The organism is Collinsella sp. SGI.180, from assembly GCF_050313455.1.
Lineage (GTDB): Bacteria > Actinomycetota > Coriobacteriia > Coriobacteriales > Coriobacteriaceae > Collinsella.
Genome location: NZ_JBNPLL010000005.1, coordinates 1 through 115,343, shown reverse-complemented (window position 1 = coordinate 115,343; position 115,343 = coordinate 1). Strand labels below are relative to the sequence as shown.

Sequence of the window (115,343 nt, the reverse complement as noted above, 5' to 3'; positions counted from 1 at the left end):
GCACGCGCCCACCTGCGTATTGGGATCCTTGCTGCGGCGCTGCGCGGCGATTGCCACGCTCATAAAGAACTCGTCCCAGCTAATAACGTCGCGGCGCTTGCCCGACGCGGTTTGATGAAGATCGTCCGACATGGCAGACACCTCCGAAATCGAAATAGTTTGGCCCATTGTAGCAGGTGAAAGGTGGGGCTGTTTCTCCCGGCGCCGACGTCCTTGGCTTTATGCGCGGCGAGGCTTTTGGTTGATGCGGTACAGCTCGGCGAGACCCCGCAGCGTCAGCGCGTCGTCTACCGTCAGGCTGTGGCCGACCAACGCCGCGAGCGCCTCGGCATCGTCGCCGGTGATGACAATGGGCACGCTGCCCTCGCCTGCCGCCTTGGTCGAGCGCATCTCGGCAAGCACCATGTCGAGCATGCCGTCGATACGGGCCACCTCGCCCAAGACCACGCCCGAGCGCATGGCCTCGCGCGTGTTGCGACCGATCACATGCGTGGGTGCCGAGGGCTCGACTTGCGGCAGGCGCGCCGCAGCGGCCGAGAGCGAGCGAGCGCCGAGCGCCAGCCCCGGCGCGATAACACCGCCGACAAAGGTTCCGCGTGCATCGATGACCTCGATATTGGTCGTAGTGCCCAGGTCGATCACGATGCACGGAGAGCCGTAGACGGCACGGGCCGCCACGGCGTCGGCGATGCGATCGGGACCGATCTCGGCCGGGTCGTCGTAATGCACGGGCATGCCGGTCTTAAGTCCTGGCCCCACGGTGAGCACGCGCCCCGTGCAGGTACGGGAAAGTGCCGCCTTCCACGGGCGCTCGAGCGCCGGCACCACGCAACTCAGCACTGCTGCCGCGGGAACGAGCACACCAGGCATGCCCGCATCGGCTGCCAGTGCGCCCATGACCCGCGCGAGCCTCATACGCGCCTCATCGGCCGTAACGCTCGGCGGCGTCGTGATCTCGCACGTCGCAAGCGGGCATTCCTGCGCCGCGGCCGAATCCTCGGCAAACAGACCAAAGCGAATGAACGTGTTGCCCACGTCGACCGTCAATATATATGCGCACCCATTAAGCATCGTCGGCGCTCCTTTCGTCTGCCCAGCAGTATATCGCCTACCCGAACCAGCCATCCCAGGTAGTCATTTTGGGACGGGGCTATTTTAGCTACCCCAATATGTCGGATGATATTTGCCCCAATCCCAGATAATTCGTCGACTGTCAAAGGGTAGCTAAAATAGCCCCGTCCCAAAATGACTACCTTGCCGCTATACTGATGCGCAGTCGTGCGCGAGCTCACGCGGCGGCCCTTGGTAACCCGACTTCCCGCGCCGTATCCGTAGCGGCGCTTTCGGGGGAAGCGGATATACGCAAAGGAGTTCTATATGGGCAATCCCTCGAACCGCACTTCTATGCGCGGTCAACTCACGCTGCGCGGCGTCGTCATCGGCGCCCTTGGCTGCGTGATTATCACGGCAAGCTCGGCCTACACGGCCCTCAAGATGGGCGCCCTCCCCTGGCCGATCATTTTCGCTGCCGTCATCTCGTTGTTCTTCCTTAAGCTCATGGGCAATGCCAGCCTCAACGAGGCCAACGTTACCCACACCATCATGTCCGCGGGTGCCATGGTCGCCGGCGGCCTGGCGTTTACCATCCCGGGCGCCTGGATGCTGGGCTATGCCGACCAGATCAGCTGGCTCGACATGTTTATCGTGGCGCTCGCCGGCACCATTTTGGGCCTTCTGGCAACGGCGCTCATCCACCGTCACTTTATCGTGGACGCCGCGCTGGAGTTTCCCACCGGCAACGCCGCAGCCCAGACCCTGCGTGCTACCGAGGCCGGCGGCAAGACCGGCAAGCAGCTCTTTGGCTCCATGGCCATCGCAGGCATCTATAGCGTGCTGCGCGACGCCCTGGGCGTGGTGCCCAGCATGCTGTGCACGCTCAATATCCCCGGCGTGACCTTTGCCATCTACAACTCGCCCATGTTGCTGTCCATCGGCTTTTTGGTGGGCTTTGCCCCCGTCGCCTTCTGGTTTGCCGGCGCGCTGCTGGGCAACTTTGGCATTATCGTCGGCGGCACCGCTGCCGGCCTGTTCGATATTGTGACCGCGCAGGGTATCGTCAAGTCCTTAGGTATGGGCCTTATGATGGGCTTTGGCGTCGCCGTCGTCCTCAAAGACATCCTGCCGCAGGTCGCCGGTATCGTCCGCGGTCTTGCCGCCGACAGCTCCACCGACACCGACGAGCAGTCGCTCATCTCGGGCTCGCTTAAGCTCGACGCCGGCATCATCGGCCTGGGCACCGCCGCCATCGCCGTGATCATCGCCATCGCGCTCGACCTTGGCCCCGTCCCAGCCGTCATCGTCACGCTGTTCACCTTTGTCACCACCATCATGAGTGCGCAGAGCTGCGGCCAGACGGGTATCGACCCCATGGAAATCTTTGGCCTCATCGTCATGCTCATCGTAGCGGCCTTCGCGCAGATTGCGCAGGTCAAGCTGTTCTTTATCGCCGGCATCGTGGCCGTGGCGTGCGGCCTTGCGGGCGACGTCATGAACGACTTTAAGGCCGGCGCCGTGCTGGGCACCAACCCGCGCGCACAGTGGATCGGCCAGGCCATCGGCGGCATCGTGGGCGCACTGGTCGCTGCCGCCGTCATGGTCGCGCTCGTCACCGCCTATGGTCCGGACGCCTTTGGTCCCGACAAGAGCTTTGTGGCCGCGCAGGCAAGCGTAGTCGCCACCATGGTCTCGGGCATCCCGAGCGTGCCGTGGTTCGCAGGCGGTTTTATCGCCGGCATCGTCATGTATTGGCTCGGCATTCCGGCCATGATGATCGGTCTGGGCGTGTACCTGCCGTTCTACATGTCGCTCACGGCCTTCTTGGGCTCCTGCGCCAAGCTCGCCTACGACAAGTGGGCAGCCCACCGCGACGCCGGTTCCGGTCTTTCGGGCAAAGAGAAGGCTTCCAAGGATGCTGCCTTCCAGGAGCAGGGCCTGGTCGTCGCCAGCGGCCTGTTGGGAGGCGAGTCCGTCGTTGGTGTTATCCTGGCGTTTGTCTCCGTCGGCCTGAGTCTGCTGGGCTAAACCCAACAACAATGTACCCGTACAGAGCGCGGGGCCGGAGACCATCCGGCCCCGCGCTCTGTATCTGTCGAAACACTCGGCCGCAACCGCATTTGACGTCCCCCTTACCTGCTCGTCTAAGTTTCACGTCAAGATGACCACCCCGCCCGCCACGGTGTAGAGTACATGCTGCGAGCGCACCCGCGTTCCTGCGGCAATACGAGGTGGACATGGAACTCGACAAACAACAGATCAAGCGACTACGCAAACGCCATCACCGGCGCCACGGCATTCGACCTGCCCATAGTGAGGCCCTGGAGAACACCGGCCGCTTCCTAAAGCGCGCATTCAACATTCGCGAGGGTCGCGCGCCCTATCACGTGATTCGCAAGCGCTTTGTAAACGGGGCGCGGCTGACCGGCTCGCACTTATGCATCCTCATCATCGCTATGCTCATCGCGAGCATCGGCCTCGATATCGACTCGGACATTGCCATCGTGGGCGCCATGCTCATCTGCCCACTCATGGGCTCGGTCCTTGCCATGGCATATGGCATCGCCACGCTCGACCGCGAGATTGCCGTCGAGGCCGTCGCCGGCCTCGCGCTACAGATGGCCTTTTGTCTGATCACGTCTACGCTGTATTTTAAGCTCTCGCCCCTTGGCACCACCACGGCCGCCATCATCGACAACTCGACGCCCACTGTGTGGGACCTTGCCGTCGCGCTCGCGGGCGGCTTTGCGGGCGGGCTGGGCAACTCGCGTGACCAGGAACCTGCCACGCTTATCGCCGGCGTGGCCGTGGCGACCGCGCTCATGCCGCCCCTGTGCGCGGCGGGCTATGGCATCGCCATTGCAAGCGGGTCACTGTTTCTCTCGGCGCTTTATGAGTTTGGCGTCAACGTGGTCTTTATCGCACTGGCTGCCGAAGCCGTGCTGCTTCTTTTGCGCGTGCCGCTCAAGCGCGACCTGAACGGCGACGGTATTGTGACTGCTGAAGAAAACGCCGAGGTCAACGAGCTATCGCGCAAGGTGCGCCGCCGCATCATCGTGGGCACGGTGATCTTTGCCATCCCCTGCATTATTATGACGGCGGGGTCTATTGGCTCGGCGCAGGCCGGCGTGCAAGACGGCTACGGCGTCACTGAAACCACGCGCGAACTTGCGGCGGTGCTGCCGGGCTTTAAGGATTACACCGTCGCCGTCGAGACCTCGGCTACCGAGGGCGACAAGGAGGGCGTTGTCGAGCGCCAGACTGTCGCTCGCGTAACGACAAGCGAGACGCTCGGGGCGCACGACCGCCGTGTTGCCCGCAAGCTCATCGACCTCAACGTACCCGAACTCGATCGCGTGGAGTTTGACGTGGAGTGATGCGGAACGTGAGGTAGGCCCGGTACGAGCGCGCGCAGCCGCGGGGCACAGGCACAGCCAAGCGCAGCGCTACAGCTCGTACTTGTACACGCGGTAGATGTACTTCTCGGCTTCCATCTCGTACGAGGCAATGGGCAGTCCATAGCGATCGTACTCGGCAAAGGTCTTGGCTATGCCCGATGCCACGAGCATGCTATTCGAATCGCCGACGCGCTGCGCACTACTTACGTAACCTGAGAACGGCACTGCGATCTGGTCCACAAGCTCGTAGGTGCGCGTGGTCTCGTCCACCGTAAAAATGCGCCCAAACGAATGCGTTCCTTTGCTGTAGTCGGTCACTACCGCAGCGCCCAGCTGGCCCCAGTCAAACTTGGGATAGCTCTCGGCAACACCAAAGTTGTTGTCGTATAGCAGCACCTGGTAGCGACCAGTCGCGGTCGTCTCGTCGTTTGGCAGATAGGTCACACTATGCTGGCCTGCGTTGAGCGAAAAATCGCCTTGAGCCTGCAGCAACTTGTCCTCAAAGCCCGAGCCGGCCCAAAACTCTGGCGAGCCCATAAGCCAATCGACCGTAGGCGTACCGTAGATATCCGTGAGCTTGATGACCGTTGAGGTCTCGCGCGAGCTGAGCAAAACGGTGCCGCCGCCGAGCCACTGGATCGTGTTGATGTGAATCCAATCCAGGTCGCCGTCCGAGGCAACCTTGGCGCTTGCCTTGAGGTCGGGGAATATATCGCCCAGGTCCACGACGAGAGAGACGTCACCTGTTGTTATGTCGACCTTAATGATGAGGTCCTCTACATTAACGCGATCATCCTTATCTTTTTTGGCAGCCGCGCGATCGACGTCCAAATCGGCTTCGGAGCCGGCGTGACTCGCCAGCACCAGCAGGTTGCCATCGTCATCGAAAGCGTAGTCGTGGTGTAGCTCGTAGTCGCCCGTGCTCCAGACGTTTACCACCTGGCCGATGGCGTTGATCTGGGCCATCTTGGTAGTCGAGACGCTCATGATCATGCTGCCGTCGCCCGGGAACAGCAGGCGGTGGCTGCGGTAGCCGACAATCGGCACCTCGCCGCGAATCTGGCCGTCGTTGTCGTAGAGGTACATAAAGTCGAGCTTGGACGAGTCGTTGCCCAGAATAGTAAAGAGACCATCGGCAAGCGGCGTATTGGACTCCCCCGACGTGACGGCGAGCTGCTCTTCTTCCTCGCCTTTGAGAGCCGGCGTCTTGACCGTGAACGTCGAGGTGCGGCTGATACCATCTTGTGCCGTGCAAATGATGGTTACCGTGTTTTTGTGGTTGGGAATGAGGCCGATGACCTTGAACTCGTGTTCCGTGGCCGGCGCGTCGCCGCCGTGGGGCGTATGGGAAAACGCGGCGACCTTGGGCGTGTCACCAGTCTTTTTGCGACCGGCGACCTTGTAGGAGACGGTTACGGAATCCGTTGTCGCAAAGCGAACGTAGCAGCTCAGGGTATCGGTGCCAAAGGGATCCTGCGCGATAAACGGAGTAGTCTCGTTGTAGCCGCCGTCAGCGTACTCGGCATCGAGCCGCTCCTTGATGGCCGCCTGCTTCTCGACGTCGTAGGTCGCGACAATCTGCTTGTGGAGTTTCTTTTGCTCGTCAGTGAGCTCGTTGCTCGCAGTAGATGCGGCGCCCGTGCCGGCCCCGCCGACCGAGCAGCCCATGAGCCCTGTCCCGGCAAGCGCCAGCGCGCCCGCCGCACCCGCAAGAGCCGCTCGACGCGAAAACAGTCTGCTGTCCTTGTCACTCAATTCCATATCGTTACCGTCTTTGAATACCATTGTTGTTCCCTCATATACCACGGCGTTTGCCCAGCCCTGTCTAATTATGACTCGCAGTTTAACAAACGCCCCTTAATGCAAGTTAAAGCTTGTAGCGATACGGAAACGCGGGGCGCGAAGGGAATCCGCAACCCTTCCGCTCCCAAGTGATCAATCGGAGCGGCCGCGATGGTGCTCGATCCAGTCCACGGCAAAGTCGACAAGTTCACGTTGGCGCATAAAGCGGATTGTCCCGTTGCCGAGCGGCGCGGTGCTGACCGTACATTCCCGCTCAAAAGCAGCGCCGATCTCGTCGAAGTCCTCGCCGTCGACATAGAGCGTGCGGTATTCCTTCCATGCGCGTCGGCCGTTTTCCATGACCGCACTGTGCTCAACGCAGTCGTGTTTGCGGGGGTACTGTGCACGGGCGTCTGCTAAATGCAGTGACGTATTCTTGTCGTAGCCCACGCCCACAAGCAGCACGTAGCCGTCCAAATCGTACAGGCGAGCGATGGGCGATCCGTTGCCAAAGATATTGCTTAGGTCGTGGTTCTCCGTCAGGAACTGCGCATGCCGGCCATTTGCCGCCACCGAACGCGCCGGGTGATCGCTCCTGAGCGTACCCGGCCACGTGCGAAACATTTCGGCTACGGCTCCCATCGTGTTGGTGGGCGTGATGCGCTTGTCATAGGCAGGCCAGTTATCGCGAATCAACTGCCACCATTCTTGGGGCTCTTGCCAATGAACGCCGCTCTCGGGGTCCAAGTTTTTCCATGATTGCGTCGGCATCATGACGGTGCCGGTTTCGCCCACCGTCTGGAGCAGCGCCTCGATCACTGGTTGAGCGCCGCCGCACACATATCCAAGTGCGCTGAGCGAGCAATGGACCATAACCGTCTGCCCCGCGCACATACCGACGGCGGAGAGCGCGTCGAGGATATCCTGCTTAAGCACGATTTGCCGATCCATTGCCGTTCCCCTCTATCCCCACGCATCAGTTGCATTTGCGTCATGCGCCAAAATGGCACACGGGCCATGCGGCGCACTGACAATGCAAAAGATACGTTTCTCAATGTTGCCGAGGAATCTTTTTAGTACTTGAAGAAGCCCTCGCCCGAGCTTTCGCCCAGCTTGCCTTCGTCGAGCATCTGCTTGAGGACGGATGCCATGGCCTTAAAGTTGTAGGGCATCATCATCTTTTTGAGCAGCGGGCTCACCAAGCCCGGCACCTTCTGATACTGCATGACGATGTTGTAGGCCGTCTGGATGCCCACGGTGTCGAACACGCGGAACGGGCCCTTGGGCGCGCCAGTGCCGCGCGTCCATGCGAGGTCGATGCTCTTGGGGTCGCTGACGCCCGAGACGTACAGATCAAGGCCCGAAAGCAGCCACGGCACCAGCATGGAATTGAGCAGATAGCCGTTCTTTTCCTTGTTGACGGGCAGGGCAAGCATACGGATGTCGCTAGCAAAGTCGACGAGCTCATCGAAATAGCGCTTGTCGGTCTGGTCCTGAGCCATGACCTCGGTCATGTTGTTCTTCCAGATGGAGTTGGCAAAGTGCAGCGACAGGTACTTCTCGGGGCGGCCGGTGTACTTGGCAAAAGTGCTCGGCAGCAGCGTGGAGGAGTTCGTCACGACAACGGTCTTTTGCGGGAGAACCGGGGCGAGCTTCTTGTAGAAGTCGATCTTTGCCTGGGTGTCCTCGGCCATCGACTCGATAACCAGATCGGCGTCGGCCACTGCCTTGGCAAGATCGAGCTCTAGCTTGAGTGTGGAGTAGGCACGCTCGACGGCGGCGAGCGCCGCCTCCTTGTCGAAGGGCTGGTCGCTATCGGCGATACCGGCACACCACTCGCCCGTGCCGTCCGCCATGCCCTCGATAGCCGCGATGTACTCCTCGCGCACATGATCGATCTTGGGCTGAGTGCGGCCGATGCTGCCCTCGCTGCGCAGCCAGATCGTCACATCGAAGCCGCAGTAGGCAGCCTGAAAGGCAATCTGGCTTCCCAACACGCCGCCACCGGCAACGCAAACGGTCTTGTAGCTCATAGGAACAGTCCTCTCTTACGTAATTCCATGGATGTGTATTTATTCAACCGTAAGGATGACGCGCGCTGGGGGTGGGTTCCATAAACGGACGGTAATTTGCGGCGAACGGCTACATATGTTCATTATCTCAGGGTTCCAAGAGCGATTTTTGGTGCCACTGAGACGTCGCATTCGGAAGAGGTGATAGTTGGGGCGTTTACGCAGCATATGTCCAGCAAAAACGGGTGGTAGCCGATACGGCTACCACCCGTTTGTCTCATATCTAGCACATAGCAGGCCAACTACCTCTTAATGCCGCGTCCCAGACGCTTGGCGACCGATGCAACGGCCTCCTCGCTGGCCGAGCCACAGCTCACGCAGCCACCATGGTCACGCATCTGGCCGGTGACCTCGTCCATCGCGAGCGGCGCCACCTTCTCGAGCTTAAAGCCCTTACCGGCGCGCATGTTTTCCTTGGCCACGCTGATCATGAGCTTAATGCGGTTGAGCTGGTTGACCTCGGACGCGCCGGGGTCGTAGTCCACCGCGACAATGTTGCTCTCGGGGTGCTGACGGCGCAGCTCCTTGATCACGGCCTTGCCCACCACGTGGTTAGGCAGGCACGCAAAGGGCTGCGTGCAGATGATGTTGGGCGCGCCATGGTCAATCAGGTCGAGCATCTCGGCCGTGAGCAGCCAGCCTTCGCCCATGTTGTTGCACACCGAAAGCACCGTACGGGCCTTGTCCGCCATGGTGCCGATGCGCTCGGGCGCCTCAAAGCGGCGGGACTTTTGGAGCAGCTCCTCCACCGGCGTACGCATCCAGTCCACGAGCTTGATGAGCGCCTGCATACCAGCGCGCGTGGTTGCAGAGCTTCCGAGCTCATCCTTCTGCAGCTCGGCGTTGCTCATGGAGTACAGGAAGAAGTCGAGCAGGCCCGGCACCACGGCCTCGCAGCCCTCGCGCTCGATAACGTCGACCACGTGGTTGTTGGCTGTGGGGTGGAACTTGACCAAGATCTCGCCGACCACGCCCACGCGCGGCTTGGTGCCCTCACCCACGAGCGGCATGGTGTCGAACGCGCGGATGGCCTCGCGGCACAGCTTGGTGTAGTTGTGGCGGTTGAACTTGGGCGCCAGCTTGCGGGCGCGCGCCATGTACTCCTCGTAGAGTGCGTTGGCGGCACCGGGCGTAGCCTCGTATGGACGACAGCGATAAAGCATCTGCATCATCACGTCGCCAAAGAGCACCGCGTAGACTGCCTGCTTAAGCAGCGCCGGCGTAATTTTAAAGCCGGGGTTGTCCTCACCGAGCGCCACCGCCGAAAGCGAGATCACCGGAATCTCGGGGTGGCCGCTCTCGCGCAGGGCCTTGCGGATGAGTGCGATGTAGTTGGTGGCACGGCAGCCGCCGCCTGTCTGGCTGATAACCACGGCCGTCTTGGACAGGTCGTACCGGCCGCTCTCGATGGCCTCCATAATCTGGCCGGTCACCAAAATGGACGGATAGCAAATGTCATTGTTCACATAGCGCAGGCCGGCCTCGACGGCGTCGTGATCGGTCGAGGGCAGCAGCTCCAAGTTGTAGCCGGCACCGCGGAACACCTCTTTGACCAGGTCAAAGTGGATCGGCGCCATCTGCGGGCACAGGATGGTGTAGCCCTCCTCGCGCATCTGCTCGGTAAAGGGCACCTTGGGCCACGCGGACGATGCGCTCTCGCGCTGAGCCCCGAACGTGTACTTGCGGCTCGCGAATGCGGGGGCATCCGTGGAGGGAGCCACCGGCGCGGCATCGCCCTGCTCGTAGGTCTCGCCCGCGGCCGCGGCCTCGGCCAAGCGCTCGGCCTCCTGGTCCTTAAGCGCGGCCATGAGCGAGCGGATGCGGATACGCGCGGCGCCCAGGTTGGACACCTCGTCGATCTTGAGCACGGTGTAGATCTTGCCGCTGGCCTCCAGAATCTCCTGCACCTGATCGGTAGTCAGAGCGTCCAGGCCGCAGCCGAAAGAGTTGAGCTGGATCAGGTCCAGGTCGTTGCGCATCGTAACAAAACGGGCGACAGCGTACAGGCGGCTGTGGTACATCCACTGGTCGACGACGCGGATGGGGCGCTCGGGCTTCACCAGGTGCGCAAGCGAATCCTCGGTAAAGACCGCAAAGCCAAAGCTCGAGATAAGCTCGGGCAGTGCGTGGTTGATCTCGGGGTCGTTGTGGTAGGGGCGGCCGGCGAGCACGATGCCGTGACCGCCGTGGTCCTCGACCCACTTAAGGGTCTCCTCGCCCATGGTCTGGATGTCCTCGTGGAAGCGCGCATCGGCCTCAAAGGCAGCGTTGACGGCGGCATCGACCTCGGAGCGCGTAATCTTGGGACCGCGCACGCGACCGCGACCGGCCTCAGCATCGGCCACGCGGTCGACGGCAAGCACCTGGTACAAGCGGCGCTTGAGCTCGGTCTTGTCGTGATAGGGCACAAACGGGTACAGGAACTCGATATTCTGCTCACGGATCTCGTCGATGTTGAGCGCCAGCGCCGTGGGGTAGCTCATGACGATGGGGCAGTTATAGCAATTGCCAGCCGTCGGATCCTCCTTGCGCTCCCAGCGCACGCACGGCATCCAGATAAAGTCGACATCGCGGTCGATAAGGTTCATCACGTGGCCGTGGCTCATCTTGGCCGGATAGCACACGCTCTCGGACGGCATGGACTCGATGCCTGCCTGGTAGGTCTTCTTGCTCGACTGGTCGGACAGCTGCACGCTAAAGCCCAAGCGCGTAAAGAACGCGTGCCAGAAGGGGTAGTTCTCGTACATGTTGAGTGCGCGCGGGATACCCACGGTGCCGCGCGGGGCCTCGTCGGGGCTCAGCACCTCGCGATTAAAGAGCAACTCGTTTTTCTTTTTGAAGAGGTTAGGGGCCTCGGTCTTTTGCTTTTTGTGTCCGGCGCCCTTCTCGCAGCGGTTGCCGGTAATGAAGCGCCTGCCGCCGCCAAAGTCGTTGACGGTGAGCTGGCAGTTGTTGGAGCAGCGACCGCAGCGGACGTGCTTTTGCGTCACAGTGAGGTGAGCGATGTCCTCGGCCGAAAGGATGGTCGAGGTGCCGTCGGCGCCAGCGCGATCGCGGGCGAGCAGGGCCGCACCGTAGGCGCCCATGCAGCCGGCGATGTCGGGACGCACGGCGTGAACGCCGGTGAGCTGCTCAAACGCGCGCAGCGTGGCATCGGACATAAAGGTGCCGCCCTGGACGATCACCTGGCTTCCGATCTCCTTGGGATCGCGCAGCTTAATGACCTTGAACAGGGCATTCTTAATGACGGAATAGGACAGACCGGCCGCGATGTCGCCCACCGTGGCACCTTCCTTTTGCGCCTGCTTAACACGCGAATTCATAAAGACCGTGCAGCGACTGCCCAGGTCCACCGGAGCCTTGGCATGGATGGCGGCGTCGGCGAACGCGCGCACGTCCATGTTCATAGAGACGGCGAAGCTCTCGATAAAGCTACCGCAGCCCGACGAGCAGGCCTCGTTGAGCATGATGTGCTCGATAACGCCGTCCTTGACGCGCAGGCACTTCATGTCCTGACCGCCAATGTCCAGGATAAACTCGACGCCGGGCAGGAATGCCTTGGCGCCGCGCAGGTGCGCGACGGTCTCGATCTCGCCGGAGTCGGCCTTGAGGGCCTCGATGAGCAGCGCCTCGCCGTAACCCGTGGTGGTTACGTGGCCGATGGTGCAGCCGGCGGGGATGTGGTTGTAGAAATCGGCCATGATGACCTTGGCCGTGCCCAGGATGTCGCCGTTGTTGTTGCCGTACCAGGTGTGCAGCAGCTGACCGTCCTCGCCCACGAGCGCGGCCTTCATGGTGGTGGAACCGGCGTCGATACCGATGAACACGCGACCGGTGTAGCCTTCGAGCTTGCCCTTGGGGACGACTTCCTGGTCGTGGCGGGTCTTGAACTCGGCAAAGTCCTCGTCGGTGGCAAAGAGCGGATCCAGACGCTCGACCTCGGCGCCCTGTGTGTCACCCAGGGCATCGATGGCCTCGATGAGCTGCGGGAACGTGCTGAGCTTATTGGACTCGTGCGCCATGGCGGCACCGCTCGCCACAAACAGGTGAGCATTTTGGGGCACGATGCGGTGCTCCTCGTCCAGGTTGAGCGTGAGGTAGAAGCGATGGCGCAGCTCGGAGAGGTACTGCAGCGGGCCGCCCAGGAAGGCGACGTTACCGCGGATGGGACGGCCGCACGCCAGGCCCGAGATGGTCTGGGTCACGACGGCCTGGAAGATGGAGGCGGCCACGTCCTCGGGGCGGGCGCCCTCGTTGAGCAGCGGCTGGACGTCGGTCTTGGCAAAGACGCCGCAGCGGCTGGCGATGGGATAGATGGTGGTGGCGTTGGCCGCGAGCTCGTTGAGGCCGCTGGCGTCGGTGTGCAGCAGGGTTGCCATCTGGTCGATGAACGCACCCGTACCGCCGGCACAGGTGCCGTTCATGCGCTGCTCAATGCCGTTATCGAAGTAGATGATCTTGGCGTCCTCGCCGCCCAGCTCGATGGCGACATCGGTGGCCGGGATGAGGGTCTCGACGGCACGCTTGCTGGCGATGACCTCCTGGACAAACTCCAGGTCGAGCCACTGGGACAGCAGCAGGCCGCCCGAGCCGGTAATGGCGCAGGTCATTTGGGCCGTCGGCAGCACGGCCGCAGCGCCCTCGAACAGGTCGCGGGCGCAGGCGCGGACGTCGGTGTGATGGCGCTGGTACTTGGCGTAGACGATCTGGTTGTCATCGTTGAGCACGGCGAGCTTAACGGTGGTGGAGCCAACGTCGATGCCCAGGTGCAGGTTGCCGTGGGCGTTGTCGGGGTTGAAGATTGCGCCTTCGGGGGCGTGGGCGGCGGCTGCGGGCTCGGCGGCGGTGGCGGGCTCGCTAGCGACGGGCGTCTCCCCTACCGAGTTCTTGGCATCGGCAACTGCCTCGGCAACTTTCTCGGCAGCCGCGGTCGCGGCCTTCTGCGCGGCGTCCACCACGGTGGGCGCAGCCTCGCGTGCGGCGGCGACCATGCGGTCCTTGATGCCCTCGACGAGTTTGCTCATTGTCTCTCCTCTTAGTTGTTGGACTCGACGGTTGCGGGGGTGTCGGCCGCGTCCTCGAGCTGCAAGTTCAATAGCTTCATGCCGTACTCCGGCACGTTGATATCGATGGGTTGGCCATACAGGTCACCAGGGCGCACAAAAGCGAGCACCGTCATCATGCGCGCCATGGCCTCGGGCGATTCGGTGAGCCCACGCTCAAACCAGCGCTGAATCATGCCGACCTCGGCACTCACGACGTAGGTGACGTAGTAGTCAAAGAACGTGCCCAGCGCCAGGCCCAAAATGCCCGTCTGTGCACGCGGCACCACAGCCTCACGCGCGGTGTCGATAATCCTTTTAATGAAGGCCTGGTCGCCGCCCGGACCCAGCAGCGCACCGATCAAGTCGCGGTTGGCCGCAAGATAACGCAGTAGCTCAACCGAACCGGGCGCCGGCTCGAGCTCATCGATGTTGTGATAGAGATCGGGCAGCCGAGCTGCGGTGATGAGCTCAATGCGCTCACGGATCTCAGCCAGCAAGCCGTCCTCGATTTGATTGATAAAGTCGGGGATATCGCGGTAATGCGAATAGAACGTACGGCGCGTAAGGCCGGCGCGCTCGGTGAGCGAAGCGACGTTAATGCGCGAAAGGTCGCCGCTTTCGGCTAGTTCGCTGGCAAGTGCCTGGCGAAGGGCACGCTGCGAGCGAAGGGACCGGCGATCGCATTTCTCGAGCTGGGACAAGCGTCCTCCTTGTTACTCAGCCTGTGCGCTATTGCACAGTGCGAGTATTATTGCACACCGTGTGCATCAACACGTAAAGGCAATATTTGGATGTGACGAAGGGGCAGTCCCTTTGTCACATTATTCGATGACGGTGCGGGAGTTTTGCTTGCGCATGGTGGCGAGCATGTGTTTGGGGACGGCATGGGCCATACAGCTGCCGATAGTCGCGCTCGCGGCGGCCTTGGCGGCATCGCTGCCGTTTTTGGTCGCGTAGCTGTGGCGGAAGCGCTTGAGCATGGCGATGTCGTTGCCGCCGTCGCCGTAGACCGCGACCTCATCCTCGGCAATACCGTAGTAGCCCGCCAGCCAAGCCACGCTCTCACCCTTGTTGCACGCCACGTCCGTGATCTCAAACATCACCGGATCGAACGGCGCGTTGACCACGCGGTCCGAGCGCTCGGCCAAATACGCCTTAAGGTCGCGCTCCAGCTCGGGCGAGGTCACGCGACAATTGATCTTGCATACGTCATGGCGCAGGATGTCACCGATCGACTGGTCGAAATATTGCTCCTCGTGATACCCCCCACGTGCACGCATGCCGCGCATCACGATGCGCCTGATAGGACTGTCCTTTTTAAAGCCCGCCTGGTGCATCTCGAACGATCCGCTCGAGAACATGCCATCGGGCGTGGAGCAGTCGAAGCAAATGTCCGGGAACGCCCTGAGCAGCTCCTCGGTAACCTGCGGGTCGATGGTCCAGGTCTTGAGCACCTCGCCATGGCTGTTGCGTACGATGGATCCGTTGGAGCAGCAGGCGTCAAGCGCCAGGCCCGTAAAGCCATCCTCGCCGATCGGCAGCGTCGAGCGCCCGGTCGCGGGAACCACATGCAGGCCAGCCTCGGTCAGCTCGCGAATGGCACGGCGGATGGTCCCATCTGCCTCGTGCAGGGCGTTCAACAGCGTTCCGTCTAAGTCACTCGCAAACATCTTGATCATGGGCATGCCTCTCCTTCGTCTGCACGATATTGTAGACGAGAACGGGCGCGCCCCAAGAGAGGCACGCCCGTCAGGCGAAAGATTGTCCTACACCGCGGCGGGGCCGTGTTCGCCGGTGCGGATGCGGATAACTTCCTCGACCGGCTCGACCCAAATCTTGCCGTCTCCAACGGCACCGGTGCGAGCGGCGTTGCAGATAATCTCGACAATTCCGTCGACATGTTCATCGGCGCAGATGAGGGTGAACTGCACCTTAGGGATCGTGTTGACAAGCAACTCGTTGCCGCGCACATATTCCTTCCAGCCATGCTGCGCACCGCAGCCCTGCACCTGGTTGATGGTCATGCCACGAACATCGGCAGCAAACAGCGCATCTTTAAGAACCTCAAGCTTCTCGGCACGAACGATCGCCGTAATCTTCTTCATAGTGAATTCCTCTCTTTAATAAAAGAAATTGATTGTCCTTCACATGGCACGGGTTTTCCAGGTGCCCGAGATTGCCCCGAAAGAGGAGCGCCGCGTACTTCGGTACGCAAGCGACGGCTTGAGGGGCAAGGTCGGGTGCCTGGGAAAGCCGTGCCGCTAGTCAAGTCCCGAGAAGGAGGGATACGCGCTCTCGCCGTGCTGACTCGCATCCAAGCCCAGCGCCTCGTCTGCCTCGTCCACGCGCAGGCCGCCATGGAACAGCGCCTTGACCACCGCGGCGATTACCAAATCGAGCACCAGCACAAGAGCGACCGTCACCACAATGCCCAAAATCTGCGAGATGAGCAGCGACACGTCGCCCGTGTAGAACAGGCCGCCCTTACCGGTCCACGAGAGCTCCGGCACGCAGAACAGGCCCGTGAGCACGCCGCCCAAGATGCCGCCGATGCCGTGGCAGCCAAACGCGTCGAGCGCATCGTCGTAGCCAAACTTGGTCTTGAGATGGCTAATGGCCAGGTAGCAGACAGGCGATACGATCAGGCCCATGACCAGCGCTGCCCACGGCTCGACAAAGCCCGCACCCGGCGTGACCACCACAAGGCCCGCAACCAGACCGGTGCTGGCACCCACCAGCGTGGGGCGACCGGTGCGCACGCGCTCAACGACAAGCCACGAGACCATGCCCGCCGCGCTGGCCGTCACGGTGTTGAGGATGGCGAGCGCGGCCACGGCGTCGGCCTTAAACTCGCTGCCGCCGTTAAAGCCAAACCAGCCAAACCAAAGCAGGCCGGCGCCCAGCGCCACAAACGGCACGTTATGCGGGCGGTAGCTCACCATGCCAAAGCCGCGACGACGGCCGAGCATTAAGCAGAGAATCAGGCCCGTGAGACCGGACGAGATGTGCACCACGTCGCCGCCCGCAAAGTCGAGCGCGCCGATGATGTCGCCGATAAAGGAACCCTCACCGCCCCAGACCATGTGGGCGAGCGGCGCATAGACCACGAGTAGCCAAATGCCCAGGAAGGCCGTCATGGCACCAAACTTAACGCGGCCGGCCAGGCTGCCCGTGACGATAGCAGCCGTGATCATGGCAAATGCCATCTGGAAGGTGATGTTGATGATTTGAGGGTAGACGGCACCGTCCGCAGCATTGCCCTCGGCCGCCTGCAGTACCTGGTTAAGCACCGGCAAGCACAGCAGCTGGTCAAGGCCTCCAATAAACGGGCTGGAACCATCGCCACCGTAGGCCAGCGACCAGCCGGCGACAATCCACAGCACACCAACCAGGCCAATGGCGCCAAAACACATGAGCATGGTGTTGATGACATTTTTGCGCCTGGACAGGCCGCCATAGAAAAACGCCAGACCCGGTGTCATTAAAAACACGAGCATGGTGCAGATGAGCATAAACGTTGTCGATCCCGTATCGTACATTCGCTCCCCTTTGGTCGCATGAACGTTGTCGGCGCCCATAATGCGGCCGAGGGGCAACTGGTGTAGACCAGATACGGCGTTGTTAAACGCTGCGTTGTCGAATGGAAACGGTGCCGCAATCTTGGAAACGGCGCGGCAACGGACGCGAAACGAACGGGAAATACGCGAGCAAGGGAGCCGTGTGCGCGCCCATCCCGGCTAGCGCCGAAACAGCTCGTGGGCGCGGTCGCGGAGATTAGTTGCTCGAATGACACCCTCGTAGCGATTGATACGCAAGCGCGGGAAAGCATTGAAGAAGCGCAGGTCGCGACGGCTGAGCGACACACTCGGCACCGGACGGCTCATGCGCTTACCGGCAAGGCGACGACTGAGCGACGGACGCGGCATGCTCGGCGCGGCATCGGCCACGCGGCGGGCGGCAAGCGCCAGGCCGCGAGCACCATCCGAGATAAACGTCGGCATCGAAGCCTTCTCACGAAGGGCATCGAGCGCCGCGTCGCCCAGCTCGGCCAGCCACGCGTTAACGGCGCGGCTACGGATATGCGTCTGCGCTACCGAGTCGATCGTCGAATCGGGAATACGTTCGAGCATGGAGTCCGAGGCATCGGCAAGCGACTCATTGATGCGGTCGGCAAGGTCGGCGCGCACACGCTCCAGCTGATCGGACAGACGCTGCCAGCTCGCCAACGAGCACACCGCATCAACCATCATCGCGACCGCGACGATAAAGGTGGACAGCCGCACAATCAGCACCGGCAGATGGCCAAGCAGCCCCAGCAATGCCGGCTCCACTAAACGACAAATGCACAACGCGCCCAGGCCAAACGCGCAGGCCCAGTACAGGCAGATACGTCCGTGCAAGTTAAACGGCAGGTGCGAGTAGTCCCAAAAGCGTGCGCCTGTTGTCTTTTCCAATAGAAGGCCCACACTGTACTCGATTACGCTGCACACAAGCGCCGCGGCGACAAATTGGCTCGAGGCATCCGGAATCCCGCGCAGCAAAAGCCAGCAGGCTATGCCGCCCACACCATAGATAGGGCAACACGGCCCCAGCAAGAATCCGCTGTTGGCAAAGCGTCCTTGGTTGAGCATGGCGCAGACTGTCGACTCCCATGCCCAACCGCAAAACCCGTAAAAGGCAAACGAGAGCACCAGTGCCGAGAGCGGACAGGCGGCAAGCGTCGCGCCGTCAAATGCCATGTCGATCGCGGTCCCCACCGTCTACCCTCTCCTCTTTTCGCTCGATTCTTCACTCACGCCATCGTCTGCCTCGTCCTTGCGCGGCAGACGGCCGGCGATCGTCTCGCGCAGAGCACACCATTTATCCGCCAGGCACACAATCCATGCCTCACGACACGTCGGCGGCACTGGCACCAGCGGAAACATATGGCGCACGATAATATTCCGCTCGCGCGACGTCAGCTCAAAATCTTCCTCCGCACGCGCCAGAGCAAAAAACGGATGCCGAAAGCCATGCAGCCGATGGCTTGGGTCGGGATCGTGCCAGTCATAAAGAAAGTAATCGTGCAGCAGGGCCCCGCGCAGCAACGAGGCGCGGTCGACCGAGACACCGACACGGCCCAAGCGCTCGGCAAAGGAAAGGCTCGCCCGCGCTACCGAAGTCACATGTGCATAGACCGTCACATCGCCATGCTGGATAAACTCGCGCGTCAGGTCCAAGCGGCCCGCCTGGGCGAGCTGACGGGCGGCATAGTCGACCTCCTGCGCGATTTTCTCGGCACGAACGACATCGGACATGCTGCCTCCTTCCAGCGACTCACGGCGACAAGCCACAGCCTGCACGCATTGAATAAATCATCATCGAATCTACCAGTATGGCATCGGACAAAACGTTTTGCCCCACCAGTTGGCGAATTACCGCGCCGCCGTCACATATCAAACGCCAAAATGTGCGAGACTGTTTTGTGCAATTGTGCCGGCCGAGGGAGCGCCGGCGCTCGATTCGCATGGAGTAACCCACAACGATGCTGCTTACGCAAACGACAACGCCCGAGGACGTCAAGGCTCTCGACCGCGCCGAGCTTCCGCTGCTCTGCGGCGAGATCCGCCAGGCAATCCTCGAAAGCTCCGCCGCCGTCGGTGGGCACGTTGCCCCCAACCTGGGCGTCGTTGAGCTTACGGTTGCGCTTCATCGCGTGTTTAACTCCCCCATCGACAAGATTGTCTTTGACGTTTCGCACCAGACCTACGCCCACAAGGCGCTGACGGGGCGCGCGTACACCTATATCGATCCGGAGCGTTATGGTGAGGCTTCTGGCTTTGCCAATCCCGACGAGTCCGAGCACGACCTGTTTGCCATGGGCCATACCTCCACGTCGGTGAGCCTGGGCTGCGGCCTTGCGCACGCTCGTGACCTGGCGGGCGACACGTATAACGTCATTACCATCATTGGCGACGGCTCGCTTTCGGGCGGCCTGGCGTTTGAGGGCTTTAACAACGCCGCCGAGCTCGACAGCAACTTGATCATCATCGTCAACGATAACGACCAGTCCATCGCCGAAAACCACGGTGGCCTGTATCGCAATCTGGCCGAACTGCGCGCCAGCAACGGCACCTGTGAGCGCAATGTTTTCCGCGCGATGGGGCTCGACTACCGCTATCTGGACGCCGGTAACGATGTGTTGGCCCTCGTCGACGCGCTGCAGGAACTACGCAATATCGATCATCCCATCGTGCTGCACGTCTCCACCGCCAAGGGCAAGGGCTTTGAGCCGGCCCAGAGCGACCCCGAGCGCTGGCACCATGTGGGTCCGTTTGACATGACTACTGGGCGCAAGCTCTGCCCGGGCCATCCGAGCGAGCCTGCGCCGCGCACCTATGCCGACATTACGGGCGAGGCGCTCAGCGCCGCCATCGAGCGCGATCCGCAGGTCGTGGGCATCACGGCCGCCACGCCCTACATCATGGGCTTTACACCCGAGCTTCGCGCCGCGGCCGGCAAACAGTTCGTCGATGTGGGCATTGCCGAGGAGCACGCCGTGACCTTTGCCACCGCGCTTGCGCGCTCGGGCGCCAAGCCAGTCTTTGGTGTGTACGGCACGTTTTTGCAGCGCGCCTACGACGAGCTGTGGCACGACCTGTGCCTCAACGACACCCCCGCAACCATCCTGGTGTTTGGCGCGTCGATCTTTGGCGCCACTTCCGAGACGCACCTCTCGTTCTTTGATATATCCATGCTGGGCGGACTTCCCAACATGCGCTATCTGGCGCCGGCCTGCATGGAGGAATACCTGTCCATGCTGAGCTGGTCGCTCGACCACCGCGAGCATCCCGTGGCGATCCGCGTTCCGGGCATTGGCCTGGTTAGCCGCCCCGATTTGGCGCCCGCCGAGGACACCGACTACAGCGCCGTTCGCTACGACGTGGTGCGCCAGGGCCGCGACGTTGCCGTGCTCGCGCTTGGCGATTTCTTTGAGCTGGGCGAGCGCGTGACAAACCGCTTGGCTGCCGAATACGGCATAGAGGCCACGCTCGTCAACCCGCGCTTTGCAACCGAGCTTGACCGCGAGTCTCTCGATGGCCTTGCCGCCGAGCATCGCGTTGTCGTCACCCTCGAGGACGGCATCTTGGACGGTGGCTGGGGCGAGCGCGTCGCGTGCTACTTGTCCTGCACGCCCGTGCGCACGCGCACCTTTGGCATCGCCAAGGGCTTTCCCGACCGCTACGACCCCAACGAGTTGCTTGCTCAGAACGGCATGACGATTGAGAACATGGCCGCCGAAGCAGTACGCCTGCTGAACGAGTAGAAAAACCTCCGCAAGGGAAGCACCCCTGCGGAGGTTTTTATTTTCCCAACTCAATTGTCTCGATCTGTAACACCTAGAGGACAAATCCTCGCCCAATTGTTACAGATCTAGACAAACCGTCTTTGCCCCTGTTGTTTGTCTCAATCTGTAACAGATAGAGACCTTTTGTCCGTCCAGATGTTACAGATCGAGACACTCAAATCCCCCTAAAGAGAAAATCTCAATCTGTAACAGTTACTCGGCAAAAATGGCTGCAGATGTTACAGATTGAGACAAAACATCGAGGCAGGCCGCCACATCTGCAAGAACCACCACAAAGGTGCCCGTCCCCTTTGTGGTGGTTTTAAGTCATGGTCGGCGCGAAAAACGAATAGCCGTTCATACGCGATCTCCTTACTTATATATGTCGCGTTGCCGCCATTATAGCGACCGCCGCGAGCGACCATGCTGTCCGCAAAACGCTATCTCAGCTGTAATAATCGACGTTTGCCCAGATAAAACCTGCCAAAATAAACCTGTCCCTTTTTGGTAGGTAGAATTACCCATAAGGTAAGTATGTTTCTGAGTTATTTCGTGTTGACCCATTTGAGCGCGATAGGGTATAACTCTATTCAACCGCTAGGGATTTTATTGAGAAAGGTGTTCTACCATGAGCAAGAACCTCTCCCAGCAGGTCGTTCTCGACCGTCGTGGCTTCATCGCCGCCACCTTTGCAACCGTCGCCGGCCTTGGTCTTGCCGGCTGCTCCGACACCAGCGCCGAGGCCGACAAGGGTTCCGCCGCCGGCTCCTCCAAGAGTCCCGAGGACACCGAGGCTTCCACCACGCTCGATGCCAAGGCATTCGACAAGCTCGTCGACAACGGCCCCAAGGCCGATGATGACGCCATCGCCGCCAGCACCTGGGCCACGGCCGTCAAGGACGCCGGCGTCTTTAAGATCGGTGGCGTTCAGACCTCCACGCTCTTCTCCCTCCTCAACGAGAAGGACGGCAAGACCCGTGGCTTCGACGCCGGCATCGCGCAGCTCCTGTCCAACTACATTCTGGGCGAGAACAAGGTCGAGATCACCCAGGTGACCTCGGACACTCGTGAGTCCGTCCTGCAGAACGGCCAGGTCGATGCCGTCTTTGCCACCTACACCATTACCGATGAGCGCAAGAAGCTTGTCTCCTTTGCCGGCCCCTACTACTACACCCAGCAGGCCATCCTGGTGCTCGCCGACAACGACGACATCAAGAGCGTCGACGACCTGGCCGACAAGAACGTCGCCGTCCAGTCCGGCTCCAACGGCCCCGCCATCCTGGAGGAGTTCGCCCCCAAGGCCAGCCAGCAGGAGTTCAAGACCGACGAGGAGGCCCGCCAGGCACTTCAGCAGGGCCGCGTTGACGCCTACGTCATCGACAACAACATGCAGCAGAGCGCCCTGGTCCGCGAGCCCGGTAAGTACAAGATCGCCGGCAAGCCCTTCGGCAGCAAAGAGCCCTACGGCATCGGCCTGCCGCTCGATTCCGACGGCGTCGCCTTTGTCAACGACTTCCTTAAGAAGATCGAGGACGATGGCACCTGGACCGAGCTGTGGCAGATCTGCATCGGCGATCGCACGGGCGACACCAACGTTCCCGAGCTGCCCGAGATCGGCGCCTAGACAGCGAGCCCAGTAACGGCCGCTACGAAACCATACGGAAACGCACGATGCGCTTTATTGCGCTAAACTGTTTCCACACTGAGTTGTCGGGGCTTCCGTACACACGGGAGCCCCTTTCCTTATCGGCGGGAGGTCCGCATGAGTCTCTCCGAGCTCTGGTCGCTCTATGGCCAGAACTATATCGACGCGCTGCTAGCAACCTGGGGCATGACGCTTGAGTCGTTTGCCATCGCCATGGTGCTGGCCGTCGCTGTCACCGTGATGCGCGTGTCGCCGCTCAAGCCGCTGCGCATTTTTGGCGACCTGTATGTTCAGGTCTTCCGTAACATCCCCGGCATCGCGCTGCTTATCATCGTCGTCTATGCGCTGCCGCCGCTCAAGGTCGTCCTGCCCTACCGCACCTGCGTTGTCGTCGCCACGGTCCTTTTGGGCTCGGCCTTTGGCTCCGAGAACTTTATGAGCGGCATCAACACCGTCGGCGTCGGCCAGGTGGAAGCCGCGCGCTCGCTCGGCATGAGCTTCAGCCGTATCCTCGCCAAGATCGTGATTCCGCAGGCGCTGCGCTCGAGCGTGCTGCCCATGACCAACCTCTTTATCGCCGTCATGCTCACCACCGCACTCGGCAGCCAGGTACCGCTTCAACCGCAGGAGCTCACCGGCGTGGTGAGCTACATCAACACGCGCTCGCTCGGCGGCGTCGCCGCGTTCTTTATCTCGGCGCTCGGCTACCTGGGCACGGCCTTTGTGGTGAGCCACATTGGCAACTACATCGATAAGAAGGTGAGGATCCTCCGATGAGCAAGCATTCCACCTCCGCTCTCACCATGCGCGATGCGCTCTACGAGGCCCCCGGCCCCAAGATGCGTGCCAAGATTCGCATCGGCACCGCCATCTCGCTTGTTGCCGTCGCCGCGCTCGCCGTCCTCGTGTTGCAGCGCTTTTATGTGACCGGTCAGCTTTCGGTCCACTATTGGTATTTCTTTACGCACCTCACCACCTGGAAGTTCCTGCTTGCCGGCTTTGAGGGCACCGTTAAAGTCGCACTCACCGCTGGCGCCATCGCGCTGGTGTTGGGCCTAGCCCTTATGCTCGGCCGCACCAGCGACATTAAACCGCTGCAGCTGGTCTGCCGCGTGCTCACCGATTTCTTCCGCGGCGTACCGAGCCTGCTGTTCATCTACTTCTTCTTTTTGGTGCTGCCTCAGTACAAAATTGCGCTGCCGTCGTTTTGGATGCTCACGCTCCCCGTCGCGCTCGCTGCAGCCGGCGTGCTGGCCGAGATCTTTCGCGCGGGCGTCAACGCCGTGCCGCGCGGGCAGGTCGAGGCAGCCCAAGCGCTCGGTCTCTCCAAAGCTAAAATCACCTTTAAAATCGTGCTGCCGCAGGCGATTCGGTTTATCATTCCGTCGTTGATTTCGCAGCTTGTGGTCGTAGTCAAAGACACCACCGTCGCTTACGTGGTGAGCTACCCCGACCTCATGCAAAATGCCCGCGTGCTCATTACCAACTACGACGCCCTCGTGTCGGTCTACCTGGTAATCGCGGTCATCTACATCCTCATCAACGTCGCGATCAACAAGGCCGCTGTCTACGTTTCGCACAAGACCGGCGCGACCATCATCCGCTAACGCTTTACCATTTCCAGTCATAAGGAGCCGAGCACCATGGCACAGAGCACCTCTTCCACCGGCAATCAGCCGCTGATCGAGCTCAGGCACGTCGATAAGCACTATGGCGATCTGCACGTCCTCAACGACATCAATCTCTCGGTCGACCGCGGCGAGGTCGTCGTCGTGATCGGCCCCTCGGGCTCGGGCAAGTCGACCATGTGCCGAACCATCAACCGCTTGGAAACCATCGACTCGGGCGAGATCCTCATCGAGGGCGAGCCCCTGCCGCAGGAAGGCAAGGATCTTGCCCGCATGCGTGCCGAGCTGGGCATGGTGTTTCAGCAGTTCAACCTGTTCGCACATATGACCGTGCTGCAGAACGTCATGCTGGGACCGGTCGACGTGCTGGGCGTCTCCAAGGACGAGGCCCGCGAGCGCGCCATGGACCTGCTGGGCCGCGTGGGCGTTGCCGAACAGGCCGATAAGGTGCCCGCACAGCTCTCGGGCGGCCAGCAGCAGCGCGTAGCCATCGCCCGCTCGCTTGCCATGCAACCCAAGGCCATGCTTTTTGATGAGCCCACGAGCGCCCTTGACCCCGAGATGATCAACGAGGTGCTCGAGGTCATGGTCCGTCTGGCCCAGCAGGGCATGACGATGATCGTCATTACGCACGAGATGAACTTTGCCCGCCGCGTGGCCGACCGCGTCGTGTTTATGGCCGACGGCCAAATCGTGGAAACCGGCACGCCCGACGAGTTCTTCGACCACCCCCAGACCAAGCGCGCCCAGGACTTCCTCAACTCCATCAAGGGCCACTAACCAGCAACCCCGTGGGACAAATCCATTGAAAGTGTTGTCCCACGTCTCTCATGCGCCCTGTCACCTTCAGATTCGAAAGCAGCACCCATGATCGGAACACGTACTTCCTCGTCCTATACCCCGCACGTCGACGTTGCCCCCGCCGACCGCCCGCTCATCCTGGTGGCGCCGCGCTGGGAAGAGGCAAAGCCGTTTTTAAGCGAGACGCTCTCCCCCAACGAGGAAATCGCCAGTGTCTTTGTCGATGCCATCCTTGCCGCCGGCGGCCTGCCGCTGCAGATGTCCATCACCGAGGACATTGAGGTCATCCGTCATTACGTCGATATCGCCGACGGCATCGCCATTCCCGGCGGCCCCGATGTCAATCCCAAACGTTGGGGCGATGATCGACCCTACGACCCCACCCTCTGCTGCGAGATCCGCGATAGCTTTGAGTTTAAGCTGGTCGACGAGGTGCTCCGCGCCAAAAAGCCGCTCTTTACCACCTGCCGCGGCACGCAGCTGCTCAACGTCGCCACCGGCGGCACCCTGTGCATGGACGTACCGAGCCTGGGCGCGCGCGAGGGCCGCACGCAGTGGCGCCATACCCACGTGCTCAACGACCCTGTGCATCCCGTCGAGGTCGTGCCGGGCTCGCTTCTGGAGCGCGCGGTTGGCGGGCACAGGCTTATCCAGACCAACTCCGCACACCACTGCTGCGTCGAGCGTCTGGGTAAGAGCACGCGCTTGGTCGCCAAGGCAACCGACGGCGTTCCCGAGTGCATCGAGGTCGAAGGCCAGCCTTTCTGCCTGGGTGTGCAATGGCATCCCGAGTACACCTGGCAGACGCTCGAGACCGACTTTAACCTGTGGAAGTCGTTTGTCGAGGCGGCGGCCAAGGTAAAGCAGGCCCGCTAGTTCGCGAACCGCACAACAGATAAGGACGCCCCGCCGGCCACATGGTCCGACGGGGCGTCCCTTTGCCTAGCTTAAACCGAAGGGAACGCGACAACGTCCGCAGGGCGCTCCAGCGTCTCGGCAATTCGATCGCGCACTTCGAGCAGACACTCGATAAGCAGCGGATTGAAAGCGCCGCACTCACCGTCCAGAATCATCCGAATCGCCTCTTCTTGCGAAATGGCGTCCTTGTACACACGCACGCTCGTCAACGCATCGTACACATCGGCCACCGAGACCACCTGAGCGGCAATGGGGATATCGTCGCCCTTAAGACCGTCAGGATAGCCCGTACCATCCCAACGTTCATGATGCCAGCGGGCGATTTGGTACGCATAGTCCAAAAGGGCACTTCCTTCATGGTTTCTGCCCAGATTGCGCAGCATGTCGGCGCCAATGGTAGTATGCGTCTTCATTATTTCAAACTCTTCGGGCGTCAGACGTCCGGGCTTGTTGAGAATCGCATCGTCGATCGACATCTTGCCGATATCGTGCAGCGCCGACGCCAACGCAATCGAAGAACGCTCCTCGTTGCCAAGAGAGTACTTGTCGCTCCGTCGCGCCAAGTCGCCAAGCAGCAGCTCAGTCAACTTCTCGATATGCGTGACATGCCTGCCGCTTTCGCCATTACGGACTTCCATGACGCTCGCCATGATGTCGACGAGTATACGGCTGTTATTGACGCGCGCATTGTACTGCTGCGACAGCAGACTCGTCAGACGACGCTGTTTGGTATACAGTCGAATAATATTGTTGACGCGACGACGCACAATGCGGTCATCGAACGGGCGACTGATATAGTCCGAGGCGCCCAGCTCGTACGCGCGCAGAACCATATCATCGGAATCTTCGCTCGAAATCATGATGACAGGTAGATTGTCACTAACCGATCGGCGCGACAGATCGGCCAGCACCTCAAAGCCGCTTACGCCCGGCATGACAATATCCAGCAGCACGAGCGACAACTCATCGCCATAGCGGTCGACCATGTCGAGCGCCGCACGACCGTTATCAGCCTCGAGGATGCAATACTCATCCTTAAGCATCTCGTTGAGAATGGCTCGGTTCATCTCGGAGTCATCGACAATAAGCACCAAAGGCTTTTCGCTTTGGAAGGCCTCGATGGAATCGGCATCGGTCACGACCGTACCGGCTTTTGCCTTAGCGCGGCTCAATAACTGGACGGCGCGGCCAACGCCCTCATCGACCGTCTCGCCATGAATGAGAACGCCACCAACACATGCCGTCAAGCTCGCGTGCTCATGGCCCGGAATAATCGTGGCATGAACGGCATCGGATACCTGATGCAGGCGACGGGTGAAGTCATCGGAGGGAATATTGGGCATGACGACCACAAACTTGTCGCAGCCATAGTGCACAAGCTCGTCAGTCGAACGGATTCCGCTGCGCATGGCTGTCGCCACAGCACCGAGCGCAAGGTCGCCGGCATGACGGCCACACGTATCGTTGAAGACCCTAAAATCATCAAGGTCGATCATCGCAACGCCGGCATTCATGCGGGCGCTACGGAGCTTTTCCTCGTAATATCGGCGATTGCGCACGCCCGTCAGCACGTCGGTGTAGACAAGGTCCTCTTCTGTGGCCTCTTGCTCATCAATCGGACGCACCATCAGCAAGACGTGAGGCTCACCCTCGACCTTTAGAGGGCGCAGACGGGCGCGGTACTCAACACCATCGTTGAGCAGTTGCTCCGACACCTCACCCGAATCTGCCAAGGCCTCAAGACTCGACTGACGCAGACAAGGGCAGCGATCGCCGGCGAGCAAGCAGTTAGGCTCGCTCTTAATCTGATCGGCCGACAGCAAACGCACCACGGGGTAGGTCTTCGCGACGCGGGCGACCTCAGCGGCAGCCTCCTCGTCGGTTAGATTTGCCTCGTGATTATTGAGCATATGGGGCCCTTTCTATCGTCACGCACGGCAACGGCGCATATCAAATGATACAAGGGTATCATCTAACAGCTGCAGGCAAATGCGCGATTATCGTTGCATTTTTATGACCTGGCAAACAGCGGTAATGGAGCCGCGGGCGCGCGGTTATGGGCGCATTCGTTAACAATGACGAAACGCCAACAGTCTCCCTCCCCGCAGGTCATCGAGCGCGCTAACGCTCCAAGACATCGCGAACGGCGTTTGCCGCCGTAACGGGACGATCGCGCAGACCGTTATGCGCGCCCGGGATCGTCACGAGGGGGCAATCGAGATATTCGGCAGCCGCTCGCGTACCAGCCTCGCGGGGCGTACCGACCGAAAGCTCGCCGAGAAGCACAGCAGCAACGGACTTCGATGCGCGGACACTATCCCAATTGGGAACGTAAGTCATATTTGTTCCGTATTCATTGGCCATGAAGCAACGACCATTGCGCAGGGCATGTTTGGCTTCCGCTTCGGTCGTCCCAGGAGCCTCGGGGTCCAAGTCGCCGAGGGCTCCCAAGAAAAGCCGGAGCGCCCTTGAAACCTTTCCAGCCGCAATCATATCGAGCAAAACCGGAGCTGCGCCCATGCCGACGCCTTCGGCCGACACAGCCGGCTCATGCAAAATCGCACGGGCGACGAGATGGGGTTCGGTGCGAAGAAGCTCCAGCGCCACCAACGTACCGGCGCTGTGCGCGAGGACATTTGCCGGGGCGCCGGCATGTTGGATAACAGCTCGCAGGTCGGCAGCCTGAACTGCCAGATCGTAGCGTCCGTCTGCCGCATCGTCGCTCTCGCCGCAACCACGGCGGTCATAGGCAATAACGCGATAGCCACAGGCGAGCTCGTGGGCGATGCCGTCAAAAAATGTGCCGTCGACGCACGCACCGTGCACGCACACCAAGGCGGGCGCATCGGACGATACATCCGGGCCGGCATACTCGCGGCAGGCAATCGTGGTGCCCGCATTTTCGACCGTAAAATCCATGTTGTGATCCTATCGTCAACGCCATCAGGCCGCACCGAGGTGCGACTTGGATAGTCTGGCGCCATGTTGCGCATACTTAAGTGCTTTTACTGTACCCGACTCGCACCCTTTCATGATAGGGTTCCGAAAACTCACCAGGCTGCACAGTTTCGGCTTAGACAACAGTTTCCAGACCCGCGATTGGCACGGGGGCCAATGCTATGCTTAAGTACAACTGTCCCGAGGAGCATATGCCTATGTCTACGTTTTTGAATGCCAGCCCCATCTTTGGGCCCGTCCGCAGCCGACGCCTTGGACTCTCGCTCGGCGTCAACATGATGCCTGCCAGCGGCAAGATTTGCACCTTTGACTGCATTTACTGCGAAAACGGACTCAACGCCGAACGCCCCTGCCACGAGCCACACAACACGGCTGCCGTGGTGCTCGACGCACTCGAAGCCAAACTACGCGAGATGACGGTCGAGGGTGAGCTGCCCGATGTAATCACGTTTGCCGGCAACGGCGAGCCCACCGCCGCACCGGAGTTCCCGCAGGCTATCGCCGGCGCTGTCGCGCTTCGCGACCAGTTGGCCCCGAACACCAAGATTGCCGTGCTTTCCAACGGCACGCGCGCCAACCGTCCCCAGGTGCATGATGCGCTCATGATGGTCGACGACAACATCCTCAAGTTCGATACGGTCGATCCGGCATTTATCCAGCTGCTCGACCAGCCCGTTGGTCCCTACGACGTCGAGCACCAGATCGAGACGTTCGCGAGCTTTGAGGGCCACGTTATTATCCAGACGATCTTTTTGACCGGTGAGTATCAGGGCAAGCCCATCGACAACACCGGCGAGGAGTACGTTGCCCCCTGGCTCGCGGCGCTTGAGCGCATTCGTCCACAAGAAGCAACCATTTACACGGTGGCGCGCGAGACACCAGTCGCCGGCCTTGCTAAAGCGGCGCCTGAGGTGCTCGACGCCATTGCCGCGCGCGTCCAAGCCCTCGGCATCCCCTGCCAGGTGAGTTACTAGCACCCGTCTGCCCAAGAGCAGCTAATTTGGGACGGGGCTTTTTTGACTGCTTTTGGGAGCGATATGGGCGGCGCAAGGCCGCGCGGACAAAAGCAGTCAAAAAAGCCCCGTCCCAAATTAGCTGCTCTGCGGGTGGACTATACTAGCCTCGGATGAAAGGAAGTTAGCCATGTATGACAAAGGACCCGTGCCTGGCCGCAACGACGCTTGCTGGTGCGGCAGCGGCAAAAAATACAAGAAATGTCACAGCTCCTTTGATGAGCGCCTCGAGCGCCTGTGGGAAGAGGGCTGGAACGTCCTGCCCCGCACGCTCTATAAGACGCCTGCCGATATCGAGGGCATCAAGCGCTCGGCCGCCATCAACGTGGGCGTGCTCGATTATGTGGGTGAGCATATCACCGCGGGCATGACCACCAACCAGATCGACCAGATGATCTACGACTACACCGTCGAGCATGGTGGAACGCCGGCCGACCTCAACTACGAGGGCTACCCCAAGAGCGTGTGCACCTCGATCAACGACGTCGTCTGCCACGGCATTCCCTGCGATACGGACGTACTGCACGAGGGCGACATCATCAACGTGGACTGCTCAACGATCTTAGACGGCTATTTTAGCGACTCGAGCCGCATGTTCTGCATCGGCGAGGTATCTGCCGAGCGCCAGCGCCTGGTCGACGTCACCCGCGCCAGCGTGGAGGCGGGTCTGGCAGCCGTCAAGCCATGGCTGCCGCTCTCCGTGATGGCCGAGGCCGTACAAAAGACGGTCGAGGACGCCGGCTTTAGCGTGGTGCGCGAGTACGGTGGCCACGGCATTGGCAAGGAGTTCCACGAGGACCCGTTTGTGGGCTTTACCACCGAGGCGCCCGACGTGGACACTATCATGGTTCCGGGCATGGTCTTTACTATCGAGCCCATGGTCAACGCCGGAGCACCCGACATTAAGATTAGCAAGGGCGATGGGTGGTGCGTGCGCACCAAGGACGGCAGCGACTCGGCCCAGTGCGAGGTACAGCTCGTGGTGACCGAGGACGGCTACGAGCTGCTGAGCTGGTAGCCGTAGATGCGCCAGATGCTGACGGGCACGCTCGTCTTGCATCCGGCGTTTTATTTGAACGTTTTGCCAGATAAAACCTGCCAAAATAAACCTGTCCCTTTTTGGCAGGTTGAGCGGAGAGGAATGCTTGTGAACATCCTGGTTTTGCTGCCCGTCAACGACCGCCATCGTGCAATTCTTGAGTCGAGCGCTCCGGGCGAGGATTTTATCTACACGAGCGCCGGCGACATCACGCGCGAACAGGTCGCCGATGCCGACGTGATCCTGGGCAACATCGACCCTGACATGCTCACGGCATGCGACCATCTCCAGCTGTTGCAATTGCAGAGCGCCGGCTATGACGACTACCTTGCCGCCGGCACCGTGCCGGCTGAAGCCAAGCTGTCTTGCTCGATCGGCGCCTACGGTCAGGCCGTGAGCGAGCACATGTTTGCCATGGTCCTTTCCATGATGAAGCGCCTGCCCGGCTATCACGACTTGCAGCGCGAGCATCGCTGGGAGGATTTGGGGCCGGTCACCTCGCTCAAAAACGCCAACGTGCTGGTGCTGGGCGCAGGCGATATCGGCGGCCACTTTGCCACGCTCTGCCGCAGCATGGGTGCGCATGTCCGCGGCATCAAGCGCCATCCGCTCGTCTACCCCATTGTGTTTGAGGACATGGACGGCATGGATGCCCTGTCTGAGCGCCTGGCAGAGGCCGACATCGTCGCATCCTTTATGCCCAGCACGCCCGAGACCCGCGGTCTGGCGAACGCCGAGTTCTTCGCCGCGATGAAACCGGGCGCGTTCTTTGCCAACGGCGGCCGCGGCGATCTTGTGGTCGCCGACGACCTGGTTGCCGCTCTGGAATCGGGACATCTCGCCGGCGCCGCGGTCGACGTCACCGATCCCGAGCCGCTGCCCGCCACAAGCCCGCTGTGGGATGCACCCAACATGCTCATCACGCCGCATGTCTCGGGCTGGTTCCACCTAGCCGCCACGCTCAATAACGTGGTCGACATCGCCGCGGAGAATCTGCGTCACCTGCTGGCCGGCGAAACTTTACGTTGTTGGATTGAGCATTAGATTGTTCCGGCGTTTTACCAAACGCCGGAACCCCTCGACGCTGCGAGCCCGCCGTTTGGCCAATCTGCCGTTCAATTTCAAAGGCGCGACCAGAAGGTCAGCGCCTTTTCATTTCACGGCACCTTGGCTCAAACGGCGGGCTCTCGCTGACTTTTGCTCAACCTGCGGCGGTTTCGCTGGCGTCGGCTTCATCTGCAAGCCTTAGCAGCTCCGTCTTACCGTTGACATTGCGGCATTTGCCCAGATAAAACCTGCCAAAATAAACCCGTCCTTTTTTGGCAGGTTTTAGAGCTCCACACTTTCGGCACCGTTGATGTTTAGGTCGCGCTCGTAGAAAGCCGTGAGGGCACGAATCGCGTACATCACGTCGCGCACGCCACCGGTCTCGTAGCTCGAGTGCATGGCCAGCTGCGGCAGGCCCACGTCCACGGCGTGCATGCTCGCCTGCATATTGGACAGATTGCCGAGCGTGGAGCCACCCGCCATATCGCTCTTGTTGGCAAAGGCTTGCGTGGGCACGTCTGCGTCATCGCAGATGGCCTGGAACACTGCGCGGCTAAAGGCATCGGTGCAGTAGTGCTGGTTGGCGGCTTCCTTGATGACGATACCGCCGTTGAGCACGACCTGGTTGTGGGCATCGCACTTCTCGGCGTGGTTGGGATGCACGGCGTGCGCGTTGTCGCAGCTCACGAGCATCGAGGCGGCAAGCGCACGGTGGTACGACTCGTCATCAAAGCCCAGCGACCCGTTAATGCGACGCAACGCATCGGCCAAGAACGTCGACATGGCGCCCTGCTTGGTCTCGGAGCCAACCTCCTCGTTGTCGAAGCAGCAAAAGACCGAGATGTCATGTGCATTCTCGGCGCCCAAAAATGCCTGCAGCGAGGTGTAGGCGCAGGCTAGGTCGTCGAGCTTGGGCGTCGAGATAAACTCGTCGGCCCAGCCCCAAATGTGCGCGTCCTGACGATTGACCAGAAACAGATCGCGGCCCAAAATCTGCTCGGGCTCGACGTCCAGTTCGTCGGCGATCAGAGCATCGAAGTCGCCCTGCTTAAGCTCGCCGGCGCTGATGAGCGGGCACAGGTCGACAGCGCGGTTGGGTGCAAAGCCCTCATTGACGCCACGGTCCATATGGATAGCAAGACTCGGAATGATAGCGACCTCGCGCTCGGTGGCAAGCAGGCGGCTCTCAATACGGTCGCCCTCGCGCACCAACACGCGTCCAGCCAGCGCCAACGGGCGATCGAACCAGGTGTAGTCGATCATGCCACCGTAGGCCTCGGTGTTCAGGCGCAGCGTCTCGCCCGCGCCGTCAAGCTCGGGCACGGCCTTGACCTTAAACGTCGGAGAATCGCTGTGCGACGCCGTGAGCTGAAAATGATAGTCGCCGGCAACGCCGTCCTCGCCCCACGTCGCGGCCAGGTCCTCGCCCACCTTAAAGGCGATAACGCTCGAGGTGTTGCGCTGCGTGTAATAACGCCCGCCCGGCTCGATGTCCCACGCCGCATTCTCGGGCAGGTAGGTAAAGCCCGCCTCGTCGAGCTCGGCCATAATGGTCGCCGCCGTATGGAACATGCTGGGGCACGCCTCGATAAAGTCGATAAGGTCGTTGGCGGCCTCGATATCGTCGGCCGTCACATGCGCACGTTCGGGCGTTTCCTGATCCGTCATGCTCTCCCCTTTCGCTGGGTTGATGGTCCCCTCCAGCATACCCCGCCACGCCAGCGCCGCACTCTTCATTCCATGTTTAATCCCGTGCCACTCACCAGGTTGAGCCATCATGCTTGCGCTCCTTTTGCGATAATTACGCTAACAGGACGAGAGGAGCCGTCATGAAGCCACGTAACATTGCCATCGCCTGCGGTGTCGCGGGAGTCGCCGTCGGCCTTGCCGCTGCCACCGGTATCGTTTACCGCAAGCAAATCAAGTCCGCCGCGTCGCTCAAACGCTTGACCGACTACGCGGATGGCTATGACCTGTACTCAATCGACATTGCCTACGACTACGATCTTGATCGCATCATCGCCGCTGGCGTGCGCGACGACCAGGCCTACATCGATGCCGTGGTGGCGCAGGTGCTGCCCGGTGTGCCGGCACATATCCAGGCTCCCCAGTTTGCCTGCAGCGCTTTTGTCACCGTAGATGCCGAAGGCCGCGTGCGCACCGGTCGCAATTACGACTTTAAGGACGACACCTCGGCGCTGCTGGTGCGCAATCACCCACGCGGCGGCTATGCCTCCATCGGGTTTGCTGCCCTTAACAACCTGGGCGATAACACTCCGCTTGACTCCGTCGCCGGACGCGCCGCCGCACTCATGGGTCCGTTTGCCCAGCTCGACGGTGTTAACGAATGCGGCGTTTCCGTTGCCGTACTCACCCTTGATTCCAAGCCCTGTGACCAGGACACGCAACGCCCTGTCATCAATACCTCGCTCGCCATCCGTCTGGTGCTCGACCGTGCCGCCACCACGCAAGAAGCTGTCGACCTGCTTTCCGCCTACGACATGCACGCCATGGCAGGACGCGATTATCACTTCTTTATCAACGACGCCACCGGTGACGCGCGCGTAGTAGAGTGGGATCCGCACGATCCGGACCGCGCTTTCCAAGCGACTCCTGTACGCCAGGTTACGAACTTCTACCCCTGCTATGGCGACGAAGTGCTGCCCAACCAAAGGAACGGCGAGCTGGGCCATGGTAAAGAGCGCGCCGTCGCAATTGCCGATGTCCTTGACGCCCATGTCGGTGCCCAGGACGAAACGATTGCCTGGGAAGCCCTGCGCGCTGCAGCGCAAGAGCCCAATCCGGAAGACATCACCAGCAATACGCAATGGTCGGTCGTCTTTGACAATACCGAACCCGCCGCCGCTATTACGCTGCGCCGCCACTGGGGCGACGTCGACGCCTTCGCGCTGTAAGGAGCCATGCCCGTCGACCTTACGCTCGCCTGACGTTGTTTACATTTCTATACGCTTGAGCTAACACGTTTTACCCCCGTATCAACAGTGTGCGGGGGTAAACTTATGCGCATGTTATAACTTGCCCGGAAGGATTCATCATGCTTAGGATCGGTCTTCTTACCAGTGGCGGCGACTGTCAGGCGCTCAACGCCACCATGCGCGGCATCGTCAAAACGCTTATGACCAATAGCGAAGAACCTATCGAGATCTATGGTTTTGAGGACGGCTACCAGGGCCTTATCTACAGCAGGTTCCGCGTCATGACGCCCGCCGATTTTAGCGGCATCCTCACCCGCGGCGGCACCATTTTGGGCACGAGCCGCACGCCGTTCAAGCGCCTGGACATTCCCGAGGCCGACGGTGTCGAGAAGGTGCCCGCGATGGTCCACACCTATCACAAGCTGCAACTCGACTGCCTGTTTATGCTGGGCGGCAACGGCTCCACCAAGACTGCCAACCGCCTGCGCGAAGAGGGCCTCAACGTTATCGCTCTGCCCAAGACCATCGATAACGACACCTGGGGCACCGAAATGACATTTGGCTTTACGAGCGCCATCGACGTCGCCACCAAGTGCATCGACGACATCCACACCACCGCCTCGAGTCACGGCCGCGTGTTCGTTATCGAGATCATGGGCCACAAGGTTGGCTGGATCCCGCTGTACGCCGGCGTCGCGGGCGGCGCGGACGTCATCCTGATTCCCGAGATTCCCTACGACATGGGTAACGTCATCAAGACCATCGAGCATCGCATGGAGACCGGCAGCCGCTTTACGATCGTGGCCGTCGCCGAGGGCGCTATCTCCAAGGAGGACGCGGCGCTGCCCAAGAAGGAGTACAAGAAGAAGCTCGCCGAGCGCACGAGTCCGTCGATTGTCTACGACATTGCCAAGGAAATCGAGGCCAAGACCGGTCGAGAGACCCGCGTCGCCATCCCCGGCCACACGCAGCGCGGCGGTCAGCCCGACGCCCAGGACCGCATCTTTGCGACCCAGTGCGGCGTCGAGGCGGCACTGGGCTGCCTACGCGGCGAGTTTGGCTACATGATTGCCCTGCGTGACGGCAAGATGTGCCACATGCCGCTCGAGGAGGTCGCCGGCAAGCTCAAGTTTGTCGATCCCCAGAGCGACCTGGTACGCGAGGCCAAGGCGCTGGGCATCAGCTTCGGCGACGAATAGCCTCGGCCGAAATCCATCCCATCGGGCCCTCCGACCCCGCCCGACGTATTTCGATTTGGCTCCTCCCTTGACTCCGTCAAAGGTCGCCAATCGAAATCGTCGGTCGGGGTCGGAGGGCCCTGCGTTTACATGCTCGCCGAGGCTATTCGTCTTCTTGCTGCGGGTGCCTAGGGCAGGAGGCGCCGTGCATTTTTGGGAGTTTTCAGCAGCTGAGGGTGCCTGCATACTGAATTTTGGGCGAAAGGCAGGCGCCATGGGCCGCATCTTGTAAAAACGAGCGGCTCTTGAGGCGTTGGGAGCTCAGAATCAGGGCTTTCAGCGCAGTTTTGTGCGCCCGCTCCCATACTCGTGGACTCCGGAATGCTGAATTCTCCGGAATTTGCACGCCGCCCCTGGGGGTACCTGCGGGTAAAAAGCAACCGCCCCGCCAAAATATGCATTCTGCGGGGCGGTTTATGCAATAAAGCGACTGCGGCACGTCACAGCTCGCTACAACTTGAATCCAAGAACAGGTTACTCGGCGCTCTTGAGGGCACCGACCATGTCAATCTTGTTGAGGGTTCGGTTGGTGGCGAGGTTGACGATAATCGTAAAGCCAAACGAAAGCACCACAGCGAGCACGAAACTCAGCGGCTCGACCTCAACATCAAAGTACAGCGACGGCATCTGAAGAACGTACGTAAAGCTCTCGGCAAGCAGGCCACCCAGCGGCACGCCCAGTGCGGTGCCAATCGCCGTAAGGATCAACGTCTCCTTATTGACGTAGTGGTGCACCTCGCCACGGCGGAAGCCCAGCACCTTGATGGTCGCCAGCTCGCGTTCGCGCTCCGAAATATTCGTATTAGACAGCGTAAACACCACCACAAACGACAGGCACGCCGCCATAAAGGTCACAAGCACTACGACCGAATTGATAATCGTAAAGTTCGACTCATAGTTCTCCCAATGCTCGGCCGTACTCGAAATCGTAAGCCAACCGTCACTCTTAAGCTTCTTGCTAAACGCAATCTGGTCGGCCGACGAGCCCTTAAGCAGCACAAAGATGCCGTTAAGACGCGCGCTTCGGCCGAACGCGCGCTCATAGGTGCCCTGCGTCATATAAAGCGTGTTGCCCAAATAATTGAGCGAGATATCGCTAACCTTGACCTTGGTAACATTGAGCGACGAATCCTGGACCTGCGCCGTATCGCCCGGCTGAATCCCCAGCACCAGCTGTGAACTCTTGCTTAAATACACGTCCCCGTCACGCAGGGCGAGCGGTTCTTTGGACTCATCCTCCAGGCGCACGTAATCGTCCAGGTCATTCGTGCGGTCGTCGGGAATCACGATGAGCTGTACGGTCTCGCTCTTACCGCCAAACGTAAAGGTGACGTTGTCGGTCATAATCGGCAGGGTCGAGGTCACGCGTACGCCGGAGTCGCTGGCCGCGCTACGCTCTTCCAGCGCCGCACACGTCTGAGCATAGTCATCGGGATTGGCGACCGCCAGCAAGTCATAGCGCGTGATATGCCCGTACTGTTTGGGCGAAAGCGCCACCGACGTATCGCGGATGCCCATACCGCAGATCACAAGCGCCGTGCAGCCGGCGATACCGAAGATGGTCATAAAGGCACGTTTTTTGTAGCGGAACAGGTTACGCGCTGCCACCTTGTTCAAAAAGCCCATGCGGCGCCAAATAAAGCCGATGCGCTCAAGCAAGATGCGCGAGCCGGCTCGCGGGGCCTTGGGACGCATAAGCGAGGCTGGGGTCTCGGCCATCTCGTGGCGGCAGGCGATAATCGTGGCACCCACCACGCCCACGGTAAACAGCGCCACCGAGACGATCGAGGACACGATGTCGTACGAAAGCAGCATCTGGGGCAGTGAGTACATGTCGTCGAACACCGTAAACAGGAACAGCGGCAACCCCACAAATCCGACGATGTTGCCGAGTACGCCGCCGAACAGACATGCCCACAGCGAGTAGTCCACGTATTTGGACAGGATTCGCCCGCGTGAATAGCCGAGCGCCTTGTATAAGCCAATGAGCGTGCGCTCTTCCTCGACCATACGAGTGGCGGTGGTAAGGCTGATGAGCACGGCTACGACAAAGAAAATAAATGGGAAAACCGTGGCGATGGCCTCAATCGAAGAGCTGTCGCTCTCGACGCTTGAGTAGCTTGCGATGTTACCGCGATCCTGGATGTACCAAGTGCATTCGCCCAGATCGGAAAGCTCGGCGCGTGCATCGGCAAACTGCTGGTCGGTGGCGGCGCGGCGCTGGTCCAAATCGGCCTGAGCCCGAGCGCGCTCCTCACTGCCCTGGGGCATGCGGTTGATGTTGTCCTGCTCAATCCCAAAGAGCATATTCGCCTGGCGCTCGGAGGCATCCAAGCTTGCCGGCGCGTCGACCGTCAGCTCTTGGGCGCGCACCTTCTCACGCTCGTCGCGAATCTTCTCGATATTACCCTTGACCTCGTTGATCTTTGTCGTGTAGGCATCTGAATAGGAGTTGAGGCTCTTGGCTCCCTCGACGATCACGTGGACCGCGGAGTAGGAAGAAGATGTCGCGGCATCCTCGCTCACATAGAACTTATAGTCCGCAGCCGAAGCAGCGCGAAAGGCGTTGACTGTCGAGTCGGAGCTCACATCAGTAGGATCGAGGACCTCGGCCGTAATGGTGTAATCACCCGCGGCAAACTGGTCCTTGGCGCTTTGGTTCGACGAGCTCGCGTCATTGGCGGCAAAACTCACCGTGTCGCCGAGCTTTTTGCCCGAAGCCTTCAGGAACTTCGAAGTCACCGCGACCTCGCCGGCGCTCTCGGGCAAATCGCCGCTCACCAGCACCGGTTGATCGATATTCTTCCTGGAAAGGCTCTGCACGACTACACGCTCGCGCGTGGTACCCACGGCGGTGTAGGCAGTCTCGGTGTAGATGCCCTCGGCCGTCTCGACGCCGTCGACCTCTTGGATAGCCGCAAGATCGTCGCGCGTAAGGCCATAGGTCGACTGCACGTTAATGTCATAGACATTCTGCTGGTCAAAATAGACGTCGACCGAATCGCGCAGATCCTCGCAGCCCGCCTTAAGACCGCACATCACGCTCACGCCGAGCGCGGTAATGACCACGATAGATAGGAAGCGCTTAAGACTGCCTCGGATTGTGCGGGAGATGCCACAGCGAAAAACCGTCGGCGCCATATCATTTGAGCTTTGAGCGGTACGGTAGGTCGCGAACTCCCGATCGTGACCCACGTGCTCCGTATCGTGGTTTTTGCTGTTTTGGCGATCTTGGTCCATGGGCGCTACCACTCGATCGTCTCGATAGGCACGGGATTTTGCTGGACCGTCTCGCTCTCCACGCGACCGCTCTTAAAGCAGATCAGGCGATCGGCCATGGGCGCGAGCGCGGAGTTGTGCGTGATGATGATGACCGTAATGCCCTGCTTGCGGCAGGTATCCTGCAGCAGCTGCAAAATCTGCTTGCCGGTTTTGTAGTCGAGGGCACCCGTGGGCTCATCGCACAGGAGCAGCTTGGGGTTCTTGGCCAGTGCGCGGGCGATGGACACGCGCTGCTGCTCGCCGCCCGAAAGCTGCGCCGGAAAGTTGGCGAGGCGCTCGCCCAGGCCAACCTGGCGAAGTGTCTGTTCGGCATCGAACGAATCGGGGCAGATTTGCGCCGCAAGCTCGACGTTTTCGAGCGCCGTCAGGTTGGGAACCAGATTATAGAACTGGAAGACAAAGCCGACGTCGGCGCGGCGGTATTCCACGAGCTGCGCCTCATTGGCGGAACTCACGTCGCGCCCATCCACCGTTACGGTGCCGGAAGTCGCCGTATCCATGCCGCCCAGAATGTTGAGCGCCGTGGTCTTGCCGGCACCCGAAGCACCCAGGATAATGGCGAGCTCACCGCGCTCGACCGTAAAGCTCGCGCCATCGAGCGCGTGAATGCGGGCGTCACCCTCGCCGTATGCTTTGACGACGTCTTTGAATTCGATATAAGCCATCGATTAATTCCCATCTGGTCGGATAACTCTTTAGTATTACCCATTTCGCACCGACCAAAAAGGGACAGGTTTATTTTGGCAGGTTTTATATGGGGAAACGAGGGTGCGGGCAGGCACCAGGACTGTCCACGGCAACCATTTGACCCAAACCGTATCCACCGCTATGATGCCACTGCGGAATGAATGTCTCCGTTGGGTGCGCCAGCCAAGCTGCCGCGTTACCCTAAACCGCCTTGTTGCTGATGACTTCTGCTGTTACGTGATGCCCCTAGGCATCACGCCGCGGCAGGAGTCTTTTTTGTTTTGGAGGAGAAGTGTCGGAAAGCGGCGCATCGAGCAGAATCAAACGTCTGCTCAACACCTATAGCGGTCTTGTGCTTATGGGTGCCGTCGGAATCCCCGTCGGTATCATCGTTGGCGCCATCTGCGCACTCTTTGGACGCGTGCTTTTGGCGATCGGCGCCTTCCGCGACGAACACATCACCCTGCTCCTCCCCTTCCTCGCCCTTATGGGCCTTGCCATCGTGTTTGCCTACCGCGCTTGGGGCAAGGGCACCGACCGCGGCATGAGCCTGGTATTCGACGTAGGCCACGGGCGTGAGGACGCCATCTCGCCGCGCTTGGTGCCGCTCATTATGCTGAGCACGTGGGGGACGCACCTCTTTGGCGGCAGTGCGGGACGCGAGGGCGTGGCCGTGCAGATCGGTGCAACCGTCTCACATTGGATCGGCCGACGTCTACCTTTCCGAGACCCCGGCAACACGTTTTTGCTTATCGGCATGGCCGCCGGCTTTGCCGGGCTCTTTCGAACGCCCCTTGCTGCCACGGTCTTTGCTATCGAAGTACTGGTCGCAGGACGCATGGAATACCGCGCGCTGTTTCCCGCGCTTACAGCCTCGCTCGCCGCAAGTATGACCTCCGGTGCCCTGGGACTCGAGAAGTTTGAGGTCGCCGTTGTCGCCTCATGCGCGCTTGATCTCCCCGGTCTTGGACGGCTTGCGGTACTAGGCATCGCGTTTGGCATGGTAGGCGGTGCCTTTGCCTGGTGCCTTGCGCATGCCAAGACCCTTGCGGCGCGGCTGCTCCCCAACCCCTATGCGCGCATCGCCGCTATCGGCATCGCGCTATCGGCGATTCTGTTCGCACTGTGGCAGGGTCGATACTGCGGCCTTGGCACCAACCTGATATCGGCGGCGCTCAACGGTAACGGTAAGGTCGCCATCATGCCTTGGGACTGGGCGCTCAAATTCGTACTCACCATCGCCACACTTGCCGCAGGATATCAGGGTGGTGAGGTGACGCCGCTGTTTTCCATCGGAGCCAGCCTGGGTGTCGTACTCGCCGGGATTCTCGGCATGCCCGCCGAGTTCTGCGCCGCGCTGGGCTACGCAGCCGTCTTTGGCAGCGCCACCAATACGCTGCTCGCACCCATCCTTATTGGCTGCGAAGTCTTCGGCTTTGGTAATCTGCCGATGTTCTTTATTGTCTGCGTCGTGGCTTACCTGTTCAACATGGATAAGTCGATCTACGCCCTGCAGAAGCGGGCGTAGAAAGATGTCCAAGCAGGTGGTCTCAACCGGAAACGGCGTCCCACTCTGAGGCTGTATTCCGGGACACGGTTTCCGCTTGGGACGCCATTCGGAAAGCGCATCCCGCTTTAAAACGGAATTCCGGGACGTGGTTTCCGTCTGAGTCTCCATTCGGAAAGCGTGTCCCGTTCTTTCACGGCATCTTGGCTATGCAAAGTGCTCGAACGTTATTCCTCGTACGCGCCCTCAAGCCGAAGCAGCCACTCCTTGCGATTGAGCCCGCCGGCATATCCGTTAAGCGAGCCGTCGGCGGCAACCACGCGATGGCACGGCACGATAATCGAAATAGGGTTGCGAGCGACCGCAGCTCCCACCGCACGAGGAGACACAACGGGGTCCTCGTTCCCCGGCACCCGATGGCGGGCGGCGACACGAGCCGCAATCTCGCCATACGTGGCGACCTCGCCACGCGGAATAGAAAGCAGCTCAAACCAGACTTCACGCTGAAACGCCGTACCGATCATATGCAACGGCGGCGTATACCGAGGCTCCTGCCCTGCAAAATAAGCATTCAGCCAAGCCCACGAACGCTCAAGCACCGAAGAAGCCGCACCATGAGCCGGACTCGCCGACGACATGCCACCAGCACCGGAAACCGCATCGGCCCCTTCAACATGTTCTGAGTCTTCCCGGAGAAGCGTGGAGCCAAAGTGCTCCTGCCCCTCAAACCAAAGCCCCGTCAGACCGCGGCCATCAGCGGCAAGCAGGATTTCGCCCAAAGGCGAAGCAAACGTCGTCGTGACCACCAGCGGCTCCTTTCAAAACTCCGCACCATAATACCGCGAATTGTGCAGACAACCTGTCTGATACGCCCGGGCAGGCTCGTAATTGTTTAAGCGAGGCAGCTTTCCCCAATCAAGAGAAGAAGACGCGGAGCTTCGACGCCAGGGCGGTACCCATGCCAGCTGAGCTCTAATACTTTTCCCGAGAAGTGAACGAGTAAAAATAGGACCCCAAAGCATCCACACTTTTTGATTACAAAACCGCAGGATTCGCGCAGCAAAACCGCAGGAAATAGCGGTCAAAATATGTCAATGCTTCGGGGGTCCAAAATAGGTCGTTCACTTCTCGGGAAAAGTATTCAACTTCAATTCACCCCAACCCCAAAGTCACCTCAGGCAGCAGGCGCGAAGCGCCGCAGCTGCCGTCACGGCCCCGCAGTCCCCAAAGGCGGCAGGCGCAAAGCGCCGAGGCCGCTGCCGGGACCAGGGCCCGCAACGGCCACGCGCCCTCACATCAGCCCAGCGGCCCCAACCAACAACGGCCCCATCGCAGGCCGCTCGCAGCCGAGTCACCGCAGGCGGGGCCGGACTCAGCTTTCAGAACACTCCGCAGACCAGTGCGGCGCCTTGTCCGCGGCTCCGAAGGAGCAGGACAAGGCGCCGCACATGATCGAGGACGTTCTGAAAGCTGAGCCCGGCCCCCGCCGGACAGTTCCACCGCTACTCGCAGAGCAGTTTGGCAATCTGGACGGCGTTGGTTGCCGCGCCCTTACGGATTTGGTCGCCACAGCACCAGAAGGTGATGCCACGCGCGGCCTCGGGGTTCGAGATGTCGCGGCGCACGCGACCGACCCAAATCAGGTCCTGGTCGGAGGTGTCCATCGGCATGGGGAATCGGTCGTGCGCATCCTCGGCACCCAGGTCGTCGACCAGCTTGACACCCGGGGCAGAAGCCAGCGCAGCACGGGCTTCCTCGACCGTAATGTCGCGCTCAAACTCGAGCGTAATGCTCTCGGAGTGCGAGCGCAGCACAGGCACGCGCACACAAGTGCAGTTCACGCGCAGCTCGGGCAGGTGCATAATCTTGCGACCCTCGTTTTGCAACTTCATCTCCTCGGAGGTAAAGCCCTCCTCCTTGACGCCGCCAATCTGCGGAATCAGGTTGCTCGCCAACTGGGCGGCAAATGCGCGCGGCTCGGGAATCTCCTCGCCACGACCCAGGGCGGCCAGCTGGGCCTCGAGCTCGGCCATACCGGGAGCACCAGCGCCCGAAGCCGCCTGGTACGTCGAGACGATCATGCGCTTCACGCCGGCAAGCTTGTGCAGCGGCCAGGTGGGAACCAGTCCGATGATGGTTGCGCAGTTAGGGTTAGCGATAAGGCCGTGATGCCACTTGATGTCGTCGGCATTGATCTCGGGCACGACGAGCGGCACCTCGGGATCCATGCGGAAGGCGTGGCTGTTGTCGACCACGACGGCGCCACGCTTGACAGCCTCGGGCAGCAGCTCCTTGGCGATATCGTCGCCGGCAGCGCCGAGTACGATGTCGCAGCCCTCAAAGGCCTCGGGACAAGCCTCCTCAATAACAACCTGCTCGCCGCGGAACTCGACGGTCTTGCCCGCAGAGCGCGCGCTCGCCAGCAGCTTGAGCTTGCCAACCGGAAACTCCTGCTCGTTGAGGCACTCGAGCATCTGGGTGCCCACGGCCCCCGTCGCGCCCAAAATAGCAACCGTGTACTGTTTCATGCTTCCCCCTTTAAAGGTTGTGGCTTTTGCCCGCACGCCGAGCAGGCAGGATATTCTTGCCCAGTGTATACAAGAACGGGGCGGACACGAAACCCACCCCGTCGAAACGAAACCGAAACGAAACGCCCCGCGCTAGATTTTTTGGAACATGCCTCAAAACCCACTCATGCGCCAAAAGGTAGATTTCTAGACATATCCCAAAAATCTACCGGAATGGTCGCTATTTGTGGAGGGCAGCCAGGGCAGGTTCAATCGGTGCAGGAGCCTCCAGATCGGAGACCTTCACAATGCCGTTCTCGTCGGAGAAGGCACGGTAAATGGTCTGAATCGCCAGGTCGAAGTCCTTATCCTCGACACCGATAATGATGTTGATCTCGTCGCAGCTCTGCGAAATCATGCGCACGCTCACGCCAGCCTGGCCGAGCATGCCAAACAGGTGGCCGGAAATACCTGCGCGGCCGCGCAGGTTACGACCGACGGTCGCGATGAGCGCCAGGCCCTCGACAACCTCAATCTCGAGCGGCTCAACCTCCTGCTGGATGTCGCCCACGAGCGAGTACAGCGAATCGTGCACATCCTGCTCCTGCACCACGGCGCCAAAGCGGTCGACGCCGGTGGGCATGTGCTCGACGGAAACGTCATAGCGCTCGAAGACCGAAAGTGCACGGCGCATAAAGCCGACGCGGGGCTTGGTGCGATCGCGGGCCACGTTGATGGCGACAAAACCGCGCTTGCCGGTCACGCCGGTAATGATGGGCTCCGCCTCGCCCTCATCAGCCGTCTCGCTAATGATGGTGCCGGGGTCCTGCGGCGCATTGGTGTTCTTGATGACCAGCGGAATACCCGCCTCGCGCACGGGGAACACGGCCTCCTCGTGCAGGACGCTTGCGCCCATGTACGAAAGCTCGCGCAGCTCCTCGTAGGTAACGCGCGCAATGGGCTGAGCCTCGGGAACAATACGCGGATCGGCAGAGTAGAAGCCCGAGACGTCGGTCCAGTTCTCGTAAAGGTCGGCGTCCAGACACTTGGCCAGAATCGAGCCCGAGATATCGCCGCCGCCACGATCGAGCAGCTTAATCTGGCCCTCACGCGTCGCGCCGTAGAAACCGGGCATAACAAAGCCGCCCTGCTGACCGTACTCCTGCACCAGCTCGGAGGTGCGGTTCATGCTAAGCGTACCGTCGTGATGGAACGCCACAACCGTCGCGGCGTCCAGGAACGGCAGGCCCAGGTACTCGGCCATCAGGCGAGCGGTGAAGTACTCGCCGCGGCTCACAAGCTCCTCGGTGGAGTAGCCGCCCGAGCGGGCGCGCTCGGCAAAGGCCGCGAACTCCTCACGGATGGGATAGGTGAGCTCCAGCTCGTCAGCGATATCAAAATAGCGCTGGCCAATGTCCTCGAGCAGCTCCTCACACGACACGTGATACTTAACGTGCGCGTTAACCAGGTAGAGCAGGTCGGTCACCTTGGTGTCGCCCTTAAAGCGGCGACCGCAGGCGGAAACCACCACAAAACGGCGGGCCGGGTCGGCATCGACGATGGCCTTGATCTTCTTAAAGTGTTCGGCGTCGGCGACCGACGAGCCGCCAAACTTGGCAATCTTAATCATGGGCTGGAGGTTACCTTTCTAAAAGCCTCTGCGAACCTGTTTTGCGCGCTCTGATACCATGGTTTCACCGATTGGGACCAAGGCATCCGAGGAGCAGTGTTATATGGGAACTTATCATAGTACACGAGGACGCACTTTATCGTGCTCAAGTAAGGTGGCAATCCGCACCGGCATCGCTCCCGACGGGGGTTTGTTTGTCTCGGACGAGCTCGGCACCCAGCAGGTCGATATCAGCTCGCTTGCAGATAAATCGTACTTTGAAATCGCTCAAGATGTGTTGGGAATGTTACTGAATGATTACACGGGCGAAGAAATTTCGGCCTGTGTGGATGAGGCATATCGCGGCACGTTCGCGAGTGAAGAGGTTACGCCGCTCGTCAAACTCGACGCTGCGCCGGGCGCTGACGCCCCTCAGACCTATGTGATGGAGCTCTTTGGCGGCCCCACGAGTGCCTTTAAGGACGTCGCCCTGCAGATGCTCCCCCGCCTCATGGCCCGCACTTCCGCCAAGGACGGCGGCGCCGAGCGCATCATGATCGTCACCGCCACGTCGGGCGACACCGGCAAGGCCGCACTTGCCGGTTTTGCCGACGCTCCGGGCACGGGTATCACCGTCTTTTATCCCGAAGGCAAGGTCAGCCGCGTGCAGAATCTGCAGATGTCCACACAGGAAGGCGATAACGTCGCCGTCTGCGGCATTCGCGGCAACTTCGACGATGCCCAGAGTGCCGTCAAGCGCATCTTTGCCGATAAGGAGCTTGCCGAGCGCTTGGAGGCCGCCGGAACGGTGCTTTCGAGTGCCAACTCCATCAACGTCGGCCGTCTGGTGCCGCAGGTCGTCTACTACTTTGCCGCCTATGCGCAGCTGTTGCGCGCCGGCGCCATCGAGGCCGGCGACGCCGTGGAGTTCTGCGTACCGACCGGCAACTTTGGCGATATCCTGGCCGGCTACTATGCCAAGCGCATGGGTCTGCCCGTCGCCAAGCTCGTCGTCGCGAGCGACAAGAACAACGTGCTGGCTGACTTCCTGACCACCGGCGTCTACGACCGCAACCGTCCGTTCTTCACGACCATCTCGCCGTCGATGGACATCCTCATCAGCTCCAACCTGGAACGCATGCTCTACTTCCTGTCCGATGGCGACTGCGAGCTTGTTGCCGGCCTTATGGAGCAGCTGGCAAAGACTGGTTGCTATGAGGTTCCCGCCGACCTGCTGGCAAAGATTCAGAGCGTCTTTGGCTGCGGCTGGGCAAGCGAGGACGAGGTCCTCGCTGCCATCAAGAGCTGCTGGGATGCGAACGGCTACGTGATCGACCCGCACACCGCTTGCGGCTATCACGTCTTTGAAAAGGTCGCTCCCGCCGAGGGGGCCAAGGCCCGTGTGCTGCTTTCGACCGCCAGCCCCTACAAGTTCCCGCGTGCCTGCTGCGATGCTCTGGGTCTCAACGTTCCCGAGGACGACTTTGAGGCCATGCGCGTGCTCGAGCAGGCCACCAATACGGCCGCACCGGCACAGCTCGCCGAGCTCGAGTCCAAACCCGTCCGCTTCGAAGACGTCTGTGACGTCGATGAGATGGCAAGCTACGTCGAGTCTGCAGCAAAAAAGATGGCTACCAACTAAAACCCTTATTAAGCGCCGGCGAAAGCCGGCGCACCTTCTTTTATCAGATAACCCCCGGGATGATGACGAACGCGCACAGCGTGCCTGGCTGTTTAGTTCGTCGCGAGTTCCGCACGCAAAGGAAAGCACTTAATGTGCTTTCCGTCTTGCGCAGGACTGCCCGAGCGGCGAACTAAACAGCCAGGCACGCCAGGAGGACCCACATGATCAAGATCACCGTCCCAGCAACCAGCGCCAACTTGGGCATCGGCTACGACACCCTCGGCATGGCCGTCAGCCTCTACTCGCACTTCACCTTCGAGCGCGCCGACAAGCTCACCATCACGGGCTGCCCCGAGGAGTTCCAAAACGAGAACAACCTGGTCTACGTCAGCTTTGTCGATGCGCTGGCCGCATGGGGCGAGCCGGCTTTTCCCGTTGCCATCGACATTCAAACCGATGTACCCGTCGCTCGCGGCCTGGGTTCCAGCTCCACTTGCGTCGTCGCTGGCATTATGGCCGCCGCCGCACTGACAGGCCACACCGTCGACCGCGCTGAGCTCGTCCGCATTGCCACCGAGGTCGAGGGCCATCCCGATAACGTCGCTCCCGCCATCCTGGGCGGCGCCGTCTGCTCCTTTACGCCGACCGATTCGCTCCCCCAGTGCCTGCGCTACGAGGTGAGCGATCGCTTGCGTTTTATTACCGTGATTCCGCCCTACGAGGTTCACACGAGCGAGGCGCGCAAGGTCGTGCCGCAGGAGATTCCGCTCTCCACCGCCGTATGGCAAATGGGCCGTATCGCCGGCATGACGCGAGGCCTGGAGGCCGGCGACCTCGACCTGATTGCCGCCGCCAATGACGACCGCATCCAGGAGCCCTATCGTCGTCGCCTGATTCCCGACTACAACGCTGTGCGCGACACCTGCCTTAACGGCGGCGCCAAGACCATCTGGATCAGCGGTTCGGGCTCTACCCTTATGGCTGTGACCGACGACACCATCGTGGCAAAATTCCTGCAGGTCAAGCTGCGTGAACAGTTCCCCAAGTGTGAGACGCATATTCTAACGTGCGACACGGAAGGCGCCCAGATCGAATACCTGTAGTCGCCGTACCTTATACCCGCCGGGGAGGCCAGGGGCTTTGCCCCCAAATCGTCCTCGGACATGGCAGGACCCCCGCTGCGCACTTCGTGCGGCGGGGGTCCTGCCGTCCTGCGGAAAGATTTGGGGGCAAAGCCCCTGGCCTCCCCTATGTTAACTTCGCCGGCGGCGGCTACAGGGACCTACACTCTGGAAAGTCGCCGGGCTGATGTTCTGCATTTTATTGATAGGGGCCCCTACTAGAGGCAGGCCTCGGCAATGCGGCGCTTGAGCTCGTCGATGCCGGTGCCGGTCTGGGAGCTTGTGATGATTACGTTTTCGGCCGGGACGTTGAGTTGCTTTTTGATGGCTGCCGCTTGGCGGGCCTGCTGGGTGCGGCTGAGTTTGTCGGCCTTGGTGAGGCAGACGATAAAGTTGAACTCGTTGCCCTGCAGGTAGTCGATCATGTCATGGTCGAGCTTGCTGGGGTCATGGCGAATGTCCACCAGCGACACAACCAGGTTAAAGCTGCGCTCGGAGTCGAAGAAGTCGCCGATGAGCTCGGCCCAGCGATCGCGCTCGGCCTTGGAACGACGGGCGAAACCGTAGCCCGGCAGGTCCACAAAGTGCACGTCGTCGGCCTCGAAGAAATTGATATTGCTCGTCTTGCCCGGCGTGCTCGAAACCTTGACCAGGTTCTTGCGGCCAAAGAGCTTGTTCATGATGGACGACTTGCCCACATTGGAGCGGCCCACAAAGCTCACCTCGGGACAGGTGGACTCGGGGATCTGCGAAACCTTGCCGTAGCTGGCGACGAACTTGGCAAGCTGGTAGTTAATGGAATCGGCCATGGATACTCCTTGGTCGTAGGTTCTTACAATAGGGATGCACGATCACGCAGCGGCGATGCAGCGGACGATATCGAGTGTAATGCCGCTCGCGGTGCGGGCGTACTCGTCCAAATCGAACTCTCGCTCGCAAAACGCGTCATATGCCTCGTCACAATTATCGCTGATAGCACGCAGCACCAGACAATCGACACCGTTCTTGGCTGCAATATGGGCAATCGCAGCACCTTCCATCTCAACGCAATCGGCATGCGTCGCCTCGATGGCGGCGCTGCGCATGGCGTCGCCCGTTACAAAGCGGTCGCCTGTAGCGATAGTGCCAACCAGGAACTGTTTATGGTCCTTCTCCGCAGCGGAATCAGAAGCGTAAGCATCGATAAACCCATGTTCGGCAAGCACGGTGGTGGCGATGTCAACCAGAGCCGGTGTCGAGGCAAACTCCTCAAGCTCCGGCGCCGACTCGGCGATGAGCGCCGTGTCGGTATCCAGATAGCGCAGGCACTTGCCAATAACCACGTCATTGATATGGAGTTTGGAGTTTAAGCCGCCCGCAATGCCCGAAAACACAACGGCCTGCGGAGCATATCTGCTGATGAGATGCTGTGTTGCACCAGCGGCGTTTACGGTTCCCATGCCAGCGGTCGTGGCGACCACTGACAGACCGTTGAGCTCGCCGCTTACAACGCTCAAGCCCGCCTCTTGCGACACACGGGCGCCGTTCAGTTCTTCTTTAATCTGCGCAACCTCTTTTTCGAGTGCACCGATGATTGCGATGGTAGGCATACCATCCCCCAAACCTGTGAAAACTGTTTATCCACGGTATGGTACCAGCATTTTGACTCAACCGCGCAATACGAAGCCGTTAGGCCAGCGCAGCGCGGGTATCGTAGAGCGCCTTGGCGATGGCGGCCACGGCCTCACTCGAACGGTCACTCCACGGCATCGATGACATGATGCTCATAATGTAGGTGTCGCCATCGACATCGATGAGGCCAGCATCGCACGTCGCATTGCAACCTGCCTCGCTGATCCAACCGGCCTTGTTACGCACCATGGCACGGTCGTCCGCAATGCCGTCACGGATAAAGGACCGGGTCGTAGAGGCCAGAAGGCCCGACAGCCATTGCGACGTCTCGCTCTCGCGGCTCAAATACTCGCTCATCTCGCGCCACAACTTGACCGAGGTGCGCGGGCAGTAGGTGGGGAAATCGCTCATCGAATCGAGCGCAACCTCGTCTTCGACGCCGAGTGCGGCAATCCAATCCTCGTAGCCATCTTGATCAAACGTTGCACGCAACGCGACAAACGAGTCGTTATCCGAGTTGACGACCGAGGTCTCGATCAGGTCGCGAACCGTCAGCCAGCCCATACTGTAGCCGCCATAGGTGCCCAGAGCATCATCGAGCGATACTTGCCCTGTCTCGACCAGTAACTCGCAGACGTAGAGTACATAGAGCGCCTTGTAGCTGCTCGCACCGTACACCTCGGCGTCCGCGTTATACGTCACGCCCTTGCCGCTCGACAGATTGTAAAACACCACGCCCACGTCGCCCAATTCCTGGGCCTGATCAAGGGTATCTTGGAGCGCGGCGAGGCTCTCATCCTCCAGGGCGGGGATCTGGTCATCAACCAGCGAGAAGGTCTGCACGGTATCGCCTGAGGGAATATCGTTAAAGTCCGCCTTCGAAAGCCTCGTCTTGAGGCTCGCTGTCGACAGGGTTTGACTTGCGGTGGCTTTAGATTTAGAGACCTTTTTGTTTTGCGTCTGTACCGTTGACGCATCTGAGTGTGCCATTCGCTCCGACGCGTAGGTTTTAGCGGTAATTCCGAGGATAATAACCGCCAACGTTAGCATCCCCATGGCGGCAATCTTCGTCACGCGGATGCGAGCGTCGGCAAGGCCACGCGAAGACGTACCCTTCGTCTCATATCTGCTGCTATGCTGCGGCACATGCTCGTCCCGCGATGCGTCGTTTCGCACGTGGTCTCCTGGCTGCTCCCGTTCATATACGAGCAGCATAATACCGAGCAGGCATTTCTTTCCAAAGATATTCAGAAGCGTTTAAGGTGTCTTTAAAGAAACCACAAGCGTATTTATCCAATTGGCACGCTTCTGTTGCGCATCTCACCGCAACCCAGAGAGCAGTCTTTTTGGGACGGGGCTCTTTTAGCTACTTCTCCACCCTACCGGCCCCAAATGAGCTACCCCTAGCCGATAGCGTTTTTGAGTTCCGCGCGGCGCTTTTTCATGCCCGTCATGACGGCGTTGCGCAGCTCGGGCATGCGCGCGGTATCCATCTGTGGAACGCCCTCGAGCTTATAGGGAATCCCCAGCTGCTCATACTTGACGACGCCCATCGTGTGATACGGCAGCATTTCCAGGCCCACCACGTTATGCCACGGGGCAATCAGACGACCGAGTGCCTCGCACTCCTCTGCCGTGTCGGTAATGCCCGGTACTACCACGTGACGGATAACGACCTTGATCCTGCGACGCGCCAGCTCATCGCCAAACGCCAGGATGCGCGCAGGATCGCAACCGGTCAGCTTTTTATGCTCGACGGGATCGGCGTGTTTAATGTCGAGCAGCACCATATCGGTCTCGTTGAGTACGGCATCGAACTTCTCGGGATGCGCGGGATCGAACGCATAGCCGCAACTATCCAAGCAGGTATGTACGCGACCATCGGGGTTGTTGTGCATTGCGCGGAACAGGTCGGCCAAGAACTCAGGCTGCAGGAGCGGCTCGCCGCCGGATACCGTAATACCACCGCTGCGGTAAAACTCATGGTTGCTCTGGAACTCGTCCATCAGGTGCTCGACGGTCACCATGGTGCCGCCGTTAACCGACCAGGTATCGGGGTTGTGGCAATACGCACAGCGCATGGGGCAGCCCTGAACAAACACCACAAAGCGGATGCCGGGTCCATCGACCGTTCCCATCGTCTCGATCGAATGCACGCGGCCCAGGGCAAACGCGGAGTCCTCAGGACGAGCGTCCATACCCTCGAGCTTCATCTCAGCCATTCCCGCTACCTTGCCTCTCATTGGTTTTAGCTACATAAATGCCAGAGTCATTCTAGCCTATATGCTTGATGGCGAAACGGTTTAGCGGTCAATTGGATTGTCTTATTTGGCCCCATGCAAAAGCGGCGGGAAGGTTGTCGCAACCCGCCCGCCGCCGAGGCAATAGAAATCGATAGACGCCAGGCGTTACGCCTTGAGCGTGAGCACCGCGCCGAAGGCGGTCGGGCCGCAATGGCTCGAGATGACGCCGCCGACCTGAGTCCAGGTAACGTCCTTAAAGCCCAGGTCGTGCGCATAGACTTCCATGTCGTCGCGCAGCTCCTCGGAAAGGCCTACCGAATACGCCAGGCCAATGTGCGAGTAGTCAATTTCGCCCTTCGCAACCATGTGGTCAATAAAGGCGCGGGCGCACTTGAGCATAGAGCCGCGGAACTTCTTGGTCGCCACGAACTTGCCGCCCGTTACCTCAATGCAGGGCTTAATCTTGAGCAGATGGGCACCTAGGAACGCCACGTTGGACAAGCGACCGCCCGCCTTAAGGAAGGCAAGGTCGGTAGGAACAAAGCCCAGCAACACGCGGTCCATAACGGAGTTCGTAAAAGCAAAGATCTCGTCGACGGTGGCATCGGGATGAGCCTCGATGTATTTGGCGGTCTCGACGACAACAAGCGACTGGCCCACCGAGACAAAACGCGTGTCCATGGAGAACACGTAGTCGCGCCCCTCTGCCGCGATCTTCGAGGACTGATGCGAACAGGTCGTGGCCTCGGAATACGCAAGATGCAAAATGGTCGCGTTGGGCTGCTCGGCGTGAATGCGGTCGTACACGCGAGAGAAATCTGCCGGCGCGCAGCCGCTGGTCTTGGGCATCACGCCAAACTCGTTGCAGCGCGAATAGATCTCGAGCGGATCGATCGAGCCGTCCTCGACGGTCTCGTCACCAATCGTGACATGCATGGGCACACGCACAATGCCGTAGCGTTCGCAGAGCTCTGGCGTCACATCCGAACCAGATTCAACCACGATTACGTACTTGCCCATTCTTATCACGACCCATCTCGACGTTGACTTTTTAATATGTGACGCACGTCCGCCGTCCTGCTACAGAACGGTCTCCAAGCGCCAAAGAGACGCCGTCCCTTGCACAAAACAAAGGACAGCGTCTCCCTGGAAAACTCCGTTCTTAACTGAGATTTTACACGGTTTATTACTAAGTGTTACTTACTCCGCAAACGGTAGCTATACGCGATAAACGGTAGCAAGTAAGTATCCAGAACGCTCAACCCATTAGGAGAGTTCCGCCTAATGGGTGACTACAAAGGACCCCGCCGGGGCTGTTTGGGCTACCTCCCAAAACATTCCACAGGACGCAAGAAGCCCTCGCCGCACGAAGTGCGCAGCGAGGGCTTCTTGCATGTCCGAGGACACCAATTTAATTGAGCGTGGTTCCCTAAAGTGCGATAACGCAGGAGACCCGGCAAGGCCGGGAGCACTTTGCCTCGCAAACATTCCGCAGCCGCGAAGCGGCGAGGACGTTTGAGAGGCAAAGTGCGTAGGCCTTACCGGGTCTCCGGTGGGAGTTGAGTCCCTTTAGAACTTGTTGTGGAAGGTACGCGAAATGACCTCGTCCTGCTGCTCCTTGGTGAGCGTGTGGAAGTTCACGGCATAGCCGGAAACGCGGATGGTCAGCTGCGGGTACTTCTCGGGGTGAGCCTGAGCGTCGAGCAGCGTCTCACGGTTGAAGACGTTGATGTTCAGGTGGTGGCCACCCTTCTCGGCGTAAGCGTCGAGCATGTGGACCAGGTTGTCGGCCTGAGTCTCGGAAACTTCAGAAACCTTCATAATGTGTCTCCTTCAATCGATAGGCGCCGGCCGAAACCGGCACTAATCAGTAATCGTTATTGTTAGTATAGCACTAACAATAGTTACTCGCCCAGCTGATCAAGGTCGATATCACCAAAGAACACCTGGTCCTCCTTGCCGAGCGCGCCCGGGATGATGGAGAAGGTGTTGGAGATGCCGTCCTGGGCATCGCGGAACGGGAGCTTGGAAACCGAAGACAGCGAAGCGATGGCGCCCTGGCTATCGCGCTTGTGCATGGGGTTAGCACCCGGGGCGAACGGCTGGCCAGCCTTGCGGCCGTCGGGCGTGGAGCCGGTCTTCTTACCGTACACGACGTTGGAGGTAATGGTCAGAACCGAGGTCGTGGGCACGGAGTTGCGGTAGGTGTCGTTCATGCGGATGTACTCCATGAACTGGTGCACAACGTCGTGAGCGATCTGGTCGACGCGGTCGTCGTCGTTACCGTACTTGGGGAACTCGCCCTCGGTCTCGAAGTCGACGATGATGCCGTTCTCGTCACGGACGGGGTGAACCTTGGCGTACTTGATGGCGGACAGGGAGTCAGCCACGACGGAAAGGCCAGCGATGCCCGTAGCGAACCAGCGGTGCACGTGCTTGTCGTGCAGAGCCATCTGGATGCGCTCGTAGCAATACTTGTCGTGCATGTAGTGAATGATGTTCAGCGAGTTGACGTACACGCCAGCGAGCCACTTCATCATGTCGTTGTACTTGGCCATAACGTCATCGTAATCGAGCGTGTCGCCCTCGACGGCGCGATACTTGGGGCCGACCTGCTTCTTGGAGACCTCGTCAACACCGCCGTTGAGTGCGTACAGCAGGCACTTGGCCAGGTTGGCACGAGCGCCGAAGAACTGCATCTCCTTGCCAATGCGCATGGAGGACACGCAGCAGGCGATGCCGTAGTCGTCGCCGTGGTAAACGCGCATGAGGTCGTCGTTCTCGTACTGGACCGAGGAGCTGGCGACAGAAGTCTTGGCGCAGAACTTCTTGAAGTTCTCGGGAAGACGGGTCGACCACAGAACGGTCATGTTGGGCTCGGGGCTGGTGCCCATGTTCTCGAGCGTGTGCAGGTAGCGGAAGCTCATCTTGGTAACGAGCGTACGGCCGTCAACACCCATGCCGCCGATGGACTCGGTGACCCACTGCGGATCGCCGGTAAACAGAGCCTGGTACTCGGGGGTACGGGCAAACTTGACCATGCGGAGCTTCATGATGAAGTGATCCACGAACTCCTGGATCTGCTCCTCGGTGAAGGTGCCGTTGGCAAGGTCGCGCTCAGCGTAGATGTCGATGAACGTAGAGGTACGGCCGATGGACATAGCGGCGCCGTTCTGCTCCTTGACGGCAGCGAGGTAGGCGAAGTACATCCACTGGATGGCCTCCTGCGTGTTGGTAGCAGGTTTGGAAATATCGAAACCATAGGTCTCGGCCATCATCTTGAGCTCGCCGAGGGCGCGGATCTGCTCCTGCAGCTCCTCGCGATCGCGGATGTTGTCGGCGGTCATGACCGTCGGGGTGGAAGCCTTCTGGGCCTCCTTATCCTTGATCAGGTAGTCGACGCCGTACAGGGCGACACGACGGTAGTCGCCGATGATGCGGCCGCGGCCATAGCCATCGGGCAGACCGGTGATAATGTGAGCCGAGCGGCAAGCACGCATCTCGGGGGTGTAGACATCGAAGACGCCGGCGTTGTGGGTCTTGCGCTCGAAGGTGTAGCGCTCGACGACGTTCTCGTCGATCTTGTAGCCGTGCTGGCTGGCAGCCTGGCAAGCGATGCGGATACCACCGTTGACGTGCAGAGCGCGCTTGAGCGGCTTGTCAGTCTGAAGACCGACGATGGTCTCCTTCTCGCGGTGGGCGTTATCGATGTAGCCAGCGGGGTGGCTCACGATACCCGTGACAGTCTTGGTGTCCATATCGAGGACGCCGCCCTGCTCGCGCTCCTTGAGCAGCAGGTCGAGAACCTCGCCCCACAGCTCCTTGGTACGCTCGGTCGGACCGGCGAGGAACGATTCGTCGCCCTCGTAGGGGGTGTAGTTCTTCTGGATGAAGTCTCGGACGTCAACCTCTCCCGTCCAGATGCCTTCCTTGAAGCCTTCCCATGCCTCCTGCATTGTGTAACCACGCTCCTAGTTACGTATAATGCGGCGCTCTCTCACACCGCTGCTTATTGAATTCTTGAATGTTCGGGTTGCATGACCGGCTTCATTCGCCTTCCATCGCGCGTTAGCACAGGGAAAAACGTTTGTCCACCTTGGAACTGCAACCCAAAACCCAAGATTTCACCCGTTTGAGAAGGATAACATAGCTACCCCCTTCATCAGGGCTGTTATATGTTTCTTTTTTTATACCATTAGGGCGTTTTTAACAAATCCGCAGGAAATGCGAGCGTGAACAACTACCGTTCACCGATTTGTTTGGTATTTTTCCTTGCCTTTGTACGACGTTCACTCTAGCTGTTATGCCAGCTTTAGCAGGGTAAAGTGTCCCAGAGACCCACAGAAACTGCAGGGCGGCCCCGGGATTTCCCCCGGGGCCGCCCTGTGGCGTGGCTAGTTATTTAGCTTTGATTGCCGCTTGGCATTAAGCGGCTGCGGCGACCCTGTCGGCCGCGGCCTTTTTGCTGTCGCCGTGACCCTGGCCCTCAAAATGCTTGTAGCACCAGCTGGTGACCAGCGGGGTCAAAATGGCCGTCACGATGGCGCACGCTGCAACCTGCGCCGTAGCCGTCGCGAGCACGGCGCCACCGTACATGGCCTCGTTGACACTCGCCATGGCGGCAGGCGTGGCCACATTGGCTCCGGCGCAGCTCGAAATGGCCGCACCTGCGACACCCGTGCCGCCCGTGAACTTATCGACCGCGATGACGGGAATTGCAAAGACCACCGAGCAGATCACGCCGAGCAGGATGCCGGGAAGACCGCCGTTGATGAGCTGGCCAAAGGTCATGGTCGAGCCCATGGCAAAGAAGACGAGCACGATGATGGCGGAAAGTGCCGGAGCCATCATCTTCTTAAAGCTCGGGAAGAGGTTACCCAGAATAATGCCGACGACGATCGGCAGGATGGCGCCCACGAGCGACCAGCCGATCGGAGCCTGGCCAGCAGCGCCGAGCACGATCATTGTGACCGGAGGGCCGACAACGAGTGTGGTGATGGCGACGGCGCCACGTTCGGCCTCGTTGCCCATGGTGCCCATCAGACCAGCGTACATAGCGTTGTTGGCGCCGGTGCAAGCCGCCAGCATCACCATGGCAGAGATGCCAAACAGGTTGTCGTTGAATACATAAAGGATGAGCAGCGACACGGCAACGACCACGATCTGCTTGACAGCGATGATGATGGCGCCGCGTGCAGCGGCGGCAGGAGCACTTTTAAACGAAATCGTCGTACCGACGATGAGCAAAAAAGCGCCCACGAGCGGGCTTGCACCCAGCTGGGTCATGCCAAGCGTAAAGCTGCCGAGCGTTTTGAACAGGTCGGGGAATAGCGTGTTGAGCAAGCAGCCCAGCAAAAGCGGCACCAAAATATTGGCGCCCGGGATGGAGGACATCTTAAAGAACGGCTCCTTTGCAGCCGGCGCCTCCACCGCAGTCGATTCACTCATATATATCTCCTTTGGATGCATGCGAATCGTAGCCGCACGCGCCTATGTCAGAAAGAAGGCGACAACCCCGATTCGCCAGGGTCGCCGCCAAACGATTACCGCGGGGTATTACCCGTCCAGGACGATGCCGCCGTCGCAGTCACCGATCTCGCCGTTCACGAAGCTGGCGAGGTCGGAAGCGAAGAACAGCACCATCTGCGCAGGCTCGCTGGCCTGGGCGGCGCGGCCCAGAGGAATACCGTTGATGATGCGCTGAGAGTTCTCGTCAGAAAGGATCGACGTCATGTCGGTAAGCGTGAGCGACGGGCACACAGCGTTGCAGCGGATGCCGAACTTACCGCCCTCCTTGGCGACCGCCTTGGTAAGGCCGTTGACACCGGCCTTGGAGCTCGCGTAGGCCGCGGTGCCGAGCAGGCCGCCGCCGATCTTGCCAGCAACGGAGCTCACGTTGACGATAGTGCCGGCATGTGCCGCCTTAAAGTGCGGGTACACGGCATTCATCATGGTAAAGGTGCCGTTGAGGTTGATGTCGATGGTGCGACGCCACTCGGTGTCGTCGATCTCGTCAAACTTCTTGGTGCTGATGACACCGGCGCAGTTGATCAGGATGTTGGTTTGCGGCAGGTCCGTAAAAATCTGCTCGACGGTCTCGCGCGCCTTGGGCGCATCGGCGACATCGAGCTGATAGAACTTGTTGCCCTCGCCAAGCTCGGCCACAGCCGCCTCGCCCTTAGCAGCGTTCCTTGCGATGAGCGCGACGTGTCCGCCGCCCGCAACGATACCCTTGGCAATCTCGAGGCCAATGCCCTGAGTGCCACCGGTAACGATCGCGGTTTTACCCGTGAAGTCAAATGCCATGACTCCAACCCCCTTGATTCAGATGTCTCCTTGCGGGAAGTTGGAGCATCGCACATGGCGATAAATGAGTCCCAGTCGTCATGGTGGTGACAACCCCTCGCCTAACCGCGGGCATGATAGTTCTTTGAAACGCTTCAGCAATTGAATTATTTTAAGTCTTTATGCGCTCTTAATATTGCCCACTGCATGAGGCCCGCATATGGGGGTATCATCTTCTACCAAAAATAGTTTCTAGTGTTAGGGGTTTTCGGTGAAAGATACCGATTTCCGTGAACTTGGGCGTCAGCTCCTTACCGAGTTCGGCAGTATGCATCAGCGCATTTCGCGCTTTGCGGACAAAGCCCTCAGTGGTGAGATGGCCGTCATGCGCGCCCTCATGCTCGCTGGCGGTTCGCTCACGCCAAGCGAACTCGCCGATCGTGCCTGGGTCTCGAGCGCCCGCATCGCCAATATCCTGCGCGCTCTCGAAGCCAAAGGCTGGGTCGAGCGCGAGCACTCAAAGACCGACCGTCGTCGCGTACACGTCACGGTGACCGACAAGGGATTCCATGATCTCGAAATCAAGCATCGGGAATTCGAGGACCGCACCGCGGCCTTCCTCGAGCAGCTCGGCGAAACAGATACCCAAGAGATGGTGCGCCTTCTTAGGCGTGCCAACGAAATTATCGACCGCAATCAAGAAAGGAGAGATGCCGAGTGAGAATTCTCAAGCTCTTTAAAAAGCATGTCCTGGCACTGTTCGCAGCTATCGTACTTATCGTAATCAGCTGCAACGCCGATCTGGCGCTGCCTACGTATATGAGCGACATCGTCGACGTGGGCGTGCAGCAAGGCGGTATCGCCTCGCCCGTACCTGACACCATTCGCACCGAATCGCTCGACGACCTCGAACTCTTTATGAGCGATAAGGACGCCAAAGCTGTGGAGGCCGTGTTTAGCAAGGCGGATAATAACGGCATTCGAACGTACAAGGGCACCGAGGAAGAGCGCGCCGACGGCGGCAAGATTGCCGACATCGTGAGCCTGCCCGAGACCGTCGTCCTTTCGTTCAACCAGGGCATTGACGCCAACTCCATGGATGACATGATGGGTTCGTCCAGCGAGAATAACAACAACGCCGCCCAGGCCATGCCCACCCCCGAGCAGATGGCGGCAATGACGCCCGAGCAGCTCGCCGAGATGCAGCAGAAGGCCGCGGCGGCGCAGAACATGCAAAAGCAGATTGATACCGACGGCGGTAAGATCACCATGAAGAGCCTGCGCCTAGGCGTTGAAGGCGGCCTAATCGACCAGGGCAAGCTCGTCGAGGGCGCCAACGATATGGCGGACAAAATGGGCTCCATGTCGGGTTCCATCGTGACCCAACGCGCCGTGAGCTATGTACAAGACGAGTACAAGGCGCAGGGCATCGACCCCGCCGACGTGCAGAACGCCTATCTGGGCCGCATGGCAACCACGATGTTTGGTCTGTGCCTGATCTCGCTCATCGCCACCATCCTGACCGGCGCCGTGGCCTCGCGCACCGCCTGTTCCATCGCACGCGACCTGCGCCGCGAGACCTTCAACAAGGTTATGCACTTCTCGCCGGCCGAGGTGGGCAAGTTTAGCCAGGCCTCGCTCATCACCCGCTGCACCAACGACATTCAGCAGATTCAGATGGCCGCAACCCTGTTTATCCGCATGTGCCTGATGGCCCCCGTCATGGGCATCGTCGCCGTCATGCGCGTCCTGGCCAACCACACCGGCCTGGAATGGACCATCGCTGTGGCCATCATCGCGGTCTCGGCCGTCGTCGGCGTGCTTATGGGCCTCACCATGCCCAAGTTCAAAAAGATGCAGAGCTTTGTGGACCGCGTGAACCTCACCGCCCGCGAGCTGCTCGACGGCCTTATGCCCATCCGCTCGTTCAACCGCGAGGAGCATGAGCTCGAGCGTTTTGACAAGGCTTCGCTCGACCTAATGACCACGCAGCTCTACACCAATCGTGCCATGAGCTTTATGATGCCGCTCATGATGCTCGTCATGAACTGCATCACCGTGCTTATCGTCTGGTTTGGCGCGCAGGGCGTGTCCGATGGCGTGATGCAGGTCGGCAACATGATGGCGTTTATCTCCTATACCATGCAGATCGTCATGGCGTTTATGATCCTCACCATGGTTTCGGTCATCCTGCCCCGCGCCGAGGTCGCAGCCGAGCGCGTGGAAGAGGTCATCACCTGCCCCACGAGCATCAACGACCCCGCCTCGCCCAAACTGCCCGCCGCCAGCGCACCGCGCGGTGAGCTCACCTTCCGCGACGTGAGCTTCCAGTATCCCGATGCCCGCGCCGACGTCATTAGCGGCGTGAACTTCACCACGCATGCCGGTCAGATGCTCGGTATCATTGGTTCCACGGGCTCGGGCAAGTCCACGCTCGTACAGCTGATTCCGCGCTTATACGACGTCACGGGCGGCAGCATTTCACTCGACGGCATCGACGTGCGCGATATGACCCTTTCCGAGCTTCGCCGCCGCATTGGTTACATCCCGCAGCAGGGGCGTCTGTTCTCGGGCACCGTGGAGAGCAACCTTAAGTTTGCCGGCGACATGGTAAGCGACGAGAACATGCACGAGGCCGCGCGCATCGCCCAAGCCGAGGACTTTATCGCCGAGCGCGAGGGCGGCTACGACTCCCCCATCAGCCAGGGCGGCTCCAATGTCTCGGGCGGTCAGCGCCAGCGTCTGGCCATCGCCCGCGCGTTGGCAAAAAAGCCCGAGGTCCTGGTGTTCGATGACTCGTTTAGCGCCCTCGACTACAAGACCGACGCGCGCCTGCGCGAAGAGCTTGCCAAAAACGTTACCGACGCCGCGCTCGTTGTCGTAGCCCAGCGCATCGCGACCATCATGCACGCCAACCAGATCATCGTGCTCGACGACGGTCACGTGGTGGGCACTGGTACGCACGAGGAGCTGCTGCACAGCTGCCCGGCGTACCTGGAGATCGCACAGTCGCAGCTTTCCGCCGAGGAGCTGGGGCTCACTCAAGAAGAAATTGCAGCCGTTATGGAGGGAGGCGAGCACTAATGGCAGACGAGACCAAGACTCAGATTCCCAAGCCCACCCGCCAGCGCGGTCCCATGGGCCGCATGGGTGGCATGGGCCGCGGCGAGAAGGCCAAGGACTTTAAGGGCGCCATGCGGCAGTTGCTCGGCTATATCGGTCAACACAAGGTTGCCGTGCTTGCCGCCGTCGCCTTTGCCGTGTGCTCGGTCGTCTTTAACATTGTGGGACCCAAGGTGCTCGGCCAGGTTACGACCAAGCTGTTCGAAGGCCTGGTCGCCAAGGTCAACGGTACCGGCGATGTCGACTTTGCCTGGATCGCCAAGACGCTCGGCTTTTTGCTCTGCCTGTATCTGGCAAGCTCTGTTTGCAGCCTCATCCAGGGCTGGCTCATGACCGGCGTCACGCAAAAGATTTGCTACCGCATGCGCAAGGAAATCGCCGCCAAGATCGCTGTCGTGCCGATGAGCTACTTTAACGGACACAGCAAGGGCGATGTGCTCAGCCGCATCACCAACGACGTCGATACGCTGGGTCAGTCGCTCAACCAGAGCGTGACGCAGCTCATCACGTCGGTGACGCAGATTATCGGCGTGCTCGTCATGATGCTGTCGATCAGCCTGCCGCTTACCGGCGTCACCGTGCTCACACTGCCGGCCGCCGCGATTATCCTGACCGTGATGATTCATTTCTCGCAGCCGTACTTCCGCGAGCAGCAGCAGGTCCTGGGCACCGTCAACGGCATTATCGAGGAGGACTTTGCCGGCCAGAACGTCATTCAGGTGTTCGACCGCGCCGAGGCCTCAATCGAAGAGTTCGACCGTCAAAACGACCGCCTCTTTATTAGTGGCTGGCGCTCGCAGTTCCTGTCGGGCCTGATGATGCCGCTTATGAGCTTGGTGGGCAACATGGGCTACGTGGGCGTGGTCGTGGTGGGCGCACAGCTCGCGCTGACCGGCAATGCCACGCCCGGCGACATCCAGAGCTTTATCCAGTACGTTCGCAACTTTACGCAACCCGTGCAGCAGCTGGGCAACGTGAGCAACACGATGCAGTCTATGGCCGCTGCCACCGAGCGCGTCTTTGAGTTCCTGGCCGCGCCCGAGGAGGAGCAGAAGGCCGACGCGCAGATTCCCGAAAAGCGCCCTGGCCATGTGGAGTTTGACCACGTCAAGTTTGGCTACACGCCCGACAAGACCATCATCCACAACTTTAGCTGCGAGGCACAGCCCGGCCAGACCATCGCCATCGTCGGTCCCACCGGCGCCGGCAAGACCACGCTCATTAAGCTGCTACAGCGCTTCTACGACGTGGACGGCGGCTCGCTGCGCGTCGATGGCGTCGACGTACGCGATTGGGACCGCGCGGCACTGCGCGGCGAGTTTGCCATGGTGCTGCAGGATACGTGGCTGTTTAACGGCACCATCCGCGAGAACATCCGCTACGGACGCCCCGATGCAAGCAATGCCGAGGTCGAGGCCGCTGCACGCGCTGCACGCTGCGACCACTTTATCCATACGCTCGCCGGCGGTTACAACTTTATGATCAACGAGGAAGGCACCAACCTTTCGCAGGGCCAACGCCAGCTCGTGACCATTGCCCGCGCCATTTTGGCCGACCGCCCGGCGCTGATTTTGGACGAGGCGACATCCAACGTCGATACCCGCACCGAGGAGCTTATTCAGCGCGCCACGGATGCGCTGATGCAGGGCCGTACCAGCTTTGTTATCGCACACCGCCTGTCCACGATCCGCAACGCCGACGTGATCTTGGTAATTCGCGACGGCGACATCGTCGAGAAGGGCACGCACGACGAGCTGCTCGCCCAAGGCGGCTTCTACGCCGACCTGTACAACTCGCAGTTCGACGAAGCGGCGTAAATTCTGCCGCAGGGAACGAATAACACCCGAGAACGGGGGCGCAGGACAACCTGCGCTCCCGTTTTTTGTTCTGCGACCCTCAAACCGCCTCCCCTGGGACCAAATTGACGACCTCTTCCAAGCCACGTGGCATCATTCCATTCCAGGGTCAGTTGACGTTTGGCCAGATAAAACCTGCCAAAATAAACCTGTCCCTTTTTGGCAGGTTTTGGGGTGACGAGGGCTTGCACTTTAGCGTGCGACAGCGGATAATGCCGAGCATTCGACAATGCACACTTTGTCTTATTTGATTGAGGAGGCCCCGTATGGCCATGGAATTCAAGCGTAGGTTGCCGATCCCCATGGAAATCCGCGAGGAAATGCCGCTTTCCGCCGATCTTACCGCCAAAAAACAGGCATTCGACGCCGAGGTCGCCAAGGTCTTTACCGGCGAGGACGCGCGCAAGGTGCTCATTATCGGCCCGTGCTCTGCCGACCGCGAGGACTCGGTGCTTGAGTACATGAGCCGACTGGCCAAGGTCGCCGAAGAGGTCAAGGACAAACTCATCATCATTCCGCGCGTCTATACCAACAAGCCGCGCACCAAGGGCACTGGCTACAAGGGCCTGCTGCACAACCCCAACCCCGAGGCGCCCGACGACCTGCTCGAGGGCGTCAAGGCCATCCGCCATATGCACCTGCGCGTCATCGAGGAGACCGGTTTCTTTACCGCCGATGAGATGCTCTACCCGTCCAACTACCAGTACCTCGTCGACCTGCTGAGCTACGTCGCCGTGGGCGCGCGCTCGGTCGAGAACCAGGAGCATCGTCTGGTGTCGAGCGGCATTTCGGTGCCTGTGGGCATGAAGAACCCCACCGCCGGTTCCACCACCGTTATGCTCAACTCCATCTACGCCGCCCAGGCACGTCAAAGCTTCATCTTCCGCAACTGGGAGGTCGAGTGCGACGGCAATCCGCTCGCGCACGCCGTCATGCGTGGCTACATTGGTCTCGACGGTCGTACCTACCCCAATTACCACTACGAGCATCTGGAGCGTCTGGCTGAGCGCTATACCGAGCATGCCGGCTACGCCAACCCGGCAGCGGTCATCGACTGCAACCACGACAACTCGGGCAAGCGCCCGCTGGAGCAGCACCGCATCTGCAAGGAGGTGCTCGACAGCTGCCGCCGCAACGAGTCCATCTCCAAGCTGGTCAAGGGCTTTATGATCGAATCCTACCTGGAGGACGGTAACCAGTCTGTCGACGGCGGCGTCTTTGGCAAGTCCATCACCGACCCGTGCCTGGGCTGGGAAAAGACCGACTACCTCATCCACGAGATCGCAGAACGGGTTTAGTTACGCGGTTTTACCAAACCGCGTAACTACTCGACGCTGCGCGGGCCGCATTTGGACAATCTGACGCTCAACTTCAAGGGCGCGACCAGAAGGTCAGCGCCCTTTCGTTTCACGTCACCTTGTCTCAAATGCGGCCCGCTCGCTGTCCGTCCTCTACCTGCGGCGCCGTCTTGCTCCGAACGCGACAGTTAGGGACGTTCCTTTTCTGCCGGCAGTCTGGGACATTCCTTGGGGTAGTCGTTGGGGACGCTCTTGTTTGACTAGTCGTTTAAGAACGTCCCCCATGACCACCGCAAAAAAGCGCCGCCGCGGACGCTCACGCATCCGCGGCGGCCTGCACTAAATTGCGACGACGGCTGGCGCCCTAGCGTTCTACCGAGCAGATCGTCCGCTCTTTACCTCGATCGACCGATTATCCCTCGTATACGATACGGCCATCGGAGACAGTGAACAGAATCTTGGTATCGGAGATCTTCTTGGGATCGCAATGAAGAATGTCTTGATCGAGCACCGTGATGTCGGCGAGCTTGCCCACCTCGAGCGTACCGATTTTATCCTCCATGTAGTTCTCGAAGGCAACGTTTTTGGTATATGCCTCGAGCGCCTGATATGCCGTGATGGCCTGCTCGGGCCAACGGTACATATCGGTGTCCTCCTCCTCGGGATACGGGCTGTTGCGCGTAACGGCCACCTCGATCTCCTCGAGCGGCGCATAGCCGGTGACCGGGCCATCGCTCGCACCGGAGATAAAGCAGCCGGCCTCGAGCATATTCTTGACGGGGTAGAACTTCATGGCGCGATCCTCGCCCACAAAGGCGATCTCGAGGTCGCACAAAGGATCGTGATACATCCACAGGAACTGCAACGCGCACACGATGTCGAGATCGACGACGCGCTGAATGTCCTCGTCGGTGATTGCACACACATGCGTCATGGTGTTGCGGCGATCATCGCGCTCACCGTTCTCCTTGACGCAGCGCTCGTAGGCATCGAGTGTATTGTGGACGGCGCCATCTCCGATCGCGTGAACATGAATCTGAACACCCTCTTTGTCGAGGGCGGCCACCATGTCGCTGAACTCCTGCTGATCCCAGACGGACTCGCCGTGCCAGTTATCGCCCTTACCGGCGGCGGAGGTATATGGCTCGAGCATCACGGCGCTGCCGCCCTCGGTAACGCCATCGGAGTAGATCTTAACCGTACCGGTAGAGATCATGTTGCTATCGAACTTCTTGAGGTCCTTCACGGTTTTAATGGCCTCTTCAGCCGTAATGCCGGGCCTAATGGTAGGAAGTACTCGCATGCGCAGGTTAAGCTTGCCATCTTTCTCAAGGTCAGTATAGAACTGGCAATCCTGTGCCGTAGAATCTCCCACGACGCTTATGTTGGTAATGCCGGTGATGCCGTATTTCGTAGCCACCTGCTGGTACTTGTCGATAGCGTTCTCAAGCTCCTTGTCCGTATGCTCGACGGAGACAACCTCCCTCACCATACCTGCAGCAGAATCAATCAAGTAGCCAGTCGCCTCGCCGTTTGCATCGCGGGTGATGATGCCGCCCGTGGGGTTGGGGGTATCGTTATCGATGCCCGCAAGCTCGAGCGCACGGCTGTTGACCCACACCGAATGATAGGAAACATCGGTCAGCATGATGGGCTTATCGGAGCAGATCTCATCGAGGATGGACTTGTTGGGGCCGGGATTGGTGCCATCCTCTTGCTCGAAGGCGTTGATCATGAACGAGCCGCCAACGTAAGCCTCATCATCGGGATGCTTGGTTACAAAATCACTGACCGCCTTCTTATACTCATCGATCGTGGTAGCCTTGGTAAGATCGATTTCGTACAGCGCGGTCACCCAGTTGCCCGGAGCGTGGATATGGCCGTCCATAAAGCCGGGGATCACCATACCGCCATCAAGATCGATGACGCGCGTGTTGTCATCGATGTACTCGTCAACACCGGAGTCTTCGCCTACATATACGATCTTGTTGCCCGAGACAGCCAGGGCGGCCGCGGTGTCGCCCTCTTTGACCATCGTCTGAATCGTGCCGTTACGAAAGACGATGGATGCCTTGTCGGAACTCGCGCTGCCGGCGCTTCCGGCATTTGAAGAATTGTTGGCGCAACCGGCGGCACCCACCGCAACAGCCGCGGCGCCCAACGTGCTCAGGCCGAGAAAGCTTCTACGGGAAACGGGGGGGATAGAGGTCTTCATATAACCCACCTTTCAGTTGACATCGCCGCGCTTTCGCGACGCTTGGTATCACCTGAATAGCACCCCCGGGTATAAACTTGTCTGCACAAACGGGGTTATTGCCGTAAGCGGAGGCTTATATCCCCTATAACCCTGCCTTTAACCTGCCCAAAAGCTCTGAAGAAGCTCGGACCGCGATGAGACACCGCATTTACGGAATATCGTGTGAACATGCGATTTGACCGTGCCGACAGAGATAAACAATTCATTCGCTATGGCGCGGTTATCCTGGCCATCGAGCAGAAGGTCGAGCACTTCGCGTTCACGCGCGGAGATATCGTGCTGGTCGCAGAATGCCGAGAAGCGGACCTCCGCAATCTGCTTGGCAGAGGTGCCAGACGTTGTGGGCGGAGCAGAAAAGCGCAACGACAAGATCCGCGACGCCGCACGAACGGTATATATCGCGGCCACCACGCTCATGATGTTCTCTGGGATGTTTCTGCCGTAGGCAAAATACAGGTAATCAATGACTTCGATCCGCCCAATATTCAGCCCGAGAACGCGTACATCCTCGATCAGAACAAACACCGTCAACACAGCCATCACAATAAGAAACCTGCCGTAGCGTGCATAGAAGCTCTTTCGCGCCAACGGCTTGCTTTTGCGGTAGCAGACGAAAATCATGCCAAACGCCACGAACATGAACAAGGAGCGCAACGCATAAAATGCGAGTTGTTTGATTGAATCGGGCTGCAAAACAAGCGACATGGCCTCGAAAGCAGAAAAGACGATGCAGGGCACGAGCATGTGAAGCCGGCTCGTCTTGTTTACGATCGCCAATGCAAATGCCCACATGCTCGCCATGATTCCAATCGATAGGACGAGTTTCGTTATGGGGTGAGTCATGGGAAATTGGCTGCTGAGGATATCTGCCATCATCTTACTGCCCTGATACTCATCGAGGAATACGAGGGCGCTTTCGAGCATGTCGAAGAAAAAGAAGGCCGAGACCGTCAAGTAGCTTGTTCGATGTGAGACGAGGTATGCGCATACCGATACGCACACCGCCACCATGCAAACCAAGACGAATGTGATTCCGTAGAAGAAGTAGAACGTACTCACTACCGGGCCTTTCGCTTATTGATATGTGCTAAGGATAAACTTTACGCCAAAGACATGCAGATCGCTGTCTTCAGCGCAAAATCCAGCCAAAGAAAGGAAGGGTGGAAGACGCATATCCCCCACCCCAGCGCATGGGCGAAACTAGCCGGTGATGCGGGTGCCGGAGAGGCCGGCCATGGTCTCGGCGATGGTAGTCGTTGGGGACGTTCTTGTTTGACTAGTCGATTAAGAACGTCCCCAAAGACTACCCAAAATGAGAGTGGATAATCTCCCGTTTTTGGCCTATATCAGCGCTAAAAGCGGGAGATTATCCACTCTCGTCGAGCGGGCGTCCGATAATCCACTCTCATTCTCTCTTGGAACCCTCCGTCCCCGAGGAATCGAGGCTCGTCTGCCGAATGGTCGATGCGGCCGCCCTGCGTCCATGTCACACTCATAGATGGCCTGACCCAACTTGGAAGGAGCCTCCATGAGCCTTGAGAACGTAGCCCTGCGCGCCGCCACGCTTGATGACCTGACCGGCATCGCCGCCATCTACAACCAGCTGTGGTGCAACACGCTGCGCAACCGCGGCGACGTCGAAGCCGCCGATTTCTGCGCACGCTTTAACATCGCCATGCAGCTGCAGCGTTCCCCCATCGCACTCGTCGCCGAGGCCGAGGGCCGCATTATCGCCGCCTGCTGCATCGGCATCTTCGAGGACGGCAAGGCGCGCACCAATCCCACCTGGGAGACCTGTTACGACGAGCTGTTTATCCAGGCAACCGAGATGGCAAAGACCGCCGATGCCAAGCTCGAGGGCTCGCTCTTTGGCGACAGTCGTGAAAAGGCCACGGCCGACCGCTTTGCCGCCACGGGCAACGAGTATGCCCAGGGCCAGCTCAACCTGATCATCATTGCGCCCGACTGGCAGGGCAAGGGACTCGGCCGCGAGCTCATCGACCTTGCGCGCGCTGAGCTCGCCAAGGCAGGCTGCACCAAGTTCTTCCTGATGAGCGACTGCAACGCCGACTGGCAGTTCTACGAGCACCTCAACATGAAGCGCATCCTAGAAGATCACAGCCAGGACACCGGCGACGGCTTTATCGTCTACATGTACGGAGGCGACACGCAGGATTAGCCCGCACATCCAAGCCGCACGGCCCGCCGTTCAGCTGAAACCACCACACAAAAAGTCCGCCGACCATTGAAGTCGGCGGACTTTCGCGTGCGGACAATCAAGCGCTGTTCACCATGGAACTGCTATTTACAGCGCGCCTTAGGCTGCTGCTGGGTGATGCAGTGGATGTTGCCGCCGCCGTAGATAACTTCACGGGTCATGATACCGATGACTTCGCGGTCCGGATAAGCAGCTTGGATATCTTTGAGCGCCTGGGCGTCATTGGGATCGCCGAACTGCGGTACAAGCACCGCACCGTTGATGGGCAGGAAATTGAGATAGCTCGGTTCGAAAGCGTCCTCGGGAGTACGCGGCAGCACGCCTTCGACGGGATCGATCGTGCTGGCCTCTTCTTCGGTCATATATACCGATGTCGCAGGCATGATCACCTTGTGGATCTTGAGCTTGCGACCCTTGGCATCCGTGGCCTCGGAGAGCGTCTTGTACGCCTCCTGGCACTCCTTGTAGAACTTGTGGTTGGGATCGTCGGTCCACATGCAGCAGACTTCGCCGGGCGCACTAAAGCATGCGACGTCGTCCACATGGCCGTTCGTTTCGTACGGATCGATTCCGTCCTTGATCCAGATAACCTTCTCGATACCGAGATACTCAGAGAGCTTCTCCTCAATCTGCTCCTTGGTGTACTGCGGGTTGCGGTCCTCGTTGAGCAGACACATCTCGGTGGTCACGACGGTGCCTTGACCATCACAGTTGAACGAGCCGCCCTCGAGGATGTAATCCTCGGGACGATAACGGTTAACCTGCTCAAGCTGTGCCACCTGCAGGCCAATGGAAGCGTCCTTGTCCCACGGGAAATACAGGCCGTCAATGAAACCGCCGTAAGCATTAAAATGGAAGTGCGAAAGGGCCACCTCACCATTGTCATTAACGAGGAATGCCGGGCCGGGGTCGCGAATCCAGCTGTCGTTGTACTCCATGTGGATAACGCGCACGTTCTCAACGCCGTCGAAGATCTCACACACCGCGGGGAAGTCTTCGGTGTTGACGCCCACAGTGATGGGCTGAAAGCGTGCAACGGTCTTGATGATCTCGGTGAAGACCTTCTGCGCCGGCTTGGCGCCGCAGCGCCACACGTCGGAGCGGTGCGGCCATAGAATCCAGGTGCGCTCCTGCTCCTCATACTCACCGGGCATATAGAACCCGTCCTTCTTAGGCGTGGATTCACTCTCGTAGATTGTCTTCATTTCAAGCTCCTAAATCTCGGTGCTTTTGCTTGACGAGACCATGATGCGGCCGCACCGAGATGTCCTCAATGGTCCCTCGAGCCCCTTTCAGCGACCGACGGTATACCATTCGCTGACCTAAAGTTCTATTCAGGCCGAGAACATGACATACTGGGTTCCACAATGGAAAGGACGCCCTATGCCCCCATGCAATAAACAGCAGACTATTGAGTTGGACGGTACGACCTGGACTGCTCTCAACGAGCTCGCGCTTGCAATCCACGCATCACACGGTATTGATAAGCTGCAAAAGGAGACCCTCGAGGGAACGACAGGGCTCGTGCCCCATCGGATCGCCATGTTCGACCTGATCGAGGCGGCGGGCAGTGATGCCCCACGCTACGTCCACCCCGCAAGCAGCGGAATGGACGACCGCGCACTGAGCGACTACTACAACCGCTACGCCGCGATGGACTATACAACATGGAGCTTTGACCTACATAAGGTCGGCGTTTACCGCGACCTCGACCTCGTCGACGTCGAGCGACGCGATGCCACGCCCATCTATCGCAAATGGATGGAACCGCAGGGCGTCTACTTTGGCTGTACGGCCACGCTCGCGCACAACGACAGCCCGCTAGGAAGCATCGCCCTGTTTCGCGAACGCACGGCTGGAGACTTTACCGACACCGAGCTCGCAATCCTGCTCGAAATCGCTCGGCACGCGAGCCTCGCGCTCGCCAACCTCTATCCTCGGGGCATTAAACTCACCCAGACCGAAGACACAAACCAGCTGAATGCTTTCATTGCAGAACATAATATCCAACCGCGCGAAGCCGAAGTCATGCGGCTCATGCTCGACGGCAAAACGAACAAACAGATGGCAAACGAGCTATTCATAAGCGAGTCGACCGTAAAGAAGCACGTCAACGCCATCTATCGCAAGCTCGGCGTCAGCAACCGACTGGGCCTTATGACTGCCGCGCAAAACATCCTGCGATAAAAAAGGCGCCCTCCATACGGAGAACGCCCTTTGATTTCGCCATTTGAATTAGTGTCGGCTCTGGCTCAAAGAGTAGACGGGGTCATTTTGGTAGATTTTATCTGGGTAAACGCCGATACGACACCCAAACCTCTACGGAAGGAACAGGCACTTATGTGGTGGTTCAGAAAGGAAACGGCCCGCTCCGGCGGTTTATCTCAATCTGTAACAAGTAGAGGCGATTTATTAAGCTAGACGTTACAGATTGAGACGTTGAAGATAGCGCAGAAATAGCCGTCGCATTTGTGTTGGTTTTGAACTCTCCGCGACGGGATGCTAGACTGGCGACGTATACATTCGCGCCAGAACACGGGTCGCATGAAGAAAAGGAGATGCCATGGCGCCTATCGCACCGCTCAAGATGCTCGTCGCTCCTGCCGCCAAGGCCATCGCCCGCCTGAGCGACTCACTCACCTACGACGATGTCCCCTGTCTTGTCGACGAACGTACGGACAGCTGCCCTTACCTGGGACACGTCCCCTACTTTGCGCCTAAACTCGCTTCTGACCCCGAGCACCGCGAGCGGTAATCCAAGATGCAGCAAGCGCCGCGCAGCTCGCGGCGCTACTGTTTTGGTGCAAAGAAACCTGTCCCCCTTGCACCAACGCCGGGATTATCGACGCTGCGGCCGCGGCGCGATATGAGGCGCGAGACCTCGCCCAACAACACACCGATTACCACGCCCACGAGAATCGGCAACTTTGTCATCTCGGCGGGTGAGCTGTTGAGCGGCACAATCGTGGCGACAATCGAAAGCACAAGCTCCACCACGGGAATCGCAAGTGCCACCGCGAGCACCTTGCCCTCGAAGGGCGCGCGGAACACGCGTGGGCGATCGTCGTATTTGCGCAGGCGCCAAAACGCCGGGAACATCGGAATATAGCTCATAAGCAGGAAGACGACGTTCATCGAGAAGAAAACCCAAAAGACGTCGGAGCCCTCGCCCAGCGGAATCTGAAGCAGTAGTACCAGGCTGGCAAAACAACCGTTAATGAGTGCCGAGCCATTGGGCATGCCGGTCTTCTTGGACACCAGCGCAAAGGGACGCGGCATATTGCCGTGACGCGCGGCATAGCTCGCCACGTTGTTGACGCCAAAGCTCCAGCAGATCATGTTGGCGAACAGCGTCACCAAAAAGGCCGCGCCCACGACCATCGTCAGCGGATGGCTGCGCCCCAACATGGCGGCGACCGCGTCCACAATGCCCGAATCGAGCGAAAGCCGCTCGGTGGGAACCGCGGCCCCGATGCCGATGCCGCAGATAATGTAGATTGCCGCAATGGCAACGCCACCGGCGATAACCGCCTTGGGGATATCACGCGACGGGTTTTTCATCGTGCTGGCAAAGGTCGCGACCACTTCGAAGCCCATAAAGTTGAACAGGATGATGGATAGGTACGTCAACGAATTGGTGTCGCCCAAATCTGGAATGAAGGTCTTAAACGACATGTCGTTGGCAAAGCCGTTATTGCAGGCAAACCAGATGCCGACGATTCCCACCACGGCGGTAATGAGCACCTTGATGACGGCACCGCCGTCCATGACCCAATCGGCCTCGGCCACCGGGTGCATCGCCATGACCGTGACGCCCCACACAAAGGCAAGCTCGATGGCAATTCGGGCCCCAAGCGAAAATTCGATGCCCCATACCGCATTGATGACACTGGGGAACATACAGGCGATACTTGCAACCCACAGTGGAAAGTTGACCCAGTAGCACCAGGAGCAGCAGGCACCCCAACGGTCGCCCAAGCCCAGGCGAACCCAATCGTACAGGCCGCCCTCGGAATCGAACGCCGTACCGAGCTCGGCCACCACCAGACCATAGGGAAGCAAAAACGTAATGATGAGGAAGATCCACCAGAAGAACTGCACGTTGCCCATGGCAGATGCCGGAGCGGCCGCCTCGATGGTAAATACGACGCAGATAACCGAGAGGATGACCTCGAACAGGGAGAACTTTTTACCTGCCATGGCACGCTCCCCCTACAGCAAAAAAGATGGCATCTGCACCGAAGGCGCAGCCCAAGGTAGGGTTACAGGCCGCGTCACCGGTGCAGGTGCCATCCCAAGGAGAAGAAGGGATGCAATTGTTGGACCAACGCTCGCGGAACAGGCGCGTGTAGATGACGATACGCTGGTACATGGATACTCCGATCAAGACGGCCGCGCTCGCGACCGGGAACTTTCGGCAATTGGATACGCGTCCGACCTGGGATATCCAAGCGAACAATTGGCCTAACCCGCAACAGGTCCCAGGCCAGACGGGTATCCAATCGAAGGGGAGGGGCGCTCCGGTGCGGAGGCAGCGGAGCGCCCGGGGAAAGCCCGGCCGGCCGGCCAGGCGGCCCCGTTCGCCTGGCCGGCCGGGCCTCCGGGGTGCGGCGGACTCCCGTGAAGGAGGGGCGCCGCGCCCCGGGAAGCCGGGCTATTAGGCGGACGGCTCCTGCTGCGTGATGCAGTGGATGTTGCCGCCGCCGTAGACGACCTGGTCGGACTTGACGCCCACGCACTTGTAGACGCCCTCGCCCCAGACCTCGTCGTAGATCTCCTGGAGCGTGTCGACGGCCAGCTGGTCGTTCTCGTCGCCGTACTGCGGGACGATGACGCCGTGGTTGGTCACGAGGTAGTTCATGTAGGAGGCGATCAGCGGCTCGTCGGGGACGCGCGGCTCGGCGTTCTCGTCGGCGTCGATGGTGTCGCAGGAGGCCTGGTCCATGTACAGCGGCTTCACGGGCATGCAGAGCTTGTAGACCTTCAGCTTGCGGCCCTTGGCGTCAACCGCGTTGGAGAGGGTCTCGTAGGCGGCGTGGCACTGCTCGTAGAACGGGTACTCGGGGTCGTCGGTCCAGATGCAGACCATGACGCCCGGGGCGATGAAGGTGGCGACGTCGTCGATGTGGCCGTTGGTCTCCTCGGGGTCGATGCCCTCCTTGACCCAGATGACCTTCTCGACGCCGAGGTAGTCCTTGAGGTGCTCGGTCATGTACTCGCGAAGCTCCTCGCTCCAGGGCTCGAACTTCTTGCGGTACTTGGGCCAGAGGGACTCGGGGTCCTCCTCCTCCTCGAGCACCGCGGAGCAGGTGCGGCCGGGGGACAGGAGGCACTGGTCGGTGACGACGAGGGTGCCCTCGCCGTCGACGGTGATGGAGCCGCCCTCGAGGATCATGTCGTCGGGACGGTAGCGGCGGCAGCCGGAGAGCTCGGCCATCTTGAGGGCGATCTGCTCGTCCTTGTCCCACGGGAAGTAGAGGCCGTCGATGAGGCCGCCGTAGCCGTTGAAGTGCCAGTGGTTGGCGCGCTTATCGCCCTTGCCGTTGATGACGTAGGTGGCGCCGGTGTCGCGGAACCAGGCGTCGTCGGTGGTCATCTCGACGACGGTGACGTTCTCGTCGTTCTCGAAGACGGCCTTGCAGTTGGCGTAGTCGACCTGGTTGGCGCACATGTAGACCGGGGTGAACTCGGAGATGGCGCGGGCGATGGCGGCATACTGCTTCTGGGCGGGCTTGGCGCCGTGGGCCCAGGTGTCGGTGCGGTGGGGCCAGCCTATCCACACGCGGTCCTGGGGGGCGAACTCGGCGGGCATGAAGAAGCCGTCGGCCCTCGGGGTGGACTCGGACTCGGTGATCGTACGCATAAGATTTCCTCCAAACCGAACGATCGTCTGCCGCGGGCGGGCTGCCCGCGGCCTAGGACCAAGAGATGGCGGGCGCCCGTCCCCCGGCAGAGGTCGGGGCGCCCGGCGCCGGTTTTCACGGGGTCGCACCGGCGGGCGACGACGTAGCCAGGTGCGCGGAGACGGGACGCACGAGGGATACGGGAGAGGGGTCGGGGCGGTCGGCGGCTGCCGGAGCTATCGCCCGCACCCGCCCCGGGGAATGGTTGGCGGACCTGTCGCCCGGGCACGCCTCCGGAGAGGCCGGGGTGCCCGGAACCGGGGCCCTAGTTCTCCTCGGCCTCCTCGGCGAGGCGCTGGGCGGCCAGCTCGGGGGTGAGGCCCTTGTACTCGGTCTCGCGGCCCTTGGCGCTGACGACGCGGACGACCTCGCCGATGAGCATGAGCACGATGAAGATGATGATCATCGGGACCTTCTCGCCGATCTCGGCGGCGGAGAACGGTGCCAGCGTCGCGACGATGGCCAGGATCAGCTCGATGCAGGGGATGGCCAGCATGACCTTCATCATCGCGCCCTTGAACGGGAACGTGAAGATGCGCTCGCGGTTCGGGTCGTTCTTGCGGAGGTTGAGGAACGCCGGGAACATCGGGATGTAGGTGAGCAGCAGGAAGACGACGGAGGTGCCGAAGAGCATCCAGAAGACGCCGTTGGAGATGGCGTCGACGGGAACGAGCTGCAGGCAGAGGACCAGCGAGGCGACGACGGCGTTGACCAGGTTGGCGCCGTTGGGCATGTCGTCCTCGGAGACCATCGAGGCGAAGACCTTGGGCATGTTGCCGTGCTCGGCGGCGTAGCGGGCGACGGAGTTGACGCCGAAGGACCAGGCGGCCATGTTGGCGAACAGGGTGATCAGGAAGGCGATGCAGATGACCTTGAAGAGCACGGAATCGCCCACCATGGTCTCGACTGCGACGATCATGCCGTAGTCGGGGTCGATGGAGTCGGCCGGGATGGCGGCGCCGATGCCGAAGCCAGCGAACAGGTAGATGGCGCCAATGGTCAGGCCGCCCAGGATGATGGCCTTCGGAATGTCGTGGGTCGGGTTCTCCATGTCCTTAGCGAAGGTGCAGATGACCTCGAAGCCCGTGAAGTTGAAGATGATGATAGACAGGTAGCCCAGGGCGTTGGTGTTGGTGAGCTCGGGCAGGAAGGTGGCGGCGGACATGTCGTTCGCGAAACCGTTCTCCATGGCATACCAGATGCCCAGGGCGCCGACGATGACGGCTACGGCGACCTTGATCAGGGCGCCGCCGTTGAGGACCCACTCGGAGTCGGCCGCCTTGGAGCGGCCCATGAGGTAGACGATCCACACGAAGGCGAGCTCGATACCCATCTTGGCGATCAGGTTGAACTCGACGCCAAAGACCATGCCCAGGATGTCGGGGAACATGGTCGCCAGCGAGGCGATCCACAGCGGGTAGTTGACCCAGTAGTAGTACGAGATGCGGGCGCCCCACTTGTCGCCCAGGCCATCGCGTACCCAGTCGTAAATGCCGCCCTCGCCGTCATAGGTGGTGCCGAGCTCGGCGACGACCATGCCGTAAGGGAGCAGGAAGGTCAGGATCAGGAAGATCCACCAGAAGAACTGCTGGTTGCCAATGGCAGCAGCAGGAGCGGCGGCCTCGCAAACGAAGACGACGCAGATGATGGTCGAAATGACCGTCAGGAAGGAAAGCTTTTTCTTTCCGTCACTCATATTTAATCCTTTGCTCAGTCTTGGACAGATTCGAGGCCCTAAGGTATTAAGAATAGCTTGGGCCTCGGTGAGCGGGCGACAGGAGACGAGCATCCACCGCCCGCAAACGTGCTTTTAGAAGCCTTGAGGCTTAGAGCTGCTCGAGAGCCTCGAGAGCGGCGTGGAGCTCAGCCTTGGCGGAGTACTCGACACCCTCGTCGTTGAGCGGAGTGCGCTTGCCCAGGGCGGCAAGGAGAGCACGGATGGAGTGCTTGCGGTTCTCGGCCTCGACCCAGCACAGGGAGCGCTCGGGATCGTCCATGACCTCGTCGACGACTTCCTCGCCACGGGTGGCCGGCAGGCAGTGCATGAACTTGGAGTTGGGGCCGGCGAAGTTCATCATGTCCATGGTGACCTGATACTTGGGATAGAACACGTCCATGTAGTTCTCGCCCGAGACCTCCTCGTCGTACAGGCCATACCACACGTCGGTGTAGATGAAGTCGGCGCCCTTGATGCACTCGATGTCGTCAGAGATGACAACAGAGCCGCCGGAGACCTTGCAGTTCTCCTCGGCGATGGCCATCATCTGCTTGCCGAACTCGGCGCGCTCCTCGGCGGTGCCAACGTGCAGGCCGCCGTCGGGGATCTGGTGGCCCTTAGGTCCAAACTGGACAAACTTCATGCCGACCTTGGAGGCGATGAACATGAGGGAGACGCAGACCTGGGTGGCATCGCCGATGAAGGCCAGGGTGCAGTCCTCGATCTTCTTGCCCTCGGGGAGGTTCTCGAGCATGGTCATGAGGTCGCCCATCTCCTGCGTGGGATGGTTGAACTCGGACATGCCGTTGATGACGGGCACAGCGGAGCCCTCGGCGAGGCCGACGACGTCCTTGTGACGGTCAACGCGAGCCATCATGATGTCGAGCAGCGAGCCCATAACGCGAGCGGTGTCGCCCAGGGACTCGTGACCGCCGAGCTGGATGGTGCCAGGGCCATAGAACTGAGCATGGCCACCGAGGTCGGTCATAGCGGTCTCGAAGGAAAGACGGGTGCGGGTGGAGACCTGCTGGAAGATCATGCCAAGGCTCTGGTTGCGGAGCAGGTGAGGATAATAACCGTCAACCTTGATGGCCTTCTTCATTGCCAGGCCAAGATCCTCGATAGCCAGGATCTGCTCTTTGGTGAAGTCGTTGGTGTCGATGAAATCCTTAGGCAGTGCCATATCGATTTCCTTTCCGCCGGTCTTGCCGACTTATTTACTGTGAGGCGCTCGTACATCACACCTCGTGTTGACAAGACCATCATTCACCCACGTGCAATTTTTACCTAGTTTATTCGGGATTAAAGACCGTTCACGGAGTTACACCCTCTATAAACCAATATAAACCCGCAGGCAGCGGGCTTGCAGGGGGTTTACCGTCTGGAACCGCGAACGGTATACAGCTATGCTATGTCTGGCGTCTAATCCGCAATGGAACGACCGGCTGAGACAAGTATACCCGTGGGATATAGCGGGCTCCATAAGAGTTCAAATGAGACAGGACGGTGACAAATGGACACGCTCATGTTCTTCTATACCTTAGCGATACTCGTAATCTGTATTGTGACGGCAGTGCTTTCGCTTGCCGCCTACGCCTCGTCCCATCGACGCTTCTTTATCTATGGCAGCGGCGTTTTTATTTGCTACGCCATCGAGATGACCGAGATCTTCTTTTTTGAATACACGTTGCAAAACGAGACTTTTCCGGCCAGCGACTATTACGCAATTACCATGCCTGCGTTTCGGACCCTTGTGGCGACCATTTCACAGGCTTTTATTTGGCTGATTGCCATGGACTTGCTCGATAAGCATTCAAAAAAGCAGTTCACTATCCCCGTCTTAATGTTTTTGCTGTTAGAGTCGCTGACTATCGTCGCTGTCCCCTCCGGCCCCATGCGTCAGTGGCTCTACTACACGATGCGTCAGGTATTCCTTCTCTTTGTGGGACTGTATATCTTTTGGACGGCTCATAAAAGTACGGAGGTTGAGCTGAAGGCACGCGTTAACAACCAGCGAAAGCACCTGATTATCGGCGCTATTCTGGTCGGTTGCATCGTTGCCGAAGATTTCTACAACATCCTTGTCATCCCCATGAGTCTGGCACCCTCTTGGCTGCAGCTTTATCTATCTGAGCGCAACTTTAGCGAGAACGTCTTTGCGTGCTACTTTGCGATTCTGCTGATCATCTACTCATACCACGTGCTTTCAATTCGCATGGAGAAGGCGCCCGAGGAAAAGAACGTCAACGATCTTGATCGACACATCGAAGAGCAAATGCCCTTCTATCGCAACGCCTACAGGCTCTCCAACCGCGAGGCCGAGGTTTTGCGTCTGGTTGTGCTGGGCAAGTCGAACCAAGAGATTGCTGACGAGCTATTCCTTGCCGTGGGCACCGTCAAGACCCACATCCACAACATCCTGGTCAAAACCGAGCAGCAAAACCGAACCACGCTCATCCTCCACTTTTGGAAGCGTTAACCTGCCAAAAAGGGACAGGTTTATTTAACCTGCCAAAAAGGGACAGGTTTATTTTGGTAGGTTTTATCTGGGCAAACGCCAGCCGCCGCAAGAGAGCTGCTTTCCCTTGCGGCGGTCTTCTAGCAGTAAGACCAAGTGAGTAGACTTTTTGCAGGAGGTCGAGCACAGCCCAAAACGCCGCGGCTCTGACCTGCGATTTTATTGAACATTTATCGCGATGTGCTCGGCATATCTAAATAAGTCTACTCACTTGCATCCGAGACGCACCAGATAGGCAAATAACCGCCGCGAAGGAAGGGTTACGCGGTTTTACCAAACCGCATAACGGCTCGACGCTGCAAGCGCCCCTGAGCGAGCAATCTGACGTTCAATCGTCGGTCGCGTACAAAAGTACGCTTCCCTCCTCTTTCACGTCACCTTACTCGCTTAGGGGCGCTTTCGCTGACTTATGCTCAACCTACAATGATTCCAAACTGGATGAGTTACTCGCTGTAGCGGGTGGCTATGGCAGCTCGCACCATTCCGGTGCTCATGAGGTAGGTCACCAGGAAGTAGCCACCGTATGCTGCCAGGAAGATCGCGCAGGTGAGGCCCACAGTGCCGCCGATGCTCATATTTCCGAATATGCTCACCAGCTCGATAATCACCTTAAGTGCCACAAAGGAGTGCGCCAGACCCACTGCCAGCGGGAACAGGAAGAATACCGCCTGCTGCGCCATCACCGAATGGCGAATCTGGCGGTCGTCGCAGCCGATCTGTGCCAGCACACGATAGCTGCGGCTACCGTCGGCCACGTTGGAGAGTTGCTGGATCGACAGAATCGCCGCGCATGCAACGACCAATACAAAGCCGATGTAGATGGCTAGGTAGCTAATCATGCCGTTCATCTGCGCTGCTTGCGTGTACATCTCGGAGCGTGTGATGAAGATTCCCCACGATCCCGGCTCCTTGCCGTCAACGAGCAGATTGTCGAGCAGAGTGTATTTAATGCTCTCGTCTGCCTCGGTCGTATCCATCCCCTGTTTGTAGTTAACGAGCAGGCTACTGGAATACGGCTGCAGATTGAGTTGGGACAACAGCTCGTCGGCAACGACGACGGTACCCGGATTACTGCCCATCGCCGAGTTGGCGATGGCCGCCGTGTCCTCGTCCGACTTATCGGTTGCGGGCTTGAGCGTATGCCCGCCCAAGGTAAGGGCATGGCCGCCGGCCATATACTTGGTGTACAGGTCGATCAGCTCACCGCCCATATCACACGTGAGCAGATATTGGTCGCGGCCAATGCTCACCGGCTCCTCGCCCATCATCTGGCGCAGTTTGTTGTACTGGCTCGCCGGCGTCACAAACAGACCCATCGTATCGGCATTGCTACCCCCGAACGCCTTGGGAAGCTTTTCGCCCATGGTCTTGCACATCTCACTTGGAGTCACCGAAGGATCCGAGCCGCCAAGCGGGTAACTCAGATACGAATCGATCTGCACATGCTCACCGGCAACATCGGCGATATTGACCTTCTTGCCGGTCTCGTCGTTGCTGTCCGCCGACTTGCCCTCGCCGTGCCATGCGGGGTACAAATCGACCGTTGTATCGGCCAACGCCATGCGATCGGCCTCATCAGACGGATTGACGTACCCCTTGTAGTAGTCGAACGTATCGGGCGTGTAATAGACATACATCTGAGACACGTCTACAGGGTTATAGCGCTCCAGATTCTCGTTCATCACGCTGGCAATCGACATACCGCACGTCACCGAGGTGATGGCCAAAAACAGGAGCATCGCGATGACGCCCATCGAAAAGCACACCGTGTTGACCTTGGCCGCAAGCTGGCGCACGATAAACATGTTGAGGCCGCGCCAATACACGCCGCGCAGGCTCTGCAGCAGCTTGATAAGCATGCCCGAGAGTCCCCAAAACAGGGCAAAGGTACCCACGGTAACCATAGCGGTCGTAATGCCAAACTGGTTCATGGCCTCTTGCAGCTTGCTGTCCGTCGCGGTTAGCGGGAACCCATCACGTAGCAGACGGTAATAGGCCACGCCCACAAACACCACGCCCACAGCAAAGATGGCAATCGCGATCCAGGGGTTGCGTGTCTTGATGCTCTCGTTGCGACGCTCGGCACCCATAAGCTCGATGAGTTTGGTACGACGCACGGCGCGAAGGTTCAGCAGTAGCGTGAGCACAAACATTACGAGCATGCAGGCAAGGGTCAGGTTGAACGCATGCACCGAGAAAAAGAAGCGGAAATTGGCGATCTGTGTCTTAAAGAGCGAGGCCGTAAAGAACGTCATGAGCTGGGAGAGTCCCACACCCAGCACAATGCCGGCGACAAAGGCCACAACCGATACTATCACGGTCTCGAGCGCCATGATCGTGGCGACGCGCCCGCGCCCCATGCCGAGTACCTGGTACAGGCCAAACTCCTTCTTGCGGCGTTTCATGATGAAGTTATTGGCATACACCATCAAAAAGGCCATGACACCGGCCAGAAAGTACGTCAGGTAGCCGAGCATGCTGCCCATAACCTGCGCCAAGCCCTCTTCATCGATTCCGGCGATGTCGACCTGCATCGAGATGGTGTTAAAGGCATAGAAGACCGTGACGCCCAGGGTGAGCGTCAAAAGGTAGACGAGGTAGTCGCGGCCGGCGCGGCGGACGTTGCCCCAAGCGAGTTTACAGAGCATCGGAGCCCTCACCGCCCATCATGGCAACGACCTCCATAATGCGGTCGAAGAACTCGCGGCGGTCGGTGTCTCCGCGGCGCAGCTCGGTGAAGATCTTGCCGTCGCGAATAAACAGCACACGGCTCGTGTAGCTGGCGGCAAAGCTGTCGTGCGTGACCATGAGCACGGTGGCGCGCAGGCGGCGGTTAAGGGCCTCCAGGCTCTCGAGCAGCAGGCGAGCGCTCTTGGAATCGAGGGCGCCGGTGGGCTCGTCGGCCATGATCATGGTGGGGTCGGTGACGAGCGCGCGAGCCGCGGCAACGCGCTGCTGCTGACCGCCGGACATTTGGTAGGGATACTTGTCGAGCACCTGACTGATGGACAAGCGCGCTGCCACATCCTGCACGCGGGTCGAGATCTCTGCCGAGCTTGTGCGGGCGATGGTGAGCGGCAGGGCGATGTTCTCGCGTGCCGTGAGCGTATCGAGCAGGTTGGAGTCCTGGAAGATAAAGCCGAGCTCCTCGCGGCGGAACTGCGAAAGCTTAGCCTGCTTCATGCGCGTCACGTCCTGGCCGTTGATGCGGATCGTGCCACTTGTGGCACTATCGATGGTCGACACGCAGTTGAGCAACGTCGACTTGCCCGAGCCCGAAGCGCCCATGATGCCAACGAATTCGCCGCGGTTGACGGTAAAGCTGACGTCGTTGAGCGCGCGGGTCACGTTGCCCAGCGCTCCGTATACCTTTTCGAGATGCACGACTTCCAGTACCGGGGTCGCCATGTGCGTGGTTTGCATACCGAGTCCTTTCTTGCGATTAGTCTACGGCATCTATAGTCGCAAGAAGCCGAGTCGGCTACCATCGATATCGCTTACGCTTGCCTTACCGTTGCGTAAGGTAGGGGTAGTCTTTTTGGGACGGGGCTTTTTTAGCTACCCTATCCGTAGCCTTCGAAGCATGAGGCCGCATTTGACATAGGGCAGCTAAAAAAGCCCCGTCCCAAAAAGACTACCCAAATGAGCTGCCTTGTCATGTGTCGATGTTGAGAGAGGACTCCTGTTGAAGACTGTTCATGTTGCCGCTGGGATTATTCGCAAGGAAGGATCCGATGAGCTGCTTGCCGTGCAGCGCGGCTATGGCGACATGCGGGGACTTTGGGAGTTTCCCGGTGGCAAGCTCATGCGCGGCGAGACGCCCGAGGACGCCGTACGCCGCGAGCTCATGGAAGAGCTGCAGGTCAAAGTCACCAACCTGCGCGATTTCTATACCGTTGAGTACGACTACCCCGATTTTCATCTCTCAATGGAGTGCTACTACTGCTCGCTCGCCGATGAATCCGATGAGCCCCAGAAGCACGACCGCCAGCTCGATATCCGCTGGATTCCGCGCACCTCGCTTGCCACCGTTGAGTGGATGCCCGCCGACAAGGGGCTTATCGATGCTCTGATTGAGCTGAAGGAAGATCGGCTTGAGGCTAACGCCGCCAACGATGCCAAGGCCTCCACGTCCGACGAATCTGCCGCCAAACCCAAGCGCGCACCTAAGCGCCGCAGCAAAAAGCGTCCCAAACCAGGTCTGCTCGACGGCATCGATACCTCGGACCTCTCCGCTGACGAGCGCGAACTGGTGCGCCGTCGCGCCGCTATAAAAAAGTCCATGAAGGGCAACAAGCGCGCCAACACCAAACCCGAGCTGCTCGTTCGCCAGCGCCTGCGGGCAGCGGGCCTTACGGGATACCGTCTGGAATGGAAGGTACCCGGCAAGCCCGACATCGCCTTTCCCGGGCGCAAGATCGCCATTTTCGTCAACGGCTGCTTTTGGCATCGCTGCCCTAAGTGCAATCCGAGCCAGCCCAAGCGCAATGTTGAGTTTTGGGAGGCAAAGTTTCGCCGCAACGTCGAGCGCGACCGAGCCGCCATCGACGCGCTTACCCAAATGGGCTGGACGCCCATCACCGTCTGGGAATGTGAGCTCAAGAAAGACCGCATCGACGCCACCATGGAAAAGGTCATCGAACAGGTACGCGCCGCCGCACCGCAGCGCTAACAGCGATCATTCACACGCTCCGCACGTCCGCGCCACAAACCTTAGAAAGCCCTTAAGCTCAAAACCTTTCAAGAGTGTTATTCGATACCTTTGACCTGCGGTTTCATTGTTATAACAAACCTGATTAAGCCTTTCTTTAGCGCTTCTTTGCAGCAGCCGCGGCATAATACTGCCAACGAACGGGACCTAGCAGCACACCCCGTGCGCAACCTTTTGGTGGACATCGAGGAGGCCGCATAAGCATGCATTCTTCCAATGACGCAGCACAGCAGCCATCCCTAAAACATGCAGACCTTTTCTCCTTCCCCCCGACACAGAGAAACGGCCTCCTCGACTCCCCCACCACAAAAGCCAAACGCTCAACCGATCAGAATCTCAACTTGCGAATATCCTTCGATAAGCTCCAAGCATCCCTAAACAAGTCATTCCCCAACCAGGCCCGGGCATACTAGTCCCCCATCAACAAAGAAGCCCTAACGCCCCACCCCTTCAGCCCCAACGCCACAAGGGCGATTGAGCAGGGCCGTCCGGAAACGGAAAAGGGCCTATCTCTCAGAACATTCCGCAGGACGGAGGAAGCCCCGCAGCGCGTAGCGCGCAGCGGGGCTTCCGACATGTCCGAGGACGTTCTGAGAGATAGGCCCTTTTCCGTTTCCGGACGGCCCGGTGGAATCAGAGTACCCTTGCTGTTACTCTGCTTTGCCCACAGAGTTGAGGTTGGTCATGCGGATCTTAACCAGCTCGGTGATCTCACGCATGCCCTCCTTGGCCGGCTTCTTGGGATCGAAGCAGGCGGGGTTCTCGGCCATGTAGGCCATGAAGCCCTTGGTGTAGGCCTGACGCAGCTCGGTAGCGTAGTTAACCTTGCAGATGCCGTTCTTCACAGCCTCGGCAACCTGCTCATCGGGCACACCGGAAGTGCCGTGCAGAACCAGCGGCACGTCGACGGCGTCGCGGATAGCCTTGACCACGGACTGCTCGATGTGCGGATCGCTCGTGTACACGCCGTGGCTGGTGCCAACGCCAATGGCCAGCGAGGTGCAGCCGGTGCGCTCGACGAACTCCTTGGCCTCGGCAGGATCGGTGTAGGGGCTCTCGCCCTCAACCGCGGGACCGTCGTCCTCCTTGCCGCCAACCTTGCCGAGCTCGGCCTCGACGGGCACGCCCATGGCGCGGCCAGCGTCGGCGACGGACTTGGTCAGGGCAATGTTGTCCTCAAAGGACTCGTGCGAGCCGTCGATCATGACGGAGGTGTAGCCCGTGCGGAAAGCCTGCATGCAGCGGTCATAGCCATCGCCGTGATCGAGGTGCAGAGCGACGGGCACGGAAGCGCGCTCGGCAGCGGCCTTCACCATGCCGTAGAAGTAGTCCAGACCAGCGGTCTTGATGGTGCCCGGGGTGGTCTGCATGATGACGGGGGACTTGGTCTCCTCGGCAGCGGCCAGAACGGCCATAACAAACTCGAGGTTCTCGACGTTGAACGCGCCGACGGCGTAGTGGCCGGCCTGAGCGTCCTTGAGCATCTTTTCGGTGGTAACAAGTGCCATGAGCGTTTGCTCCTCTCCCTCGCCCGCATCTGGACATCGGGCGTAGTTGTTCACAAGGCGTTTTACCTTGCGTTTTACTGCGCTCATTGTATGAAATTCAGCGGCTTTGCACGTGCGAGATATTGAGTCCGTGCAGGCCAATACAGTCGTTTTTGAAAAGTAAACGGAAGGAATCGGAACCGAGTGGGCGTGTTCGATATTGAATTTTGAGCGTTTAGCGTCTTTCTTTTATAGAAAAGATAAGTAATCGAAAGGTGTTTTCTTACTCAAAAAGAAAATGAACGAAAATAGAGTCAACACAATTCCTGCAAATTTAGCCGAGAATGGAGCAAACATGGCCCAAGCTACCAACCGTGCTTTTGCTGACGAGCGCCGTACCGCCATTATGGAAATACTCGAGCATAACGCCTCGGTGCAGGTAGCAGAAATCGCCCAGACCTTTGGCGTGTCCTCCGTCACCGCCCGCGCCGACCTGGACGCGCTCGCCGAAGCAGGCAAGCTGCGTCGCACACATGGTGGTGCCGTATCGCTCCACAAACGCCTGACCGTCTCCACGCAAGATCGCCGCATCAATGTCAACGTCGCCGCCAAGCAGGCCATCGCGCAAAGCGCCATCGAGCTCGTTAATGACGGCGACACGCTGCTCGTCGACTCGGGCACCACGGCGCTCGAATTCGTCCGGCTCCTCGATCAGCGCGACGGCATCACCGTTATCACGGCCGACATTACCATCGCCGATTATATTGACGAGAGCATGCCCTCGGTCGATGTCGTCATGCTGGGCGGGGCACTGCGCAAAGGTCATCGCTATCTGTACGGCCCACTTACCATGCAGGCGCTCCAAATGGTCCACGCCGACCTTGCCGTCATGTGTCCTGGCGCTTTTGTTCCCGGCTGCGGCTTTACGACCGACTTTCCGCAGATGGCCGAGACCAAAGCGGCTATGGTCGGTGCCGCCCGTCAAAGCGTCGCCCTCATGGACGCCAGTAAGGTCAACGGACGCGGCATGTACCGTTTTGCCGAGCTTGCCGACGTCGACATCATCGTGATGGACAGCGACCCCGACGCCGCCGTCGCCACCTCAATCGCCGAGGCCGCCGACAACGCACGTCCAGCCCTCATCATCGCCGGCGCTTAAACAAAAACCACCACAAAGGGCCTGTCCCTTTGTGGTGGTTTTGCCCGTTAAAAGCGAAATATCGCTACTTGGAAAGCTCGTCGGCGAGGGCCTCGATCTGGGCGCGTGATGTGTCGTTGAGCGAGCCCAGCACGGTCACCTTGTTCTGCGCCAGGGTGATGTCCTTCATGCCCTCGAGCTCCTTGGTCATAACCTTGGCAGCGGCGGGCGTCCAGGAACCGGCCTCGACGAGCGCCACGGTGCGGTTCTGGTAGGCATGCTCGGCGAGCGTGTGGATAAAGGTGCTCATGAACGGGAAGATCTCGCCCTGATAGGTGATGGAGGCGAGCACCAGGCGGTCATAGCGGAACGCATCCTCAACGGCCTCGGCCATGTCGTCGCGAGCTAGGTCAAAGACGGAAACCTTCTGGCCGCGAGCCTCGAGCGCAGATGCGAGCTCCTCGACGGCAGCCTTCAGATGTCCATACACACTCGCGTAGGCAATCGTGATGCCCTCGTCCTCGGGCTGATAGCTCGACCAGGTGTTGTAGGTGTCGAGGTAATAGCCCAGATTCTCGGTAAGGACAGGACCGTGGAGCGGGCAGATGATCTGAATATCCAGATCGGCAGCCTTTTTGAGCACGGCCTGCACAAACTTGCCAAACTTTCCCACGATGCCAAAGTAGTAGCGGCGAGCCTCGCAAGCCCAGCCTTCCGGATCCTCGATGTCGTTGGCGCCAAACTTGCCAAAGCCGTCGGCACTAAAGAGCACCTTGTCGGTGGCCTCATAGGAGAAGAGCACCTCGGGCCAGTGAACGTTGGGGGCGCCGATAAAGGTCAGGCTGTGGCCGCCCAGGTCGAGCACATCGCCCTCTTTGACAACCATTTTGCGCTCGGGGAAGTCGGTGCCAAAGTAGTTGACCATCATGCGGAAAGCACCCATGCTGGCCACAATCTGCGCCTGGGGATAGCGCTCCATAAAGGCGGCGATACCGGCGGAGTGATCAGGCTCCATGTGATGGATGACCAGGTAGTCGGGCGTACGGCCATCGAGCGCGGCCTCGAGGTTGCCGAGCCACTCGTCGACAAAACCACCGTCGACCGAATCGGCGACAGCGATCTTTTCGCCCAAGATAACGTAGCTGTTGTATGCCATACCGTTCTCGGACACATCGTACTGGCCCTCGAACAGGTCAATGTCGTGATCGTCGACGCCAATGTAGCGGATATCCTTGGTGATCTCCATCAGGCAAAGCCTCCTAGATAGACAAAATAACTTGTCTATCATAGCACTTGGTAGCATTCCAACTGTTATCTGCCGGCATCCTTACCGATTGTTATTAAAATACGATAAATCGCCGTTTACCTGCGTAAACTATAAGCGTGGCATCGCCGTGCTATGTCGAATAATAAGCTTGCCGGGAATACGAATAGCAACGGTTTTGCCCGCCGTACCCGCCTCGGGAACCGCGTGCTCAAACACCTCGCGTCCACGCTGATGTAAATCGAATCGAACGGTCGTGAGCTCGTTATGCGCGACAAAGTCGTCGAGCGAATCGTCGACGCCCACCACGCTTACGTCCTCGGGCACGCGCAGACCGCTATCACGCAGCGCGGCAATCGCGCCATTTGCCATCTGATCGTTTGCCGCATAGATCGCCGTCATGGTGCGGTCGTGCTCGGCCAGGTACCTGCCGGCCTCGTAGCCGCTGTTGGCAGACCAGTCGCCCTCGAGCGGCGCCTGCGGCTTAATGTGCTTATGCTCGAGCGCATCCTGCCAGCCGGCGCGACGAAATTGCTCGTCGACCGAGAACGACGGGCCGCCAATATAGCGAATTTGCTCGTGCCCCAGCTCAAACAGATGATCCATAAGCAAGAGCGAGCAGCCGTAATGGTCGGAGTCGACCGTGGTCACCCGCGGGTGCGCGTACATGGTAACAATAACCGTGCCAATGCCCGGCAGCGGATCAAACGTCTCAAAATCGGGCGCCATGCGGCTCATGCCGATGATGATGCCGTCCACCGGCAGCGCAGCCATACGACGCGTGGCCTCGGCAAGCGAAAACTCCTCGGTCTTGGACATCTCGACCAGCGTGATGGCGCAATTATGCTCGCGAGCAGCGCTGGCGATGCCGTCGATCATTGAGAGGTTGCCAAACTTGGTGATATCGTTGACGCACAGACCGACCGAATGGTAACGGCCGTCGCGTAGCGCGCGGCCGGCATAACTCGGACGAAAACCGAGCTCTTGCATAGCGGCCTGCACGCGCTGGCGCGTCTGCTCGTTAACGTTGGGCAAGCCGTTGGCGACGCGCGAAACCGTCTGCTGCGAAACACCGGCAGCGCGGGCGACGTCGGCCATGGAGACCGGACGCGTACCTGTATCGTTGGACGAGTGCCTTGCCACAGAACCACCTTCACCTTTGCGAAATCTGAATAGCGTGCATGCCGACCCAGGCAGAAACACACCCCGCGCCGAAGCCCGCTATCGTCGGACGCATGTTAACGTACTCTACTTTTTCTATCTGCATCTCTTCTGCTTTATAAGTCCATACGGCGGTACCGTTCACGGCTGTAATTCTACCGGCTACCGGATTCTCAAAAAGTGACAAGCGATGTGTTATGAGTACGTTAACATAGCCCGTAACGTGCGGCATCGTGAACACTTGGTTCATGCCGCTTCAAGTTGTTAACGTACTCATAGCGACGCAAAACTCACCCGTGCGCGCCAAGGAAAGGACTCCCATGACCACCCCCGACGAAAAGACACTCACCATGCTCACCAAGCTGTTTGAGGAGGAGTTTGGACCCATCGGCGACCGCCAGGTGCTCTACGTGCACGCACCCGGGCGTTCCGAGATCAGCGGCAATCACACCGATCACGAGGGCGGCCATGTTATCGCCGGCTCGCTCGATGTCGCCGTTGACGGTATCGCCGTGGCGACCGACTCCAACAAGATCCGCGTCGCCGACGAGGGCTATCCTACGTTTACGATCATGCTCGACACGCTGGATATTCAAGAGCCCGAGAAGGGCACGTCCGCGAGCCTCGTCCGCGGCATGGCCCACGAAATCGCTGCTCTGGGCGTTGAGCCCCAGGGCTTCGACTTCGCCTTCACCTGCTCCGTCCCCTCGGGCGGCGGCCTTTCCAGCTCTGCCGCCGTCGAGGCGGCGTACGGTCGTGCCATGGAGGCGCTCTGGGGCGCACCCGCCATCGAGCCCGTCGCGCTCGCCCAGATGAGCCAGCGCACCGAGAACAACTACTATGGCAAGCCCTGCGGTCTTATGGACCAGGCCGCCGTTTGCTTGGGCGGCCTCGCCTACATGGACTTTGAGGACCAGGCTCAGCCTAAAACCCAGAAGCTCGAACTCAACTTTGAGGATCACGGCTATGCGCTCGTGCTCGTTAAGGTTGGCGCCGACCATGTGGCAGCTACCGACGACTACGCCGCCGTTCCGCGCGAGATGCAGGACATCGCCGCCGAGTTTGGCAAGACACGCCTGTGCGAGGTAAACGTGGCGGATTTTGACGCCAAGCTCCCTGAGCTACGCGCCAAGCTGGGCGACCGTGCCTGCCTGCGCGCCGTTCACTACTGGTACGAGAACGGCCTGGTCGATAAGCGCTGGGCAGCCCTTAGCGCCGGCGACATCGACCAGTTCCTGGTCCTGACGCGCGAGTCCGGTGCCAGCTCCGCCATGTACCTGCAGAATGTCGTCGCCAAACTGGGCTCCGAGCAACCTTCCATGTATGCCTTGGCGCTGGCCGAGCATGTGCTCGACGGCCGCGGCGCCGTCCGTATCCACGGCGGCGGCTTTGGTGGCACTATCCAGGCCTTTGTGCCACTCGATCTTGTCGACACCTTCATCATCAAGATGAACGGCTGGCTGGGCGAGGGCTCTGCCCGCCACTACGCAATTTCTGACAAGGGGGCTTACGCGGCATGGCTGTAATGACTGATGTGCGCGAGGCCGCGCAGGGCCTGATTGAGTATGCCATCCATCGATCCATGATCGGACAGGATGACCGCATCTGGGCCTACAACACCATTCTCGAGTGCATCGGCGCCACGGGTCCTGCGCTCGACATGGCTTGGGCGATGCAGAACGAGAAGCTCTCGCTCTTGCACCCCGATACGCTCCCCAATTTTGACCTGGAGGGCACGCTTGCCGCGCTTTCCGAGGACGCCGTTGCCAACGGCGCTGCCGAGGACACGGCGTCGGGCCGCGACCGCATCGCCATGCGCATCATGGGCGCGCTCATGCCGAGGCCTTCGGTTGTAAACGAGGAGTTCAATGGACGCATGGGCGTCAACGAGCCCCGCGCCGCGACCGACTGGTTCTATGGTCTGTGCTGTGACGCCGGTTACGTGCGCCGCGCCGCCATCGCGCGCAATATCAAATGGAGTACCCCCACCAACTGGGGCGACCTGGAAATCACCATCAACCTGTCGAAGCCCGAGAAGGACCCGCGCGACATTGCCGCGGCCGGCGCCGCAAAGAACACGGGCGAGAAGTATCCCGCCTGTCAACTGTGCATCGAGAACGAGGGCTACCCTGGACGCTCCGCCGCAGCCGACGGCGGCGCCCATCCCGCTCGCCAGAACCTGCGCGTTATCCCCATCCAGCTCGACGGCGAGCGCTGGGGCTTCCAGTACAGCCCGTACGCGTACTTTAACGAGCACTGCATCGCTATGAGCGCCGAGCATCGCCCGATGCACGTCGACCGTAAGGGACTGACCTGCCTGCTCGATTTTGTGGACCTGTTCCCGCACTACTTTATTGGTTCCAACGCCGACCTGCCCATCGTGGGCGGCTCGATTCTGTCGCACGACCACTTCCAGGGCGGCGCGCACGAGTTCCCCATGATGCATGCCGCCGAGGTCTCGCAGTTTAACGTGCCCGGCTTTGACCAGGTCAGCGGTACCGTGTTGCAGTGGCCGCTCTCGGTGCTGAGACTGCGCTCGCACGACCGCGCCCAGCTGCTCGACGCCGCCGAGAAGATTATCCTCGCCTGGCGCGAGTGGACCGATGAGTCTGTGGGCGTCATCGCGCACACAGCCGACGGCGTGGCGCATAACACTGTGACGCCCGTCATCCGCCGCGTCGACTCTCGCGGCAATGCCGGCGGCGAGATCTACGAGGCCTACCTAGCGCTTCGCTGCAACATCACAACCGACGAGCATCCGCTGGGCGTATTTCACCCGCATGCCGAGTACCACCATATTAAGAAGGAGAACATCGGCTTGATCGAGGTCATGGGCCTGGCCATTTTGCCGCCGCGCTTGGTTCCCGAGCTCGGCGCTGTCCGCGAGCACTTGCTGGCAGCCAAGGCCGATGTCAGTTACGACCTTGCCGGCGCGCTCGAGGGCGACGACCTTTGCCGCAGCCACGCCGCATGGGCCGAGGACGTCTTTGCCCGCCGCGCCGACGAGCTTACGGCCGACAACGCCATCGACATCCTGCATGAGGAGGTCGGCATGGTGTTTGGCCACGTGCTCGACAACGCCGGCGTCTTTAAATGGGACGAAGCCGGTCGCGCCGCCCAGCAGCGCTTTATCGACTCGCTGTAATGATCCCTTGGGGACGGAGGAAAACGGATCATTTCGTCTTCAAGACAACGGCGCCCGCCGGCAACATCGCCGGCGGGCGCCGTTTTTGGTGCAAGGGCAGCTAATTTGGGACGGGGCTATTTTGACTACTTTGCATCTAGAAGTAGTCAAAATAGCCCCGTCCCAAATTAGCTGCCTCTCATGAGAGTGGAAAATCTCCCACTCTAAGCCCGCTTGCGAGCCCAAAATGGGAGATTATCCACTCTCGTTTTGTTCGGTACGCCGTAACTCTAAAGTTCGGTTACCTCTACGCTGTTGTAGACCTCGTCCCAGCGGTCCATGACCAGGTGGCCGGTCTTGGGATCCATGGCGTTGAGCTTGCCGCAGGTATTGGCGGTCTTGAGCACCGTGACGTCGTCGGCACCAGCAGCAATGGCATGCGCAAAACCGGCGATGGTCGAGTCACCGGAACCCGTCGCGTTCACAGCCGCAATCGCGGGCGTCTTGGCGCGGAACGCGCGACCCTCATGGAAGCCAACCGAACCGGCAGCGCCCATCGAAACGACAACCCAGGGGATACCGGCAAAACGGTCATCGGCGGCAAGCGCCTCGCGCAGGGCATCGACATCATCGGTCGTAAAGGACGTACCCAGCAGGCCGTTAATCTCGGTCAGGTTGGGCTTTACGAGCTCAGGCTTAGCGTCGGACTCCAGCGCGGCCTCCAGCGATGCACCCGAAGTGTCGAGCAGCACCTTGGCACCCGCCTCCTCGGCGATCTTGACGAGCTCGGCATAGTAGCCGGCATCGACGCCACGCGGCAGCGAGCCCGAAAGCGTCACAACGTCCGCCTTCGCTGCAAGCTCGGCAAACTTGGCCGTAAAGGCCTCGAGCTCGGCCGGAGCGATCTGCGGGCCGCTCTCCAGCAGCTCGGTCTGATTACCCTCGTGCAGAATATTCAGGCAAATGCGCGTCTCACCGGCGATGGGCACAAAGTCGTTCTTGACGCCGTCGGCATCCATAAGCTCGGCCATATAGGCACCCATGTGTCCGCCGAGCAGACCGGTCGCGAGCACATCGTCGCCCAACTGCAGCAGCACACGGCTCACGTTGAGGCCCTTGCCGCCAGCGGTCTTTTCGGGCGTCACGCGGTTAACATCGTCGATGATCAGCTTGTCGAGCTGATAGCGCGTATCAATCGACGGGTTCATGGTAACGGTCAGAATCATATTGAACTCCTGTTTCCGGGGCACGACACGCGCGACCCCAAACATACGATAGCTCGTTAAAGGATCTCGATCTCAAAGCCGCGGGTGACGGTCTCCCCCGGCTTGGCCACCAGGCAGCCGCGCTTGTGCTCCAGAATATCGTCCTCGTCGGAGCAGGTGGACAGGCCGCCCCACGGTTCCACGGCCACAAAGTCACCCTCGGGCTTGCTCCACACAATCAGGTACGGCATATCGGGGAACGTCAGGCGCACGCCCTTGTCCTCGGTCTTCTTGGTCAGCGTAACCACGCGGCTCTCGAGCACGTCAAAGATGGTCTCCGCGAAGTCAAAGAGTTCGTGGGTCAGCGGCAGGTCATGGCCAACCATCGGGTTCTTGCTGCGATGCTCAACATCAATCAGGCCCGTCGAGGGAACGGCAGTGCAGAGGTCGGTGGCCTCACGCTGCTCAAAACGAAGCTCGTAGTCGTCATAGGACTCGCCCTCGTCGAGCGGGCACTTAAAGCCGGGGTGACCGCCCACAAAGAACGGCATGTCCTCGGTGCCCTCATTGGTCACCTCGTACGACACGTCAACCTTTTCCGAATCGATCGTGTAACGAGCAACGATCTTAAACGGATACGGGTACTGCTCGAGCAACTCGGCATGGTCGGCAGAGCTTAAGCTCAGCGCAACCATGTTGTCGCTCTGTTCCTCGAGCTTCCACTCCTGCTTGCGCGCAAAGCCGTGGCGGGCGAGCTTTACCTCGCGGCCGCCCATGGTCATTGCGTGGCCGTCACGAAGGCCACCGCAGATCGGGAAGCAAATGGGGGCCTGGCCCGACCAGACTGCCGGATCACCCTGCCACAGGTACTCACGGCCGTTGGCCGCAATAGAAGTGAACGACCCGCCCGCCGTGCTCAGTGCCACGCGGATAGAACCGTTATCAAGAACAAACTCCATAGGAGCCTTCCCTTTCTTACGACAGCCCACCAAGTCAATAGGGCTGATAGAAAACCGGCCCGCGCCCCCTCACAGAAACGCGAGCCGTCAATTGAAAAGCTGCAGAATGCCGGGTACCGCCAAGAGCGAAGCACTCAAGCCAAGCAAGCAAACGTGTTATCGGAGCAGCTTACTGAACCAGAAAGCTTCGCAACAACAGCGGTAACCCCACAGGTACCCCCAACGTCAGCGAGCGGCGCTCAGGTGCCCCAGGTCGCCGCGAAAGAGGAGCGACGCGTACTTCATGTACGCGAGCGACGGTTTGAGCGACGAGATGGGGTGCCTGAACGCCGCGCAGCGTCGACCCGTTACGCGGTTTGGTAAAACCGCGTAACCCAATTAGTCGTGGTATTCGCCGCGGTCCCACTTCTCCAGGAACTCGTCAAAGAAGTGCGGGTCAGTCTGAGCCTCGGCGTCGGCCTTATTGCAAGCATCGATCTTGGCGATCAGGGCATCGTGCTCGGGGGTCTTCTCGTAAGGCTCCTCCAGGAAGGCAAGCATGATGTCGGCCATCAGGAACTCGCCGGTGATCTTGCCACCAAAGCCCACGATGTTGGCGTTGAGCTCACGACGGGCATACAGGGCAGAGGTCATGTCGCGAACCAGGGCGCAGCGGGCGCCGGGAACCTTGTTGACGGCGTTGGTGATGCCGATGCCGGTGCCGCACAGGGCCACGCCAAAGTCGGCCTTGCCGCTGGCAACAGCCTCGCCCACGGCCTTGCCGTAGATGGGATAGTGCGTACGGGTGTGGCTGTAGGTGCCGCAGTCGAGCACCTTGTAGCCAGCCTGCTCCAGGCGGTCGGCCAGATAGATCTTCTCGTCCGTAACGATATGGTCGCAACCGATTGCGATGGTCTTCTTCATCAGAACGTCCTTTCGTCTGAATTCACAAGTTGAGGTAGAAGTTCGAGTTCTCGGTGGCTCTCGTTAGGCCATCTTGTTGAGCATGTCGACACGGATCTGGTGACGGCCGCCGGCGTACTGTGCACGCAGGAACTCGCGGGCGATCTTCTTGGCGACCTCGGTTCCCACAACGCCCGGGCCCATGGTGACCATGCGCGAGCCGTTGTGCTCGCGGGTCATGTAGGCGGAACGCTCGTCGGAAATGTTAGCGACGACCATGCCCTTGATCTTGACGGCGGCCATATAGGAGCCGACACCGTACTTATCGAATGCGAAGCCCTGGGAATCCTTGTGCTCCAGCAGGTCCTTGGCAACGGCGGTAGCGGAATCGACAAAGTCCGCGGCAGGGGTCTCGGAATAGTCGACGACCTCGTGACCATCGGCGATGAGCATCTCCTTGATGGACTCCTTCATCGACATACCGTCGGCATCGGAAGCGATTACAACCCTCATGACATCCTCCTTGAGAGATACGCAGGTGCGTAGTTTCTGTTTGGAAGTGTTGAATCTCGTTCAGGTCCGGGCATCTGAATGTGCGATTCTTCACTGTTCATGTTTATTTGAACACATTCGAACAGTAACTGCAACAACTATTTGTTTATCTTTGTTCTTTTTTGAACAAATACCGTTCACGGATGATTGCTGACCGTTTGGACCGGGCGCGGGCGTAGCGACCATGTGTTCAACAAACAAAAGGGCGGCCGAGAACGTGTCTCGGCCGCCCTTCGGCGGTATGCCCCGGTATATACGGCAGCTTTAGCTACTAGGACTGCCCGCCCTTCTTGGCATGCTTGGACGGATTGCCCAGAAAGCGGCCCGTCAAATAATTCGTCGGCCCGGAAATATCAATCCCCAGCAGTGTGTGCCCCAGCCACAAAAACGCCGCGAGCACCAGCAATGGGATAACGCACGAGGTCACTATCATCACGATGACGCCTTCGATCAGATCGGTCACCTGCTGCACAATCTCATCGGTCATCTGCTTGGCGCCGCTGGTCACCGTCGTGACGAGACCCGAGGCACCGTCGGCAAGCTGTTCAAGCACGTTCTTGGACTCTGCGGACTCAGTCTTTTTCTTGGTTGCTTTGGAGCTATCGCTATCTGCCGCACTCGCAGCGTCAGTCGCCTTTTGCTCGGCCGCCTCGATGCTCACTCGATACGTTTCATCGACCTTCTGCGACACCCATACGCTCGCGGGCACCAACACCATGCTAATGATGGCGACCACCAGCACACGCGTTGCCACGCGACGAATGACCGTGCTCGTGCTCCAGCGTCCGTGAATGCCAAGCGACGCTGCAAAGAGCACCAGCGCAAACGGGATCAGGATGCCCAGGCCAACCGACCACAAAATCGTGAGTAAATATTTCTCTAGGTATAGCACGGCAAGCACGATACCAAGATTACCCGAAAGCTGTGCGAGCTGCTCGGCAACCGGCGTTCCCGTATCGCCCGGCAGCGCAGTGATACCCGCAGATAGGGCGACGCACGAGGTCGTGAGCGCCAATACATTGCCCTTCTTTTGATCGATGACCTCGATGGTAGAGTCCCAAGTCTTGGTATCGGCGAAATGCGGACGAGCCACAAACCCCGACAGCAGCGCCAGTGCCACGAGCGCAACGATGAGGCCAATCTGCAGTTTTTTGTTTGCGCACACGACATCGGATAGGCTGGGCTGCAGCTCGGTCACCGTTGTTTGCTCGGTTATCTGGACAGGACGCCCATGAGCCATCTCGCCCGCGTCTCTCTTTTGAATCGATCCGTTGTCCGGCATTTGGATACCTCCTCATTCCGGCCTGTATTGCGGATGGAAGTATACCCACCCAGCGAAAAACCGAACGGGAGGAGGCGCAACGGGCTGCCGAATGACCCGCTTGCCACGAAATGGGCCCATCTACTACGTTTAACTGCCCATCCCCGACCATGCCCCGTGGCGTAAAAACAAAACCACAGGTAGAACGCTTGCAGTTTTTCATGAAACGCAGGTGTGTTCGGGGGTATCGGGTTAAACGTAGTAGATGCGCCAGTTTCGTGGCGAGTACTGCTAACTGATCCTCCGGGGACGGGAAAAGCGGGTCATTTTGGTCTATCGACCCCTTTTTCGCCGCAACCGAGATAGATGGGATACAGAAAAGCCCTGCCGCGGATAGCGGCAGGGCTTTTGGAAGGGGACTTGGTTGTGCGGGCTCGTTAGGCGAGCTTGGCCTCGAGCTCGGCGATGCGCTTGTAGGCATCGATGGTAAAGCGGGCCTGCTTCTCCAAGATCATAGTGGTCATGAGGGTGTCCTGAGCGTGAGCCATGATGAAGGTCATCTCCATCTCGCCGCCGCCGGCCTCCTGCGAAAGCAGCTTGGTCTGCGTGTCGTGGGCGCCGATAAGTGCATCGCTGGCATCCTTGTGCAGCTGTTCGGCCTTCTCAAAGTCACCCTCGCGAGCAGCATCGAGCGCTGCAAGCAGATCGGTCTGGGCGTCACCTGCGTATGCGACAATCTCGAATCCAACCATCGAGATTTCTTCTTTGGTTGCCATATTGCGTTCCTTTCACATATGAACCAATGGAGAGCATCGCGTCCGGGCATACGCGCTGCGCTGTGTATGACAGAAACAATAACATTCAAACAAAAAAGAACAATACAAAACGTAATTTCGAGCTATGAACGGTCACTTTTAACCCGCGAACGGTTTCCAAACCATTTCGAACAATATCAAACATGATTAACGGAAACCCAAACAGGACCGCGCCCTAACGCAAATCGCGCACCGTATCGCCCTCTACGAGCACGCCGGGGATCAGCATGTGCTCCACGCCAGACGCAACTCCCTCGGCGCCGGCGATCTTGTCGACTGCCCACATGCCGACACGCTTGTTGTCAAAGCGCACGGTGGTCAGGCGACGATCGGGCACGATGTCGCCCAGACTATCATCAACCCCCACCACGCTCACGTCCTCGGGCACACGCCTTCCGCGCGACTCGAGTCCGCGAATGCAGCCGTAGGCCATGGCGTCATTGGAGGCATAGATGGCAGTACAGGTCGGATCGTCCGCCAGAGCCTGGCCTGCGGCATATCCACTCTGCGCCGTCCAGTCGCCACGGATGAGTCGCGGCAGCTCAATACCATGCGAGCGCAATGTCTCGCGCCAGCCCTCCTCGCGCTGCATGCCCGAAAGCGAGCGTTCGGGACACGAGATAAAGTGCACGGTCTTGTGCCCCTGCCCCAGCAAGTACTCGACAACCTGGCGCGAACAATCGAACTGATCGTTATCGACCGTCGAGCACAGCGGGTGCTCCAGCATGGTAACGAGCACCGTCTGCATACCAGGCAGCGGCTCAAAGGTGCCAAAGTCCGCCGGCATGCGATTCATGATCACGACCATGCCATCCACCGGCAGTGCGCTCATGCGCGACGATGCGCTCTCGAGGGTATACGGATGTCCATCTACTTTAGTGAGGGTAATGGCGTAGCCGTGCTTATCGGCGGCGGCGGCAAAGCCCTCCATACGGTCGAGGTTGCCGGTACCGGTAATGTTGAACATGGCGACGCCGACGGTCTTAAACTTGCCGCGGCGCAGCGATCGACCGGCAAAATTGGGGCGATACCCCAGCTCGCGCATGGCGGCACGCACGCGCTCCTTGGTCTCGGGGCGCACGCTGGGCGAATCGTGGACGGTGCGCGAGACCGTCTGTTCTGAGACGCCCGCGAGGAGCGCCACATCCTTAACGGAAACCGATTTTTTAACAGCGGCCATAGGTCGATCTTTCTATGTCAACGATGCCATTGGTGGCACCCTACGCAGTCAAATGAAACATCTTCAAGTATATCTAACGCCTCCCCCACCATACGCTCACCACCCAAAACCTACCGTTCACCGACATTTTTGCTTCCCCGAACGGCTTTTATCGCCCAAATGTTAACGTTGCCATTGCGCAAACACAGAGCCACCGGGCGGCTCAAACGTTTACGCGCAAGAAATCGACGGTCCGCAGGCACAGGGGCCATCGGTTCGCGTCTTATTTTGTGTCACAAAATGGCAACGTCAACATTTTGGCAACCAAACGTCAAAAGCTACCATCGTTGCTAACCCACCGACTCTTAGGAGCTTTGCATGGAGCAACTCATCGCCACCATCGAAAAGGGCCAGCCCTTTTTCAACGCGATCGCCCGCAACAAGTACCTCAAGGCGATCCGCGACGGTTTTATCTCCGTCATCCCCATCATCATCTTCTCGTCCATCTTTTGCCTGGTAGCCTCGGTCCCCAACATCTGGGGTTTCTACTGGCCCGATGACATCAACAACGCCCTGTGGAAGTGCTACAACTACTCCATGGGCATCCTGGCCATCGCCTGCGCCGCTACCACAGCCAAGCATTTCGCCGACGCCCAGAACCGCGATCTGCCCAAGAATAACCAGATCAACTTTATCTCGTGCATGTGCGCGGCCATCATCGGCTTCTTGCTCCTTTCGAGCGACACCATCGCCACGGATGCCGCCAGTGGCTTCAACACCACCTACCTTGGTTCCAAGGGCCTGCTGACCGCCTTCATCGCTGCGTTTGTGACCGGCATCATCTACAAGTTCTTTATCAAGCGCAACATCACCGTCAAGATGCCCGAGCAGGTTCCGCCCAACATCTCGCAGACCTTTAAGGACATCATCCCCTTCTCCGTCTGCATCACCGTCTTTTGGGTCTTTGACATCGTCTTCCGCGCTGCCTTTGGCTTCTGCTTTGCCCAGGGCGTCATCCAGGTGTTCCAGCCCCTGTTCACCGCTGCCGACGGCTACATCGGCCTTGCTGTGATTTACGGCGCCATGAGCCTGTTCTGGTTCGTGGGCGTCCACGGCCCCTCGATCGTCGAGCCCGCCATCGCCGCCGCCCTCGTTGCCAACATGACCGACAACCTGGCTGCGTTCCAGGCCGGCCAGCACGCTTCCGCTGTCCTGACCCAGGGTGCCCAGTACTTCGTCGTCTGCATGGGCGGCACCGGCGCCACGCTCGTCCTGGTCTTTATGTTCTGCTTCCTGGCCAAGTCCCAGGAGATGCGCGCTGTCGGTAAGGCCGCCATCGTCCCCGTGTGCTTTGCCGTCAACGAGCCGCTGCTGTTCGCCGCGCCTATCGTGCTCAACCCCGTCTTCTTTGTCCCGTTTGTCTTTGCCCCGATCGCCAACATCTGGATCCTCAAGATCTTTATCGACTTCTTGGGCATGAACGGCTTTATGTACACCCTGCCTTGGACCGTCCCCGGCCCCATCGGCACCATCATGGGCCTGGGCTTCCAGCCGCTCGCCTTTGTGATGCTCGCCCTTATCCTGGTCGTCGACTTCGTTCTGTACTATCCGTTCTTCCGTGCCTATGACGCCCAGAAGTGCGCCGAGGAGGCCGAGATTTCCCAGGAGGAGCTCGCCGCCAAGAACGCCGAGAAGGCCGCCAAGCTCAACGATGCCTTCCAGGGCAAGGCCGACGCCAAGAGCGTTGCCGCCGGCGCTGCTGCCGAGGCCGTGGAAGCCGGCGCCCCCGCCGCTTCCGCAGCACCCGCTGCCGAGGCAACGGCCACCAGCGACCTCAACGGCAAACGCGTGCTCGTGCTCTGCCAGGGTGGCGGTACCTCGGGCCTGCTCGCCAACGCGCTGGCCAAGGCCGCCAAGGAGCGCGGCATCAATCTTGAAACCGCTGCCGAGGCCTATGGCAACCACGTGGACATGCTCCCCGACTTCGATCTGGTCGTCCTGGCCCCGCAAGCCGCAAGCTACCTGGCCGACCTGCAGAAGGACTGCGAGCGCGTGGGCAACAAGTGCGTCGCCTGCCGCGGTAAGCAGTACATTGAGCTTTCCCAGAACGGCGATAAGTCTCTCGCCTTCGTAAGCGAGCAACTCTCGAAGTAAGTAACGCACAGGGCCAGCCGATCATCCAAGACCGGCTGGCCCTTCGATTTAGACGATTGGATCATCATGTCCGTTAACCCTGCTAGCGTCACCAACCCGCCTGCGCAGTTTCCCGAGGACTTTGTCTTTGGCGGCGCCACTGCTGCCTACCAGGTAGAGGGCGAGACCCGCACCCACGGTAAAGGCAAGGTTGCCTGGGACGACTTCCTGGAGGCCCAGGGGCGCTTTTCCCCCGATCCCGCTTCGGACTTCTACAACCAGTACCCCGTCGATCTGGAGCTGTGCGAGGAGTTCGGCATCAACGGCATTCGCCTCTCCATTGCCTGGAGCCGCATCTTCCCCAACGGCACCGGCGAGATCAACCCCGAGGGCGTGCAGTTCTACCACGATCTCTTCGCCGAGTGCCACAAGCACCACGTTGAGCCGTTTGTCACGCTGCATCACTTCGACACGCCGCTTGCCCTCTTTGAGAAGGGCGACTTCCTCAACCGCGAGACCATCGATGCCTTTGTGGACTTTGCCACCTTCTGCTTTAAGGAGTACGCCGACCAGGTGACCTACTGGTTCACCTTTAACGAGATCTGGGCCGATGCCTCCAACACCTACATCGAGGGCACCTTCCCCGGCGGCGTCAAGGCGCATCTGGCCGAGGCTTTCCAGTGCGAGCACAACATGATGCTCGCCCACGCCAAGGCCGTACTGGCCTTCCACAACGGCGGTTTTAAGGGCAAAATCGGCGTCATTCAGTCGTTGGAGTTTAAGTATCCGCTCAACGAGAACGACCCCGCCGACATCAAAGCCGCCAACAACGAGCACGTGTTGCAGAACCAGTTCTTGCTCGACGCCACCTTCCGCGGCGACTACGCGCCCGACACCCTCGAGTGCGCCAACCGTCTGGCTGCCGTCTCGGGCGGCACCATCGAGATCCTGGACGAGGACCTCGAGATTATGCGCGAGGCCGCGCTCTACAACGACTACCTGGGCGTCAACAACTACCAGTGCCGCTTCTTGAAGGCTTACGACGGCGAGAACGACCTGCACCACAACGGTACGGGCGAGAAGGGCACCGGCCGCTGGCGCGTTAAGGGTATTGGCGAGCACGTGAACAAGCCTGGCATCCCCACCACCGACTGGGACTGGATCATCTATCCCGAGGGCCTGTTCGATCTGCTCGTCTACATTAAGCAGCGCTACCCCAACTACAAGCAGATCTTCATTACAGAAAACGGCATGGGCTACAAGGATCCCTACAAGGACGGTTTTGTGGACGATCAGCCGCGCATCGACTACATCGAGCAGCACTTGCGCTGGCTGCTCAAGGCCATGGAGGTGGGCGTCAACGTGGGCGGCTACTTCCTGTGGAGTCTGCAGGATCAGTTCTCCTGGACCAATGGTTACAACAAGCGCTATGGCTTCTTCTACGTTGACTTTGAAACCCAGAAGCGCACGCCCAAGGCAAGCGCCTACTGGTACAAGCACGTGGCGCAGACCCGTCGTCTGGACTAGCGGCTGGCGACCAGCGGAATTGCCCCGCTCACATAACCTGTCCCCATTTCTCAGCCGGGGGTGGCACGTCACACGGCGCGCCGCCCCCGGCCTTTTGTTTTTGTTCGGCTGGGGGGCCGTTTGTCTCGATCTGTAACATCTAGCCGAGTTTTTGGTCCCTAGCTGTTACAAATCAAGACAAACCGGGAAGACGGGGCCGAATTGTCTAAATCTGTAACACTAAAACCGGTTTTGGACGTCTGGTTGTTACAGATTGAGATAAACGCACAGGACAATCCTCTCAATCTCGATCTGTAACATCTAGCCGAGTATTTCGGTCCTAACTGTTACAGATTGAGATGAACGAGCCGAGCACGTCTACGCCCGCAGGTCCTTCACGCTGGAACGCTCGACCAACACGCCCGACACAAGCGTGCGGCTTCTGGAGCTCGGAGCCTCAAGACCTGCGACGACCTCGTTAAGCGCACGGATGCCCAGCTCGCGGTGACGAAACTTCACCGACGTCAGAATCGAGTTGGGAATCGTCTTGTAGAGCTCATCGTCGAAGCCGATCACGGACACGTCGTCGGGCACACTGAGCCCTTTGTCACGTAGAGCCATCATCACGCCGTTTGCCATGCAGTCGTTAGCAGCGAGGACCGCCGTGCAATCGGGTTTATCGGCAAGCACAAGGCCCGCGGCATAGCCACTATCCGCATTCCAATCACCTTGCAGAGGCTCGGGCGGCTCAATGCCACGCGTCTCGAGTGCTGCACGCCAACCTTTCATACGGCACTGGCTCGACAGCGACTCTTTCTTACCAGAAACGAAATACACGTTCTTGTGACCATGATCCAAGAAGTACTCGCACGCCATGCGCGCACCACCCTCTTGATCGTCACTGACGGTATAGCAGGTAGGATGCTCCATCGGTGTGATAATCACCGTCTTCAGGTCTTTCGGCGCCTCAAAGGTATCAAAGTCATCGACCATCTGACGCAGGTTGAAGATCATGCCATCAACAGGCAGCTGCGACATCCTGCGCGCGGCTTCGGCAAGGGTCATCTTCTCCCCCGCCCGCTTTTTGATCATCGTGAGCGCAAAGCCTCGCTCTTCGGCGGCATCGGCGATACCGTCAATCATGTCCACGGCGCCGCCCGACAAGTGGAACATCACCACGCCGATGCACCCGTAACGGCCCAACTTGAGTGAACGCGCGGCAAAGTTGGTTCGAAACCCGAGCGCCTCCATTGCGGAATGGACCTTATTGCGTGTCGACTCTCGTACGCTATCGGGCTCGTTGATCACGCGCGACACCGTCTTGAGAGAAACACCCGCGGCAATCGCCACATCGTTCATCGAGACGTTTTTCTTGTCCATCGTTGCCACTGCTTCTCCAGTCGGTTCTCTATCGCTTGTTTTTTGTGTTCTAGCATACACTACCTGCCTGACTGATAAATCAGCCGTTTATCGGACGATATCGACCGTTCACCTGTAAATCCTTGTTGCTCTTCCAAAAATGTCTTACGTTGTCATTAACGAAATGACAACGTTGTCATTTCACAATGCCTTCCTTAAGCAGGAAGGTTTCCGGGCAGTCCTGACCATCCATCGACGACCAGTTCCATCCACATGCATCGCGCATCAAGTAGCAAAGGAGCTCTATGGACGCCATCGTAAAGATGCTCGAAAAGCATCAACCGTTCTTTGAGAAGATCTCGAGAAACATCTACCTCCAGGCCATCAAGGACGGATTCCTTGGGTGCATGCCCATTGTCCTCACCTCTTCGATCTTCCTGTTGATCGCCACCCTTCCTGGCGTAGTTGGCATCACGCTGCCCCAGCCGCTCATCGACTGGTGCAACAAGCTGTACAACTTCACCATGGGCGTTATGGGCATCATGGTCGCCGGTACCACCGCCAAGAACTTTACGGCTTCCATGAACCGTCGCATGCCCGCCGGCAAGGTGCTCAACGACGGTTCCACCATGGTTGCCGCCCAGTGCAGCATGCTTTTGCTCGCCGTTACGCAGTTCACCACCAAGCTCGACGGCTCCGAGCTTTCGGTCTTCGATTGCACCAGCATGGGCACGCGCGGTCTGTTCTCGGCCTATATCGCCGCGTTCATTACCGTGTGGGTCTATAAATTCTGCGTCTCGCGCGATCTGACCATTAAGCTGCCCAAGGAGGTTCCGGGCGCCATCGCTCAGAACTTCCGCGACATCATCCCCTTTGGCGGCGCCGTCATCATCTGCGGCATCATCGATGTCGTCGTGCGCAACCTCATGGGCGTTCCGTTCTCCGAGCTGCTCATCAAACTGCTCTCCCCGCTCTTTACCGCTGCAGAAACCTATCCTGGCCTTATCCTTATCCAGGCAGCCACCGCGTTCTTCTGGTTCATCGGTGTCCATGGTCCTTCGATTGTCCAGCCGGGCATCGACCCCATCCGTCTTGCCAACCAGGCCGAGAACCTGCAGGTTCTGCTGGCCGGTGGTCACCCCGCCCACTCCCTCACCTTTAACATGTCGCTCGTGGGTGAGTTCGGAGGCACCGGCGCCACGTTCATCGTGCCGCTTCTGCTGATTCTCTTTATGAAGTCCAAGCAGCTCAAAGCCGTCGGTAAGGCCTCGATCGTACCGGTCGCCTTTGCTGTCAACGAGCCGCTGCTCTTTGGCGCGCCCATGATCCTCAACCCCTACATGCTCATCCCCTTTGTTGCTGCCGGCTGCGTCAACGTAAGTGTTGCCAAGTTCTTTATCGATAACGTGGGTATGAACGGCTTCTCCTTCGTGGTGCCTTGGGCTACCCCTGCCCCCATCGGCATCTTCATCACCACGAACTTCCAGCTCATCGCCCTGGTATTTGTCGCGATCATCATCTTGCTGGACGCCATCATCTACCTGCCGTTCTTGAAGGCATACGATAAGCTGCTCTGCGACCAGGAGGCAGAGCGCGCCGCCGAGCTGGGTCTTGAGTCCGATGGTGCTGCCACCATCGCCGCCAGCACCTCCGCGCCCGCTGTCGAGCAGGCTACCGCTTCCGTCGAGCCGACCGCCGCTGCCACCGACAGCAAGCCTGTCGCCGATCAGCCCGAGCCCGTCGTCAAAGCATCCGCTAAGAAGGATGTCGACGGTCTGAAGGTCCTCGTCCTGTGCGCCGGTGCCGGCACCTCTGCCATGCTTGCCAACGCCATCAAGGAAGGTGCTGCGCAGACCGGAGAGAACATCGCTTCCTCCGCGGGCGCCTATGGTCAGCACACTGCCATCATGGATCAGTACGACGTTATCGTGCTTGCCCCGCAGGTTCGTAGCTACTACAACGACATGAAGGCCGACACCGATCGCCTGGGCATTAAGCTGCTCGCCCCGCGCGGTAAGGAATATATCGACCTTACTCGCGACCCCGCTGGCGCCATCAAGTGGCTCCGCGAGAACCTCGACTAGTTCCTCCCTCTGTTGGTGCCCGGATCCCCAGTTCGGGCACCTCTCCCTATTCGTATCCCGCAGAAAGGATGCCTCATGACCAACCCCATGCAGTTCCCCGACGGCTTTGTGTTTGGCGGCGCCACCGCCGCTTACCAGGTTGAGGGCGAGACCCGCACGCACGGCAAGGGCAAAGTGCCCTGGGACGATTTCCTGGCAGCTCAGGGTCGCTTCTCCCCCGACCCCGCAAGCGACTTCTACAACAAGTATCCGGTCGATATCGACCTGTGCCAGCGCTTTGGCATTAACGGCATTCGCGTCTCCATCGCTTGGAGCCGCATCTTCCCCAACGGCACCGGTGAGATTAACCCCGAAGGTGTTTCCTTCTATCACGAGCTCTTTGCCACCTGCAACAAAGCTGGCGTTATCCCCTATGTCACGCTCGATCACTTCGATACGCCCGAGGCCTTTTACCAGAACGGCGGCGAGGGTTTCCTGACGCGCACGACGATCGACGCCTTTGTCGAGTACGCCAAGTTCTGCTTTGCCGAGTTCACCGAGGTCAAGCACTGGTTCACGTTTAACGAGATTCCCGCAACCGCCGAGGGCAGCTTTATCGTCGGCAACTGGCCGCACGGCGAGAAGTACCGCCTGGACAAGGCCTTCCAGCTCATGCACAACATGATGGTGGCCCACGCCAAGGCTGTCGTCGCCTTCCATGAGGGCGGCTTTGAGGGCGAGATCGGCATTGTCCAGAACCTGGAGCCCAAGTATCCCCTCGACCCCAACAGCGCTGCCGACTGCGAGGCAGCTCGCATGGCCGACGTCATCAACAACCGCTGGGTGCTCGACGCCACCTTCCGCGGCCACTATGCAGCCGACACCATGGAAGCCGCAACCAAGCTGGCCCATATCGCCGGCGGCGAGCTCGACGTCCGCGACGAGGACATCGCCGCGCTGACCGCCGCGCTCCCCTACAACGATTGCCTGGGCGTCAACACCTACAAGTGCCAGTTCCTGCGTGCTGCCGAGGGCGAAAACGACATCAACCACAATGGCACCGGCGACAAGGGATCTTCGCGCTGGTTCCTCAAGGGCGTGGGCGAGTCGTGCGTGCGCGAAGGCGTTCCCACCACCGATTGGGACTGGATCATCTATCCCGAGGGCCTGTACGACCTGCTGCTGCGCATTAAGAACGATTACCCCAACTACAAGAAGATCTACATCACCGAGAACGGCATGGGCTATAAGGACGACTTCGAGGATGGCTTTATCGACGACGCCCCTCGTATCGACTACATGCGCCAGCATCTCGCGTGGATCCTCAAGGCGATCGACGGCGGCGTGAACGTCGACGGCTACTTTGTGTGGTCGCTGCAGGACCAGTTCTCCTGGACCAACGGCTACAACAAGCGCTACGGCCTGTTCTACATCGACTTTGAGACCCAGAAGCGCTATCCCAAGGCGAGCGCGTACTGGTACAAGAACGTCGCGGAGACCGGCCTGCTCATGGCCTAGTTTCCGCCGCATACCCCCTGTCGGCCGCATACGAATCCCTCCACGGGTTCGCATGCGGCCTTTTTGTTTTGGCTCGGCCCGAGCAGGTCGTTTGTCTCGATTTGTAACATCTAGCCGAATATTTCGGCCCTAGCTGTTACAAATCGAGACAAACAGAACGCCCGAGCAGAAATATCTCAATCTGTAACATCTAACTCGCTTTTAACCGTCTAACTGTTACAGATCAAGACAAAGGTGATGGCTGGGTAGACAAAATCTCGATCTGTAACACCTAGTCGAGTTTTTAGGTCCTAGCTGTTACAGATTGAGACAAACGGAATAGGCTGAGCCAAAAATCTCGATCTGTAACATCTGACTCGCTTTTGGCCGCCTAGATATCACAGGTTGAGACAATTTGATAGCGAAGTCCCCATTTGCGCGTCATATCGCGTAGCGCTGACGCGCTGGTTTCCACAATGACAGGAGGTAAAAGTCCTCCCGCATCGCCTGTTAGCAATCCAATAGCGTTAGCTAGCAGATGACCTGCGTGTGTTCCTCGATGGCGGCGCGGTCCTCGGCGGTAATACCCGGCTCGCACACCACGGCATCCAGGCTGTCCAGACGGCAGAAGGTGTAGAAGTCGCGCCTGCCAATCTTGCTGGAATCGGCGATCAGATAGCGCGAGTCTGCCTTGCTAAAGGCGAGCTGCTGGATACGGCCCTCGTCCATGTTGGACGTAGATACGTCACCGTCCAAGATGCCGTTGGCGCCGATAAACGCCGCATCGATACCCAACGCACGCAGGGTATCCTCGGCCGTTGGTCCCACAAAAGCGGCGGTGCGGCGACGATACATGCCGCCCACGAGGCACAGGTCGCAGTCTTCGCGCGCCTCGAGCAGGTTAAACACCGAAAGCGAGTTGGTCACAATGCGCAGGCGGCACGCCGGCAGCATCGAGGCCATCTGCTCAACCGTGGTGCCCGTACCCAAAAAGATGGTCGAACCTTCCTCGATAAGCTCCACGGCGCGGCGCGCAATCTGCAGCTTTTCCTCGGCATGCTTGGTGCGCTTTTCGCTGTGCGAGTACTCGTGGCGCAACATAGCGTGGGGACGACCCTGCGCACTGCGGGCGCCGCCGTGCACGCGCTCGATCTCGCCCAGGCTCGCAAGCTCCTCAAGATCACGGCGGATCGTCATATCCGAGACGCCCAGTGCATCCGAAATCTCCTTGACCGAGACCGTGCCCTGCTCCTCGAGCAGCTGACGAACCTTATCCTGTCGCTCCGCTTTAATCACGATGAATCCTCGCCGTTCTTTGCGCGCATATCATTCAAACAGTAACGAACAAATTGTATCAGACTCGTGCGCGTCAAAAATGAACGCCCGCACAGCTCCAATCATCACTTTTTTGAGAAAAATACCCCCTGCTTTAGTGGGATGTAGTGATAATCTCACCTGTTCGCGCTACAGTTTGTCGGAAATACCTCGATGTTAGGAACCAAATGATCACTTCTGAGCTTTTCGGCACCGCGCCGTGCGGTACCCCCGTTCATCGTTACACCCTCAACGGGCCCGAGATCTGCGTTCGCATTATGGACTATGGCGCCACCGTGCTGGGTATCGATGTGCCCGACATTCCCGGCAACGTGCGCGATGTGGTGCTGGGCTTCGATAAGCTCGAGGATTACTTTGACAACCCCGCCTGCTTTGGCGCGACCATTGGCCCCGTGGCAAACCGCACCGCGGGTGCAACGATCACCATCGACGGTACGGACTGGCATATGCCCGCCAACGAGGGCGCCAACAACCTGCACAGCGATCTTGAACACGGCCTGCACAAGCGCGTGTGGGATGTTGAGCTCGACGAGGCTCACAACGCCGTGCGCATGACCACCTCACTTGAGGATGGCGAGTTGGGCCTGCCCGGCAACCGCACCTTTACGGCCGTGTTTACCGTGACGCACACCGGCCGCTTCCGTATCGAATATGGCTGCGAGAGCGACCGCGCCACGTACGTGTCCATGACCAACCACACGTACCTTAACCTTGCCGGTCATAATGCCGGCATGGACTGCGAGCACTTCTTTGTTGCTAACGCTGCCCACTACCTGCCCATCGACGACCAGAACATTCCTACTGGCGAGATTGCTCCGGTCGAGGGAACACCGTTTGATTTTCGCGAGTTACGCCCCGTCGCGCCTGGCATGGAGGCCGACCATCCGCAGATTAAGCAGGCACGCGGCTACGATCACTGCCTGTGCATTGGCGGCTATCAGTACGGCCGCAATCTGCGCCGTGCCCTGCACGTCGAGGAGATGTGGACCGGCCGTGAGCTGGACTACTACACCACCGCCCCGGGCGTTCAGCTCTACACCGGCAACTGGCTGGGCGACGAGCACGCCAAGGACGACGCCAACTATGGTTGGGGCGCCGGCTTTGCCCTCGAGGCCGAGATGTACCCCGACACGCCGCACCAGCCGCTGTTCCCGCAGGGCATTGTGGGCCCGGGTCATCCCTACAGCAATGTGATCGAATACCACTTTATGAGGCACTAAGCCCATAACGCAACATATCGCACAGCAGCGCCCGCCGGCACACCGCCGACGGGCGTTTTTGTACCTAGTTGTAGGCAACCAGGCACATCCCGGCTTGAGTGATTAGTGCATTTAACGTGAGAAAAGCCGTCAGAACACTTGCGCGGATTTGCGATGTCCCGTATCATAGACAGCCGTTGACGCCTCAGCTGCGTCACCACATGGCCGCCAGCGTAGCTCAGTTGGTAGAGCACCGCTCTCGTAAAGCGGGGGTCACCGGTTCGAGCCCGGTCGCTGGCTCCATTGCACAAGACAGCCGCCTTCGGGCGGCTTTTTTGTTGCCGATTTTGAGTGCGCGTGCCAATCCACGCATCGCAACAGCGCCAGCTCCCCTATTCAAAAACAGAAACCCCGTTAATCGTGATTCCCCTAGGGAAAACACGATTAACGGGGTCGTAGCGTGCTTCCCTTAGGGAAAACACGCCAGCATACGAACAGCTCAGCAGAGCAGCGCGCTACTCCTCCCAGTAGGCGTCGGCAAGCAACTTAAAGCAGATCTTCTTGACCGGCTGCGCGCCATCGCCCGGGAACTCGAGCGTGGGCATGTGAGGCTCGCCGGCAACAAACAGCGCAAACTTGTCGTCGGCAAGATCGCCGGCGATCGAGGCGTCGGAATCGACCAGATCGTAGTCGTCCTTCTCGTCAAACTCCTGGACCAGCGTCAGGCTACCCGTAGCGACCTTAAAGGCCTCGCGACCCTCGACGTCGATCTGCAGGTCGTGATAGCGCTGATGCGTCTCATAGTGAGCCTCGGCCTCGGGACGCGTCGTGGGAGCCATGACGTTCGCAAAGACCTTGTCGCCCAGAATCGGATGGCTGCCGACCTCGAGCTCCGCCGGGTCGTTCTCCTCGAGCCAGTCGATCAGCACGTCGAGGCCCTTAAGCATTCCGCGATACTCCTCGATATCGCCCAATGCACCGTAAATCATCTAAATCCCCTCTCGAATCGTTTCTTTGGCGGCTACTCGGCAAACGCGTTACCGACGCTGTTGCCACCCACATACGTCTCGACCAGGGTAAGGTCGGGATTGAACACGACAAAATCGGCATCGCGGCCAGGCATAATGCTGCCACATTTATCCTCGACGTGAGCAGAGCGCGCGGGCACCTCGGTCGCCATGCGAATTGCGATATCGGCGCTCGCGAGACCCCAGTCGACAATGTTCTTGACACCCTGTGCGAGCGTGAGCACCGAGCCGGCGATAGCAGAGCCATCGGCAAGCCAGCAAAGGTTGTCCTTCATAATGACATCCATGCCACCGCTGGTGTACTTGCCCTCGGGCATGCCGCCGCAACCCAGGCAGTCGGTGATCAGCACTGTGTGCTGCCAGCCCTTGGCCTGCAGCAGCGCCTTAATAGCAGCAGGGTTCACGTGTTTGCCGTCGCAAATGATCTCGGCATAGGTGTTGGGCGTGGTCATAGCGGCCCCGACGACACCGGGCTCACGGTGATGCAGACCGCGCTGGCCGTTGTAGGTATGCGTAAAGCAGCTGGCGCCAGCATTGATGGCGGCAGCACACTCATCATAGGTGGCATCAGAGTGGCCGATGCAGGTCACGACGCCCCTTGCGCTCAGAGCCGCGGCGTAAGCGGCGGCGCCGTCACGCTCGGCCGCCATAGCGCTCTTGACGATTCGACCGCCGGCGGCCTCCTGCCACTCGTCAAAAACTTTCTCGGACGGGCCGATCAGATAAGCAGGGTTCTGGGCGCCCACATGCTTCATGGTAAAGAACGGACCCTCCAGGTAGATGCCCTGAATACGAGCACCGCAGAACTCAGGTCCGCGCTCCTCGTCCGCCTGTGCAATGGCAGCGCAGGCGTCCTTGATCTGCTCCACGCCGTCGGTAAAGGTCGTAGGCAGCCAGCTGGTGGTACCACGACGAGCGAGCTCGGTCGAGCTGATGTTGATACCCTCGGCATCATTATCGGTCGTGGCATGGTTATAGAAGCCATGAATGTGGGTGTCCACCATGCCCGGCGCAATCCATGTACCCGAATAATCTTTGATCTCACAAGCGGGCTCATCGGCCTGCCAAGCGCCAAAGACGCCATCTTCGACCATGAGGTAGCCGCCCAGCTGCGGCCCCGCCGGCAAAAAGAACTTGTCGGCCTTGATAGCATACGTGCTCATCTATGCTCCCGTACCCGCAGTGCGTTTTAGGGCGGATCAAAAACCACTGCATTGTTAATTCGAGCGATTGTTCGTTGCCTTCTACCGCTTGGCGCATTTTGCACCCGCCGCAAAACACACCAAGCCGTTTATACCCAATAACTCTAGACTGCGCGGTTGTGGTAGACCTTGTATTTAAACTGGTCGGCGCGCGCAACCGAACGCGTATACTCGATAACCTCGTTGTTCATGTCATATGTGGTACGAATCAAATCCAGGACCGGTGCGCCTTCGGCAATCTCGAGCAGACGGGCGTCGGAATGGCGGGCGATACTCGCGTAGAATTCTTCCTCTGCCACGCGAACTTTCTCGTGAAAGTCCTGCTCGATCATGTCGTACAGCGATTTGTTCTCGATCATGGGGCGCTTAAGCGCAAAGAACTTGCGACTCGGCAGATATGTACACTCAATCATCAGCGGCACACAATCGGCAATACGCAGGCGCTTGATCTTGTACAGACGCTCGCCAAGACGCGCGTTCATCTCTACGGCAATATTCTTGTCAGCCTCGACCTCGGTAAACTCAAGAATCGTCGTCTTGGGCACACGGCCGATTGCCTTCATCTGCTCGGTAAAGCTATAGATTTGCGAGAGGTTTGCCGTTTGCAGAGAGCGGTCGCACACCATGGTTCCACGGCCGCGCTGACGAACCACCAGGCCCAGGCGCTCAAGCTCCTGCAGGGCAAGGCGAACCGTCGTACGCGAGAGCCCGTAGCGTTCCGACAGGTCACGCTCTGACGGCAAATAGTCGCCGGGTCGAAGTTCGTGATCGATTTTATCGGTCAGCAAATCGACGAGCTGATCGTACAGAGGCTGTTTGCGCGCTCCCATTGCCATGATGATACCTGCCGGATAAATGACTCGAAATTGGTTGCAACCAGACACCACGTACTATAGCAGTTTTAACGGAATAACAGCAGGTCAACCAGCACATTGCAATATTGTTTGCCGGTTATTTGCCCGTGTACTGTAATACCAATCGCACCGCCTCATCAAGTATCGAGGTAGCAAAAAGGGCCGCCCCCGCGGAGCGGGACGACCCTTTGCAAGACACGTACGTCTCTAAGGCTTAGAGAAGCTTCTTGAGCTCCTCGGCAACAGCCTGGACCTGCGTACCGATGATGACCTGGGTAGCACCCTTGTCCATCTTCATAACGCCCAGAGCGCCAGCCTTCTTGCAGGCAGCCTCGTCGACCAGAGCGGAATCGCCGAGCTCGAAGCGAAGGCGAGTAGCGCAGCAGTCAACGGTCTTAACGTTCTCCTTGCCACCGACGGCAGCGAGAACAGCGGCGGCCAGAGCGGCGAACTTGTCGTCGCCAGCAGCGGCGGAAGCGGAGGTTTCCTCGACATCCTCATCCTCGCGACCAGGGGTCATGAGGTTGAACTTGGTGATGGCGAAGCGGAACACGAGGTAGAAGACCAGGAAGGCAGCGATGCCCATCGGGATGATCATCCAGGTGTTGGCAGCAGCCGGGAGGCTAGCGGAGAACAGGAGGTCGGTAGCGCCAGCAGAGAAGCAGAAGCCAGCACGGAAACCAACATAGTAGGTGATGATGGTGAAGATGCCGTACAGGGCAGCGTACACAACGTAGAGCGGGAAGCACAGGAACATGAAGCCGAACTCGAAGGGCTCGGTGACGCCACAGACGAAGGCGCAGATGGCGGCGGAGACAACCAGGCCGATAGCAGCCTTCTTGTTCTTAGCGGTCTGAACCATAGCCAGGGCAGCGCCCGGGATACCGAACATCATGCAGGGGAAGAAGCCAGACATGTACATGCCGAGGCTCCACTTGACGTCGGCAGAGGTCTCGCCAGCCCAGAAGTGGGTCAGGTCGCCAAGGCCGATGGTGTCGAACCAGAACACGTTGTTCAGAGCATGATGGAGACCAGTCGGGATGAGCAGGCGGTTGAGGAAGGCGTAGATGCCAGCGCCGATGCCACCCATAGCAGCGATACCCTCGCCCAGAGCGACGAGCGCACCGAAGATGAGGGGCCAAGCGAAGAGCAGGACGACGGAAACGACGATGCAGATGACAGCAGTCATGATGGCGACGCAACGCTTGCCGGAGAAGAAGGCCAGCCAGTCGGGAAGACGGGTGTCCTTGAACTTGTTGTAGCAGGTGCCACCGATGATGGCGGACAGGATACCGATGAAGGAGTTACCAGCGATCTTGGAGAACGCGATGCCCTCGGTAGTGGCGAGCCAAGCGGTCTGGGCGTCGGCATCCATACCACGGATAGTGCCAACAACGGCAGGGTTCAGGAGCTGCTGAATCATCAGGAAGGCGACGAGGCCAGCGAGGCCAGCGGTGCCATCGTGATCGTCGGCAAGGCCGACAGCGGCGCCGACTGCGAACAGCCAGGCCATGTTATCGATAAGAGCGCCGCCTGCCTTGATGAGCAGGAAACCGGCGGTATAGGCAAAACCGGTAGTGTCACCGGCAGCACCCATGACTGCGGGAGCGAGCAGGTAGCCCACGCCCATAAGAATACCTGCGACGGGAAGCGCCGCAACGGGAAGCATCAGCGCTTTGCCGAGCTTCTGGAGGTACTTCATCATATGGTATCTCCTCCAACCTTTCTTTCGTTGTTCACCAACGAGTTCCATGTCCGCGCCTTGTGCATACCGGCCTCTCCGCTTGCCGGCATTGGTGCGCAAACTTAGACAACCCAGTCCCTATTTGGGGTTGCTGGTATGTACGGTAGCACACACTCAATTCAAACGTCCAACACATTTCGTTCAAATTACTATTTCGTTGCCAAACGGTTATTTTTGGCCCGTAAACGGTAATTTACGCAGGTAGAAGTGCTGCGTTTCTTTCATTACCAAACTTATTCTTAGCAATTTCCATTCGATTTCGAATCAAAATTGGTTACTACCAGATGAACAGTGGTACCACATTGTTACTACCAGTTTGGCCGAAATCGTTTTCACTTTACATGAATAAAGTCTCCAAGAATTTGTATATAACCTCTCCCCTACCACCCTCTTCCCCGCCCTTCCCTCCAACGCAAAAAGCCCCCTAGAACGATGTCCT

The 115,343-nt window shown here is 59.5% G+C and carries 87 protein-coding genes and 1 tRNA gene (1 of these 88 running past the window's edge); 34 read left to right on the top strand and 54 right to left on the bottom strand.

Translation table 11 applies throughout. From position 1 onward, the window contains the following. Nucleotides 1-132, bottom strand: the 5' portion of a protein-coding gene (locus ACQRAP_RS03665) for a deoxycytidylate deaminase (RefSeq protein ID WP_154514829.1). It extends 393 nt beyond the left edge of the window; the window shows 132 of its 525 coding nt (coding positions 1-132); it begins with the start codon at nucleotides 130-132; its stop codon lies beyond the left edge, outside the window. Between the two features lie 87 nt (nucleotides 133-219). Beyond that, nucleotides 220-1,071 (bottom strand): type III pantothenate kinase, encoded by an 852-nt coding sequence (locus ACQRAP_RS03660; protein ID WP_427728039.1) that lies wholly within the window; start codon nucleotides 1,069-1,071, stop codon nucleotides 220-222. A gap of 306 nt (nucleotides 1,072-1,377) precedes the next feature. Between ACQRAP_RS03660 and ACQRAP_RS03655 the strand changes: the two genes are divergently transcribed. Continuing rightward, on the top strand, nucleotides 1,378-3,081 hold the full coding sequence (locus ACQRAP_RS03655) for an OPT/YSL family transporter (RefSeq protein WP_427728042.1): 1,704 nt from the start codon (nucleotides 1,378-1,380) through the stop codon (nucleotides 3,079-3,081). 209 nt (nucleotides 3,082-3,290) lie between these two features. Next, entirely contained in the window at nucleotides 3,291-4,430 is a 1,140-nt protein-coding gene (locus ACQRAP_RS03650) for a DUF389 domain-containing protein (RefSeq protein ID WP_427728044.1), read from the top strand. A gap of 69 nt (nucleotides 4,431-4,499) precedes the next feature. On the opposite strand, the gene ACQRAP_RS03645 is transcribed toward ACQRAP_RS03650, so the two are convergent. From ACQRAP_RS03645 to ACQRAP_RS03600, 10 genes are all read right to left on the bottom strand, one after another. Next, nucleotides 4,500-6,236 carry an aryl-sulfate sulfotransferase gene (locus tag ACQRAP_RS03645; protein ID WP_427728047.1) on the bottom strand — a complete coding sequence of 579 codons (1,737 nt, stop codon included), beginning with the start codon at nucleotides 6,234-6,236 and terminating at the stop codon, nucleotides 4,500-4,502. Nucleotides 6,237-6,386: 150 nt separating this feature from the next. Continuing rightward, entirely contained in the window at nucleotides 6,387-7,184 is a 798-nt protein-coding gene (locus ACQRAP_RS03640; RefSeq protein WP_427718255.1) for an aminoglycoside N(3)-acetyltransferase, read from the bottom strand. Nucleotides 7,185-7,306: 122 nt separating this feature from the next. Next, nucleotides 7,307-8,266, bottom strand: a complete 960-nt coding sequence (locus ACQRAP_RS03635; RefSeq protein WP_154514839.1) for a 3-hydroxyacyl-CoA dehydrogenase — start codon at nucleotides 8,264-8,266, stop codon at nucleotides 7,307-7,309. Nucleotides 8,267-8,547: 281 nt separating this feature from the next. Then, the gene (locus ACQRAP_RS03630) at nucleotides 8,548-13,329 is read right to left on the bottom strand and encodes an acyl-CoA dehydratase activase-related protein (protein WP_427794918.1); all 4,782 of its coding nucleotides are present in this window, start codon (nucleotides 13,327-13,329) and stop codon (nucleotides 8,548-8,550) included. A gap of 11 nt (nucleotides 13,330-13,340) precedes the next feature. Beyond that, on the bottom strand, nucleotides 13,341-14,051 hold the full coding sequence (locus tag ACQRAP_RS03625) for a TetR/AcrR family transcriptional regulator (RefSeq protein ID WP_427728052.1): 711 nt from the start codon (nucleotides 14,049-14,051) through the stop codon (nucleotides 13,341-13,343). A gap of 120 nt (nucleotides 14,052-14,171) precedes the next feature. Continuing rightward, nucleotides 14,172-15,029: an HAD-IIB family hydrolase gene (locus tag ACQRAP_RS03620; RefSeq protein ID WP_427794917.1), complete on the bottom strand. Its 858-nt coding sequence runs from the start codon at nucleotides 15,027-15,029 to the stop codon at nucleotides 14,172-14,174. Nucleotides 15,030-15,116: 87 nt separating this feature from the next. After that, a complete protein-coding gene (locus tag ACQRAP_RS03615; RefSeq protein WP_117734256.1) occupies nucleotides 15,117-15,455 on the bottom strand; it encodes a P-II family nitrogen regulator in 339 nt (112 codons plus the stop codon). 156 nt (nucleotides 15,456-15,611) lie between these two features. After that, a complete protein-coding gene (locus ACQRAP_RS03610; protein ID WP_427794916.1) occupies nucleotides 15,612-16,889 on the bottom strand; it encodes an ammonium transporter in 1,278 nt (425 codons plus the stop codon). 198 nt (nucleotides 16,890-17,087) lie between these two features. Next, a complete protein-coding gene (locus ACQRAP_RS03605) occupies nucleotides 17,088-18,107 on the bottom strand; it encodes a putative ABC transporter permease (protein WP_427794915.1) in 1,020 nt (339 codons plus the stop codon). Between the two features lie 3 nt (nucleotides 18,108-18,110). Next, nucleotides 18,111-18,647, bottom strand: coding sequence for an HD domain-containing protein (locus ACQRAP_RS03600; protein ID WP_427794914.1), 537 nt, complete (start codon nucleotides 18,645-18,647; stop codon nucleotides 18,111-18,113). Between the two features lie 227 nt (nucleotides 18,648-18,874). On the opposite strand from ACQRAP_RS03600, the gene ACQRAP_RS03595 reads away from it, so the two are divergent. From ACQRAP_RS03595 to ACQRAP_RS03570, 6 genes are all read left to right on the top strand, one after another. Next, the gene (locus ACQRAP_RS03595) at nucleotides 18,875-20,656 is read left to right on the top strand and encodes a 1-deoxy-D-xylulose-5-phosphate synthase (RefSeq protein ID WP_427794913.1); all 1,782 of its coding nucleotides are present in this window, start codon (nucleotides 18,875-18,877) and stop codon (nucleotides 20,654-20,656) included. 649 nt (nucleotides 20,657-21,305) lie between these two features. Next, nucleotides 21,306-22,301 (top strand): glutamate ABC transporter substrate-binding protein, encoded by a 996-nt coding sequence (locus ACQRAP_RS03590; RefSeq protein WP_427718227.1) that lies wholly within the window; start codon nucleotides 21,306-21,308, stop codon nucleotides 22,299-22,301. A 138-nt stretch (nucleotides 22,302-22,439) separates the two neighbouring features. Next, the gene (locus ACQRAP_RS03585) at nucleotides 22,440-23,099 is read left to right on the top strand and encodes an amino acid ABC transporter permease (protein WP_427747662.1); all 660 of its coding nucleotides are present in this window, start codon (nucleotides 22,440-22,442) and stop codon (nucleotides 23,097-23,099) included. After that, nucleotides 23,096-23,929, top strand: coding sequence for an amino acid ABC transporter permease (locus tag ACQRAP_RS03580; protein ID WP_373094275.1), 834 nt, complete (start codon nucleotides 23,096-23,098; stop codon nucleotides 23,927-23,929). Before ACQRAP_RS03585 ends, ACQRAP_RS03580 begins: the two co-directional genes overlap by 4 nt. A 36-nt stretch (nucleotides 23,930-23,965) precedes the next feature. After that, a complete protein-coding gene (locus ACQRAP_RS03575) occupies nucleotides 23,966-24,730 on the top strand; it encodes an amino acid ABC transporter ATP-binding protein (protein WP_022094659.1) in 765 nt (254 codons plus the stop codon). Between the two features lie 87 nt (nucleotides 24,731-24,817). Then, entirely contained in the window at nucleotides 24,818-25,627 is an 810-nt protein-coding gene (locus ACQRAP_RS03570) for a gamma-glutamyl-gamma-aminobutyrate hydrolase family protein (protein ID WP_427718223.1), read from the top strand. A 71-nt stretch (nucleotides 25,628-25,698) separates the two neighbouring features. On the opposite strand, the gene ACQRAP_RS03565 is transcribed toward ACQRAP_RS03570, so the two are convergent. Both ACQRAP_RS03565 and ACQRAP_RS03560 read right to left on the bottom strand, forming a co-directional pair. After that, nucleotides 25,699-27,579 (bottom strand): diguanylate cyclase, encoded by a 1,881-nt coding sequence (locus ACQRAP_RS03565; protein WP_427794912.1) that lies wholly within the window; start codon nucleotides 27,577-27,579, stop codon nucleotides 25,699-25,701. A gap of 211 nt (nucleotides 27,580-27,790) precedes the next feature. Then, entirely contained in the window at nucleotides 27,791-28,588 is a 798-nt protein-coding gene (locus ACQRAP_RS03560) for an alpha/beta fold hydrolase (RefSeq protein WP_427794911.1), read from the bottom strand. A gap of 236 nt (nucleotides 28,589-28,824) precedes the next feature. Between ACQRAP_RS03560 and ACQRAP_RS03555 the strand changes: the two genes are divergently transcribed. The 3 genes from ACQRAP_RS03555 to ACQRAP_RS03545 all read left to right on the top strand — a co-directional run bounded on the left by ACQRAP_RS03555 (nucleotide 28,825) and on the right by ACQRAP_RS03545 (nucleotide 31,723). Then, nucleotides 28,825-29,601, top strand: coding sequence for a radical SAM protein (locus ACQRAP_RS03555; RefSeq protein ID WP_427794910.1), 777 nt, complete (start codon nucleotides 28,825-28,827; stop codon nucleotides 29,599-29,601). Nucleotides 29,602-29,770: 169 nt separating this feature from the next. Next, nucleotides 29,771-30,658, top strand: coding sequence for a type I methionyl aminopeptidase (map, locus tag ACQRAP_RS03550; RefSeq protein ID WP_427794909.1), 888 nt, complete (start codon nucleotides 29,771-29,773; stop codon nucleotides 30,656-30,658). 123 nt (nucleotides 30,659-30,781) lie between these two features. Next, nucleotides 30,782-31,723, top strand: a complete 942-nt coding sequence (locus tag ACQRAP_RS03545) for a D-2-hydroxyacid dehydrogenase (RefSeq protein WP_427794908.1) — start codon at nucleotides 30,782-30,784, stop codon at nucleotides 31,721-31,723. 285 nt (nucleotides 31,724-32,008) lie between these two features. Here the strand turns inward: ACQRAP_RS03545 and ACQRAP_RS03540 are convergent, their stop codons facing one another. Further along, entirely contained in the window at nucleotides 32,009-33,394 is a 1,386-nt protein-coding gene (locus ACQRAP_RS03540; protein WP_427728085.1) for a M18 family aminopeptidase, read from the bottom strand. Nucleotides 33,395-33,555: 161 nt separating this feature from the next. Here ACQRAP_RS03540 and ACQRAP_RS03535 point away from each other — a divergent pair, with 161 nt between their 5' ends. Continuing rightward, nucleotides 33,556-34,641 carry a carcinine hydrolase/isopenicillin-N N-acyltransferase family protein gene (locus tag ACQRAP_RS03535; RefSeq protein ID WP_427794906.1) on the top strand — a complete coding sequence of 362 codons (1,086 nt, stop codon included), beginning with the start codon at nucleotides 33,556-33,558 and terminating at the stop codon, nucleotides 34,639-34,641. Nucleotides 34,642-34,781: 140 nt separating this feature from the next. Then, nucleotides 34,782-35,861, top strand: coding sequence for a 6-phosphofructokinase (locus ACQRAP_RS03530; protein ID WP_154514896.1), 1,080 nt, complete (start codon nucleotides 34,782-34,784; stop codon nucleotides 35,859-35,861). Nucleotides 35,862-36,374: 513 nt separating this feature from the next. Here the strand turns inward: ACQRAP_RS03530 and ACQRAP_RS03525 are convergent. Together ACQRAP_RS03525 and ACQRAP_RS03520 are read right to left on the bottom strand one after the other, a co-directional pair. Beyond that, on the bottom strand, nucleotides 36,375-39,140 hold the full coding sequence (locus ACQRAP_RS03525) for an FtsX-like permease family protein (protein WP_427794905.1): 2,766 nt from the start codon (nucleotides 39,138-39,140) through the stop codon (nucleotides 36,375-36,377). A 5-nt stretch (nucleotides 39,141-39,145) separates the two neighbouring features. Continuing rightward, nucleotides 39,146-39,847: an ABC transporter ATP-binding protein gene (locus ACQRAP_RS03520; RefSeq protein ID WP_427718202.1), complete on the bottom strand. Its 702-nt coding sequence runs from the start codon at nucleotides 39,845-39,847 to the stop codon at nucleotides 39,146-39,148. A gap of 314 nt (nucleotides 39,848-40,161) precedes the next feature. On the opposite strand from ACQRAP_RS03520, the gene ACQRAP_RS03515 reads away from it, so the two are divergent. Further along, on the top strand, nucleotides 40,162-41,397 hold the full coding sequence (locus ACQRAP_RS03515; protein ID WP_427794904.1) for a chloride channel protein: 1,236 nt from the start codon (nucleotides 40,162-40,164) through the stop codon (nucleotides 41,395-41,397). Nucleotides 41,398-41,603: 206 nt separating this feature from the next. On the opposite strand, the gene ACQRAP_RS03510 is transcribed toward ACQRAP_RS03515, so the two are convergent. The 3 genes from ACQRAP_RS03510 to ACQRAP_RS03500 all read right to left on the bottom strand — a co-directional run bounded on the left by ACQRAP_RS03510 (nucleotide 41,604) and on the right by ACQRAP_RS03500 (nucleotide 45,513). Continuing rightward, nucleotides 41,604-42,182, bottom strand: coding sequence for a methylated-DNA--[protein]-cysteine S-methyltransferase (locus ACQRAP_RS03510; RefSeq protein ID WP_427794903.1), 579 nt, complete (start codon nucleotides 42,180-42,182; stop codon nucleotides 41,604-41,606). Nucleotides 42,183-42,878: 696 nt separating this feature from the next. After that, nucleotides 42,879-43,904: an aspartate-semialdehyde dehydrogenase gene (locus tag ACQRAP_RS03505; RefSeq protein ID WP_154514908.1), complete on the bottom strand. Its 1,026-nt coding sequence runs from the start codon at nucleotides 43,902-43,904 to the stop codon at nucleotides 42,879-42,881. A 220-nt stretch (nucleotides 43,905-44,124) separates the two neighbouring features. Further along, nucleotides 44,125-45,513, bottom strand: a complete 1,389-nt coding sequence (locus tag ACQRAP_RS03500; RefSeq protein ID WP_154514910.1) for an aspartate kinase — start codon at nucleotides 45,511-45,513, stop codon at nucleotides 44,125-44,127. A gap of 103 nt (nucleotides 45,514-45,616) precedes the next feature. Between ACQRAP_RS03500 and thrC the strand changes: the two genes are divergently transcribed. Both thrC and thrB read left to right on the top strand, forming a co-directional pair. Next, nucleotides 45,617-47,134, top strand: coding sequence for a threonine synthase (gene thrC / locus ACQRAP_RS03495; protein ID WP_427794902.1), 1,518 nt, complete (start codon nucleotides 45,617-45,619; stop codon nucleotides 47,132-47,134). A 203-nt stretch (nucleotides 47,135-47,337) separates the two neighbouring features. Next, nucleotides 47,338-48,219 (top strand): homoserine kinase, encoded by an 882-nt coding sequence (gene thrB / locus ACQRAP_RS03490; RefSeq protein WP_154514914.1) that lies wholly within the window; start codon nucleotides 47,338-47,340, stop codon nucleotides 48,217-48,219. Nucleotides 48,220-48,455: 236 nt separating this feature from the next. Here the strand turns inward: thrB and yihA are convergent, their stop codons facing one another. The 9 genes from yihA to ACQRAP_RS03445 all read right to left on the bottom strand — a co-directional run bounded on the left by yihA (nucleotide 48,456) and on the right by ACQRAP_RS03445 (nucleotide 58,397). Beyond that, nucleotides 48,456-49,046: a ribosome biogenesis GTP-binding protein YihA/YsxC gene (gene yihA / locus ACQRAP_RS03485; RefSeq protein WP_055252447.1), complete on the bottom strand. Its 591-nt coding sequence runs from the start codon at nucleotides 49,044-49,046 to the stop codon at nucleotides 48,456-48,458. Between the two features lie 42 nt (nucleotides 49,047-49,088). Further along, complete coding sequence (gene mtnN, locus ACQRAP_RS03480) at nucleotides 49,089-49,826, bottom strand: 5'-methylthioadenosine/S-adenosylhomocysteine nucleosidase (protein WP_427794901.1); 738 nt, start codon at nucleotides 49,824-49,826, stop codon at nucleotides 49,089-49,091. A gap of 79 nt (nucleotides 49,827-49,905) precedes the next feature. Beyond that, nucleotides 49,906-51,024 carry a serine hydrolase gene (locus ACQRAP_RS03475; protein WP_427794900.1) on the bottom strand — a complete coding sequence of 373 codons (1,119 nt, stop codon included), beginning with the start codon at nucleotides 51,022-51,024 and terminating at the stop codon, nucleotides 49,906-49,908. A gap of 227 nt (nucleotides 51,025-51,251) precedes the next feature. Beyond that, nucleotides 51,252-52,070 carry a pyruvate formate-lyase-activating protein gene (gene pflA / locus ACQRAP_RS03470; RefSeq protein ID WP_427794899.1) on the bottom strand — a complete coding sequence of 273 codons (819 nt, stop codon included), beginning with the start codon at nucleotides 52,068-52,070 and terminating at the stop codon, nucleotides 51,252-51,254. A gap of 186 nt (nucleotides 52,071-52,256) precedes the next feature. Continuing rightward, a complete protein-coding gene (locus ACQRAP_RS03465) occupies nucleotides 52,257-53,111 on the bottom strand; it encodes a DegV family protein (RefSeq protein ID WP_427794898.1) in 855 nt (284 codons plus the stop codon). A gap of 549 nt (nucleotides 53,112-53,660) precedes the next feature. Continuing rightward, entirely contained in the window at nucleotides 53,661-53,912 is a 252-nt protein-coding gene (grcA3, locus tag ACQRAP_RS03460; RefSeq protein WP_055252439.1) for an autonomous glycyl radical cofactor GrcA3, read from the bottom strand. 83 nt (nucleotides 53,913-53,995) lie between these two features. Beyond that, on the bottom strand, nucleotides 53,996-56,047 hold the full coding sequence (gene pflB / locus ACQRAP_RS03455) for a formate C-acetyltransferase (protein WP_427718174.1): 2,052 nt from the start codon (nucleotides 56,045-56,047) through the stop codon (nucleotides 53,996-53,998). Nucleotides 56,048-56,516: 469 nt separating this feature from the next. Further along, nucleotides 56,517-57,539 carry a 2-keto-3-deoxygluconate permease gene (locus tag ACQRAP_RS03450; RefSeq protein WP_427794897.1) on the bottom strand — a complete coding sequence of 341 codons (1,023 nt, stop codon included), beginning with the start codon at nucleotides 57,537-57,539 and terminating at the stop codon, nucleotides 56,517-56,519. A gap of 108 nt (nucleotides 57,540-57,647) precedes the next feature. Continuing rightward, nucleotides 57,648-58,397, bottom strand: coding sequence for an SDR family NAD(P)-dependent oxidoreductase (locus tag ACQRAP_RS03445; RefSeq protein ID WP_427728112.1), 750 nt, complete (start codon nucleotides 58,395-58,397; stop codon nucleotides 57,648-57,650). 250 nt (nucleotides 58,398-58,647) lie between these two features. Here ACQRAP_RS03445 and ACQRAP_RS03440 point away from each other — a divergent pair, with 250 nt between their 5' ends. The 4 genes from ACQRAP_RS03440 to ACQRAP_RS03425 all read left to right on the top strand — a co-directional run bounded on the left by ACQRAP_RS03440 (nucleotide 58,648) and on the right by ACQRAP_RS03425 (nucleotide 64,653). Continuing rightward, entirely contained in the window at nucleotides 58,648-59,097 is a 450-nt protein-coding gene (locus ACQRAP_RS03440) for a MarR family winged helix-turn-helix transcriptional regulator (RefSeq protein WP_154514934.1), read from the top strand. Next, the gene (locus tag ACQRAP_RS03435; RefSeq protein WP_427728114.1) at nucleotides 59,094-61,460 is read left to right on the top strand and encodes an ABC transporter ATP-binding protein; all 2,367 of its coding nucleotides are present in this window, start codon (nucleotides 59,094-59,096) and stop codon (nucleotides 61,458-61,460) included. The genes ACQRAP_RS03440 and ACQRAP_RS03435 overlap by 4 nt, the downstream gene beginning before the upstream one ends. Continuing rightward, nucleotides 61,460-63,316, top strand: a complete 1,857-nt coding sequence (locus tag ACQRAP_RS03430) for an ABC transporter ATP-binding protein (protein WP_427794896.1) — start codon at nucleotides 61,460-61,462, stop codon at nucleotides 63,314-63,316. Before ACQRAP_RS03435 ends, ACQRAP_RS03430 begins: the two co-directional genes overlap by 1 nt. A gap of 305 nt (nucleotides 63,317-63,621) precedes the next feature. Continuing rightward, nucleotides 63,622-64,653, top strand: coding sequence for a 3-deoxy-7-phosphoheptulonate synthase (locus ACQRAP_RS03425; RefSeq protein WP_427794895.1), 1,032 nt, complete (start codon nucleotides 63,622-63,624; stop codon nucleotides 64,651-64,653). Between the two features lie 412 nt (nucleotides 64,654-65,065). Here the strand turns inward: ACQRAP_RS03425 and ACQRAP_RS03420 are convergent, their stop codons facing one another. Both ACQRAP_RS03420 and ACQRAP_RS03415 read right to left on the bottom strand, forming a co-directional pair. Beyond that, on the bottom strand, nucleotides 65,066-66,868 hold the full coding sequence (locus ACQRAP_RS03420) for an amidohydrolase (RefSeq protein WP_427794894.1): 1,803 nt from the start codon (nucleotides 66,866-66,868) through the stop codon (nucleotides 65,066-65,068). Between the two features lie 138 nt (nucleotides 66,869-67,006). Continuing rightward, nucleotides 67,007-67,969, bottom strand: coding sequence for a LuxR C-terminal-related transcriptional regulator (locus tag ACQRAP_RS03415; RefSeq protein WP_427748345.1), 963 nt, complete (start codon nucleotides 67,967-67,969; stop codon nucleotides 67,007-67,009). A 469-nt stretch (nucleotides 67,970-68,438) separates the two neighbouring features. Between ACQRAP_RS03415 and ACQRAP_RS03410 the strand changes: the two genes are divergently transcribed. Continuing rightward, nucleotides 68,439-69,089, top strand: a complete 651-nt coding sequence (locus ACQRAP_RS03410; RefSeq protein ID WP_427748344.1) for an N-acetyltransferase family protein — start codon at nucleotides 68,439-68,441, stop codon at nucleotides 69,087-69,089. A gap of 122 nt (nucleotides 69,090-69,211) precedes the next feature. On the opposite strand, the gene aguA is transcribed toward ACQRAP_RS03410, so the two are convergent. Then, nucleotides 69,212-70,333 (bottom strand): agmatine deiminase, encoded by a 1,122-nt coding sequence (gene aguA / locus ACQRAP_RS03405; RefSeq protein WP_154514946.1) that lies wholly within the window; start codon nucleotides 70,331-70,333, stop codon nucleotides 69,212-69,214. A gap of 178 nt (nucleotides 70,334-70,511) precedes the next feature. On the opposite strand from aguA, the gene ACQRAP_RS03400 reads away from it, so the two are divergent. Continuing rightward, complete coding sequence (locus ACQRAP_RS03400) at nucleotides 70,512-71,315, top strand: helix-turn-helix domain-containing protein (protein WP_427748343.1); 804 nt, start codon at nucleotides 70,512-70,514, stop codon at nucleotides 71,313-71,315. A 376-nt stretch (nucleotides 71,316-71,691) separates the two neighbouring features. Then, nucleotides 71,692-71,883 (top strand): hypothetical protein, encoded by a 192-nt coding sequence (locus ACQRAP_RS03395; RefSeq protein WP_427794893.1) that lies wholly within the window; start codon nucleotides 71,692-71,694, stop codon nucleotides 71,881-71,883. 35 nt (nucleotides 71,884-71,918) lie between these two features. Here ACQRAP_RS03395 and ACQRAP_RS03390 read toward each other — a convergent pair whose 3' ends face one another. From ACQRAP_RS03390 to ptcA, 4 genes are all read right to left on the bottom strand, one after another. After that, nucleotides 71,919-73,328 carry an APC family permease gene (locus tag ACQRAP_RS03390; RefSeq protein WP_349117084.1) on the bottom strand — a complete coding sequence of 470 codons (1,410 nt, stop codon included), beginning with the start codon at nucleotides 73,326-73,328 and terminating at the stop codon, nucleotides 71,919-71,921. Nucleotides 73,329-73,785: 457 nt separating this feature from the next. Beyond that, nucleotides 73,786-74,991, bottom strand: coding sequence for an agmatine deiminase family protein (locus ACQRAP_RS03385; RefSeq protein ID WP_154514952.1), 1,206 nt, complete (start codon nucleotides 74,989-74,991; stop codon nucleotides 73,786-73,788). 305 nt (nucleotides 74,992-75,296) lie between these two features. Further along, nucleotides 75,297-76,727: an APC family permease gene (locus ACQRAP_RS03380; RefSeq protein ID WP_427794892.1), complete on the bottom strand. Its 1,431-nt coding sequence runs from the start codon at nucleotides 76,725-76,727 to the stop codon at nucleotides 75,297-75,299. A gap of 130 nt (nucleotides 76,728-76,857) precedes the next feature. After that, the gene (ptcA, locus tag ACQRAP_RS03375) at nucleotides 76,858-77,931 is read right to left on the bottom strand and encodes a putrescine carbamoyltransferase (RefSeq protein WP_154514956.1); all 1,074 of its coding nucleotides are present in this window, start codon (nucleotides 77,929-77,931) and stop codon (nucleotides 76,858-76,860) included. Nucleotides 77,932-78,261: 330 nt separating this feature from the next. Here ptcA and ACQRAP_RS03370 point away from each other — a divergent pair, with 330 nt between their 5' ends. Next, the gene (locus ACQRAP_RS03370) at nucleotides 78,262-79,227 is read left to right on the top strand and encodes a response regulator transcription factor (protein WP_427728556.1); all 966 of its coding nucleotides are present in this window, start codon (nucleotides 78,262-78,264) and stop codon (nucleotides 79,225-79,227) included. A gap of 482 nt (nucleotides 79,228-79,709) precedes the next feature. Here the strand turns inward: ACQRAP_RS03370 and ACQRAP_RS03365 are convergent, their stop codons facing one another. Together ACQRAP_RS03365 and ACQRAP_RS03360 are read right to left on the bottom strand one after the other, a co-directional pair. After that, nucleotides 79,710-81,914, bottom strand: a complete 2,205-nt coding sequence (locus tag ACQRAP_RS03365; RefSeq protein ID WP_427794891.1) for an FtsX-like permease family protein — start codon at nucleotides 81,912-81,914, stop codon at nucleotides 79,710-79,712. After that, on the bottom strand, nucleotides 81,904-82,689 hold the full coding sequence (locus tag ACQRAP_RS03360; RefSeq protein WP_427728561.1) for an ABC transporter ATP-binding protein: 786 nt from the start codon (nucleotides 82,687-82,689) through the stop codon (nucleotides 81,904-81,906). The genes ACQRAP_RS03365 and ACQRAP_RS03360 overlap by 11 nt, the downstream gene beginning before the upstream one ends. 262 nt (nucleotides 82,690-82,951) lie before the next feature. Here ACQRAP_RS03360 and vsr point away from each other — a divergent pair, with 262 nt between their 5' ends. Then, entirely contained in the window at nucleotides 82,952-83,938 is a 987-nt protein-coding gene (gene vsr / locus ACQRAP_RS03355) for a DNA mismatch endonuclease Vsr (protein WP_427794890.1), read from the top strand. A gap of 689 nt (nucleotides 83,939-84,627) precedes the next feature. Here vsr and ACQRAP_RS03350 read toward each other — a convergent pair. After that, the gene (locus ACQRAP_RS03350; protein ID WP_022095149.1) at nucleotides 84,628-85,485 is read right to left on the bottom strand and encodes a class II fructose-bisphosphate aldolase; all 858 of its coding nucleotides are present in this window, start codon (nucleotides 85,483-85,485) and stop codon (nucleotides 84,628-84,630) included. Between the two features lie 334 nt (nucleotides 85,486-85,819). Between ACQRAP_RS03350 and ACQRAP_RS03345 the strand changes: the two genes are divergently transcribed. Continuing rightward, a complete protein-coding gene (locus ACQRAP_RS03345; protein WP_427748009.1) occupies nucleotides 85,820-86,623 on the top strand; it encodes a DeoR/GlpR family DNA-binding transcription regulator in 804 nt (267 codons plus the stop codon). 64 nt (nucleotides 86,624-86,687) lie between these two features. Here the strand turns inward: ACQRAP_RS03345 and ACQRAP_RS03340 are convergent, their stop codons facing one another. Together ACQRAP_RS03340 and ACQRAP_RS03335 are read right to left on the bottom strand one after the other, a co-directional pair. Further along, the gene (locus ACQRAP_RS03340) at nucleotides 86,688-87,848 is read right to left on the bottom strand and encodes an FprA family A-type flavoprotein (protein WP_427794889.1); all 1,161 of its coding nucleotides are present in this window, start codon (nucleotides 87,846-87,848) and stop codon (nucleotides 86,688-86,690) included. 129 nt (nucleotides 87,849-87,977) lie between these two features. Next, nucleotides 87,978-88,964, bottom strand: a complete 987-nt coding sequence (locus ACQRAP_RS03335) for a LacI family DNA-binding transcriptional regulator (RefSeq protein ID WP_427794922.1) — start codon at nucleotides 88,962-88,964, stop codon at nucleotides 87,978-87,980. A gap of 383 nt (nucleotides 88,965-89,347) precedes the next feature. Between ACQRAP_RS03335 and ACQRAP_RS03330 the strand changes: the two genes are divergently transcribed. Together ACQRAP_RS03330 and ACQRAP_RS03325 are read left to right on the top strand one after the other, a co-directional pair. After that, on the top strand, nucleotides 89,348-90,553 hold the full coding sequence (locus tag ACQRAP_RS03330; protein ID WP_427794888.1) for a galactokinase: 1,206 nt from the start codon (nucleotides 89,348-89,350) through the stop codon (nucleotides 90,551-90,553). Continuing rightward, complete coding sequence (locus ACQRAP_RS03325) at nucleotides 90,544-92,172, top strand: UDP-glucose--hexose-1-phosphate uridylyltransferase (RefSeq protein ID WP_427794887.1); 1,629 nt, start codon at nucleotides 90,544-90,546, stop codon at nucleotides 92,170-92,172. Before ACQRAP_RS03330 ends, ACQRAP_RS03325 begins: the two co-directional genes overlap by 10 nt. Before the next feature lie 269 nt (nucleotides 92,173-92,441). On the opposite strand, the gene ACQRAP_RS03320 is transcribed toward ACQRAP_RS03325, so the two are convergent. From ACQRAP_RS03320 to ACQRAP_RS03290, 7 genes are all read right to left on the bottom strand, one after another. Further along, the gene (locus tag ACQRAP_RS03320) at nucleotides 92,442-93,377 is read right to left on the bottom strand and encodes a hexose kinase (protein ID WP_195535118.1); all 936 of its coding nucleotides are present in this window, start codon (nucleotides 93,375-93,377) and stop codon (nucleotides 92,442-92,444) included. Nucleotides 93,378-93,433: 56 nt separating this feature from the next. Continuing rightward, nucleotides 93,434-94,315 carry an aldose 1-epimerase family protein gene (locus ACQRAP_RS03315; protein ID WP_427728578.1) on the bottom strand — a complete coding sequence of 294 codons (882 nt, stop codon included), beginning with the start codon at nucleotides 94,313-94,315 and terminating at the stop codon, nucleotides 93,434-93,436. Between the two features lie 378 nt (nucleotides 94,316-94,693). After that, complete coding sequence (lacB, locus tag ACQRAP_RS03310; protein ID WP_196032983.1) at nucleotides 94,694-95,218, bottom strand: galactose-6-phosphate isomerase subunit LacB; 525 nt, start codon at nucleotides 95,216-95,218, stop codon at nucleotides 94,694-94,696. A 63-nt stretch (nucleotides 95,219-95,281) separates the two neighbouring features. Continuing rightward, entirely contained in the window at nucleotides 95,282-95,710 is a 429-nt protein-coding gene (gene lacA, locus ACQRAP_RS03305; RefSeq protein ID WP_006234830.1) for a galactose-6-phosphate isomerase subunit LacA, read from the bottom strand. Nucleotides 95,711-96,020: 310 nt separating this feature from the next. Then, nucleotides 96,021-97,031, bottom strand: coding sequence for a hypothetical protein (locus tag ACQRAP_RS03300; protein WP_427794885.1), 1,011 nt, complete (start codon nucleotides 97,029-97,031; stop codon nucleotides 96,021-96,023). A gap of 416 nt (nucleotides 97,032-97,447) precedes the next feature. Next, a complete protein-coding gene (locus ACQRAP_RS03295; RefSeq protein ID WP_055252615.1) occupies nucleotides 97,448-97,786 on the bottom strand; it encodes a PTS lactose/cellobiose transporter subunit IIA in 339 nt (112 codons plus the stop codon). A gap of 214 nt (nucleotides 97,787-98,000) precedes the next feature. Next, the gene (locus ACQRAP_RS03290; RefSeq protein WP_427728584.1) at nucleotides 98,001-99,005 is read right to left on the bottom strand and encodes a LacI family DNA-binding transcriptional regulator; all 1,005 of its coding nucleotides are present in this window, start codon (nucleotides 99,003-99,005) and stop codon (nucleotides 98,001-98,003) included. 357 nt (nucleotides 99,006-99,362) lie between these two features. On the opposite strand from ACQRAP_RS03290, the gene ACQRAP_RS03285 reads away from it, so the two are divergent. Then, a complete protein-coding gene (locus ACQRAP_RS03285) occupies nucleotides 99,363-101,138 on the top strand; it encodes a lactose/cellobiose PTS transporter subunit IIB (RefSeq protein WP_427728585.1) in 1,776 nt (591 codons plus the stop codon). A 66-nt stretch (nucleotides 101,139-101,204) separates the two neighbouring features. Further along, a complete protein-coding gene (gene lacG / locus ACQRAP_RS03280) occupies nucleotides 101,205-102,644 on the top strand; it encodes a 6-phospho-beta-galactosidase (RefSeq protein WP_154514977.1) in 1,440 nt (479 codons plus the stop codon). A gap of 357 nt (nucleotides 102,645-103,001) precedes the next feature. Here lacG (ACQRAP_RS03280) and ACQRAP_RS03275 read toward each other — a convergent pair whose 3' ends face one another. Further along, the gene (locus ACQRAP_RS03275; RefSeq protein ID WP_427794884.1) at nucleotides 103,002-104,003 is read right to left on the bottom strand and encodes a LacI family DNA-binding transcriptional regulator; all 1,002 of its coding nucleotides are present in this window, start codon (nucleotides 104,001-104,003) and stop codon (nucleotides 103,002-103,004) included. A gap of 284 nt (nucleotides 104,004-104,287) precedes the next feature. Here ACQRAP_RS03275 and ACQRAP_RS03270 point away from each other — a divergent pair, with 284 nt between their 5' ends. Further along, nucleotides 104,288-106,066 (top strand): PTS lactose transporter subunit IIBC, encoded by a 1,779-nt coding sequence (locus ACQRAP_RS03270; RefSeq protein ID WP_427794883.1) that lies wholly within the window; start codon nucleotides 104,288-104,290, stop codon nucleotides 106,064-106,066. Between the two features lie 75 nt (nucleotides 106,067-106,141). Continuing rightward, the gene (gene lacG / locus ACQRAP_RS03265) at nucleotides 106,142-107,563 is read left to right on the top strand and encodes a 6-phospho-beta-galactosidase (protein ID WP_427794882.1); all 1,422 of its coding nucleotides are present in this window, start codon (nucleotides 106,142-106,144) and stop codon (nucleotides 107,561-107,563) included. Between the two features lie 510 nt (nucleotides 107,564-108,073). Here the strand turns inward: lacG (ACQRAP_RS03265) and ACQRAP_RS03260 are convergent. Next, nucleotides 108,074-108,838, bottom strand: a complete 765-nt coding sequence (locus ACQRAP_RS03260; protein WP_427794881.1) for a DeoR/GlpR family DNA-binding transcription regulator — start codon at nucleotides 108,836-108,838, stop codon at nucleotides 108,074-108,076. A 206-nt stretch (nucleotides 108,839-109,044) separates the two neighbouring features. Here ACQRAP_RS03260 and ACQRAP_RS03255 point away from each other — a divergent pair, with 206 nt between their 5' ends. After that, nucleotides 109,045-110,097 carry an aldose epimerase family protein gene (locus ACQRAP_RS03255; RefSeq protein WP_427794880.1) on the top strand — a complete coding sequence of 351 codons (1,053 nt, stop codon included), beginning with the start codon at nucleotides 109,045-109,047 and terminating at the stop codon, nucleotides 110,095-110,097. Nucleotides 110,098-110,303: 206 nt separating this feature from the next. Beyond that, a tRNA-Thr gene (locus ACQRAP_RS03250) sits at nucleotides 110,304-110,379 on the top strand. A gap of 212 nt (nucleotides 110,380-110,591) precedes the next feature. Here the strand turns inward: ACQRAP_RS03250 and ACQRAP_RS03245 are convergent. The 4 genes from ACQRAP_RS03245 to ACQRAP_RS03230 form a co-directional block, all read right to left on the bottom strand. Beyond that, entirely contained in the window at nucleotides 110,592-111,065 is a 474-nt protein-coding gene (locus ACQRAP_RS03245) for a YhcH/YjgK/YiaL family protein (RefSeq protein ID WP_117778978.1), read from the bottom strand. A gap of 32 nt (nucleotides 111,066-111,097) precedes the next feature. Then, a complete protein-coding gene (gene nagA, locus ACQRAP_RS03240) occupies nucleotides 111,098-112,267 on the bottom strand; it encodes an N-acetylglucosamine-6-phosphate deacetylase (RefSeq protein ID WP_427728596.1) in 1,170 nt (389 codons plus the stop codon). Nucleotides 112,268-112,410: 143 nt separating this feature from the next. Further along, nucleotides 112,411-113,142, bottom strand: coding sequence for a GntR family transcriptional regulator (locus ACQRAP_RS03235; RefSeq protein ID WP_427718969.1), 732 nt, complete (start codon nucleotides 113,140-113,142; stop codon nucleotides 112,411-112,413). A gap of 232 nt (nucleotides 113,143-113,374) precedes the next feature. Then, the gene (locus ACQRAP_RS03230; protein ID WP_427728598.1) at nucleotides 113,375-114,865 is read right to left on the bottom strand and encodes a PTS transporter subunit EIIC; all 1,491 of its coding nucleotides are present in this window, start codon (nucleotides 114,863-114,865) and stop codon (nucleotides 113,375-113,377) included. Nucleotides 114,866-115,343 lie beyond the last annotated feature (478 nt).

Excerpts from the sequence above, each read along its gene's own strand:
- ACQRAP_RS03615 (WP_117734256.1), bottom strand. The coding sequence starts at position 15,455 with ATGAAGAAGATTACGGCGATCGTTCGTGCCGAGAAGCTTGAGGTTCTT.
- lacG (WP_427794882.1), top strand. The coding sequence starts at position 106,142 with ATGACCAACCCCATGCAGTTCCCCGACGGCTTTGTGTTTGGCGGCGCC.
- ACQRAP_RS03390 (WP_349117084.1), bottom strand. The coding sequence starts at position 73,328 with ATGGCAGGTAAAAAGTTCTCCCTGTTCGAGGTCATCCTCTCGGTTATC.
- ACQRAP_RS03395 (WP_427794893.1), top strand. The coding sequence starts at position 71,692 with ATGGCGCCTATCGCACCGCTCAAGATGCTCGTCGCTCCTGCCGCCAAG.
- ACQRAP_RS03295 (WP_055252615.1), bottom strand. The coding sequence starts at position 97,786 with ATGGCAACCAAAGAAGAAATCTCGATGGTTGGATTCGAGATTGTCGCA.
- ACQRAP_RS03350 (WP_022095149.1), bottom strand. The coding sequence starts at position 85,485 with ATGGCACTTGTTACCACCGAAAAGATGCTCAAGGACGCTCAGGCCGGC.
- ACQRAP_RS03385 (WP_154514952.1), bottom strand. The coding sequence starts at position 74,991 with ATGCGTACGATCACCGAGTCCGAGTCCACCCCGAGGGCCGACGGCTTC.
- ACQRAP_RS03430 (WP_427794896.1), top strand. The coding sequence starts at position 61,460 with ATGGCAGACGAGACCAAGACTCAGATTCCCAAGCCCACCCGCCAGCGC.
- ACQRAP_RS03235 (WP_427718969.1), bottom strand. The coding sequence starts at position 113,142 with ATGGCAATGGGAGCGCGCAAACAGCCTCTGTACGATCAGCTCGTCGAT.
- thrC (WP_427794902.1), top strand. The coding sequence starts at position 45,617 with ATGGGAACTTATCATAGTACACGAGGACGCACTTTATCGTGCTCAAGT.
- ACQRAP_RS03425 (WP_427794895.1), top strand. The coding sequence starts at position 63,622 with ATGGCCATGGAATTCAAGCGTAGGTTGCCGATCCCCATGGAAATCCGC.
- ACQRAP_RS03320 (WP_195535118.1), bottom strand. The coding sequence starts at position 93,377 with ATGATTCTGACCGTTACCATGAACCCGTCGATTGATACGCGCTATCAG.
- ACQRAP_RS03640 (WP_427718255.1), bottom strand. The coding sequence starts at position 7,184 with ATGGATCGGCAAATCGTGCTTAAGCAGGATATCCTCGACGCGCTCTCC.
- nagA (WP_427728596.1), bottom strand. The coding sequence starts at position 112,267 with ATGAGCACGTATGCTATCAAGGCCGACAAGTTCTTTTTGCCGGCGGGG.
- ACQRAP_RS03500 (WP_154514910.1), bottom strand. The coding sequence starts at position 45,513 with ATGATTAAGATTGCCAAGTTTGGCGGCTCGTCGGTCGCCGACGCCGAA.
- ACQRAP_RS03410 (WP_427748344.1), top strand. The coding sequence starts at position 68,439 with ATGAGCCTTGAGAACGTAGCCCTGCGCGCCGCCACGCTTGATGACCTG.
- ACQRAP_RS03610 (WP_427794916.1), bottom strand. The coding sequence starts at position 16,889 with ATGTACGATACGGGATCGACAACGTTTATGCTCATCTGCACCATGCTC.
- ACQRAP_RS03340 (WP_427794889.1), bottom strand. The coding sequence starts at position 87,848 with ATGGAGATCACCAAGGATATCCGCTACATTGGCGTCGACGATCACGAC.
- ACQRAP_RS03325 (WP_427794887.1), top strand. The coding sequence starts at position 90,544 with ATGGCTGTAATGACTGATGTGCGCGAGGCCGCGCAGGGCCTGATTGAG.
- ACQRAP_RS03380 (WP_427794892.1), bottom strand. The coding sequence starts at position 76,727 with ATGAGTGACGGAAAGAAAAAGCTTTCCTTCCTGACGGTCATTTCGACC.
- ACQRAP_RS03565 (WP_427794912.1), bottom strand. The coding sequence starts at position 27,579 with ATGCTCAATAATCACGAGGCAAATCTAACCGACGAGGAGGCTGCCGCT.
- pflA (WP_427794899.1), bottom strand. The coding sequence starts at position 52,070 with ATGGCTGAGATGAAGCTCGAGGGTATGGACGCTCGTCCTGAGGACTCC.
- ACQRAP_RS03450 (WP_427794897.1), bottom strand. The coding sequence starts at position 57,539 with ATGAGTGAATCGACTGCGGTGGAGGCGCCGGCTGCAAAGGAGCCGTTC.
- ptcA (WP_154514956.1), bottom strand. The coding sequence starts at position 77,931 with ATGGCACTGCCTAAGGATTTCATCGACACCAACGACTTCACCAAAGAG.
- ACQRAP_RS03465 (WP_427794898.1), bottom strand. The coding sequence starts at position 53,111 with ATGGGCAAGTACGTAATCGTGGTTGAATCTGGTTCGGATGTGACGCCA.
- ACQRAP_RS03245 (WP_117778978.1), bottom strand. The coding sequence starts at position 111,065 with ATGATTTACGGTGCATTGGGCGATATCGAGGAGTATCGCGGAATGCTT.
- ACQRAP_RS03580 (WP_373094275.1), top strand. The coding sequence starts at position 23,096 with ATGAGCAAGCATTCCACCTCCGCTCTCACCATGCGCGATGCGCTCTAC.
- ACQRAP_RS03585 (WP_427747662.1), top strand. The coding sequence starts at position 22,440 with ATGAGTCTCTCCGAGCTCTGGTCGCTCTATGGCCAGAACTATATCGAC.
- lacB (WP_196032983.1), bottom strand. The coding sequence starts at position 95,218 with ATGAAGAAGACCATCGCAATCGGTTGCGACCATATCGTTACGGACGAG.
- ACQRAP_RS03540 (WP_427728085.1), bottom strand. The coding sequence starts at position 33,394 with ATGACGGATCAGGAAACGCCCGAACGTGCGCATGTGACGGCCGACGAT.
- ACQRAP_RS03590 (WP_427718227.1), top strand. The coding sequence starts at position 21,306 with ATGAGCAAGAACCTCTCCCAGCAGGTCGTTCTCGACCGTCGTGGCTTC.
- ACQRAP_RS03370 (WP_427728556.1), top strand. The coding sequence starts at position 78,262 with ATGGACACGCTCATGTTCTTCTATACCTTAGCGATACTCGTAATCTGT.
- ACQRAP_RS03445 (WP_427728112.1), bottom strand. The coding sequence starts at position 58,397 with ATGGCATTTGACTTCACGGGTAAAACCGCGATCGTTACCGGTGGCACT.
- ACQRAP_RS03315 (WP_427728578.1), bottom strand. The coding sequence starts at position 94,315 with ATGGAGTTTGTTCTTGATAACGGTTCTATCCGCGTGGCACTGAGCACG.
- ACQRAP_RS03335 (WP_427794922.1), bottom strand. The coding sequence starts at position 88,964 with ATGGCCGACGTCGCCCGCGCTGCCGGTGTTTCGCAGCAGACGGTTTCG.
- ACQRAP_RS03275 (WP_427794884.1), bottom strand. The coding sequence starts at position 104,003 with ATGGACAAGAAAAACGTCTCGATGAACGATGTGGCGATTGCCGCGGGT.
- ACQRAP_RS03270 (WP_427794883.1), top strand. The coding sequence starts at position 104,288 with ATGGACGCCATCGTAAAGATGCTCGAAAAGCATCAACCGTTCTTTGAG.
- ACQRAP_RS03400 (WP_427748343.1), top strand. The coding sequence starts at position 70,512 with ATGCCCCCATGCAATAAACAGCAGACTATTGAGTTGGACGGTACGACC.
- map (WP_427794909.1), top strand. The coding sequence starts at position 29,771 with ATGTATGACAAAGGACCCGTGCCTGGCCGCAACGACGCTTGCTGGTGC.
- ACQRAP_RS03635 (WP_154514839.1), bottom strand. The coding sequence starts at position 8,266 with ATGAGCTACAAGACCGTTTGCGTTGCCGGTGGCGGCGTGTTGGGAAGC.
- ACQRAP_RS03630 (WP_427794918.1), bottom strand. The coding sequence starts at position 13,329 with ATGAGCAAACTCGTCGAGGGCATCAAGGACCGCATGGTCGCCGCCGCA.
- ACQRAP_RS03545 (WP_427794908.1), top strand. The coding sequence starts at position 30,782 with ATGCTTGTGAACATCCTGGTTTTGCTGCCCGTCAACGACCGCCATCGT.
- ACQRAP_RS03650 (WP_427728044.1), top strand. The coding sequence starts at position 3,291 with ATGGAACTCGACAAACAACAGATCAAGCGACTACGCAAACGCCATCAC.
- ACQRAP_RS03230 (WP_427728598.1), bottom strand. The coding sequence starts at position 114,865 with ATGATGAAGTACCTCCAGAAGCTCGGCAAAGCGCTGATGCTTCCCGTT.
- yihA (WP_055252447.1), bottom strand. The coding sequence starts at position 49,046 with ATGGCCGATTCCATTAACTACCAGCTTGCCAAGTTCGTCGCCAGCTAC.
- ACQRAP_RS03620 (WP_427794917.1), bottom strand. The coding sequence starts at position 15,029 with ATGATCAAGATGTTTGCGAGTGACTTAGACGGAACGCTGTTGAACGCC.
- ACQRAP_RS03345 (WP_427748009.1), top strand. The coding sequence starts at position 85,820 with ATGGCCCAAGCTACCAACCGTGCTTTTGCTGACGAGCGCCGTACCGCC.
- ACQRAP_RS03330 (WP_427794888.1), top strand. The coding sequence starts at position 89,348 with ATGACCACCCCCGACGAAAAGACACTCACCATGCTCACCAAGCTGTTT.
- ACQRAP_RS03255 (WP_427794880.1), top strand. The coding sequence starts at position 109,045 with ATGATCACTTCTGAGCTTTTCGGCACCGCGCCGTGCGGTACCCCCGTT.
- ACQRAP_RS03570 (WP_427718223.1), top strand. The coding sequence starts at position 24,818 with ATGATCGGAACACGTACTTCCTCGTCCTATACCCCGCACGTCGACGTT.
- ACQRAP_RS03285 (WP_427728585.1), top strand. The coding sequence starts at position 99,363 with ATGGAGCAACTCATCGCCACCATCGAAAAGGGCCAGCCCTTTTTCAAC.
- lacG (WP_154514977.1), top strand. The coding sequence starts at position 101,205 with ATGTCCGTTAACCCTGCTAGCGTCACCAACCCGCCTGCGCAGTTTCCC.
- ACQRAP_RS03645 (WP_427728047.1), bottom strand. The coding sequence starts at position 6,236 with ATGGTATTCAAAGACGGTAACGATATGGAATTGAGTGACAAGGACAGC.
- ACQRAP_RS03365 (WP_427794891.1), bottom strand. The coding sequence starts at position 81,914 with ATGCTCTGTAAACTCGCTTGGGGCAACGTCCGCCGCGCCGGCCGCGAC.
- ACQRAP_RS03655 (WP_427728042.1), top strand. The coding sequence starts at position 1,378 with ATGGGCAATCCCTCGAACCGCACTTCTATGCGCGGTCAACTCACGCTG.
- ACQRAP_RS03600 (WP_427794914.1), bottom strand. The coding sequence starts at position 18,647 with ATGTCCGATGTCGTTCGTGCCGAGAAAATCGCGCAGGAGGTCGACTAT.
- grcA3 (WP_055252439.1), bottom strand. The coding sequence starts at position 53,912 with ATGAAGGTTTCTGAAGTTTCCGAGACTCAGGCCGACAACCTGGTCCAC.
- ACQRAP_RS03505 (WP_154514908.1), bottom strand. The coding sequence starts at position 43,904 with ATGAAACAGTACACGGTTGCTATTTTGGGCGCGACGGGGGCCGTGGGC.
- thrB (WP_154514914.1), top strand. The coding sequence starts at position 47,338 with ATGATCAAGATCACCGTCCCAGCAACCAGCGCCAACTTGGGCATCGGC.
- ACQRAP_RS03575 (WP_022094659.1), top strand. The coding sequence starts at position 23,966 with ATGGCACAGAGCACCTCTTCCACCGGCAATCAGCCGCTGATCGAGCTC.
- ACQRAP_RS03555 (WP_427794910.1), top strand. The coding sequence starts at position 28,825 with ATGTCTACGTTTTTGAATGCCAGCCCCATCTTTGGGCCCGTCCGCAGC.
- ACQRAP_RS03595 (WP_427794913.1), top strand. The coding sequence starts at position 18,875 with ATGCTGCTTACGCAAACGACAACGCCCGAGGACGTCAAGGCTCTCGAC.
- aguA (WP_154514946.1), bottom strand. The coding sequence starts at position 70,333 with ATGAAGACAATCTACGAGAGTGAATCCACGCCTAAGAAGGACGGGTTC.
- ACQRAP_RS03560 (WP_427794911.1), bottom strand. The coding sequence starts at position 28,588 with ATGGATTTTACGGTCGAAAATGCGGGCACCACGATTGCCTGCCGCGAG.
- ACQRAP_RS03530 (WP_154514896.1), top strand. The coding sequence starts at position 34,782 with ATGCTTAGGATCGGTCTTCTTACCAGTGGCGGCGACTGTCAGGCGCTC.
- ACQRAP_RS03290 (WP_427728584.1), bottom strand. The coding sequence starts at position 99,005 with ATGGCCGCTGTTAAAAAATCGGTTTCCGTTAAGGATGTGGCGCTCCTC.
- pflB (WP_427718174.1), bottom strand. The coding sequence starts at position 56,047 with ATGCAGGAGGCATGGGAAGGCTTCAAGGAAGGCATCTGGACGGGAGAG.
- ACQRAP_RS03420 (WP_427794894.1), bottom strand. The coding sequence starts at position 66,868 with ATGAAGACCTCTATCCCCCCCGTTTCCCGTAGAAGCTTTCTCGGCCTG.
- lacA (WP_006234830.1), bottom strand. The coding sequence starts at position 95,710 with ATGAGGGTTGTAATCGCTTCCGATGCCGACGGTATGTCGATGAAGGAG.
- mtnN (WP_427794901.1), bottom strand. The coding sequence starts at position 49,826 with ATGCCTACCATCGCAATCATCGGTGCACTCGAAAAAGAGGTTGCGCAG.
- ACQRAP_RS03360 (WP_427728561.1), bottom strand. The coding sequence starts at position 82,689 with ATGCAAACCACGCACATGGCGACCCCGGTACTGGAAGTCGTGCATCTC.
- ACQRAP_RS03300 (WP_427794885.1), bottom strand. The coding sequence starts at position 97,031 with ATGCCGGACAACGGATCGATTCAAAAGAGAGACGCGGGCGAGATGGCT.
- ACQRAP_RS03520 (WP_427718202.1), bottom strand. The coding sequence starts at position 39,847 with ATGGCTTATATCGAATTCAAAGACGTCGTCAAAGCATACGGCGAGGGT.
- ACQRAP_RS03535 (WP_427794906.1), top strand. The coding sequence starts at position 33,556 with ATGAAGCCACGTAACATTGCCATCGCCTGCGGTGTCGCGGGAGTCGCC.
- ACQRAP_RS03525 (WP_427794905.1), bottom strand. The coding sequence starts at position 39,140 with ATGGACCAAGATCGCCAAAACAGCAAAAACCACGATACGGAGCACGTG.
- ACQRAP_RS03660 (WP_427728039.1), bottom strand. The coding sequence starts at position 1,071 with ATGCTTAATGGGTGCGCATATATATTGACGGTCGACGTGGGCAACACG.